We start from the raw sequence: 97,043 nt of genomic DNA, 5'->3' as shown, positions 1-97,043 counted from the left end.
CGACATAAACTCACTGAAAATCACTTCTTCTTCAGGCTCATGATGCGGCACACTGAACAGGTTAAATAACAAAATCATGAAGAGGCCGACGACGACCCAGAAAAGTATATTCTTCGTCCTGGAATTCATCCAGATCTCCTTGTGGATGGCACTGGCAGAATCAGCACCCCTTAACCGTGCCTGATATTACCACAGGCGCATTCGAACTAACAACCGTGTGCCTGAACCTCGACGACCAAGCCCTACTCTTGCTCTTCCTCCACATCCAATACCGCCAGGTAGGGCAGGTTCCGGTACTTTTGTTGGTAGTCTAGTCCATACCCGACCACATACTTGTTCGGAATCTTGAATCCCACATAGTCGATGACAAGATCGACGGTCCGCCCATCCGGTTTACTCAGCAACGTACAGACTTTAATCGACCGCGGCTTTTTTTGGGCCAAGGTCTTGACCAAGTGCTGCGCCGTCAGCCCGGAATCGACGATGTCCTCCACCAGCAACACATCTTTCCCCTTGATGTCTTCGGTCAGCTCCGTCACCTTTTTTGCCTTGCCCGACTTCTTTGATCGAGATCCATCACTGGTCACCATAAGAAAATCCACCCGCATGGGAATTCTGATTGCGCGGGCCAAATCGGCATAGAAGGCATAGGCCCCCTTCAGCACCCCCACCAAGACGAAATCCTTCCCTGTATAATCGGCCGTAATCTGCTTGCCCAATTCACGTATCCTGGCACGCATTTCCTCTTGCGTCACGATCGGCCGACCGAAGATACGTTCCATACTTCCCTACTCCTTCGCTAAGACCCTCTTGCTCACCGCTACAGCTAAACAGCTGGTCGTGTTACGACTGACGAGGAACCGCTCATCCTGCCTCATGCCCACTACCCAAAGAATTCCTTCAGGAGCCACTAATAATGGAATATTCTGGCGCCTATGGCTAGCAATTTTCCTGTCCGTGAAAAAATCTTGCAGTTTTTTACTTTTCCCCTTCATTCCCTGAGGAAAAAATCGATCACCGGCTCGCCAAGAACGGACCTGAAGCGGCTCCGAATACCGCTCTGCATCGAACAAGACCCGTTCCGCGGACAGCGTGGCCCCTCCCTGCTCCGCGTCACGGCGAGTCATGTGTTGTACATCTATTTGCTGATTCGTTCCAGCCCAATACACAGTTGACGGCACTGAAAGAACCAGGCATTCACTCGTCTTATGCTCTGAACCAGGTTCGTTCTTGTACATCTCTGTGGCCGGACTAAACTGCACCGATCCCTGATCCACGCTCACCAGCACCTGCTTCAGCGAAAGCTGTGCTCCGCTTCTTCCCTTGAGGAGGGCGAGCCGCACTGACTCCACCACCCGAACCGTGCTGGCGTTTCCCTCTTCTTCGTAGGTCCGCAAGACCGCTCGAACGAGACGACGCTGAAGGGCAACCGGCAACTCCATCACAGCCTGACGGTTCAGTCGTTGTACGCCTTCTGGACCATAGCTCACAAGTTCATGCATCAATTTGGTTGTGACTGTCTTTAGGTAGTGTTCGTCCTCACGCAACAAGTCCGCCTGCCGCTGCAACACATGAACAGCAGCCGGCGCCAGCTGCGTAATGACAGGAAGGAGTTCCCTCCTGATCCGATTGCGGTGATAGAGCGACTTCTCATTACTCGAGTCCAGACGATGGGCCAGCCCTTCATGCTCTAAGTATTCCAATACCTCCTCGCGGGTGGAGGCCAGAAGCGGACGAATGATTTTCTCTTCGCGGACATAGGGCATCCCAGCCAACCCGGCCAGGCCAGCCCCTCGCAACATCCACATGAGTATCGTTTCCGCCTGGTCATTGGCGGTATGGCCAACCGCAATGCGGTCCGCCCCTACCTCCTGAGCCAATTGCCTCATGAAGTCATACCGGGCTTTGCGCGCAGCGGCTTGAAACGATGAGTTCTGCCGTCGCTCGGCCAGCTTAGGGCGATGGATGACAAGGGGCAGATGTCGTTCCAGGCAAAAGGTACTCACAAACGATTCATCGCCGTTGGACTCTGCTCCGCGGAGTCCATAGTTACAATGAACCACCGTGAGCTTGAGGCGCCATGGGTCAGCCAGACGATGAAGGAGAGATATCAACGCAATCGAGTCAGCCCCGCCAGACACCGCTACGAGCATGTGGTGACCGGAATGGAACAACTGTTGCTGCCGCACTGTCCGAACAAGCTGGGACAACAACGCCGGTTGTGAGGCAGTCCTGGACGAAGGCTTCAGCACCATTTCCTCAACATCCAAGGTTATTGAGCCCTCTGCCGATTCGCCGTAGGTTGACACGCGCCTGCTCCACATCCTGGGCAATTTGCCTCGACAGCTCATCGGCAGATGCAAAGATATAGTCACCCCGTATCAGCCCCACAAACTGCACGAAAATCTCCTGCCCATACAGATCCCTGGTCTGATCCAACAGATTGACCTCGATCAGCCGTTCGCTCGCTCCAAAGGTCGGCCTGGTTCCAATATAGGCGATCGCGTCATAGATTTGAGCACCGTGGACAGTCCTTGCCGCATAGACTCCATCAGGCGGCACGACCCGGTCCGCTGGTAACCGCAGATTGGCCGTAGGCCAACCCATCGTCCGCCCCTGCTGCATCCCACGTACTACGATGCCTCGAATCCCATAAGTGCGTCCAAGCAACATGGAAGCCTGTTCCATATTCCCGGCCTGGATAAGACGGCGAATCCTACTCGAACTCACCACGTCTCCCTCAATCACCACAGGGGTCACGGGATGTACGCGAAAGGCGAACTGCTCTCCAAGACGCACCAGGTCATCGATACGCCCTGTGCGCCCCTTCCCGAACGCGAAATGGTTGCCCACGAACAACTCCGACAGGGTAAGAGAGCGATGCAGAATCTCTTCCGCAAACTGCGTCGGGCTCATGGCCGCAAAGGCTGGAGTGAAATCGAGGAACACCACTTCGTCGATTCCCGCGGCTTCGAGGTGTGCAAGTTTTTCCTCGGGGCTGGTGAGAAAGCGAAGATCGATATGGGGTGCGAGGATTTTTACCGGATGAGGATCGAACGTCAGCACGAGCGACGTTCCCCGCGCCTTCCGAGCCGTCTCAACCACCGTCTGCAGCAACGCCCGATGGCCCAAGTGGTGGCCATCGAAATTGCCGATCGTGGCGACCGGATACGCACGTGGACGGTTGTCGGAAAGCCCACGCGTCACTTTCAACATGGCCGTCAGCGGAGGAGACGCGCTGCGTCTTTGGCAAAGTAGGTCAGAATAAGATCTGCGCCGGCCCGCTTGATCGAAAGCAACGATTCCATCATCGCCCGCGATTCGTCGAGCCAGCCGGCGTTAGCGGCAGCCTTGATCATGCTGTACTCTCCGCTCACTTGATAAGCCGCCACGGGCAACAACATCTGGGCCCTGGCCGCAGCGATGATATCCAGGTAAGGCAATGCCGGTTTCACCATTATAACGTCAGCCCCTTCTTCGACATCAAGGGCGATCTCTCGAAGCGCTTCCCGACGATTGGCCGGATCCATTTGATACGACTGCCGATCCCCAAATTGTGGGCTTGAAAATGCCGCGTCCCGAAACGGCGCATAAAAGCATGAGGCGAATTTTGCGGCATAGGCCATGATCGGCAACTCTGGAAATCCAGCCTGATCCAGTTCGGCCCTGATCGCCGCCACCCGCCCGTCCATCATATCGGACGGCGCCACCATATCGGCCCCAGCCTGCGCATGGGTCCTGGCCATCGCTCGGAGGCACTCCAACGTTTCATCGTTGAGAATGCGCCCATCCTTGACGATGCCGCAATGGCCGTGATCGGTATATTCGTCGATACAGACGTCGGTCACGACCATCAGCCCCGGGACCTGTCCCTTCACTGCTTTGACGGCCCGCTGCACGATGCCATTCGGATCGAACCCCGAGGTCCCCCGAGCATCTTTCCGGTCAGGAATCCCAAACAGAATAATCGCGGCAATCCCCAAGACGGAAACCTCACTGGCTTCCTTCACCAAGAGATCGACTGAGAGCCGGAACTGGCCTGGCATCGAAGTGATCTCCTCCCGCCGATTTTGCCCTTCGACGACGAACAGGGGATAGATAAGGTCAGACGGGGCCAGACGCGTCTCCCGCACCATGCGACGGAATGCCTCGTGCTGACGCAGCCGCCTAAGCCGCTGGATTGGGAAGCTCATCGGATCACTTCCTTGGAAGATTGGTCAAGAACAGCACGAGGTCACGAACAGAGATCATACCCGCCAACTTGCCGTCCTGAGTGACGCCGAGATGGCGGATATGCGTCTTGGCCATCAGATCGTTGGCATCGAGCAGGGTCTTATTTTCATCAATCGTCAAGATCGGGGCCGACATAACCTGTTCGACCGTTGTCTTCTGGGTATCAGCTCCAGCCGCAACCACCCGCCTGACCATATCGGTATCCGTCAGAATACCGATGATCTCCTTCCCATGCGTCACGAACAGGCTGCCGATGCCACGATCCCGCATAATACGAGCAGCCATCTGAGCACTGGTGTCCCGCTCGACCGAAACAAACTTCTCTCTCGGAACCATGAACGACTTGACGGAAACCATAGTCCTGCCCTCCTTTTGGTAATTCGCCCCACTATCCCGATACCTTCGTCAACCTAATCCAGACATGGAAACGTCGACTCACGCCACATGCTTGAAATGCCTCACGATCGCTTCTGTCAGCGCCGGCACAGTGTTTGTCGCCGGCATGACTGTCACCGTCAACCCATACTCCTCCGCCGTACGTGCCGTAATAGGTCCGATGCAAGCAATGACCACCCGCGCGACGAGTGGCCTCACCGCATCCCGCCCCCCGAACACCTCGACAAAATTACGGACGGTAGAGGAACTCGTGAATGTGACGACCGCCACCTGCCCTTCGTGAAACTGTTGCGTCAAGGATGCAACATCCACGGCCGGAGCGATCGTGCGATAGACGGGGATCACATCGACAGTTGCCCCATGCGCGCGCAACTGTTCCGGCAAAATTTCTCGAGCCACTTCGGCGCGCGGGATCAAAATATGGCTCCCTTGTATTCCCACATGGGTTAATGAAGCAATCACTCCCTCTGCCTGATACTCGGAAGGAACGACATCGGGAGTGAGCCCATAAGCTCCCAGTTCCTGCGCAGTCCGTGGCCCAATCGCACAGAGGCGAAGATTTGCTAACGCCCGTGCATCCTTCTTCGCCACATGAAGACGCTCCATGAAGGGCTTCACCCCGTTGACGCTGGTAAAAATGAGCCATTGGTAGGTGTTCAGACGAGTGACTGCATCATCGATTGGCTGCCAACTGGCCGGGGGCACGATCTGAATCGTCGGAACTTCAACCGGCTCCGCACCATAGGCCGCCAGTAACTGAGAAAACTCGCGCGCCTGTTCCTGTGCGCGAGTGAGGACGATCCGTTTCCCAAAGAGCGGCTTGGCTTCAAACCAATTCAGCTGCCCTCGCAATTGCACCACCTTACCCACAACGATCACCGTAGGTGGTTCTAGATGCGCCGCTTCAGTTCGCTCAACGATATCACACAATGTCCCCACGATGGTCCGTTGACCGGCTCTGGTTCCCCAACGAATCGCCGCGACCGGTGTGTCCGGCGACCGGCCCTCCGACAGTAATCGGTCAACGATCGACGGAAGATTTTTCATGCCCATCATGAACACGAGCGTCCCGGATGCACTGGCTAATTTGGGCCATTCCAACAAGGCCGCAGGCTTGGTAGGATCCTCATGCCCGGCTACAAACGTGACCGTGGAGGCTAACGTCCGGTGGGTCACCGGAATACCCGCATAGGCAGGAACCGCAACCGCTGCCGTTACACCTGGCACAATTTCGAATTCGACCCCCGCAGCAGCCACCGCTTCTGCCTCTTCCCCGCCGCGTCCAAAGACAAAGGGGTCACCTCCTTTGAGCCTGACTACGATGTTCCCATCCTTGGCCCGTGCAATGAGCAGCCGATTGATATTGGCCTGGTCTTGATACCGTCCACGTCCCCGCCGACCGACATAGACGCGCTGTGCCGTGGCCGGAGCATGCTCCAGTAACGCAGAATTGGCGAGATAATCATAGAGGACGACATCGGCCTGTTCCAAACATTCCTTCCCTCTCAGCGTGAGCAGTCCAGGATCCCCTGGCCCCGCTCCAACTAAGAAGACCTTCCCCTTCTTCTGTTTGGTCATGGAGCCCCGTAGATCGCTTGCAGAATCCTATCGCCACCACGTGCGAGCAATCGTTCAGCAAGTTGGATGCCGATGGACTCCGGATCCTCAATGGTTCCTTCAGCGGTATCGCGAATGAGCTCTTTTCCATCCACGCTGGCTACCAATCCTTCCAGTGTTACCCCGGTTCCAACCACAGTCGCATGGGCGGCGATCGGAACCTGACAGCCTCCTTCGAGCCGATGGAGCAATGCACGTTCGGCAAGAACGGCAATCTTACTCGGCGCATGGTCCAGGCCACTCAATATCGAATGGATAAAGAGATCGTCCCGCCGCCCCTCAATCCCCAAGGCCCCCTGGCCAATGGCTGGTAGACTGATCTCCGGAGCAAGATACTCCGTAATTTCATGCGCCCAAGCCAAGCGGCGCAAACCAGCCGCCGCAAGCACGATGGCATCGAACTGTCCAGCCCGTAATTTTTTGAGACGGGTATCCAAGTTTCCGCGCAACATCGCAATCGTGAAGTCGGTCCTGGCATGCAAAAGCTGTGATTGGCGACGCAGGCTGCTGGTCCCGATCCGAGCAGCGTGGGGGAGATCCTTGAACGACTGCCCGTCACGACTGATCAGAGCATCGCGGGGATCCTCTCGTGGCGGCACACAGAGAATGGCTAATCCCTCCGGCAATTCCGTCGGCACATCTTTCATGCTATGCACCGCCAGATCGATCTCGCCGCTTAAGAGAGCTTCCTCGATCTCCTTGACGAACAGCCCCTTCCCGCCAATCTGAGCCAGCGGGACATCGAGAATCTTGTCTCCCGATGTTTGGATCTTCCGCAATGTCACCGTCACATGCGGAGCCAGTGTCTGTAACTGCCCCTGCACCCACTCGCTTTGCTGCACCGCCAGTTTGCTTCCGCGAGTTCCGAGCACGACGGTTGATCGTTCACCACCGACTGTTAGCATAGCTTCCTTTTGCGGATTGACGCGATGACACGGGAGATGACACGTCGGGAACCATTCGCTGGGTTATGAGCTTCTCCAAACTGTCATGGCGCCATCATTGATCGGGCATCTTCGAAGCAGTTCTGGGAGTTGCCTCTTCAATACCCTGTATGTCTGCCTGAGATGTATGGCAAGCCTCAGACTCAGATGACACACGCTGATTCACATCAGGGAGCGCAGGGTCGCTGAGACTGAAAAAACGTCTCGCGGCCTCGACGAAGGCAGCCCCCTCGGAGGAATTCACCTCAGCTTTGAGAGTCACCATCGTGTTATGAATGAGCTTATTCACGATGGACGACGCCAACGCTTCGACCATTTCACGTTCTTGGGCAGACAGATTCGCCAAACGAGCCAAGGCTTTGTCGAGTTCAACCCGCTTGATATCGTCAGCCCGTGAACGGAGCGCGACGATAGTGGGAGTGACCTCCAGAGACTGGAGCCATTGCCGCACAATCCCGACTTCATCCAGCACCATCCGCTCGGCTTTCTCAGCTTCGTTGAGACGCTCCCCACGGTTGTGCTCAACCCTGGTTTTCAAATCGTCGATGTCGAAGAGGAAAGCATTATCGACATGCCGTACCGCTGGATCGATATTGCGCGGGACCGAAATATCGATTAAGAACATCGGACGATTCATCCGTTGCCTGATCGAACGCTGGACGTCATCTTCGCCTACGAGGTAATGAGCGGCGCCGGTCGATACCAAGACGATATCGGCAGAGGCCATGTCCTCCCGAAACTCTTCAAAAGCGACCGGAGTGCCGCCAAAGCGGTTTGCCAATTCCACTGCATGCTGCGGATTCCTGGTCGTCACCCGTACATGCCGGACACCGCTGGCAATGAAATGCCTGGCCGCCAGCTTGGCCATCTCTCCCGCCCCGACCAACAACACCGTCTTCTCACTTAAGTCCGAGAAGATCTTTTTGGCTAATTCAACCGCAGCATAGCTGACCGAGACAGCCATCTCGGCAATCCTGGTTTCCGTCCGCACTCGTTTGGCGACAGAGATCGCTTTCTTCATGACCTTGTTCAGAATGATGCCGGTCGTCTTGTGTGTGAGCGCAACCTCGAAGGCATCCTTGATCTGGCCCAGGATCTGCGACTCGCCGACAATCATGGAATCGAGACTGGAGGCAACACGGAACAAGTGGCTGATCGCTCGATCCCCTTGATGCCAGTAAATGTGGGGGGTCAATTGCTCGGAGGACAACGAAAGGTGGGCGTCTGCCAAGAAGTCCTGGATTCCTCCATACCCTGATTCGATCTCATCGACGACGGCATAGACCTCGACGCGATTGCACGTCGACAATAACATCCCTTCCCGCACCCCCTGGTATGAGCAGAGCCTGGTCAGGGCTTCGCCCATCCGGCTCTCGGGGACCGCAAGTTTCTCGCGGATTTCGACCGGGGCGGTCTTGTGGCTTAATCCAACGACGACAATATGCATATTACGACACCGGTCCGTGGCTCTTGAGAACCACGCCGATCAGGGTCAAAATCACACCGGCAAATCCGATAATCGTAAGATATGCCGCACGTTTGGCTCTCCAGCCCACCGTGAGCCGCCCCATCAGTACCCCAAAGTAGAATACCCATGTCACCAAGGCTCCTGTTTGCTCGGGATTCCAGTTCAGATATGACCCACGGGAGAACTCGGCTGAAAGGGCACCGGTAATGATGCCGAGCGTGAGCAGTGGAAACCCTGTCACGATCGACTGCTGATTCAGATGGTCGAGAAAGTCCAAGGCCGGCAACTTTGAGTAGAGGACATTGAACCGTTTGGACTTGAGAAGTCCATCCTGAATCAGATACATGAGACCGGCCACAAAGGCGATGGCAAACCCCACCGTGCCGAGCATACTCAGGGTCACATGGACCCACAAGGTTCGGAATACCGGCGTAAGCGCCGGAGCGGTTTCCGGCAACGCTGCGGCAGAGACCAGTGAGACCAGTGCCAGAGGAAGGATGAATGAACCAAGTACGTGCAGCCGGTGGCGAAACTCCACGACGAGAAAGACCAGAATCAGCACCCAAGAAAAAAACGACAGGGCTTCCTGGAACCCCGGTAACGAAACTTCGGTCGCCCCGCTCATCCGGGCACCCAAGGCAATGGTGTGTGAGGCAAACCCGGTCGCGGTCATGCCCAGTGAGATATTTGACAGGGTTTCAGAAGGCCGGAGGACGTAGGCGAGAAAGGAGACAGCGGCCGCAAAATAGAGGACCATCGTCACCATAAAAAGCACTGCGGCCATAGAGATCCATCCCCTCGACTTTTCAGGACAAACGAGCTGGTATTAAACAAGGAATTATATCGATGGCACGAGATGGGAGTCAACCAAATGAACGGGAAGGAGTCGACCGATCAGCTACACCGGGCCTTCGTGGCACCCTCTATGTCGTCAGCACACCGGTTGGGCACCCTGATGACATCACCCTTCGAGCCCTGGCCATACTACGCCTTGTCATGATTGTCGCGTCAGAAGATCCTCGCGCAACTCAGGCGCTGCTGGCTCATCATGGAATCACTGCAACGGTCACACGCTACGGGCCGCACGATCGCCATGAGAAAATGCTGCTGCTTCTGCATCGACTCATGGAGGGACAAGATGTCGCTCTTGTCTCAGATAACGGCACCCCTATCATCTACGACCCGGGCTATCTGTTTGTGGCTGCCGCCTCTCAAGCCAGGATCCCCGTGATCACCATCCCCGGCCCCTCCGCATTGACGGCAGCAACAGCAATTTCAGGATTTTCCGGTGATGCGATCATCTTCGAAGGCCGTCTTCCCTCAACCAACCATCGCCTCCTGCAGTATCTCTCTCAATTTCGTAAAGAACGAAAAACTCTCGTGTTCTATGTCAGGCCAAGAGCGCTCACAGGGTTACTGAAATGTCTCACGCAGGTACTCCCAAGGAGGCGAACCGTCGTTGCGATGAATCTCACAACTGGTCAGGAGACGCTCTTTCGCGGGAAGCCGGATGAACTGCTCAGTCAGATCGGGTCAGTGGCGATGGACTCTTCAATCACTGTCGTCATTGAAGGGTATCGGATGAGAAAGCCCGGGAACAACTTGAGCCCATAAGTCGCTGCCGACTCCCCCTCACAGCGACGGATAAGAACTCGTTAAAACCCTTCGACGCGATCTTGCGAAACCACTGTGTGTCCCCCATTACTCATGCTGCGCAGGACGTTTCGTCTTGGATCTCCATCATCCAGAAGCACTGATCTCAAAGTGCAGTATCGAGTAACGGGATAGGGAGCGCAAAAAAGAAGGGGCAGCGCCTCGCTGCCCCTTCCTCACACTCTCACTGCATGTGTCCCGACTTAGTTCTGGCCCTTGACCAAGTTTGGCTTGTTGTAGTCCGTACCATAGTCTGACTTTGTGCTGCTCGCTCCATTGCTCCAGCCCGGTTGGGGCTCACATTGCCAGCAGGGGGCAGAACCGGTAAACTCACCAATCGTGCTCGTGATACCGGAATCGATTTTCCCTGGAAGAACGGAGCCAGCGATACCGCCGGTGATTCCACCACGACTCGTCGCAATCGCCCGTTCACTCTCAGGATCCGGACGCTGTCCCAGTCCTCCGAACCCTTGCTTGGTGGCATCTACATGGGTCACAGATGTCTCAATCACAAACTTCTTTCCCGTACCATAAGGTTGATGGGCCGTCGTTTCTTCCACCACTTGGATCGTGACATCGTCGCCGACATTGAGCTGCTTGATCGCTTGAATGTTCGAACGATCCGTGAGGTACAGGGTCACGACGGTACGCGCGCCATACCCTGACTTGCCTTCCTGCCCTTCGTCGAATACCTTGCCCGCTCCACCCGTTTCAACCATGAGCCTATTTTGGGCCAGGTCAATCGCAAACACCCGGCCATAGACTGTCTCCGGCTGCGACAAACGCTCCAAGAAATTGGAACGATCGAAGGTGGTCACACGCGTACTCGACCCCGACACATCACCAACTCCTTCTCCTACCCCCAATCCGGATTGGTTCGTCTGCAACCGTTCCTGGCCTGTTGCCACACTCACGGAACCGACAAAAAGAATTGCCGCTCCCAGCGCCAACACGTTACGCATGTGCTGCCTCCTCGGTGAGATTTATCAACATGAACCTGAAATGCCCGACAATGAAGTTGGAACCAACATCGTGAATTCGACGCTTCTTCTTCGTATAACAACGGAACTATAGGCGACGCTCTCGAACATGTCAACCGGGGAAAATGCCAACGTTTTTTGAATTTGTTCGCGCAGGATCCGAACGCTCGACTTGTGAAAATCCCACATCGCTCGTCGGCACTGTCTGAACCGATGGTGCCCAGAGGGAGGGTCGAACTCCCACTCTCTTGCGAGAACCGGATTTTGAGTCCGGCGCGTCTGCCAGTTCCGCCATCCGGGCATATCCGTTCAATCCATCATATGGGCGAATCTTCTTAACACGAAGCCATGCCCCGGTCAATCCACACCCCTCTTTCCTTACCTAGATCACAGTGTTACAATTCGTCGCTCATACTCACCTCATACCTATTGGGAAGGACTCTCACCATGGCAGAAGTCCAGTGCGTCACGTGCGGACAAGCCGGGGAAACCATCACAGACCCTCTCTTCATGGGAAAGCTTGAGACTGAAATCAAAGCCAAGGTTTGCAAGCCCTGTTGGAAAAAATGGGAAGGCATGCGGGTCATGGTCATCAACGAGTATCAAGTCAATTTGGGCGAAGAGAGCGGCAGAGAACTCGTCAAGAAGCAGATGAAGGCCTTCCTGAAAATCGGGGAACAGGCAGATACCGGAAAACTCGATCAGAACTATCGCCCACCTGCCTAAGCGCCGATTGCTGTGACCCTGAGTGGAGCCTCCTGACTCGACCGGTGATCGCCAGAACCTTCCATGAATTTCTCCAGCGATCTCACAGGCTTCGTTGACAGGCAGATTTCTGAAGTGCTACATTGACCCACTCGTGATCCATCTGCCAAGGTGATCAAGATCTCCTCGCTAGTGAGCTGAGGAAGGGGAGCAGGTTTGTTGTGATTACACAGATGCAGGTCAAGGGACTCATGTTCGACCCTTCCAATAATGCGTATATCGTCGTGTTACGCGACGAGGAGCATTCAGAGATGCTTCCCATTTGGGTTGGAAAGTCAGAAGCAGGCGCGATCAGCATGGCATTGGAAAACGTCACGCCGCCTCGGCCGATGACGCACGACTTCATGAAGTCGCTTCTCGATGTCTACGACGCCAAAGTGATCAGCGTCGTCATTACAGACCTGTCTGAGCACACATATTTTGCCAAAATCCATTTGATGTACGAAGATTCAGAATACACGGTCGATGCCAGACCCAGTGACGCGCTTGCGATTGCGCTTCGAAGCAACGCCCCAATTTTTGCGAACGATTCGGTCATCACCAAACAGAGCTCCGATGAACTCCAGCAGTGGCTAGAGAATCTCAAACCGGAAGATTTTGGCAAGCTGGACTCCTGATCCGGCCAGACGCAGGGCCTATGAGCATTATCGATATACCCAAAGAGCAGGACCTGGTCGAATACAGGGTGGATCGCATTCTTGAGGAGGCGAACACCGATACCAGAATTGTCGTCCTGGCACGACAGGACGCCGCCCTCGATACGTTTCCGATTTGGGTCGGCGCAGCAGAGGGTCACGCCATCAAATTGGCCCTCGATACCATGATTACGCCACGGCCGATGAGCCATGACTTGATCAAGAGCTTCGCCGAGCATTTGAACATTACGCTTCAACGCGTCGTGATCACAGACGTCAAGAGCAGCACCTATTACGCCACGGTCTATGTCTCGAACAAAGGCATCGAACGGACGATCGATGCCAGGCCCAGCGACGCCATCTCGTTGGCCCTTCGGGCACCTTGCCCGATCTACATCACCCAGGATGTGTTGAAGCGGCGGAGCACAACAAATCTCGACGCCTGGCTGGCTAAACTCGACTCGAAACCTATCGGCACACCGGAAGTGCAGGAAACCTAATTCGCACGAGCGTGAAGGAGCGGAAAGAGCGATGTTGACCTATATGCAAAAGCCTCTGGACGTGCAGGAGAAGTGGTACCTCGTGGATGCAGAGGGAAAGACGCTGGGACGATTGGCCGCTCGCGTCGCTGGAGTATTGCGCGGCAAACACCGGCCGACCTTCACCCCCCACGTGGATATGGGCGATCATGTCGTCATCGTGAATGCGGAGAAGATCCGTTTGACCGGCAACAAAATGGCCACAAAGCTCTATCGCCATCACAGCGGATATCCCGGTGGGCTGAAGACCGCAACCGCGCAGCATGTCTTCCGAAAAGATCCGACAGCACTCTTGACCAAAGCGATCGAAGGCATGCTTCCCAAAAACCCACTCGGAAACCATATGGCAAAGAAACTCCGCGTCTATGTCGGGCCTGTTCATCCCCACCAGGCTCAAGGACCGGAACCGATTACCCTGTAATCATCACCGCAAGCAAGAGAAGGAGACATTGGAGCATGGCAGTAGCGACTCAATATGCAACCGGACGACGAAAGTGCGCGATTGCCAGAGCCTGGGTCACTGGGAGGGCGGGCGAAATTACCATCAACGATCAGCCGATCGAGAAAGCATTCCCACGGTTGACCTTGCGGCAGATCATCCAGTTCCCGCTCGAAATCGGCGGCGTCGTCGGGCAATACTCGATCAAGGCCACAGTACAAGGAGGCGGACCGACCGGACAAGCCGGCGCCCTGCGTCATGCCATTGCGCGCGCGTTGGTGGAGCTCAACCAGCCGCTTCGCACACCCCTGAAAAAAGAAGGCCTGCTGACACGCGACTCGCGAGTCAAGGAGCGGAAAAAATACGGACAGAAGGGCGCTAGAAAGCGCTTCCAGTACTCAAAGCGTTAGACATCGGAGCCACAATCGGACAAAGGGAAGGCTCCAGGCCTTCCCTTTTTTTTGCGCGCGACAAGGTGACATCGATGAAGAACATACGAGTCGCAATCGCAGGGGCCAGCGGATATGCAGGAGCGGAACTCGTTCGCCTGGCAGCGCTCCACCCTCATTTTGAACTCTGCGCCGTCACTTCGGAAAAGTCGGCAGGGGTTCCTGTGGCATCGGTATTCCCTAGTCTGGCCGGCCTCGTGCCTCTTTCGTTTCAAGCTCTCTCACCGGAATCCTTGGCGGAGATGGCAGACGCGGTCTTCCTGGCCCTCCCCCACACCAAATCCTTGACGCCGGTCGCAGCTTGCATCCAAACCGGCAAACTGGTCGTGGACCTCAGCGCCGATTACCGGCTCAAGGATCCAGCCTTGTATGAGCAGTGGTACAAGACGCCGCATACCCATGCAGACTTGTTGAAAGATGCGGTCTACGGGCTCCCAGAATTGCATCGCACCGCCATCGCAAAGGCCAGATTGGTCGCGTCACCCGGCTGCTATCCCACCGCAGCTGTCCTGCAATTAGCGCCTCTATTCGCCCATAACTTGGTAGACTCGCAGGGCAACATCGTCATCGATGCAAAATCAGGCATCTCCGGCGCCGGACGCAGCCCGGCTCTTCCCTATCATTTCCCGGAAGCCCATGAATCCTTAGAGGCCTACAAGGTGGGGCAACATCGCCATACCCCTGAGATCGAACAAGAACTTGCCGGGTTGCTCCGACGCGTGTCTCAACCCTCCGAGACAGATGCCGCACCACCGATCGTGACATTCACTCCGCACCTTGTCCCGATGAACCGCGGCATCTTGAGCACCGCCTACTGCCGATTGAAGCGTCCGACGGCCCTGTCAGAATTGCGAGATCTCTATCGAACTTATTACAAAGGTGAGCGCTTCGTGAGAGTTCAGGACGACATTATGCCGAATCCCCGCTATATCAAAGCGTCCAACTATTGCGACATCGGAGTCTACCTGGACCCACGATCACAGTCGGTCATTACTGTGGCCGCTCTGGATAATCTTGTGAAAGGCGCCGCAGGCCAGGCGATTCAAGCCATGAACCTCATGGCCGGTTTCCCTGAGGACACAGGCTTGACCGCTCCCGCTGCCTATCCCTAGCAGGATGCTGAAAAAGTCTGCCAGCGTGATTGGAAGGTTAAGGCTGAGGCTAAGGTTGAGCAAACAAGAAACTGTTCGACACTTAACCTTAACCTCGACCTAAGCCTTCTCCATTCGCTGCGGCCTTGCTGAACAGCCTTTTTGAGCATCCTGCACAATGTGAATAGGATATATCCTCTCGATCATGAGCAAAAAAATAACAGCCGCATCTCCACGCCGCGGGATCACCGCGCCACAAGGCTTCCGGGCATCCGGCATCCATTGCGGCATTAAGAAACCCGGCCTGCTCGATCTCGCTCTCGTTGCCTCAGACCAGAGCGGCCCCATCGCCGGCGTCTTCACCCGCAACCAAGTGGTTGCGGCACCGGTCATTGTCGATCGCCTGCACCTGCGTCGGGGAATGGGACGAGCCATTCTCGTCAACAGCGGCAACGCAAACGCCTGTACGGGCTCTCACGGATTGGCAGCCGCCAGAATGACTGCCGCGGCGGTCGCTCGACATATGGGTATTCCTCTCGACCACGTGTTCGTCGGATCCACCGGTGTGATCGGCCGTGCGCTGCCGGTCCATCGAATTATCAAAGGAGTACCCCAGCTCCTCGCTCAGCTCAGCGACCGTGGAGGCCTGGATGCTGCCCGGGCAATCATGACGACCGATCTGCGGCCGAAATCCATCGCCCTTCAAGACACGATCGGCGGTCGTCTCATTACCATCGGCGGGATGGCCAAGGGATCTGGAATGATTCACCCCAATATGGCTACGATGCTGGCCTATTTCACCACAGACGCCTCAATCACGAAGAGCGCGCTTCAACAGGCCCTCAGACTCGCGGTCAACGAATCATTTAACTGCATCTCTGTCGATGGAGACACCAGCACCAACGACACGGTTCTTTGCCTGGCAAACGGAATCGCAGGGAACCGGACGGTCACAGCCGGCACAACCGCTTTCCGTCGATTCCTGTTACTCCTGACAGAAGCCTGTCAGGCATTGGCGATGGCTATTTGTCGCGATGGAGAGGGTGTCACCAAGGTCGTGAATGTCGAGGTGACCGGAGCAGGCAGCGTGAAAGAGGCACGGCAAGTGGCCCAAACCATTGCCACCTCGAATTTGGTCAAGACCGCCCTATTCGGGGAGGATGCCAATTGGGGCCGTGTCATGGCGGCGATCGGCCGAGCCGGTGTCCCGATTAACCCCTCGAAACTCACCCTGTCGTTTGGCGGGGTTCCGATGGTGAGGAGTGGAATGGGCTTAGGACTAGCTGCTGAACGCCTGATTGCAAAGGTCTTTCGTCAAAAAGAGTTTACCATCACTGTGGGGCTTGGGCAGGGACGTCATCGATCCCATATATGGACAACCGATCTCTCCTTCGACTATGTCCGCATCAACGCAAGCTATCGATCTTAGGGCCTGCTTTCGTTCAAGCACAGTTTGACTTCTGGCAATAAAATGGTGCAACATAGTGCCCCGAACCTATGAATGACACAGATGGCCGTGACCCCATACCATCCATACCGGGAGGGAGATTGAGATGAAACGACTGGCAGCCTTATCGGCTATATCGATCCTGGGATCACCCGCGCTCGCCCTGGCAGAAGAACACAGTGCAGGGTACCGGGGAATCGGGATGCTGTACTATATTTTCATGGCTGCGATTTTGATCTACGGTGTCAACGATGCCTTCGGCAAGAAGGCCATGTATGTGTTTGCGCCGATTATTATCATCGCGTTCTATCTTCTGTTGCCAGATAACTAAACCATTGACGCCAGGCTGTGATGTAAAAAGGGGGAGCCGGCCTTGGCCGGCTCCCCCTTTTGTTTTTTTTTCAATTTCCTTAAGAGACGAAATTAGGGTGGGAGGAGCGCGCACCTACCGAGGACAGCATAGGTACGGCGGTGATCTTGGCGGGACTTCAGGCTTCCCAGTCAAGCTGGGCCTGCACACCATCCCGACGCTCGATCCCCTGATGAACCATATTCCCTCGGGGCGTTAAGCTCCTCCCACAGGGATACGATATTCTTCCGATGCCGATCAGTCAAGTAATGAAACACAACAGAATGGTCAACAGTCCGCTGCTTTGCATACCTACTAGGCATGGCCCGTACCTTCGGCCTCTTCGTATTCATCGATGAGCTGTTCCAGTTCATCGAGTTCGGTTGGTCGGACATTCTGAAAGGAGACTCCGAATGTGTCCTCTCCGACCCACTGCACACGCGCTGTTTCAATTGAGAGCGGTTCCACTGCCCCAGGGAGGACGAGTCGTACACGGACTACCTTGCCGGGATAGACTTCAAGGTCACAATCGAACCTGGCACCACCGACTGAGAGATCCAGCGTGATCCCTTCGATCTCATGCGAGTTTCCCGACAGAAACCCCTGCACCTGGACCGGCACCCGGCGGTGTGTTCGTCGATCTACGCTACTCATTAGGTTCGCAGGCTCATCGTAACTATGGGTACGCGCCCAACTGGCCGACGCGCCAGACTTCTATTCTTCACGTATGTAGCATGCAATTAGCCGCGCTACTGACACCTTGATCGAACACGGTCTTTTCGACATTGATGGTTTTCACGATCCCATGCGGTATGCTCACCGCCGGAGCTTGAGAAGCTTACCGTCGAGGGTGGTATCAGCCATAAACTTCTCAAAATTCTTGTTGTACAGTTCGTTGAGAAGATCCTGGGCATCCTCCGGGTCGAACCAAAAGACCTGGCTGGTTCCAGTACTGGTGAGGGTTTCGCGGACCTGGCTCCCGTCAGCGTGATTCTTCACAAAAATGATCAACCGATTCTTGCCATTCAGGTCTGTCTGTCCCACACCGCTCTTGGCATTCACCGCGATATCGACAAGCTGGCCTGTGATGGTCACGTCTACCCCCGTTGCCCCGTTCCCTTTGGCAACAGCGGCATTCCAGCCTCGCTCTTTGAGATAGTCAGCGAAGGCCTGTGCCGTGGATTCGCCGAGGGTGCCACTGGAAAGATCGAAATGACTCTCTCCTCCCCATAGATGATATCTCGTGCCGAGATGCGATCGGTTCGTACGATTGTCTTCAAACGGCAGAACCGCGACGGTCCCTGAACTCATTGCGGCGACCTTCTTATCGACTCCATAGGCGATAGGCACCTTCAGGTCGATACGCTCGCCCTTAGCGCCACAGCCGGTCGCGAGCAAGATGATCCCGATGAATCCGATTGCTGCATTAGGATAGCGCCTCATGTGTACCTCCTTCGTGATGCGATCGTCTTACCCATACAATGGCGTTCCGGTGAGGCACTTGCTAAATCTTATTGCGTCACAAAATGTGCCCGCCGATTTTGTTGATAGCAGTTTTCGTTCTGCCGCTGGCAGGAAGGTCGCGTCTCTCCGTAGCTGATGATCTGGAGCTGGGAGACCGGAACCCCCGAGTCTTGTAGATACTTCTTGGCAGCGCGGGCCCGTTTTTCTCCCAGGACGAGATTGTATGCCAAGGTGCCTCGTTCATCACAATGGCCTTCGATCAGCACGGCCTTACTACCATTGGAGCGAAGCCAACCGGCATTGGCATCCAATACCGGCATCGCATCCGGGCGGATTTGAAACTGGTCGAAATCGAAAAATATGTCGCCCAATGTATTGCCGGCAGAAACAGTGCTGGACTGCAGCGGGAGACTGGATGGCAGACTGCTGGATGGCCGGTCGAACGAGCGTTCCGGTGGTATCGGTTTGATCGCATCCGGCAAGATTTCCTCACTCTTGCTCTGACCCGTCTTTGAAACGTGATCTCCCTCCGAGGAGGAGGCTCGCTTACTGGAACAGCCTGCAAATAGAAGCATGCCGCTCAGGCATAGGCACAGGCTGACGACTCTTCGGTCCATGGCATAACCTCCTCATTGTTGCGATCATTGGCCAGGCTGTTCGTCAGGGGCTGAATCGCGTGATAGAGATACCGATCTGCTGCTCTTACTTATAGGTGATCAGCGGGTGACCGTCAACCCGGGATCTCCCCCCCTCCCATGACAACGTAACTGACACTAGCAGGCTGTTGAGAAAACCCGCCAGCAGGGGGAGGGATGGCCCGGTGAGTCCCCTGTACTCGCGCAACGCGCGGCCTCAGCAGGCCCTCGTTGGACGCGCGCAGTGGGGGACTCATCCGGGTCATCCCTAGGATGACCGTAACCGAGCGAGCAGGGAAGAACGATCGTTGCTCGCTTGCTGCGGCCTTGTACGCGGTCACGGCGCATCTATGGTAAAGAGGCTGTCTTGGCAGACTCAGGGCGGGCGGGTGAGAAATCGGCCTTTCTGAACAGTCTGCAATGGCTTCTGAACATATCTGCGTGTATCTAGACTTTGCGTGGCTGTTCCGCTCAAGTAGTTTGTCAACACACTGCTCGACGAGCGGACCCATTTTAAGGCCGGAAGTTGCATCCATCTCCGGCTTTCGATAAGGTGCGGCTCATGACCCATTCCCTCGCGCGTTCGCTCGCCCTTGCTGGTGCGAGCGGGCTTTTCCTCCCGCTGAGTTTCCCGAAATCTGATCTCGGACTCTTGGCCTGGGTTGCCCTCGTACCGTTGCATTGGGCATTGGACGGCAAGAGCAAACTTCAGGCGTTTTGGATCGGCTGGCTCTCCGGTACGATTGCCTTTACGGGCATAATGGCCTGGGTAGTGACCGCCATGAATACCTACGGTAAGGTTCCGCTCGTGATCAGCTATGGCCTTATGTTGCTGCTCGCGGCCTACCTCGGCCTCTATGTCGGCCTCTATTCTGCCGGAGCCGTGTGGTTTCAGATCCTCATCCCACGCTACGGTCTCTTTGCCCTTCCTTGCCTGTGGGTCACCCTTGAGCTCATCCGAACCTATGCCTTGAGTGGATTACCCTGGGGCCTCCTTGGCTATTCTCAATACCGTCAGCTTGAAGTGATTCAGATCGCAGACCATATGGGGGTCTACGGAGTCTCGTTTCTTATTGTATTGATGAATGTCACGCTCGCTGAATTGCTGGCCTGGCTGATGCCTCTGCGCAGGAAATTCCGCCCTGCAAGGCTTCCTTGGGAACTGATGGCCATGACGGCGTTGTTGATGACCCTCTCATGGCAATATAGCCTGGGGACATTATCCGAGGCCCCCTTCGCCGGCATTCCTCGATCGTCAATCAGCATAGGAGTTGTGCAGCCGAACGTCGATCAGGCAGTGAAGTGGGATACAGCCTATCGAGAGGAGACCCTCGCACGCTTTGACCGGCTGACGGAGCAGCTCGGCCCTGCCACTGACTTGGTGGTATGGCCGGAGGCCGCAACACCTTTTGTGTTTGAGCGTGAGCCGGTCTACCAGCTGCAGCTCATCGGGTTGGCTAATCGTACTAAGACACCGATCTTATTTGGAAGCCCCGCCTTACGCTACTATCCGGATCGGCGACCCTACCTGATGAACAGTGCCTACCTCCTCTCCCCCGATGGCCAAGTGCTGGGGCGCTACGACAAGCAGCATCTGGTGCCATTCGGCGAATATATTCCGTTCAAATCGTCGTTCCTATCTTTCCTGGATAAATTGGTCGAAGGGATCGGTGATTTTGAAGCAGGGCCTAGTTCGACAGTCTTGACCTTGCCCCCTAAAGCTCAGCCCACAACTTCCGGGGCGACGGGAGCACCGCCACGAGCTGTGAAATTCGGGGTGGCAATCTGCTACGAAGTAATCTTTCCAAATCTCGTACGGCAATTCGCGGCGAACGGGGCGGAGTTCTTGGTGACTGTCACGAACGATGCCTGGTTTGGTCAGTCAGCGGCAGCCTCCCAACATTTTTCAATGGTCGTGTTTCGCTCCGTCGAGAATCACCTGGCTTTCGCTCGCTCCGCCAACACCGGTATCTCAGGATTCATCGACCCGTTCGGACGGATCGTCGAAGCGACACCGGTCTTTACGGAGCAGGCCCTCAAGGCTACGATGCAGGTCTGGCGTCCGGATACGTTTTACAGCCGCCATGGCGATGTGTTTGCTTACGGCTGTGCTATAATCTGCGCGCTTTTGTTCCTCTTCGGCATATTCCGAACCAAGGAATCTGAGCCAGACGCAGTGCCGATATAACCGAAAGGATCCGTAGGATGTTAGACGAGGTCAAGTATCGCGTCAGGTCCATCGAACAACTGGTATCAGAACTACGGGGGCATCTTTGACTTCGCTCGCATGACGGCCGAGCTGTCTCATCTGGAAGAGCAGGCTTCGCGACCTGATTTTTGGAGCCAGGCTCAGAAGGCCGCCACGATCAGCCGGAAAAAATCTGCACTTGAGCGTGACCTCCAGCAGTGGCGCGATATCGATGGGAAACAGGAGGATATCGGCGCCTTGCTTGAATTGGCGGAAGAAAGCGGCGATGCAGGTCTATTAAAGGAGTTGACGTTCGAGCTCGATCGATTCGAGCAGAAGCTTTCCGCCCTTCGGCTTGAGTTGCTGCTCTCTGGCGAACTGGACATCAACAATGCAATCCTGGCGATCCACCCGGGAGCCGGCGGGACGGAATCGCAAGATTGGGCACAGATGCTGCTTCGGATGTACGTCCGTTGGGCCGAGAGTAAAAAGTTCAAGGTTGAAACGCTGGACCTACTTGCGGGGGAAGAAGCAGGCGTGAAGAGCGTCACTCTCTCAGTGACAGGCGCCTATGCCTATGGCTATCTCAAGGCCGAAGCAGGCGTACACCGGCTCGTGCGCATTTCACCCTTTGACGCGAACAAGAGGCGGCACACCTCCTTTGCATCGGTCTTTGTCTATCCCGAGGTGGACGAGGATATCGACCTCGTGATCGAAGATAAAGATGTCAAGATCGATACCTTTCGGGCCGGTGGCGCCGGCGGTCAAAACGTGAATAAGGTTGAAACGGCCATTCGTATGACGCACCTGCCAACCGGAATCGTGGTGCAATGTCAGAACGAACGGTCACAGCTTCAGAATCGCAACGGCGCCATGAAAGTGTTGAGAGCGCGTCTCTACGAACTCGAATTGAAAAAGAAGGAAGCGGAGTTCACCGCGATTGTCGGAGAGAAGAAGGATATCGCCTGGGGCAGCCAAATCCGATCCTATGTGTTCCAGCCCTACCAAATGGTCAAAGACCACCGGACCGGCTATGAAGTGGGCCAAGTCGCAGCGGTCATGGATGGTGATCTGGACGGATTCATCGAGGCCTATCTGAAGATGAAGCAGCGTGGCGTCACGGCTCTCAGCTATCAAGAGTCGGGGACGGACGAATTCGACACTTAACCGAGGAAAGAAGATCGCACGGAATGGAAGAACTGAACGAACAGCAGCAACAACGGATCAAGAAACTCGACTCGCTGCGTGAAATGGGAGTCGCGCCCTATGGAGCGCGGTTCGAGGCAAAAGACCGTGCGGGCCGACTGATCGAACTCCATGGCGAGAAATCCAAAGAGGTCTTGGAAGCAGAAACGATCTCCTGCTCCCTAGCGGGACGCATCGTCGCCCTTCGGCGATTCGGGAAGGCAGGCTTTGTGGTGCTGCAAGACGGATCAGACCGGCTTCAAGTCTATCTCAAAAAAGATCATCTATCGGAGCAGGGCTATCGCGTCGCCGAACTGCTCGATTTGGGCGATTGGATCGGTATAACCGGCACTCTATTCCGTACAAAGACAAATGAATTCACGGTCGATGTCACCCAGCTGACTTTCTTAAGTAAAGCCCTCAGACCGCTCCCAGAGAAGTGGCACGGGTTGACAGATGTGGAAACCCGTTATCGGCAGCGCTATGTTGACTTGATCGCCAACCCCGAGGTCCATGGCATTTTTTCCACCCGCAGCAAAATCATCGCCGAGATCCGTTCCTTCTTGATTGAACGAGGCTTCCTGGAAGTCGAGACGCCGATGATGCACCCGATTCCAGGAGGAGCGGCGGCCAAACCCTTCGTCACCCACCACAATGCACTCGGTGTCGATCTCTACCTCCGTATTGCACCGGAACTCTATTTGAAACGGTTGATCGTCGGCGGCTTTCCCCGCGTATTTGAAATTAACCGCAATTTCCGGAATGAAGGCATCTCGACGATCCATAATCCGGAATTCACGATGCTCGAGTTCTACGTGTCCTATGCCGACTATCAAGACCTGATCATCCTGACAGAGCAACTCATCTCCTCGTTGGCACAGCAGGTCCTCGGAAAAACGGTCATCGACTACCAGGGGAAGGAGATCATACTGACACCTCCCTGGCGTCGTTGGTCCTATCACCAGGCGATTCTGGAGGTGAACAGCCTCGATCCTTCCGTATTCAACAATCAGGACGCCGCTGTTGCGGCGGCTAAGAAGCTTGGGATCGCGGTCGATCCGAAATGGCCGCTCTTCAATATCGTGAACGAAATATTCGAGGAGACTGTGGAGCCCAATCTGCTGCAGCCGACGTTCATTACCGACTACCCGATTGAAATATCCCCCCTCGCACGACGCAAAGACTCGAACACGGCCTTGACTGATCGCTTCGAACTCTACATTGCCGGACGGGAGATCGCCAACGCCTTTTCTGAATTGAATGATCCTCTTGACCAACGGGAGCGGTTCGAGGGACAAGCGGCGCAGCGGGCGGCTGGCGACGAAGAGGCCCATCTGGTGGATGAAGACTTCCTGCGCGCCCTGGAGTACGGCATGCCGCCAACCGCGGGCGAAGGCATCGGCATCGACCGGCTGATCATGCTTTTTACCAACCAAGCTTCGATCCGCGATGTCGTCCTCTTCCCTCAACTGAGACCCGAGAAATAACGGTGGCCCTCCCCTACGAAATCTTCGTCGGATTGCGCTATCTGCGCGCGAAGCGTCGGAATCGGACGATTTCCTTGAACACAGTGGTCTCCATTGCCGGAATCACCCTCGGTGTGGCAGCCCTGATCGGAACCGTCGGCATCATGACCGGATTTAAAGAAGACATTCAGGCAAAAATTCTTGGAACGACGGCCCATATCATCGTGCAGGATCGAATGAAGGAGAGCATGAGCGAGTACGATCCCGTCACCACACAGGTCGCAACCGTGCCGGGAGTCGTCGCGGCAACTCCCTTTGTGCTCAAGCAGGTCTTGCTCACGACCCCGACCGCTGTGCAGGGCATCGTGATCCGAGGCATCGATCCGCAACGCGAAGGCACAGTGACGGAGCTGGCTAAGAATCTCTCGACTGGACAGTTGGAGGACCTCAGCAGACCAGTCAAGATCAAGCAGCCGCCGGCAGACGACCCGAACGGCCCCGCGGTCGAGACAGAAAAACCCGGCATCATTCTAGGCAAGGAACTGGCCTTACGGCTCGGTGTGTTCGTCGGCGACACGGTAAATGTGGTGTCTCCTCCGGCCGGCCCGATCAGCGCAATCGGCATGGTGCCGAAGATCAGGACCTTTGCGTTGGTCGCGCTGTTTTCATCCGGTATGTATGAGTACGATTCCTCACTGGCCTATATCGATCTCGCGGAGGCGCAAAAGTTTTTCAACATGGGGCAGACCGTTACGGGCATCGAGATCAAAGTTGTGGACGTCTTCCACGCAGCGGAAACAGCCCGGGCCGTGGAACAATCGCTTGGTTTCGCCTATGGCGCGCGCGACTGGATGCAGATGAATCGCAATCTCTTCTCGGCGCTCAAGCTGGAAAAGACGATGATGTTTCTCTTGTTGGTTCTGATCACGATCGTGGCCTCCTTCAACATCGTGAGCACCCTCACCATGATCGTGACGGAGAAGCAAAAGGAAATCGCGATCCTCAAGGCGATGGGCGCAACGCGCAAAAGTATCAGGCGCATCTTCATGCTGAACGGGTTGATCATCGGCCTATCCGGGACAGCCATCGGCATTCCGGTCGGCTATGCGTTTCTCTGGCTGATCCAGACCTTCTGGACCTTCGACCCCTCGGTTTATTACATTTCGCGAATCCCCGTCCATGTACAGGCCATGGATGTCCTCCTGGTGGCCGGTTCCGCAATTCTGATTAGCTTTGCCGCCACGGTCTATCCCTCGCTCCAGGCAGCCAAGCTCGAGCCGGTGGCCGCACTGCGTTACGAATGATCATGCCGGCCTTTTCATCATCATTATTCCTTTGCTCCGGAGCTCCGGCGTGATCACCGTTACCGATCTATACAAATCGTTTCCGATGGCCGGACAGGCCCTCACGGTGCTGAAGGGCGTCAATCTAAAGATTCAGCGTGGGGAGCTGATTGCCATCGTCGGGGCGTCGGGAGCAGGAAAGAGCACGCTGCTCCACATTATTGGAACGCTCGATCGCCCGACCACAGGGATGGTGCACTTCGACGGCCAGGATATATTTCAGATGACAGAAGGAGCGCAGGCGGACTTTCGGAACCGGCGGATCGGATTTGTCTTCCAGTTTCATCATCTCCTGCCGGAGTTCACTGCGCTCGAAAATGCCTGTATGCCCGCCTTGATCCAACGACGTGATCCGACAGACGTTGAACCGGAGGCGATCACCCTCTTACAGGAGGTCGGGCTAGGTGCCCGGTTACACCACAAGCCTGGGGAATTGTCCGGCGGTGAGCAACAGCGCGTGGCGGTCGCACGGGCCCTCTTGCAGAAGCCGGATCTCGTGTTGGCAGATGAACCGACCGGAAATCTAGATACCCATACGGGCGAGGCGCTCTTTGCAATGATGCGTGAGCTGAACAAGGCCCGCGGAACTACCTTCGTGATCGTTACCCATAACGATAAGCTGTCTGCCCAAGCGGACCGTATCGTACATATGCAGGACGGTCAAATTGTGTGAGAGTATGCACACCTAGATATGTATACTTATTAGGTATTGCACCAACCAGCCGACACATCATTTACATTTATGGGGCTCTCTCGTCTAACCTTGACGAGGACCGATTAGTCCCCTAGACTCACTAAAAGCCCTGATTTTAGTGGGAGCTGTTATCCGATGGGTTTCCTTACAGTACTACGCACCATTGCAACCATAATCATCGTGGTACTGCCGGGACAAGTTCTGGCAGTTGAATTTGTTACTGTCGGTCCCCGTGCGGCAGGGATGGGAGGAGCAGGCGTGGCAATCACGACCGATGCCTACGCCACCTATTGGAACCCGGCAGGATTAGCCATGCTCAAATCCGCTGATATTCGCATTCAAGGAACAGTCCAAGTCACTGGTCGTGAAGATATCGTCAATGCACTGGATGATTTGAAAGACTTCAATCCTGGCGATCCGTCGGCGGCGACGAAAGCCCAAAGCATCGCGAATCAGATCAATCGCTCCGGCGCCACAATCTCCGGACTTGGTGCCGGAGGCCTCTATTTCAAAGGCCATTTCGGCGAACATGCCTTTGGATTCAACGTATCTGATGTTGCAACGTCAGGAGGGTTTGTCAGTTCTCCGGTGGTGGCCTCGGGGACCAATATTACCGGTCAGATGGCGCTGCGGGGATTGGAAGCCAGGCAAGCGGCCTTTTCCTATGCGTATTCCTTTGCGGATAAAACCTTTGCCATCGGCATCACGAGCAAGATCATTCAAGGTGCAGCATACAATACTACGATCAACCTAACGGGCGGGCAGGATCCGAATCTCATAGACAATTTTGGAAAGGCCAAGATTTCCACCTCATACGGCATAGATATCGGAGCGATGTACCGTCCGTCTTCATGGTTGCGATTCGGCGTGATCGGCAAAGATCTGAATCAACCAACCTTCGACGCTCCGGGCGGCCTCCAGTATAAGTTGACTCCTCAGGTACGCGGCGGCCTAGCGGTAAATCCCTGGCCGACGATGACCATCACTGCGGATATGGACATTACCTCCAATCAGACGCTCGTCCCGGGGCTCAAGAGCCAGGTGCTGAGTCTCGGCATGGAACAAACGATCCTCTCGGAGTTTCTCTCGTTCCGGGTCGGAACGTATAAAAACGTCCAGGATGCGGGATCAATCTTTACACCAACCGCCGGATTGGGAATTCGTATCTACTCGTTCCGCATGGACCTTGCGAGCGGTTATGATTTTGATAAAGGGGGAGCCATCGCCTCCGGCGCTCTTGCCTGGATCTTCTAGATGGTATACTGACAACATGTTCGTGCTTCACGACATCCGACGTGCGATCGCTCTCTGCCTTCTTCCGCTCCTAGTCGTCGGCTGTGGAGGCTTACAGGAAGTATGGGAAGGACCAGGGGCGGGAGGATTCAGACCTCAAGCCATCGCCGTGCTTCCTCCCATGGCGAGCCAATACGACAGCGCGCGTGAGGATATCCAAGAGGTCCTGTCAAAAACCCTGAATAACAAGGCCAATATCGAGCGCGTGGTATCTCCTGAAAATGTGACGGATATCTTCCAGAGTTCGAAAGAAGCATTCGATGCACTCGTGTTTTATTTCTCCCGTTTGGAAATGACAGGTCAATCCGACAAGGAGTCCGCTGTGAAGTTGGGCAAGGCGCTGAATGTGGACTCGTTTTTAGTCGTGCGGGTGAACTCATGGGAATACGTGCGTAAAGAAGGGGATAATGTCGGTCGAGTGGGCCTGAACCTCCGCCTGGTCGATGCCACGACAGGCACCACCGTATGGAAGGCGCGACATGAACGGTCAAGCAGTTATATGTTCTACCGGCCCTATCTAAAGGATGTCGCCAAAGAGCTGGCAGCTGAGATGATTAAGGCCATGCCTCCCCACCCCAAAGAATAATCCCCACCCCCATTTTTGTTTATTTGGTTTGTCTGGTTTGTCTGGTTTTTTGGTTGGACGAAACTAACCAGATGAACCAAATCAACAAAACAAACCAGATGAACCAGAGAGACCAGACAGACCGCACGCGCAGGCTTTTTCAGCATCTTGCTAGCGGGCTTTAGCCTGAGCCGTTTGCATGGCAGTTTTCAATGAGCGGACAAATTCCGCCACCTTCTTCACCATCTCCGGCTTCTGCTGGTGTATAGCGATCTGCTTCACAATTGCGCTGCCGACGATCACCCCATCGGCAATGGCCGCAACATCGGCAGCGTCCTCCGGCGTGGCAACCCCAAAACCAACTGCCACCGGGACCTGGGTGATTTTTCTGATTTTTTTGACGTTCTTACCCACATCCGCCACGTTGCGTAGTTTTGCACCGGTAATCCCTGTGAGTGACACGCAATAGACGAACCCCTCCGACTGACGAGCGACAAATGTCCGTCGTTCCGCGGTGCTTGTAGGGGCGAGAAGGAAAATCAATTGAAGCCCAGCTGCTGCGGCAGGTCCTTTGAGGGGGCCTGCTTCATCCGGAGGCATGTCCGGTACAATGAGTCCGTCGACACCGGCCTGAGCCGCCTCATGGCAAAACCGCTCAGGACCAAACGCGTGAATATTATTATAGTAGACCATCAAGACCAGGGGAATCTGAGTCGTGCCCCGGACCCGTGCGACCATGGGAAGGATCGTTCGAAGCGATGTCCCACTCCGTAAGGCCCGGGCTGCAGCCTGTTGGATCACAGGGCCATCGGCGATGGGATCGGAAAATGGGACACCCAGTTCAATGATATCGGCTCCCGCCTGCTCCAGTTCCACGACAAGTTGTTCGGTCTCTTGCAGTGAGGGGTCGCCTGCCATCACGTAGGCAATAATGGCCTGCTCACCTTCCTGCCGAAGCCTGGCAAAGGTCCGGTCGAGCCTCGATGTCACAACGTGATCCCCCGCAGCTTCGCGACGATGTGGACGTCTTTATCTCCACGACCTGATAGATTCACGACCAGAATCTGGTTCTTTTTCATCGTGGGCGCCACCTTCACTGTATGGGCAATGGCATGGGCACTTTCGAGGGCCGGCATGATCCCCTCTTCTCTGGTCAGCAGATCGAATGCGGCCATAGCTTCGTCATCTGTCACCGAGGTATATTCGGCTCGGCCTCGATCTCGCAAGTAACTGTGCTCGGGACCGACCGCTGCGTAATCCAACCCTGCTGAAACCGAGTGAGTCTGATTAATTTGCCCGTCGGCATCCTGGAGCAGATACGTCATGGTACCTTGCAGGACTCCTGGCTTTCCTCCGGCAAATCGCGCCGCATGTTTTCCGCTTGCGACTCCCAGGCCGCCGGCTTCGACACCGATCATCTTCACCTGTTTGTCCCGGATGAAGGCATGGAAGAGTCCTATGGCATTGCTGCCACCGCCGACACAAGCGATGAGGCAATCAGGCAACCGGCCTTCCGCCGCCAGAATCTGTCGCCGGGCTTCACGTCCGATGATGGATTGAAAATCACGGATCATCATCGGATAGGGATGGGCCCCGAGCACTGAACCGAGAATGTAATGGGTCGTGCGGATATTCGTCGTCCAATCCCGCATGGCTTCACTGATGGCATCTTTGAGCGTCCGGCTTCCCGCGTCAACCCCCGTGACGGTTGAGCCGAGCAATCTCATCCGGAAGACGTTCAGTGCCTGGCGCTGCATGTCTTCAGTCCCCATATAAATTTCACATTGGAGACCGAACATCGCAGCGACGGTCGCCGTCGCCACCCCATGCTGTCCGGCGCCGGTTTCAGCGATGATGCGCGGCTTTTTCATCCGCTTTGCGAGAAGCCCTTGTCCAATCGCATTATTAATTTTGTGGGCCCCGGTATGACAGAGGTCTTCACGCTTCAAATAGATCTTCGCTCCACCCAATCGTTTTGTGAGTCGTTGGGCAAAGTAGAGCGACGTGGGTCGGCCAACGTAGTGCTTCAAATAATAGGCAAGTTCAGACTGGAAGCGCCGGTCCTTTTTTACACGGGTATATTCCTGCTCCAATTCAAGCAACGCAGGCATCAGCGTCTCAGGGACATAGCGTCCGCCATAGACCCCGAATCGACCTTGCTTGTTGGGAACAGAACTCATCGCAGCCCTCGCGTTCGCGTTGCAGGATGCAGTATAAATGGGCTCATGCTGGGGAGACAACCCTGGCCGCTCGGATGAATGCGCGCACTTTCTCGTGATCCTTCTTGCCCGGTTCCCGCTCAACGCCGCTGCTCACATCCACGCCGTACGGCTGTACCGTCAGAATTGCCTTCTCAACATTGTCAGGGGTGAGCCCTCCGGCCAGGAGAATGTTCGCAGCTTTGGCCACTTCTGCAGCAAGCTGCCAATCAATCGCCTGTCCAGTCCCTCCATAGGCCTGATCCGAATAGGCGTCCAGTACGAACCCGCGTACGCCTGCCCTCCCCCGAAACTCTGCCAAGGCGAGAAAGGTGCTCCGATCTTTTACCCGAAGTGCTTTAAGAACCGTACGACCTAACTCTTTGCAATAGATCGCCGATTCGTTTCCATGCAATTGCGCAAGCGCAAGTCCACAGTCATCCATGATGTTCCGTACTACTTGCTGTTCTTCGTCGACAAATACACCCACCGGTATCACCAAGGGTGGCAAGCTCATCATGATCTGCCGGGCCAGCGTCGGTTCGATATACCGAGGGCTTTTCCGATAGAAGACAAATCCTAAAGCATCGGCCCCGGCATCGACTGCTACGGCGGCGTCTTCGGCGTTGGTAATACCGCAGATTTTGATTTTGATTGTAGCGGCCATCTTGGTAGGCTGTGGATAAGCTTTCTTTATATACCATACTCTGTTGGTATCAAACCTGCTGACACCGATGTCAACAGAGCCGCAGGGTGCTCAAAAAGGCTAGGTGTCTCACCCGCCCACCCACTGGCACGCCGAGACGTGCCATTTGCCCACGCGAGGGCTTTCTGATTCCCCAACTTCCCCAGAGGGAGCAGGCAGATTGTTCTTTACTGCGCGCGTTTTCCCAATTCCCCATTCTAATTTTCAAGGGTAGCCTGGTCGATCCTCGATTGCGCGCGTCGAACGAGCACATTCTTATCGTGCGCGTTCCGCGAGCAAGAGGACGGCCAGGCTACCCTTCACATCCTTCTGAGGCCGCGCGTTGCGCGAGCACGGGGATCGTTTTAGCTACCCCATCCCCCATTTTCTGTATCCTGCTATGCGTGTGACGGAGCCGGAACTCCTCGTAATTCACGGATTTTACCTCCAATGTCATCGGCTCGGATGAGGGATTCTCCGACAAGCATGGCATGGACGCCGGCATCGACCAATTGCACCACATCTGCGCGCTGATGGATGCCGCTTTCACTCACGATCAGCTTGTCGGCGGGAATCCGTTTCGCCAATCGCACGGTAACACCCAGGTCGGTCGTAAAGGTCTTAAGATCTCGGTTATTGATACCAATCAGCCGCGCCTCCGGCAGTCGCTCCAATACGATATCGAGTTCGCGCTCGTGATGGGTTTCGATGAGCACATCCAAGCGTAATCCTCTGGCAAGGGCGTAGAAGTCTATCAATTGCTGTCGTTCGAGTGCTGCGACGATCAAGAGAGCGGCGTCGGCGCCATACGCGCGCGCTTCATAAAACTGGATCTCCTCGACCATGAACTCTTTGTTCAAGGTCGGCATGGGTACCAATTGTTTGATCTCGCTGAGGTACTCGAGGCTCCCTTGGAAGAAATCCTTATCGGTTAAAACAGACAGGGCCGAGGCCCCATGGTCATGGTAGGCTTTGGCAATTCCCAGGTAGTCAAAGCGGTCAGAAAACTCTGGCCGGAGGAGCCCTAGGCTGGGTGAGGCCTTTTTGACTTCGGCAATCAACGCTGGACTGCCGGCCGTTCTTGTCGCTTCGAGCGCCACAGAAAAGCCGAGGGGTCCCGGCGCGTCCTGAATCTTCGCCTTTAGCTCAGAGAGGTAGCCCCGGCTTTGTTTGTGTCGGAGTTCCGCTTTCTTATGCTCCAGGATGCGGGAGAGAATCACGATCGTGTCATCCCCTATTCGTAAATGCGACCAGGAGAGCGAGCTTTTCAGCTGCGGCACCAGAGTCTAGCGTCTGGCCTGCCAAGAGAAATCCATCATGAAGGCTCCTCGCCTTGCGCCCAGCGACAAGGGCCGGAGCGGCATTCAAACAGACAATGTCCCGTTTCGGCCCCTTTCGCCCTCGCAGAATGTCACGAGTGATCGCGGAATTTTCTAGCGGCGTCCCGCCGGCTAGCTGTTTGGCTGGAACCAATGCCAGTCCGAAATCCGCCGGGTCCATGAGATAGTTCGAAAGAACACCTCCTTTGGCTTCTGAAATCTGCGTTTTTGTGGTCAGGGTGATCTCATCCAGTCCATCCATCCCATGTACGACAAAACAATGTTGCGATCCCAGGTGCATAAGCACGGTCCCCAGCAGAGAAGTCAATCGACTTTCATAGACTCCGAGTACCTGGATGGCGGCTCCTGCGGGATTGGTCAGCGGGCCTAAGAGATTCAGCATGGTTCTGATGCCCATCTCTTGTCTGGGGCCGACACAATGTTTCATCGCGCCATGATACAGCGGGGCAAAGAGAAAGCCGATTCCGACCTCATTGATACAATCGGCTACCCGTTCAGGCGGCAGATCGATTTTGACTCCGAGCGCCGAGAGGACGTCGGCGCTCCCTGACTTGGATGACACAGAACGATTGCCGTGTTTGGCAACGGTCAGACCAGCGCCTGCAAGAACGAGTGCGGTTGTGGTGGAAATATTGAACGTGTGCGCGCCGTCACCGCCTGTTCCGCAGGTATCCACGACCAACGGATCTCCGACTGCGATACGAAGGGCCTTGGCCCTCATAGCCCGCACGGAGCCGGTGACTTCTTCAACCGTCTCACCCTTCAAGCGAAGCCCCATCAAGTACGCGGCAATTTGAGCCGAAGTTGCTGCACCATCCATGATCTCCAGCATCACGGATTCTGCTTCCTGTTCGGTGAGGGAACAACGGTCAGCAAGTTTGGCAATCGCGTCTTTGATCATAGATCGGAGACCCGGAGAGCAGCCTAGAGTTTAAGGAAGTTTCGGAGGAGGTCCTTCCCCGCCAGGGTGAGGATGGATTCCGGATGAAACTGCACTCCTTCGATGCCTAATGATCGATGGCGCAATCCCATGATTTCCCCTTCATCCGTTTCGGCCGAGATCTCAAAACAGGAAGGCAGCGTGTCGCGCTTTACGATCAGAGAATGGTAGCGTGTCGCGTCGAAGGGATTCGGCAGCTGGTGGAAGATCGTTTTCTCGTCATGGCGGATCTTCGAGGTTTTGCCATGCATCAATCGTTCGGCCCGGACGACTTCCCCGCCGAACGCCACAGCCAGAGATTGATGGCCTAGACAGACACCCAAGAGAGGGAGGCGCCCGCCAAAATGCCGGATGGTCTCGACCGATACACCAGCTTCCACCGGCGTGCAGGGCCCGGGAGAAATGACGATGCGGCTGGGTTGCAGCGACTCGATCTGATCGATCGTAATCTTATCGTTACGGAACACCCGAATGTCTTCACCGAGTTCCCCGAAGTATTGCACGAGGTTATAGGTGAAAGAATCGTAGTTGTCGATCATCAGCAACATAATAAACCGTGAGGTGTGAGGCGTCAGGCGTAAGGGGGAAAGTGGGCGAGATCCTGATCACTTCACCACTTACCACTCACGCCTTACGTGCTCATTCCAGCCCCTGTTCGGCCAATTCGACCGCCTTCATCATGGCCTTGGCCTTATTGCAGGTCTCTTCATACTCGTGTTCCGGATTCGAATCTGCGACGATACCAGCCCCTGCTTGAATGAAGGCCTGGTGTTTTTTCACGACAACCGTCCTGATATTAATGCACATATCCATGTTACCAGAAAAGCTAAAGTAGCCCACCGCTCCGGCATAGGGACCGCGTCTTGTCGGCTCGAGTTCATCGATGATCTGCATCGCTCGCACCTTCGGCGCGCCGGAAACGGTGCCGGCGGGAAAGCAGGCGCGCAACACGTCGTACGAGGTCTTCGCTTCATCAAGCTGCCCCGTCACATTCGACACAATGTGCATCACGTGTGAATACCGCTCGACGTGCATGAGCGAGTCCACAACGACCGAGCCTGGTTTCGCCACACGACCGACATCATTCCGCCCAAGATCGACGAGCATCACATGCTCAGCCCGTTCCTTTTTATCCGCCAATAACCGCCGCTCCATCTGTTGATCTTCTTCAGGCGTCGCACCACGCCGGCGCGTGCCCGCAATAGGACGGACGGAAATGACGCCGTTTTCACAACGGACGAGCGTCTCTGGAGAGGAGCCGACCAATTCGACCCCGGCGATGCGCAGGTAATACATATAGGGAGAGGGATTCACCACGCGCAACGCCCGATACAGTTGCAACGGCGACGCCTGCACGCTCGTTTCCCACCGCTGGGATAACACTGCTTGCACGATATCACCGGCCCGAATGTATTCCTTTGTCCGTACCACCATCTTCTCAAAATCCGCTTTGCTCATGTTCGCCGTAAAGGACACTGGTCGGCGGCGGCGATGTGGACGCGTTCGGCGGAGGGGACGCTTGAGTCTTGCTATCGTGCGTTCGATCCGTTCTGTCGCCGATCGGTAGGCGGTCTTGATACCGCGTTCCCCCTTTGCCGTCACATGGGCGGTAGCCACCACTTTGATCTTTTGAGCGACATTGTCAAAGATCAGCATCGTATCGGTCAGCAGGAAGGCAAAGTCCGGCAGATTGAGCGGGTCCTTCTTCCGGGTAGCCAAATCCTCGAAGGTGCGCACCATATCGTAACTCAGATAGCCGACTGCGCCGCCAACGAACGGGGGAAGGCCCGGCACGGTCACCGGACGATAGGCCTCCATCAGCTCCCGCAGACGTTCGAGAGGGTTTCCACGGCTGGGAATGCGCTTCTTGCTGGTGCCTTGCACGACCAGCAGGTCGCCTCCATCCTCGTACACGACAACAGGCGACCCACTTCCAAGAAAGGAATAGCGAGCCCACTTCTCGCCGCCCTCGATGGACTCTAGGAGGTAGGCTGAAGGGCCATGATCGATTTTGGCAAAGGCAGAGACAGGGGTCTCATAATCCGCGAGAATCTCTCGATAGAGCGGAACGAGATTGCCTTCTCCGGCATACTGCCGAAGTTGGTCGAGACTGAGTGAATATTGCGGCGGGGCCACGCGGTCAGCCTATCATTCTTGGCCCACGATGAGCTTCTGTCCTACCTCGATAATGTCGTCAGACAACTTGTTCCACTTTCTGACCTTCTCGACCGTGACTCCATATTGCCGACTGATCCGATAGAGAGTTTCGCCGGGTTTCACGACATGAACGGCGCCAGACCCAGCCGAAACCGTCGGGGCAAACCCGAGGTCTGACGCACCCAGATCCATGCTATCGGCCGTCGGTGCAACCGACGCCGACTTGCGCGTCGGTGTGACTGCGCGCTTCATATCGGCTTTGGCCTTTCGTTCCAGCAGCGCAGACTCCTTCATGGCCTCGGCTTCTTCCTGAACACGGGTCATCTGTTCCCGAGTGGCTTGCAGTTGTGCCGTGAGTTCCCGATTCCGCGCTTCATACTCCAGCAGTTCATTCTTGGCCCTCTTCGCTTCACTGTCGAGCTCCCCGGTTCGCTTTTCCTCCTGGGCAAGGAGACGTTGGAAGTTTAGGCTGCGCGCCTTTTCCGCGTCGTACTTCTCCGCCATGACACATCCACCCATCAACAGCCCTCCACAGATGATCATGGCGATTCGATAGCCGGCCCTGGGCATCAATTTATTCACGTAATACTCCCCTTTCATGAATACCTCCTCTGACGATCATGGGGGAATTACCTCCCCCACAGCATGGCTGGACACGGGCTGCCAATCAGTGATAAATCGACTCAACTCTGACTGTTACAATAATGTCTATCGCAGCGAAAGTCAAAGCGAATATGGCGTCTTCATGGTTTGACCGACTCCCTGAGCCTATGGTACGGTCAGATCCGTCACTTCCGCTGATCACCGCCATCCAGTCCTATGGCTCACGCCGACATCCTCGCCAGACTGATTGCCCTCAGGGACGAAATCAGGCGCCACGACTATCTGTACTACGTCAAGGCGCGGCCGGAGATTTCTGACTCCCAGTACGATGGCCTCTTTCGAGAGTTGATTGAACTGGAACAGGCCCATCCCGATCTAGTGACGGCAGATTCCCCGTCACAGCGGGTCGGAGCGCCTCCGCTTGGGCAGCTGGTCAAAGTGTCCCACAAACAGCCGATGCTCAGCCTCGACTCGATTGTCGATCAGAGCGAGGTTCAGGCATTCGATCAACGGATGAAACGTGAACTGGAGACCCAGTTCGTCGAATACAGCGCAGAACCGAAATTCGACGGGTTATCAGTCGAATTGATTTACGATCATGGAACCTTTACCCGTGGGGCAACCAGAGGCGACGGAACGACAGGGGAGGATGTGACCGTCAACCTTCGTACCATTCGCTCCCTGCCGCTGCAATTGCAGGCACAATCGAATCGCCCTGATCATCTTGTCGTGAGAGGCGAAGTCTACATGCGCCTAGACGATTTTCAAGCCTTGAACCGGCGCATGACGGAACGGGGCAACGATGCCTTTGCCAATCCCCGCAATGCGGCTTCCGGTTCGCTCCGGCAACTGGACTCCACGATCACCGCGACCCGCCCGCTAGTCGTGACCTGTTACGAAATCATGACTGCATCTGCCCCGCTCCCATCGACTCACTGGGACGAACTGGAGCGGTTGGCTCAGTGGGGTCTCCCGGTGCCGACGCATCGACGAATCTGCGCGTCAATCGATGAGGTAGTGACGTTTCATCGCGAAACGGAATCGATGAGGGATCAGTTGCCTTACGAGATCGATGGCGTGGTGGTCAAGGTGAATCGCCGAGACTGGCAGAGTCGCCTCGGCATGAAGTCCCGCAGTCCACGCTGGGCCATTGCCTTTAAATTCCCCCCTCGTAAAGAAACCACCGTTGTGCAGGATATCGTTGTCTCTGTCGGAAGAACCGGAACCCTCACGCCTGTCGCGCTCTTAAAACCGGTGGAGGTCAGTGGTGTCACCATCAGCAGAGCCACGTTGCATAATGCAGATGAAGTGACGCGGAAGGACATTCGGATCGGCGATACCGTCAAGGTGGAACGGGCCGGTGATGTCATCCCCGCTATTGCCGAGCGTGTCCCGATCCATGATGAGCAGCGCAGCAGCCCCTTTTGCATGCCTGACCACTGCCCGGTTTGCGGATCGCGTGTCGGTCGTGACGGTGCCTATTTTTACTGTACGGGCCAATTGGTCTGCGGCGCTCAGTTGAAGGGAGCTATCGAGCATTTTGCTTCCAAACATGCCCTCAACATCGAAGGCTTGGGGAAGAAAACCGTGGCACAGCTGGTCGATGAGGGGCTGGTGCGATCCCTCGCCGACCTCTATCGCCTGACCAAGGCCGATCTCGTCCGGCTAGAAGGATTTGCCGATCGGTCCGCCACACTCCTCCTCGAATCGATTGCCGTCAGCAAAAACGTCTCCCTGGATCGTTTTCTGATGGGACTCGGTATCCGACAAGTCGGACAACATATCGCCAAAGTTCTGGCCCGTGAATTTGGATCTCTTGAGGAGATCATCGAGGCTGATCGGGAGCGGTTTCAACAGATTCGAGAAATCGGCCCTGAGATTTCCGAGAGCTTGGCAGTCTATTGGTCTGAGCCACATAACCGGGAAGTCATCGCACAGCTCCGGGAATCCGGCGTCCAGATTGCCCCAGGTTTGGCAAAGAGCGACCGGGAAAAGTCTCCGCTTGCGGGGATGACCTTCGTGTTTACCGGTGGATTGGACCACTTCACAAGAAACGGCGCGCAAGAGGCTGTGGAAGCGGTCGGAGCTCGCGTGTCTTCAAGCGTGAGTAAAAAGACTTCCTATCTGGTCGTAGGGCGAGACCCTGGCTCCAAGTTAGTCCAGGCCCGCACCCTGGGGGTGAAAATTTTGACGGAACAGGAGTTCTCGACGCTGATCAGAGAGGGGGAGAGCGGTCCTAACTGACCAGATCGAGGTTCGGAGTCTCGACCGGAGCCGGCGATTTTTCTTCGCGAAAGATTTGAACACTACGGATGGACCGAGGCTCCGCTTCATGGATGAGGATCCGGCAGTTGGCAATCCGCACTTCTTCCCCCACCTTGGGAATTCGACCAAGTTCCTGCTGAATGAGACCGCCGATCGTGACAGCTTCATCGCCGAGGTCGACTTTGAGGAAGTCGTTGACCTTGCGCACTTCAGTTCGACTGTGAACGAGGATGTGGTTTTTTCCTAACCGTTTGATCAGTTCTTCCGTGATGTCGGTTTCGTCCATGATCTCCCCGACCACTTCCTCGAGAAGATCTTCAAGCGTGACAATCCCCATCACACCGCCGAACTCGTTGACCACGACGGCCATATGCCGTTTTTCCTGCTGAAACTGCTTCATGAGGTCGTCGGCCGTCTTCCCTGCTGGAACGAAGAGCGGAGGATAGGCAATGTCCTTGAGTTTCACCTCATTCTGCCCTTTGGCGAGTTCGGTCAATGCCCTCGTCTTGTAGAGAATACCCGTGATGTTATCGAGCGTCGTGTCATACACAGGGATACGCGAGTATTTTGAATTGTAGAGGAGTTCCTGAGCCTCTTTCAGGCAGAGGTTACCGTCCAATGAAAAGACATAGAGCCGAGGGGTCATCGCATCTTCAGCCGTGATGTCCTTGAGCTGGAAGACGTTCTTGATCATTTTGACCTTCTCGAATTCAATCGTCCCGGTCTTTCCACCCTCATCCAGCATGATTTTCAGCTCTTCCTCAGTCACAAGGGGAAGCGTCAGCCCCTTCCCTCCTGTCAATTTGTAGATCATCGGCACGATCACAAACAATAATGGCTTGAGGAGTAATTGAACGATGTAGACGGGGTAGGCCATGTTCAGAGTGACCGGAACAGAGAACTTGGCGGCTAACGTTTTGGGAATTACATCGACTGCCACTAAGAGGACAAAGGTCAGCAGGCCGACCATGACGGCGATCGCCTCGTCAAAAACTGTTTGCCCTCCATATATGCTCAAGGTGAGAAAGGTGGCATACATCGGTGTCGCCACGCCCACCAGACGGTCGCCGACCAAAATAGTCGAGAGAAGTTTTTGGGGGTCACTACGCAGATGGAGCGCCAGCTTCGCGCGTTTACTCCCAGATTGGACAAGCGCCTTCAGCTTTGTTTCGTTGACCGCAAAGAAACCGATCTCGGCCGTGGATATCACAGCTGAAAGAACGATAAGACCTAAGAGGATTAGAACATCCATGGATTGCGATAGGCTAGATGTGTGTGACTATGCCGATCTGTCGGGAGAACCGGAGAATATAGGGGTTGCCCCCTATCGCCTCGAACCGGCAATTTGCGATTTGGTGGAACAGAGTGACTTGATAGTACCCTATCGGACCTGTATCCATCGGACTGTACATCTATCATATGGATTGGCTTACGAGCAAGCATAAGCGGAAATCATGCCACAAAATCAAACAGTTACATTTCATGCCCGCAGAAAGACTGCAAAATTTCAAAGCTGGGTGGACTGAGGAAGAGGGAATTATTACGAGTCATCGCGAAATACATAGGCCTGGAGCCCGAGGGAGGATTCGAAATAGGACGCAGCCACTTCTGCCTGGGCCTCCCTAGCAAACTGACCGATCTGAACTCGATAACGCCTGCCCTCTGGAAGATCGACGGTCTGAACCCTGCCGCCTGAGTAGAGGTGTCTCGTTCGTTCCAAGAGATTGATGGCATTTTGCTGATCAGAAAATGACCCGATTTGCACTCGCAAGACCCCCATATCAGAAGCCCGCCCTTGATACCCGACCACTCGTAACTCAACCTTATCGGTTCCAGCCCCTGTCATCCCCAGCTCGCGTGCGCCAGCGAGCGAGAGGTCGAGGACTCGATTTCTGGCGAAGGGGCCACGATCGTTGATACGGACGGTCACCTGACGGCCGGTATTCACGGATCGAACTACAGCAATCGAGCCGAATGGCAGAGTCCGGTGAGCTGCCGTGAGCTGATGCATGTCATACCGCTCTCCATTTGCCGTCTTATTCCCATGAAATCCCGGGCCATACCATGAGGCAACACCATGCTCGACGAATCCAACAGGATAGCCGGGGAAATAGCTAGGTTTGGGAGTACCGCTGCAAGCAGCCAGGGCACCGACCATGAGGGGTATGAGAAGAAGGGCTGAGCAGCGAGACCAGGTGGCCGCAGCGCTGCGTGATATGTCCAGCAGACGGCAGAAGAACTTTGTTGGCATACGAAAACTTCGATGGTATGCACGTGCGGGACAATAGGGCGACACTACTGGAGGATGCTCAAAAAGGCTGTCCAGCAAGGCCGCAGCGAATGGAGAAGGCTTAGGTCGAGGTTAAGGTTAAGTGTCGAACAGTTTCTTGTTTGCTCAACCTTAGCCTCAGCCTTAACCTTCCAATCACGCTGGCAGACTTTTTCAGCATCCGACTAAAACTCGTCGAGCGATTGATCCTGCAGGATCGTGAGCGCTTTGGCTGTGTTTGAGACGGTCAGAACCACGATCGCACGTTTCCCCTCGCGGGAGGGAGTGCAATAACCGCATTTAATATTGATACGAGCCTTGGTCAGAAGATCCGCCACTTCTTTCAGAGCCCCTGGCTTGTTTTCGAGGCTCAACAGCAAGGCAGTTTCTTCCATAAATTTGATCTTCGCTGCTTTCAGTGCTGCGCGGGCTCCTTCCAGATCCGCAACCAGTAACCTCAGCTTTCCAGCCCCTGTCACTTCCGGGGCTGAAAAGGCTTTGATATTGACCTTCGCCTCACCGAGAACCTGGGTCACTTGAGCCATAACGCCAGGTCTACTCAACCCCTTAATGACCAATTGTGTCGTTGTGGGCATAGGAATAACTCCGCAGAGGGAAGAAACGCTCAGAATCGTTAAACAGACTGCCGGTTAGAGCACCGTACATAGACCGTTCGCAAACGTATATTCATAGATGCCGCTAACTGGGACAAAGGCACTCTTTGCCAGCCTCTGTGCCGACTCCTTAAGACCACGCGGCACGAGCAGGTAGAACGGGACCCCGCACACAACCACTTCCCTCCATTTTGAAGCTGTTGTGGCATCCTCGATCGAATCATCGGTTTCTACCTCAGCCATCCATTCCATTGTATTGTCTGAAGAACCCACGTGCCACCCGATAATGTCACACAGCTGCTGAGGACCGGCCCAGGGGTCTTGCTCAAGAGCTGTATGGATGGTGACCTTACAATGAAACGCTTTTGCCCATCGCTGCGCGACAAGACTGACGACCTGATCGTGAACCGTAACAATGCCATGCTCACGAAGCGCCGTATTCATTGCATCCTCGCTCTTACGAACAGCCGCTCGTAGCGCCACAAGTTTCACACTTGAGACAGGTTCCGTTTCTTACCATCGTGAACTGCTTACACTCGGAGCAGGGGTCTCCCTCGTAGCCCTTTTGGCGCGCCATTTGGATGGCGGTCAAGGTCAGCGTTTCACGTTTCAGTTTGACCGTTTGCATCATCTCGCCCTGTCCATTGCCATTGCTCTTATGGCGCGGTATCGCTCCACGTCGTGAGGGAAATACTTCGGTGCTGATTGAGGTAGAAGCCAGCGTTTCTGGAGTGGCCTCCTCATCGACACATTCAGGATCTTGCTCGTCCATCTTGACGGAATCCATTCTCAGGTCATCTTCCTGAACCTGCGCCAAGTCATAGCGGTCAAGATAGGTCACGGCAAGCTCTCGGAAGATATAATCGATGATCGACGTCGACATTTTGATACGGTCGTTCAATTTAACCGGTCCGTTTGGCTCGAAACGGGTAAATACGAATGCTTCGACGAACTCCTCCAGCGGGACGCCATGTTGGAGGCCCAGTGAAATTGCTATGGCAAAACAGTTCATGAGGCTCCGGAAGGCAGCCCCTTCTTTGTGCATATCGAGAAAGATTTCCCCGCAAGTACCATCCTCATACTCACCAGTGCGTAAGTAGAGCTTGTGACCCCCGACGACAGCTTTCTGCGTGTACCCGTTGCGTCTGGCCGGGAGAGGTCGGCGCTTTGCCAGGTACCGCACCAACACTCGTTCTGTGGTCTTCTCCGCAATCGATAAAATCTCCGACGAGGCTTCGATGGCCTTGCCGCTATCCGTTGAGGCCGATAACGGCTGGCTCAACTTCGAGCCGTCGCGATACAGGGCCACTGCCTTGACCATGCTCTTCCAGGCAAACAAATAGGCCGACTTCACATCTTCCAGCGTCGCATCGGCCGGCATGTTGATCGTTTTGCTGATGGCGCCGCTGATGAATGGTTGTGCCGCCGCCATCATACGGATGTGCGCATCGACAGCGATATACCGCTGGCCGATCCGGCCACAACGATTCGCACAATCGAAAACCGGAAGGTGCTCGGTCTTGAGATGCGGGGCCCCTTCCACCGTCATGGTCCCGCAACAATAGTCATTGGCAGCGGCAATTTCCTCTTGTGTGAATCCCAAGGTCTTCAACATATTGAAGTTGGACTCAATCAATTGCGCATCAGTCAGCCCCAGTTTCTCCCTGCAGAAATCCTCACCCAACGCATACTTGTTAAATACAAATTGAATCTCAAACGCCTGGGACAAACCACCTTCCATCCGCGCGAGCGCAGCGTCATCGAAACCCTTCTGCCTTAGGGTCTCATGGTTAATGAATGGCGCGGTCTGCAACGTTTGCCGGCCGACACAATAGTCCACGATGTCCTGAATCTGAGTCTCGGTATACCCCAAGGCTCTGAGCGCGGCGGGGATGCTTTGATTGATGATCTTAAAATAACCTCCGCCAGCCAGTTTTTTGAATTTGACCAGGGCAAAATCCGGTTCGATACCGGTCGTGTCACAATCCATCACTAGTCCGATCGTGCCGGTAGGGGCGATCACTGTGACCTGCGCATTGCGATACCCGTAGGCCGTTCCCAATTCGAGGGCACGGTCCCACGCACGACGTGCCGCCACGAGCAGTTCGGGAGGGCAATGCTGCGGCTGTATCCCGATGGGTGTAATGGTCAAGTCTTCATATTCTTCCGGAGCGGCATTGTACGAGGCTCGCCGGTGATTGCGAATGACGCGCAACATGGCCTCGCGATTCTTGGCATAGCCCGGAAACGGCCATAGCTCTGCGGCCATTTCAGCCGACGTGCCGTAGGCCTCTCCTGTCATAAGAGCAGTCAATGCGCCGCAGATCGCCAGCGCTTTAGGAGAATCGTACGGAATGCCTTGCCGCATCAACACCGTACCTAGATTGGCATAGCCCAGTCCCAGCGTTCGGAACTGAAAACTCTTCTCGGCGATGGGGCGGCTGGGAAATGACGCCATCAAGACGCTGATCTCCAGCACGATCGTCCAGAGACGCACGGCATGGCGGAAATTTTCCAGCTCAAATTGAGCGTCAGTGGAAAAGAACTGCGCGAGGTTGAGCGAAGCCAAATTACATGCCGTATCGTCGAGGAACATATATTCGGAGCATGGATTGGACGCATTGATGCGGCCATCCTCCGGGCACGTATGCCATTCGTTGATGGTCGTGTCGTATTGCGTACCGGGATCCGCGCAAATCCAGGCAGCCCAAGCAATCTGATCCCAGAGGTCCCGCGCCTTGATGGTCTTGGAAACCTTGCCGTCGACCCGTCGCTTGAGCTGCCAATCTCCGTCCGCCTCCAACGCAGCGAAAAACTCGTTGGGAACGCGCACACTGTTGTTTGAGTTTTGGCCGGACACAGTTTGATAGGCCTTGCCGTCCCAATTCGTGTCGTATTCATGAAACACAAAATGTGTGAACCCTTGCTGCGCATAGGAATACATCCGCTGGATGTAGGACTCCGGAACCCCATCCCACCGAGCAGCAGCCAAGGCCTCTTTGAGGATTGGATTCTGCTTGGCGTCGGTCTCGACTTTGCTCTGACCGGCGTCGTCGACGACGTGGCAAGCCTTGAGGACCGCGTTGAGCCGTTGGGCACAGATCTTTGAACCGGTTACCATGGCGGCGACTTTTTGCTCTTCCACCACCTTCCAATTGATAAACTCCTCGATGTCGGGATGGTCCAAATCGAGACAGACCATTTTGGCAGCCCGTCTGGTCGTCCCCCCCGATTTAATGGCGCCGGCCGCTCGATCGCCGATGCGAAGGAAAGACATCAATCCGGACGACCGGCCCCCGCCTGACAACGGTTCACCTTCGCCGCGAAGCTTGGAGAAGTTGGTCCCGGTCCCCGATCCATATTTGAACAGGCGCGCTTCTCGCACCCAGAGATCCATGATGCCGCCTTCGCCGACCAGGTCGTCATCGATAGATTGAATGAAACAGGCATGCGGCTGCGGATGCTCAAACGCATTGGTGGCTTTGACCACTTCTCGAGTCTTGGGATCAACGAAATAATGCCCTTGTGCAGGTCCAGAGAGTCCATAGGCATAATGGAGCCCCGTATTAAACCACTGGGGAGAATTCGGCGCGGCCATTTGATGCGCAAGCATGTAACAAAGCTCATCATGAAAGGCCTCGGCATCTTCCGGAGTCTTGAAGTAGCCGAAGTTCTTCCCCCAACCGGTCCAGCAACCGGAGAGCCGTTCAAACACTTGCCGCGAATCATGCTCTCCGCCCAGCTGCGGCTTGCCGTCCGGGCCCACGATCGGAGCCCCATGCTCATCTTGCTTCGGCACTCCAGCTTTTCGGAAATACTTCTGGGCGAGAATATCGATGGCGAGTTGGGACCAGGGCTCTGGAATGTCGATGTTTTCCAGCTTGAACACGGTCGATCCGTCAGGATTTCGGATTTCCGACGAACGTTTCACAAACGGCAGGCCCTCATAGGGACTTTGCCCACGACGTGTAAATCGGCGTTCTATTCTCACGATTTCCCCTCCTCCAGCCTGCGTAACCTGGCGTTGGACAGTTTACTCAATACCCATACCAGAACCATCAGGCTTCACAATCAGTCATGGCGTATTTTGAGCTCTCAACACTTGTCGTCTGGACGATGATTCAGCGAGAAGTAACTACATATAGCTATCGGAATGGATTGTCAATACCAAGTGTAGTGGTTACCTGTGAAAACTGCGTAAAGGCTGTGGATCGCTATAACTGATTGGAGAAACACAAAGTCTTGGGGAATTATGCCAACTTATCCACAGATTTTTGATCCAAAACAGACTGCATTTCAGGATAGAAAGGTACTGAGAGGCAAAAAACTCACATTAAAATACTCGGCGACCGAGGGTCAGAATGGCCTCATCTACTCCTTCGACCGGGATGAACTGGTTACCGATGCCGATGACGACAAGCCGAGTCCCCAGTGCCGTTGTCTCAAACCGGCTGAGAATTCCCCAATTTTGACGCAAGGTATGAGGACGCACCACGCCCTCGAGTAGCTCCTTACTATGCCTGCGAAAGATATCTCTGATCACCGCTCCTTCCCGCTCGGACGTGGACCGGTCCATTCGATCTATGGCTTCGGCAAGTTTGGTTTGTACGAAACCCAGGTATTGATCAGTGGTGGGGTTCGTCAGTGCCAGCATGACACATACAGCCAATGTCGCCGCAACCAGGCTCAAACGCAGGAGGCTCATAGATTCCCCCAGACTGATAGCTGCTGAATCGAACCTGGAGTAGGCATGATTGAAACGGGGGCGCCTCTCCTCCTTTGACAAACGAAAGATGCATGATTAGCCTACGCTCGATGGGCCTGTTGTGGCAATGATACTGCTCACATCCCCTATAGCAGGAGGATAGCCATGTTAGTCTGGAGCAAACGTCTTGTCGCAGCTTTGTTGGGACTCTTTGTGCTCATGCTGGGAACCATTCTCCTCAACACAACTCCAGAAGGCACAAACAGTCTCAAGGAACACACAACCGGCTGGATAGCTCTCAACTAGTCATAGATCGGCTGAGCCGGCCCTGGCCCGCTCAGCAGGACCGGATTCCTCCTGCAACCGCGATCGGAACGCCCACACCAGCCAGACGCCCGGCAGTGCAAGCAGAAAGGACCAAAAGAAGAATTGCGCCCAGCCGACCATCTCAACCAACTCCGCCGACGGGCGGCCTGAGAACACTCGCCCAAGCGCTTCCAGGGAAGAGAGTAACGCAAACTGGGTCGCCGTATACCGATGGTCGCACAGTGACATAATCAATGCGATAAATGCCGCTGTACCCATGCCACCGGTCACATTCTCGACGAGAATTGAGGTCATGAGCGCCCAGTAGCTCTTGCCCATCCAGGCAAGCCACATGAATCCCAAGTTCGAGACCGCTTGTAAAAGGCCGAAGAGCAAAAGCGACCGGACCATCCCCATCTTGGCCATTGCGACACCCCCGGCCAATGCCCCGATGAGTGTGGCTCCAAGCCCAAGGCCCTTCACATACCCGACCTCGCTGACGGAGAAACCCATCCCTCCAATGAGAAATGCTGTTTGAAGCGAGGCTGCAACAGCATCTCCAACCTTATAGAGGATAATGAGAGCGAGGAGCCCGACCACACCTGGGCGAGTAAAGAATTCTTTCAACGGCCCACCAACCGCTTCGGCCAAGCTTGCAGGCGCAGCACTTTGCTCCGACGGCTCCGGACTCAACAAGATTGTGACAACCCCTGCCGCCATGAGTGCGGCAAGCAATAAGTAGGTGTTTGGCCACCCGATATGATCGGCCAACAGGAGCGAGCCGGCACTTGCGACCAACAGCGCGCAACGATAACCATTCACCCAGACAGCGGCGCCGAATCCACGCTCAGGAGGTACGAGCACATCGGTCCGATAGGCATCAAAGACGATATCGAGGGAGGCAGAGAGGAATGCCACAGTGAGAGCCAGGGCTCCCAGTATCTCCGGACGCTGCCCTGGCCCAGTCAGAGCCATGGCAACCAGACCGAGTGCCACTCCGACCTGCGTCACCAGCATCCATCCGCGCCGGCGCCCCAGCCAGGGAGGGACCAGGCGATCCATCAACGGAGCCCACAAAAATTTCACTGTGTAGGGAAGACCGACGAGCGTAAAGATCCCGATGGTCTTCAGGTCGAGCCCGACAACCGTGAGCCAGGCCTGGAGCGTTCCAGACGTAAGGGCCAAGGGCAGCCCAGAGGCAAAACCCAAAGGCAACATGATCGCGATGCGCCGGTTTGCGAGGGTCTGAATGAACGATGCGGATTTCATCGAGCACGATCAGTTTGCATGATGGAGTAGCATATCATCTGAAGGGAGGGACAGCTCAGGACATTCTTGAAATTGATCGAGAGAAAGGGACAGGAGAGAGAAGCACTACAAGATAGTCCCGTGCGGCTCGCATGGGAACTCAGCAGGGCTGTCCATTGAACGCGCAGGGTTTATAGCGCGAAAGATCAAACTCCACGTTTTCCTGATAGACCCGTTCGTTTCCGTTCACGCCATCCTGTTCAGGATCGTTATACATCGTGTGGTTCCACCAGTAGAACAGGGGATAGACCTCGGTCTGGTATACCGGATTCCCGTAGCTGCTGCGGGTATATTCCCGAACCAGCCGGCCCGTCACGTAGTCGATCTTGCCATCGCCGTGGAGTGAATACAACATCAAGAAGAGCCGCGCTTCGTGATCATAGAGCTCGTCAATTCTTGTCGCGAGATCAGGTTCACGAGGAAGGATTTCCTTCGTCCACACCCAGGACGAAGGAAAAAGGAGAGAGACGGTCAAGACGCAAACCGCCAATTGCAAAGGTGTCACAATACACTCACGATAGGAGGGCTGGCGGTCGGTCGATTTTAACATGGCTCTCTTCAGGCCATCAAGCGAGGACGAGCACGCCATGAAGCACTTGCTTCAGACTCGCTTCAGATCCTTGCTCCTATGGCAAGGATTTCCCTATAATGGCGCGCCCATGATGATACGAGCCTCTCTCCATACCCTCGGCTGCCGACTGAACCAGGCAGAAACCGCCGTTCTCACAGCTCGCTTGCGGCGGGATGGGTACCGCATCGTCGAGTTTGGCGAGTTGACAGACCTGCTCATCGTAAACACTTGTTCTGTGACAGAGGACGCAGAACGCACCTGCCGGTATGTCATCCGCAAAACGTTGAAACATTCCCCCGAGGCCTTTGTAGCCGTGACCGGCTGTTACGCCCAGACCGGTGCTCACGAGCTGCGCACGATTCCCGGAATCGACCTCATCGTCGGAAATCAATTCAAATGGGACTTGCCCTCATTTCTTCCAGCCCCCCATGCGCTGAAAAAGCAGCCCCACCCGCAAGTGCTCCATACGCGTACCATCGACCGAGAGGATTTCACCCTACCGGAGTACGGTGATCCTGACTCTACCAGAGCGTTGCTCAAGATCCAGGATGGGTGCAACGTAATGTGCAGCTTCTGTCTGATTCCCTTTGCCCGTGGGCATGAACGGAGCCGTCTCCAAGATGACGTGATCCAGGAGGCTGAGATCCTTGTGGCAGGAGGCTACCGGGAACTTGTCCTGACCGGCGTCAATATCGGGCAATATCGTCAGGACTCACTCGATCTGGTTGGGTTGATCGCGCGACTGGAGGAGGTCGAAGCACTCGAGCGAATCAGAATTTCCTCCATTGAGCCGACCACGATCACAGATGCGCTCATCGATCGAATGGCTCGCTCATCGAAGCTCTGTCCCTATCTTCATATTCCTCTGCAAAGCGGAGACGATGCCATTTTGTCGTCCATGAATCGTCCGTACAATGTGAAAGAATTCACCCTTCTGGTCCGGCGGGCTATGGAGATGATTCCCCATCTCGGGCTGGGCACTGACATTATGGTCGGATTTCCGGGAGAAACCGAGGAGGCCTTCGAACATACTTTGGACATTGCGCATGAGCTCCCCTTCTCCTATTTCCATGTCTTCATCTATTCTCAACGGCCCGGCACCGCTGCCGCGAAGTTGCCCAACCAGGTGCCGACCGCAGTTGCTCGGGGCCGGGCAAAAATACTCGCGGAACTGTCCCGTTCGAAACGGCTGGCCTTTGCAGAACGGTATATTGGGTCCACCCTTTCCGTCCTCTTCGAATCGGGAAACCAGGACGGCTTCAGCTCGGGGACTACCGCAAACTTCTTGAAAGTGGGCGTCCTATCAAATGTCGACCTCGCCAACCAGCTAATAGAGGTGCGGATTACCGGAACGTCGGATCGTTGGGCATTGGGTACTCTGACCGCGGAGCGTCAACCCCTGCGAGCTGTGCCGATGCTATGAACGCCAAACCTACTACGGCTCACGTGCATCTCGAGACCTTCGGCTGCCAGATGAACGAGTACGACTCGGAACTCGTTCGCTCGTTGATGAAGCAGGATGGGTTTGTATTCACCGACGAGCGGGAGCGCGCAGATGTGATTCTAATGAATACCTGCGCAATTCGCGAAAATGCCCACAACAAAGTCTATAAACACCTATCGGAACTCAAAAAACTCAAGCGCCAACGCCCCTTAGTCGTAGGCGTCCTTGGTTGTATGGCGCAAAACCTGAAAGAAGAGCTTACAGACGTTCAGCCACTGGTCGATGTGCTCGTCGGCCCGGATGCCTACCGCCAGCTGCCGAATTTGATCCGCGACGCGATGCTCGCCCAAGAGGAAGGGCTGGATAAGAAAGGCCTCGCGGTCGACCTGTCGGAATATGAAACGTACCACGACATCGTTCCCGACCGAAACGACGGGGTAAATGCCTGGATCGCCGTCATGCGAGGCTGCGATAACTTCTGCAGTTTCTGTGTGGTCCCCTACACCAGGGGGCGAGAACGCTCCCGCGATCCAGAAGGAATCGTCGAGGAAGCTCGCCGGATTGCGGACCAAGGATTCAAGCAGATCACACTCCTGGGACAAAACGTCAACTCCTACCGATCAGGCGACTGGGACTTTGCGCGATTGATCACTGCCGTCGCTGATGTGCCAGGTATCAAACGTGTGCGATTCACCTCCCCGCACCCCAAGGACTTTCCGGTTTCATTGCTGGAAGCCGTCGTGTCCCACCCGAACATTTGCAAACAGATTCATTTGCCGCTCCAATCGGGCAGCGACCGCATGCTCGACCTCATGAATCGCACCTATACCACTAAAGAGTATCGAGCCTTGGTCGACCGCATCCGCAACTTGCGATCGGACATCGTCCTCAGCACCGACATCATTTGCGGCTTCTGTGGTGAAAGCGATGAGGATTTCGCTGAAACCTACCGGCTCGTAGAGGAGTCTCGGTTTCACTCAGCATTTATCTTCAAATACTCCGAGCGAAAGAACACAATCGCGGAGCGCAAGTTTTCCGACGATGTGGCTGAGCCTGTAAAGACCGAGCGGGTCACCAGGCTCTTCGATCTCCAACGAAACATCTCCCACGAACGCAATCGGGAATATATCAACACCACGGTCCCCGTCCTGGTCGAAGGTGATGCCAAGCGGTCTTCCACCCAGGGCATGGGAAAAACCGATGGCAACATCACTGTCGTGTGGGACAAACGTGCAATAGCCTCTCAACCGGGAGACATGATTTCCCTCACAATCTACGACGCCTCTTCCACAACGTTGTATGCGGAATGTCCCCCGGCCCATTGAATCGTTGGTGCCTCCCTTCCCCAAGAATCATTTCTGTAGAATTGTCTGCTAAAACGGACAGTTCTGAACGAAACCAGTCTTCGGATCACCTCTGTCTCTCCACGCTTCAGCATCGATGTGGCATTCCTATCCACATGGTAACCGACAGAAGAGGATGGTGAGTGCATTCTCCTGAATCGACAAAATGATTCGACAGACAACTCGTTTATTTACTTGATTATCAGTAACTTAGAAACAGTACATGATCTATGATTTCTTGATTAGTCCATAACAGAGCTGCGGGAATCCCCTCCATAACGATTCTCCTTTCTCCTGAAATTTCCTAGGATCTCGCTAAATCCACTTCACCTATCCTGGAGGCATAATCTTTGCTTAGGCCCTATACGTAACCGTCTAGACATTCTCCCTGGAGATAAGGCATGGCAGAGAATCAAGATCACGGAATGAAAGAGAAAACCGAGACCGATAACTCTTTGAGCCTGGAAACTCGTATTGCAATGGGACTTTTTGGATGGCTCGCACTGAGCATGGCACTGATGGGCCTCGGAATCTGGTAGTCCCCGATGGCACACCAACCCTGACTCTCGCATGAACAATCACACACCCTCTGTCTCAAGGAGGAGAGTCGCCATGAAACGCTATCTCATTCTATCGAAGATGCAAAACCCTATCATGCAGAGTCTTATGGGGATCGCCGCATGCGCCCTGATCATCAGCGGCTGTGCTGGCGGAACAAAACTCACCAATACTGCGAAGGGCGGTGTCTACCTGGAAGACGTGAGTGACTTCTCCTTTGAAGCCAGCCATCCGGCTGTAATCGATCAGGTGACCATGGCAAAAATCGTAAAGGGAATTTATGGCAATGACGGCATGAACGGATCTTCGAGAATGTCCGTTGGTGGCAGCAAGCCGATGAGAATTTTCAGCGATGAGGATGCCGAGTTTCTTTCTCCCCTGCTCGCGCAAGGCTTAGCAAAGGCGAAACCTGAACAGCTTGTTTGGTTCCGCGTATCCTCATCGGCAGGGTCAGGCTCTGAGCCCACCACGGGCAGTCTATATGTGCAGAAGGGATCGCTCTTCTTGACCATCGGGAAAGGTGCCATGCCAACGGATTTCATGCCCGGGACGGCTGCACACACCGAACCGGCTCCAGCCTTTGCCGCCGATGGCGCAGCAGACGCCGTCACGATGGTCATAGACTATCAGGCATTGGCCACGGCACCGATGCCCGCCGCCATGCCGCTCGTAAAATCTACACCCCTCGCTCCAACTACTTCTACGGTTGCTGCCGTTTCTGAGAAGCCAGAGACCATCTCTGCCAGTATCGAGCAAGGATCGGGGCAGGATGACTTTATGGGTCAAAAGCTCAATGAATTAAAGAAGGCAAACGAAGCGCTCTACAAGAAAGATACTGAGATCATGATGCTTCGGAAGGAATCGGAATGGATGAAGCGAGAATTGCGCAACCGCGACGAAGAGATTCAGGCAATGAGGTCGATGAAGGTGTATTCCAAACCAACGCCTAAGAAGCCTGCGGCTCAAGCCATACAAAGTCGCTAGTCTGCCTCAGCCGACATTCAATAATTCCGGCTGCAACAACACCACTTCACTCGATAGGGGCTGACGAAAATTCATCCGGCAATAACAGGCATAGGTCACATACGTATCCTGTAAGCAGTACCGAGCCAACTCAAGCCCCCGTCCTGCCCCCCACATTTCAGCCACCTGAGACCCGCTGCCCGATTTCGTTTCCACGTTCAACGCCCGCGCCAGCACGTCGAGTTTCACCCACCCGCGCGTATCCCAATTGCTCCAAATGGCCATCGTGTCGTAGACCGGTTCAGAACGAAACTTGGCAAGATTGATGTCCTGACTCGGCTTGACCTGATGGACCATCGACCGCTTCTTGATGAACGGCAAATCGAAGCCCAGACCATTATGGGTGATGAAGAGCGATGGACGGTTCTGAGCTAAACGTACCCAGAACTGCCGCAATAACTCTCGCTCGTCCCCTCCATACCAGGCCACTGCCCCACGCGGCTCGAGCTGGTCAGAAAATTCCAACAGGCCGATACAGACGATCCGACTGAACGTGCCATCGAAGGCCGACTTGGCATATTGTTCATCCTCAGCCTGCCGTTGAGCTTCGGCTGCTCCCACCGTAAACAAATCGTGACGTTCGCCTGACTGTTCTGGCTCGTCGCCTGACGGAACTTTCCCCACCAATCGCGCCCACTCATCACGAGGCGCTTGAATAGTCTCGATATCAAGCACGACCTTCATAGAGGTTGTCCCAAATTTTCTCGCCTCAAAGCCTCAATAATAGGGCGGTCGGCTGGTGGAAATTCAAAATCCCCCAACTCGTGCGGCCAGACCCATCGAATTTCCGCGCAGTCGATTGCGGTTGCCTGTCCGGCTTCAATCCGACAAAGGAAGAAATGCAACTCCACAATTTTCTCCTGATACTCATGTCGAATAACTTGAAATGGTATCGGCATGTCGATTTGAATTCCCAGCTCCTCGAATAACTCCCGCCGGAGACATGCTTCCAGGGTTTCGTCCGGCTCGCGCTTCCCGCCGGGAAACTCCCAGAAACCTGCCAAATGCACGCCGGGGCCTCGTCGAGCGATCAAGTAACGGCCCTCACGATGGACAAGACCGGCAGCGACTTCAATGACCTTCATGCCGCACCTTCGCTCTGCGCGACTTCTGATCGAAGGGGTAGGTCTTACAAAAAGATTTCATGGGACACTGCTGACAGGACGGGGTTCGTGCCGTACAGCAGGTTGCCCCGAAGTCCATAATCGCCTGATTAAAGTCATAGCCCTTTCCCCGCGGGATTAACGATTCCGACAATTGCCAGAGCTTCGGCTTTTGAGTCTTGGGATCGCCTTTAGCCAGAAACACTCGATGCAGGACGCGAATGACGTTCGTATCCAGAATCGGCGCATCTTCGTTGAACGCAAATGACCGAATCGCGCCGGCCGTATACCGTCCGATTCCCTTGAAAGACAGCAATTCCTCCGCTGCGCTCGGAAGACGGCCTCCATACCGCTCCATGGTCTCGCATGCGATACTATGTAACCGTTCGGGCCGAATGTTGTAGCCAAGTGGGTACCAGGTTTTTCTTACATCCGAGACCGGCGCACCGGCCAACTCTTCAAAACTTGGGTAGCGGTCTATAAACTCATGGTACTTCGGAATCACCCGATCGACCTGAGTCTGTTGCAACATTACTTCAGAGACCAGAATGTGATAGGGGTCGGATGTATTTCGCCAAGGCAGATCGCGTCCATATTTCTTGTACCACTTGAGCAGCCTGGTCTGAAAACGGCGCTTCTGTGAGGGGTCGAGTCCATGGGACTTCGTCCGGTTGTTCTTCTTCCTCTGAGAGGCTGTTCGGGAGCCTGAAAGGGTGGGCATTCGACGTGAATCCAATGGTGGTATTCTAAAAGTGCATCGAGCGAAAATCAAATGCCATGATTGACGTCTGGGCACAAGACACTTCCAAAGGTCTCTATTTCTTTGACAACCTCCCCCTCACCGATTAGTCTTTCCTGAGACAGAGGTTGTATCAGCAGGAGCCAGCAGCAAAGCCTATGTAGATCCAGAGCCTTTTGAGGCGCCTCCATGACTAAACCGAGGAAGCATGCTCGCTATCAGGTGGAATTTCCTGCGATATTCGGAGGCGATCATACTGGGATAGGTATCGTCTACAACCTCGGGATTGGTGGTTGTAAAATCGTCAGCGCCCTTGCCGTAGACAAGGGCGCCCTGCTCTCAGTGCAGCTCAAGGTTCCGGACCGGACTGATCCCATTGTCATTCGAGCCGCCACAGTCCGGTGGATCATGGAGCTAGAGTTTGGGATAGAATTTCTTGAGATGCAGGAGCTGGAGCGGGCGCGCCTGGAGCAATTCCTGGGAACTCAAGTCAACATCGCCTCATAGGGACCCGACACAGTACGGCCATGGTCACCAGAAAGTATCCACGATTCTCAGTGTCGCTCTCCAGCACCTTGGTGCACAAGGACCAGTTCCGCCATTCGGGATCCATTCGAAACCTTTCTGTCAAGGGGTGCAACGTAGACAGTATGATCCACCCATTTACCGGCATGCAGCTGACCGTGCAGTTACATGTCCCAGGAGAAGCCACCCCTATCTTGATTTCTAACGCCGCAGTCCGCTGGTCCGGAGCTTCCGGCATTGGCCTTGAGTTTCTGACAGTAGCTCCCCCGCATCAAGACCGGCTAGACCGGATTATCCAACAGCTCCAACCGAAGACCGGCCCGCAATAGGCGAGGCAGGCTAAGGTTGAGGTTAAGGTTGAGCAATCTTCCAGAAAGCTGGCGGATTTTCTCAATAGTCTTCGGGTTGCATTTGGGCACCAGTCTCCGTATCCTCCACTGTATGGATCTCTCCCGACTTTCCCAGGAACAACTGAAAGCGCTCGTACATGGGATTGTCGACGATCGCCTGCGCGAACTCCTGGGCGATCCCGACCTTGGACTGCAACTTGGCGATGGCCTGCGCGCTCGATTGAAAGAGGCGCTCTCCAGTAGGGAAAGATTATCCGGCGAAGACATAGCGAATCAACTCGGCCTCCGCTGGTAAGGACGACATGGCCTGGTACCGGCTTGCCTACCGCCCGACCGTCCTCAAGGATCTTGGACACCTTGAGCTTTCTCTGGCACAGCGGCTTCTGGACAAGACCAAATGGATCGCCTCCAACATAGATAACTTACGCCACGAACCGATTGCACCGGATCTTCCGGGCCTTTCTAAATATGCGGTCGAAGACTGGCGGATTTTTTATTCCATTGACCGAAACGATCATCTGGTCGATATTCACGGCTTCATTCGCCAGAGAGAGCTCCGTTCATGATTTCAGTCACCGTTGCAGCCATTGCAAAGCTGAAAGCGATTCAAGTCAACCACCCTGAGGATCCGGTCGTCCGGATTTCCGTGCGGGACGTAGATCATTCACGCCTCAGCTTCAGTATTACGTTAGAAGCAGCCGCCCAACCTGACGACCTGGTTCAGGAAGTCGATGGCCTCACGATTACGGTGGATCGGCTGAGTACGCCGCGGATGGAAGGGGTCACAGTCGACTACTCTGAATCTGATGGGTTCCGCTTTCTCCATGGTGGCGAAGGCAACAGCCTGCCTCTTCTCACAATTCCAACCCTCAACTGACAGAATACGCGCGAAAGGCGGGACGAGCGAGACAGGCGCGACAAGAATAACATGGAATCTCTTGACCTGGTCAGTCGCGCCTTTCCCGCTCGTCTCACAGGTTGCCATAGCCTTTCAGCATCCTGCGCTCAACTAGCAGAGTCGGTCCTGCAGGCTCGCCACATGCACCTGGAACTTGCCCCGCGTCACATCCTCGACATAGCGACGCAAGACATCCTTGACCACAGGGAACGCGATCTGGTCCCAGGGAATGGTATTGAGAGAGAAGAGCTGCACTTCGAGGCTTTCCTCACCAGCTCCGAAATCCGGAGAACTCATCGGCCCTCGAAATACCAGATAGGCCTGGCCAATGTGTGGAAGGCTCAGGACTGCAAAGAGGGAGATACGCTCAACCTGAGCCCGCGCTTCCTCCAAGGTTTCACGCGCTGCCGCTTGATCAATGCTCTCGCCGATTTCCATGAAGCCGGCAGGGAAGGTCCAGAGACCCAATTTGGGATCGATCGCGCGGCGGCAAAGGAGAATGTCACCATTCCACTCCGGAATACAGCCTGCGACAATCTTGGGATTGTGGTAATGAATAGCCTGGCAGGTGTCGCAGACGAACCGGGGCAAGTTGTCCCCTTCGGGAACCTTCTTCGTAACCGGAGCACCGCAAGCGCTGCAGTAGTTCATAAAAACGACGTATTTCGTGGAACGAGTAAAGCCTGTCGCGCCTGCCTCGCGAGTCGCGCTCGTCTCGCCCTTTTATAACCATGGATAGCACAAAACTACGGTTCTTTGCACCCTGTCCGCGCGGTCTGGAAACTATGCTTGAAGCAGAGCTCCATGGTCTTGGTGTGCCGACGACGACCAAGACAGAAGGTGGCGTCGGCTTCACCGCCCCCTGGTCGACCATGTACTGGGTGAATTTGAAGTCTCACATCGCGAGCCGAGTGCTGTGGGAAGTCGGACAGAGCCCCTACCGTTCGGAAGACGATGTCTACCGAGCGGCCTATGCGCTCGCCTGGCCCGAGTGGTTTGCTCCTTCACAGACGATTAAGGTCAAGGTGAGCGCACGCCGCTGCCCCCTCCCCAGCCTGGACTTTCTCACCCTCCGGATCAAAGACGCAGTCTGCGATAAGTTCGTCGCATCGCGCCACAAAAGACCCAGCGTTAATACAGAGCGACCGAACATCAAGGTCGATGCCTATCTTGACCAGAGTACCGTCACGTTCTATCTCGATACCTCCGGCGAACCCCTTTTCAAACGTGGCCATAGGATGGTCTCCATCGAAGCACCGCTGAGGGAAAATCTGGCAGCAGGAATTCTTCGGCTCACCCGCTGGACCGCCAAAGAAGTCCTGCTCGATCCCATGTGCGGAGGCGGCACCATCCCACTCGAAGCAGCCTTGATAGCCCGCCAGATCCCGCCGGGCATCTCCCGGAGCTTTGCCTTCGAACGGCTGCTGGTTCATGAGGAGAAACGCTGGGGGCAGCTACGTGAAGCGGCTCGCGCCAAACAATTGGGCGCAGTGCCAGCAGCCATCTATGCCTCAGACCATGATCCCGCCATGGTGAAGATCGCGCAACGGACGTTTCAGGGAGCCGGTGTGGGAATCGATATCCGTCTGAAGCAAAGCGACATACTCGATCTCGAAGCCCCAGCCGACGGGGGTGTGATGGTCATCAACCCTCCCTATGGGGTGCGTCTCAGCCAACCGGATGAGTTGGAGTCCTTCTACCCCAAACTCGGCGACTGGTTGAAGCAACGGTTCACCGGATGGCGCGCCTATGTTCTGACAGGTGATGCCCGCATGCCGAAGCTGATCGGCCTTGCCCCTTCCAAACGCATTCCCCTCTTCAACGGCGCCTTGGAATGCCGGCTCTATGAATTCCTCATTGTCCAAGGGGGTGCCAGACGACGCTTCAGTCCGCCAACCCAGACCATAGGTTAGGGGCCGAGCGGAGCAGCGGCTAGTTGCCGTTCCCCATGCGGGTAGTTTCGACGAACTGCTCCGTCGAATCGTCGAGAGCACGTCCCCGTCGCCCTTTGGGAGGGATGATATAGATAGGCTTCGAGTGAGGCGGTCCGGATCTGGTCACTTGTCCTTGTCCTTGCGGGAAAGCCGCTTCACGAAAAAAAAGGCGGCGACCAGCACGATACCGAAAACCTGCAATGAGGTGGTGCAGTCGGGATTAAGAATTGAGGCAGGCAGCTGAAAGACGCATTGCACGAGTATCTATCACCATAAAAGGGTGTGCTCATTCATAGCGCATTTGTGACATGGGTGTAAAGGTCACCGCAATCACCTTATCAAGGCCTACCGCCAATCGGTAGACTGGCGCCATCAATCGGTAGGATTCTCCATCCACAGACGGAATCGCCTTCCTCTGATTGCCTAAGACAGAAACAACATCTCCCGATACTTCGGAAGCGGCCAGTAATCGTCCGCCACGATGGATTCGAGTTCGTCACAGACTTGGCGGACATCGGACATGGCCAACGTGACTTCGTGAGCAAGGAGCAGCGCCTTCTCTTCTTCGCTGCTCAATGCTTCGACTTTATGCAACGAGGCCTCGAGCGCCATTCGTTTCGTCTGAAGAGAGATGATGAGCCCTCCAAGGCGGGTCAATACATCAGCCTGCGGCGCCGTGGTCACAAGGGACTTGCAGCTCAACACGGCAGCAGCCAGCATGCCGTGATAGGCGTATGCAGCAGGAAGAATCTGCGTTTCCACCATCGAGCACAGGGTATCGATTTCGATGAGCAAATTTTTGACGTACCGCTCAGTCCTGACATGAAAACGAGATACCAATTCAGCCTCGGTGAAAATCCCCATCTTGGCAAGCATGGCTTTGGACTTGGGCTTGGTCAATTCTGCCAATGCTTCCGGGGTTTTCCGCAGATTTGGGATTCCGCGCCGTTCAGCCTCGTTTACCCAGTCTTTGCTATAATTATTCCCCTCGAATCGAATGGGATGAGTCTCTTGAATGGCTTCCTTCACCACCTCAAGCACTGCGGACTCGATCGTGCTCGAAGTTCGCAACCTCGCCTTGAGAGATTCGATGATCTCTGTAAAACCGTCAGCCACCGCCGCATTCAGGATTGTCACGGGAAACGCGGTCGAAGCTGATGAACCAACCGCACGAAACTCAAATTTATTCCCTGTAAATGCAAAGGGTGACGTTCGATTGCGGTCGGCATTATCCTTCATGACTTCGGGGAGCTTGCTCACCCCAAGCTTCAGCACGGTTGCTTCCGGGTTTTGTTCTTGCGTTGTCCCCTGTTCGATTTCATCGAGGATACGATTAAGCATGTCTCCGAGGAAGATCGAGATGATTGCCGGAGGGGCCTCATTGGCACCCAACCGATGATCGTTTCCCGCCGAGGCGATCGACGCACGCAATAACCCGGCATGGGCATAGACGCCCTTCATGACTCCAGCCAGGACGAGGAGAAACCGAAGGTTCTGATGAGGGGTTTTCCCCGGATCAAGAAGGTTATCCCCATCCTGTTCCGGGCCGCTACCTGTGATCGACATCGACCAATTGTTATGTTTTCCACTTCCGTTGATTCCCTCAAAGGGCTTCTCGTGCAGGAGAACCGAGAAATTATGACGGAGGGCGACCTTGCGTAAGACTTCCATGACTAATTGATTGTGGTCCGTGGCAATATTGGCTTCTTCAAAAATCGGCGCTGATTCAAACTGCGAGGGTGCCACTTCGTTATGACGGGTCTTCACTGGCACACCTGTTTTATACAGCTCGTATTCCATTTCCGCCATAAAAGCCTGCGCCCGGACTGGGATGCTCCCAAAATAGTGGTCTTCGAGCTGCTGCCCTTTCGGGGGCTGGCCTCCGATCAGTGTCCGTCCGGTCATCACCAGGTCCGGTCGCAGGTTAAAAAAGGCGCGGTCGATGAGAAAATACTCCTGCTCAACGCCAAGGGTAGGAACCACGCGCTTGACTCCCCTGTCACCGATTAGCCAAAGCAGCTCGCATGCCTTGTGTGAAAGGACGTCACTACTTCGTAGGAGCGCGGTCTTTTCATCAAGCGCATCGCCGTGGTAGCTGATAAAGACGGAAGGGATGCAGAGCGTCCTTCCGTTCGTGTGCTCCATGATGAACACAGGACTCGAAGGATCCCACGCGGTATATCCGCGCGCTTCAAATGTCGTGCGCATACCACCCGATGGAAAACTCGACGCGTCCGGCTCACTTTGGATCAGCTGGGAGCCGGAAAAGGCTTCGATCGGTCGGTTATGATCGTCGAAGCTCAGAAAGGCATCATGTTTCTCGGCAGTGGCTCCCGTTTGCGGCTGAAACCAGTGGCAAAAATGCGTCACGTTGCGAGTGAGCGCCCATTCCTTGATCGCGTGGGCCACGGTGTCAGCGATGTCCCGATCTAGCTTCTTTCCCAGATCGATCGTCTGCACCAGTTTCGTAAAGACTTCTTTGGGAAGCTGCTCCTTCATCTTGTGAAGATCAAAGGTGTTGACCCCGTAGAATTCCGAAACCCGCAGAAGCTTTCCCTGCTCATCGCGTGGGGGATCAAACTTGCGCGGCGCGCGCTTGCTTATTTCCCGAATCGCTTCGAACCGAGCGTTGGCACTGCTACCCATGTCTTCATATCCTCCTGGTTTCTAAATCGAGGGCACTCGCAATGTCGACCCTTACCAGCATTTATCTGGAATTTCTCTGCTGCGCAACAATATACACCAAAAACATCAAACTATTTCCACGCAGCTACCTCTTCATGCCTGCCCTTGACTTGTACTCGTCGGAAACTATCTGTTTAACTATCTGTAGGTGTCCGGTGTATTCACCAACCGAGCGAAGGGATGCTTCCATATGAATAACGAGGCCATCGCCGTCAAACTCCCAGTCGTCCCGATTAAACGCACCGTCCTGTTTCCAGGAATCATGATGCCCTTAACGGTCGGGCGAGAACGGTCGATAGCAGCAGTTGAGGCAGCCACTAAATCAGAAGAGAAGACGATTCTGGTAGTCACACAACGCGACCCCCTGACAGAAGAACCTGGGCTCGAAGGCCTATACACGATCGGTACCAAAGCCGTTGTGAAGCAGATCGGACGGTCAGATGAGGGGACGATCCAAGCGCTCGTCCAGGGACTCGAACGGGTCGCCTTGCTCAAGGTCGAACAGACTGAGCCATTTCTTCTCGTCCAAGTCCGGCGACTGGATCACCCAACTGACGAGGGCACCGAAGTTCAGGCCCTCCACCGGGCTATTCAGGATTTAGTCACAGACCTTCCACGATTGATACAGGCTCCCGGTATCCAGGAAGCGGCGGCAGCCTTTAGTAACGAGGATAACCCAGTCACCTTGGCTTACCGCGTGGCGTCGCTCCTCAATCTCACCGTACAGGACGAACAAAAACTGCTCGAAACTTCCTCGACGATTGAGCTGCTGCGATCGCTGTACGGAGCCCTCTCGAAAGAAATCCAGATTCTACAGCTGCGGGACAAGATCACCAGTGAAGCTCAAGCCAAGATGAGCAAGACCCAGCGAGAGTATATCCTCCGTGAACAATTAAAAGCGATCCAACAGGAGCTCGGCGAGGGTGAAGGGGAGGAAAACGAGATCCCGGATCTCAAAAAGAAGATCCAGGACGCGGATCTTCCTGATCATGTCCGTAAAGAAGTCGAGCGCGAGTTGGCTCGGCTGGTAAAGGTGCCACCCACCTCCCCGGACCATCAGGTCCTCAGGACCTACCTCGAACTGGTGCTTGAACTTCCCTGGAAGAAGGCTTCGGGAGATCGTTTAGAGTTGAGTACGGTTCGTCAGGTGCTTGAGGAGGATCACTATGGCATAAAGGAAGTGAAGGAACGGATCGTCGAACATCTGGCGGTGTTGAAATTGAATCCGACAGCTAAGGCGCCGATACTCTGCCTTGTCGGGCCACCGGGTGTCGGGAAAACCAGTCTGGGGCAATCGATTGCGAGAGCCATGGGGCGGACGTTCGAACGGTTCAGTCTAGGCGGTGTGCACGATGAAGCCGAGTTACGCGGCCATCGCCGAACCTACGTCGGCGCGCTCCCTGGCCACATAATTCAGGCCATACGGCGAGCCGGCGCGAATAACCCGGTCCTCATGCTCGACGAGGTCGATAAGATGGGGCGTGACTTCCGTGGCGATCCTGCGTCCGCGCTGTTGGAGATTCTCGACCCGGCGCAGAACCACACATTCCGCGACCACTATCTCGATCTCCCGTTTGACCTATCAAAAGTGTTCTTCATAACAACCGCCAATACGCTGGATACGATCAGCCAGCCGCTGTTGGACCGTATGGAGATCATTCGCCTTCAAGGCTACAGCGAGAGGGAAAAAGCCGAGATCGCCCGCCGCTATTTGTGGCCGAGGCGGCTCAAAGAAGCAGGTCTGGAGGCCAGCCAAGCAATACTGCCGGATGTGGTGTTAAACCTCGTCATCAGCCGGTATACCAGAGAGGCCGGCGTGCGCCAACTCGAGCAGATGCTGGGACGACTGACAAGAAAAGTCGCTTTGGCCTTCGCCGATCTGCCGGAAAGCCAGGAACGACAACCAGTCACCATTCAGACCGATGTTCTTGGAGAGTGGCTCGGCTCCGAACGCTTCATGCCGGAAGAAGCACGCAAGGTATTGCCGGCGGGCGTCGTCACTGGACTCGCCTGGACTCCGAGTGGCGGAGATGTCCTCTATATCGAAACTACGCTGCTCCCCGGCAGCCACGAATTGATGATCACCGGCCAGTTGGGGGATGTCATGCAAGAATCTGCGCGAGCTGCACGAAGCTACCTCTGGTCCCATGCTGAGAGCATGGGACTCGATATTTCCAAGTTCAAATGCAACGGCGTGCACATCCATGTGCCTTCCGGAGCGATCCCGAAAGACGGACCTTCGGCCGGGATCGCAATGGCAACAGCCCTTGCGTCCTCGTACATCGGAGAAGCGGTACGAAGTGATACGGCAATGACCGGAGAAATCAGTCTGAGCGGGTTAGTCCTGCCGGTCGGCGGGATCAAGGAAAAAGTGTTGGCCGCTCATCGCGTCGGCATTAAACGGGTGATTCTGCCCAAATCCAATGAGAAGGATTTGAAAGAGGTACCACAGGAAGTGCGTGAGGATCTGACCTTCATTCTGGTGGAAAGAATCGAGGAGGTCCTCCCCGCTGTCTTTAACTGCGATGTAGCAGCTCACGAAAGCTTCCGCTTTGGAACAAGCACTGCCCAAGCCTCGGTATGAATGGACCGTGTCGAGTGAAGCGCAGGCATCGGCTTGTGTTTCCGGATCAACCCGTCCCACGTTTCTTTCCAATCATTTCTGTAGCTTGCTCCCCAAGTAATCCATATGTAAGGATGAATTCGATTGCTCGACCCATCTAGGTGGAGACCAAACAGAAAGGAGCGACGCCATGGCTACGCCGCCCAAGATTGAGATCGGTCCGATTGTCAAAGTCGTGAAAACTGACGAAGAGTGGAAAAGGCTGCTCTCGCCTGGAGCGTACCAGGTCCTACGACATGAAAGCACAGAACGTCCCTTTACCGACAACATGCACGACAACCATAGGGCGGGCATCTACTACTGTGCCGGCTGTGACCTGCCGGCCTATTCCTCCGAGCATAAATTCGACAGCGGCACCGGCTGGCCCAGCTTTTGGCAACCGATCGATCCCAAGGTGGTCGAATCCAGCACCGATTACAAGCTGATTTTCCCAAGGACCGAAGTCCACTGCGCACGCTGCGAGGGGCATCAAGGCCATATCTTTAAGGACGGTCCAAAACCGACGGGATTACGCTACTGCATCAACGGCGTCGCGCTGAAGTTTGTCCCTGCTTAGGTCCTGGCAGGCTGAGCCTCAACCTTCCAAGACATGGGGGGCCTTTCTCCTCTCACTTGTGACTCTTCCAAGTTGCACCTATCTAGATGTGCTTGCTACGATGAGGCTTTTCCGCCTCAAGATAAAGGCTGCTCGTGCCCAATACTACGGTCTCTTCCCAGGCTTCAGGCGATCTGATCGTTGAAGGCGCGCGGCAGAATAATCTCAAGAACATCTCGCTCCGCATTCCACACAACCAGGTCACAGCCATCACAGGCGTGTCAGGATCGGGGAAATCCTCTCTCGCGTTCGACACCCTCTTCGCCGAAGGCCAATGGCGCTATGTCGAATCGCTCTCCACCTATGCCCGCATGTTTCTCGACAAGGTCAATCGGCCCGATGTCGACCGGCTGATCAACGTCCGGCCGGCCATTGCCATCGAACAGAAGAACCCTATTCGTACCGCCCGCTCGACGGTCGGAACTACGACTGAGATCGCCGATCTCTTGCGACTGCTATTCGCCAAAATTGGCCACCCGTTCTGCCCAGATTGCGCGATTGCTGCTCGTAGCTTTCACCCCGGCGCTGTCGTCGAGGATCTCCTCGCCCATTGTAACGAAGCCCGAGCGATGATCCTGTTCCCTGTCACAGCACCGGCGCCGAAGCAGGAGCAGGTCTTTATCCAATCACTCCTGCTCCGCGGTTTTGCCAGGGTGCGATGCGGCACGGAGATCCTCGATCTCCACGAAACCCATAGGCTTCCAAAAATCAGGCCGGATCATCTCCAGATCGTCCTCGATCGGCTGGTCATTCGGGAAGACAACCGGTCTCGTATCGTCGAAGCGATCGAAACCGCATTCCGCGAGGGCGAAGGCCTATGCCTAGTAGAGGTTATCGACCAGGGTCTCAGGCCCTACAGCACGGACTTTCGCTGCCAACAATGTGGCAGAACCTTCGAGCCGATTCGGCCAGTTCTCTTTTCTTTTAACCATCCACTTGGCGCCTGTCCCGAGTGCAAGGGATTCGGCAATATTCTCCGGTACGATCCCGACCTGGTCATCCCAGACCACAGCAAGTCGCTGGCCCAAGGCGCGATTGAACCCTGGAGCAAACCCAGTGGCGATTGGTGGCAGAAACAGCTGTTCCTCTCCATGAAGCGGCGTGGCGTCGACCTCACGATCCCCTACAGGGACCTGCCGCAGCCTATCCAGCACATAATCTGGCAGGGAGAAGGCAAACTGGAGGGAGTACAACAGTTTTTCGAATACTTGGAAGGAAAGCGCTACAAGCTGCATGTGCGCGTGATGCTCAGCCGCTACCGAACACCGGTTCCCTGTCCGACCTGTAAAGAATCTCGCCTCCGCCGTGACGCGCGCTATGTGAAGATCGCGGGGAAAGACATTCACGAGCTGTCTTGTCTCACGATCGAAGACGCTGCAGCATGGATCACAGCCCTTGCGCTCTCTCCCTATGAAGAACAGATCGCTCGAGATATCCTCCGACAGCTGACGACCAAGCTCGGCTTTCTCCTCCGCGTAGGCCTCGGTTATCTCACTCTTTCCCGCCAGACTCGTACCCTCTCAGGAGGAGAAGCCCAGCGCGCAGCCCTGGCCAACCAACTCGGTGCCCGCCTGGTCGGCACCCTCTACGTCCTCGACGAACCGACGATCGGTCTCCACCCGCGTGATACAGCCACACTCGCCGGTATCCTGCGAGAGCTGGCAGCCCAGGGCAACACGGTCGTCGTGGTCGAACATGACCGCCAGATGATGCAGGCAGCCGACTATCTCGTCGAGCTGGGTCCCATGTCAGGAGAGAAGGGCGGCGAAGTGATCTGCGCGGCACCCCGGCAGGCATTCATGGCAGACCGACGTTCCATCACAGCGCGCTATCTCCGTGGCGAAGATGAAATTTCAATCCCTCGATCACGGCGAAAAGGAAACGGTAAATTTCTTGTTATTGCAGAAGCTTGCGAGCATAACCTCAAGCAGCTGTTTGTGAGAATTCCCCTCGGCATGTTGGTCTGCGTGACCGGCGTCTCAGGGTCCGGCAAGAGCACACTAGTTGAAGAGACACTCTACCGGGCAGTCGCCCGTGCCTTTCGTATCGAATCACTGCCCATGGGTCGGTTTCGGGCAATTAAGGGGATTGAGCACCTCACTGGCATCAAACTCATTGACCAAGAACCGATTGGCCGAACACCTCGTTCGAATCCAATTACGTACTTGAAAGCGTTCGATGAGGTTCGCTCTCTCTTTGCTTCTGAGCGTGAAGCGCTCCGGCAAGGCCTCACTGCAGGGCAATTCTCCTTTAATACCACTGGTGGCCGATGCGATCGGTGCGAAGGAAGCGGCGTGGAGAAGCTTGAGATGTACTTTTTTGAGGACATCTATGCCACCTGTGAAGCCTGCGATGGAAAGCGGTTCAAGCCGAATGTGCTCGCCATTCACTATCGTGGCAAGACCATTCACGATGTCCTCCAGATGACCGTCGACGAGGCCGTGGGATTTTTTAGCGGCTCGCCCAAGCTTACCGAAAAGCTCCATCTCCTTTCGTCCATCGGACTCGGCTATCTACGGCTCGGCCAGTCAGCGACGACCCTCTCAGGCGGCGAGGCCCAGCGGTTGAAAATCGCCGCGGAACTCACGAATGGGGGGCTGCCTCGACAAGGGGCTGTCCCCCTTCCTCGCGCGAACGGGGACAGGCACCGGCAGAGCCGGAGCCAGTCCCCTAGCCAGTCCCCTCATGTCCTCTACATCATGGACGAACCGACCACTGGCCTGCACGTCGATGACATCAAAAAACTCCTGGCGATGCTGCAGAAACTGGTGAACAGTGGCAATACTGTGGTGGTGGTGGAACACAACCTCGATGTCATCAAATGCGCCGATTGGATCATCGACCTAGGACCGGAAGGCGGCGCAGCAGGCGGGCAGATCGTAGCGGAAGGCAGACCAGAACAGGTAGCCAAGGTGGCGGCATCTTACACCGGACGATTCCTAGCAGATGCGCTCATGTCGGCTACTGACAACGTGGATTCATGACATTTTTGTTTCACCCGAACGGAGCCTTTGCTAACGTCTTCTAGAGCCCTGGGCGCTTTTCAGCGGTAACCAGTACCTCAATCGGCTGATTCGCGCGACGCACATCCAACTGAAGTGTCTGCCCTGCCTCGACCTGACAGAGTCGTTTCGCTTCCCGCTCTGATGACACGCGGGATAATACTGTGCCGTTACAGGCAACAACCCTGTCACCCACCTTGAGGCCCGCTTTCTCGGCCGGTAACCCACCGCGCAGTTCCCTTACAAGATAGTATCGAGCACCGCCTAATTCTTGTAGCTCCCAGTTGACTCCGATCCGCCCGGACCCTAACAATCCCGTTTGCGAGCCGAACCGAGAGAGAATATGATTCGCGATCACGCGGGCTAAGCCTTCGGGATCATCGGTCGTGGGGTCTGAACCGTATCCTCCCCCATTGAATAACACCACGCCGCTCTCGACGTCGATCATTCGGAAAGCCAGTGACACACGGTTGAGCTGATCGCTTTCTGATCGCTCCCACTGTTGCACTTCACCCACCACAATAGCCTGCGCCCCAACGAGTTGCCCCACTTTCAGCACTTCGGCATCGCCGGCATGCTGCAGTTGGATAACCTGCTCTTTGAATACTTCGTCTAGCTCGGCTCGCTCAACGATATTGATATCAAGATCCAGTAGTAAGGTCGTCATGATCCCGGCGACGCGCGACCCGGATCCCTGTGCATCCGGCGCATCCTCGAACACCATAACGGCCATTGTCCGATAACGATCGATCGTGTCACGATTGATCGGGCCAACGCCGGTCACAACCGGCTCAGGACGTCCACGCATCCCGCCAGATCCAAGGCTGGTTGTGCCGGATGCCGCACAGGCGCGACGCCTCTGTAAAATGGCAGCAGGAGTGCCCCAGGCACAGAGTTCGTCGTTTACCAGTACGATGTGGTGTGGATATTCGCGTTGATGTTCTGCGGCAATGTTGGTGAAGGGATAGACAATACACCCGCCGATCCAGATTGAAATGGGACAGAGTGCCAGCTCATACAGCCACTGGTTACGGGCCGTGAGGGAGTATTCCCAGACCAGCAGATGGCCATCGTCACGCAGTACGCGGTCCGGCCGACCAACCTGCTCGATAACCTCGGCTTTCGTCATGGGCACAGAAAGCCGGTCGAGCTTGGATTCCGACTTCACTATGGTGTACAGCACACCGCACCCGGAGCAGACGTATGCAAGTAGGATCGTCCCCACCAAACAGCCAAGCCGTCTCACCATCCTAGTACAACTCCAGAGAAGCCACCTGTATGCGAGGCAGGGTAACATCTGCACAAGTCGGCTGCAACGGAACGGGAGAGGAGGAGAAACACGCGAATAATTTCTGAAGGGCGGAGTCTCCAGCAGGATGTTCAAAATGGCCGTCAGCAAGGCCGCGCGAGAATCTCTGACTCTTTACACTTCCCTTAAGGGGAGTGGCCAAGGCTGCCCTTTACTGCGCGCATCGAACGAGCACATTCTTATCGTGCGCGTTCTGCGAGCAAGAAGGGCATCTGGCCACTCCCCGCCATTTTTTCAGCATCCTGCTAATTCAAGGAGGGATCGAGAGGCATGTCTGCATAATGACGATATTCATCGCCCATGGCGCTGACCATATCCGGCCAAATACGTGCAGGATCTGTGGCAAAGACAGCATTGGGATCTGCCGGAACAGTAAACCAGGAGCCGGTCTGCATTTCAGATTCCAGTTGCCCTGGTCCCCAGCCGGAATACCCGATATAGGCGCGAAAGGCCTCGCGCCCTTCGCTGGTGGTCAAAATACGATCGATGATGTCGGTATCCCCGCCCAGACAGACCCCATCGAAGACATGATGGGAGTTCTCAGGCAATTGATCCAAGCGATAGAGCATCATCACCTGGTTCGTTTGCACCGGCCCTCCCGAGAAGAGGACGTGCTGTTGACCTTCAAGGATCGGCACTTGAGGTAACGCTTCCGAGACCGACATCGCCGTCGGGCGATTCACGACGACACCCAGCGCGCCTTCTGCTCCATGCTCGCAGAGCAAGACCACCGTCTGCCGAAAATTCGGATCGCGCAAGGACGGTGCTGCGATCAAAAAGACGCCTTTGGCAAGTGGAGCTTTCATGGCTAATATCCTACCGCGCTGGTGTATGCCGCGCAAGCGAAGCGAGCAGACTGTTCATGTGGTTGGTTTCGTTTATTTGGTTTATTTAGTTCGTCTGATTCAACCAAACAAACCCAACAGACCACACAAACCCGTGCAACCAGTTATCGGTAGAGGGATTCGCGTCGGTCGCGGAGCAGGTTATTGTAGGGTGTAAGGGATTTGTTTCGGGCATCCGCGGGATCGATTTCGGTAATATAGAGCTCTTCCTGGTCTCGGGATGCACGATGCAGAATGGCCCCACGTGGAGCGACGACTTCGCTATTTCCGATAAATGTCAACTGATCCTTTCCGCTTCGTGCTTCGCTGCCTGTGCGGTTGCTCGTGACTGCGAACACTCGATTTTCCAGACACCGAACCGGCATGGAGTCCGGACAATTGGGCAGGATGAGGTTCGAAGGATGGCAGATGATCTCTGCCCCCTTGAGCGCCAACGTGCGAGCCGACTCCGGATAGTACCAATCGAAACAAATCATCACCCCGATCTTGGCCAGTCCGATATCCCAGACCTGAAATCCCGTATCGCCAGGGGTAAAGAAGAGCGTTTCTTCAAAGAAGAGATGTGTCTTGCGATAACAGCCGATAAACCCGGACGGACCGACGACCACGGCGGAGTTATAACACACGCCCCCGGCGCGCTCGGGAAGGCCTGCGACAATCACCATCTGGCGCCGCTTGGCAAGGTCTATGAGCCGTCTTGTGGTTGCCCCATCCGGCACCGGCTCTGATAATGCCAACGCTTCTTGTTGTGACACAAACTGATACCCGGATGCGAATAGCTCCGGCAACACGATCAGATCGGCGTCAGCCTGGTCGAGCGTTTCCACAACCCTATCGAGATTGTGAGACACCTCGCCGAACCGTGGAGAGAACTGGAAAAACCCGACCAGCATGATCGTCACATCCCCAGAATAAAACGGGCAGGGTTGCCCCTGCCCGTTCAACACCAATCTCGGACGGAATGATTTACTTCACTTCGGACAAATGGGTGACCGCGCCTTCGGCATGTTGCGTAGCGACATCTGCATGACCAGCCTTGCCATGCTCGACGCATTCCTTGAGATGCTTGATTCCCTCATCGACATGCGGATTCTTCCCTACCGCCCCGGCATGCTTGAGTGACTCCTGACAATGCTGCACGGCAGCATCGGCATGTCCCTGTTTGCCATGAGCCACAGCTTCCTTGGCATGTTCCAAGGCTTCACCCGCGTGCTTATCCGCTGCAAGGGCGAGCCCGCTGAACAGCGGGAAGCCGACAAGGGCAGCTACCGCCGCCACGACCAGCGCTCCTCGATAAATTTTCCTCTTCATAGATTCCTCCTCAGGGGGGTTAAGGTTCATCCAGCAGGGGAAGGTCCCACAATTATGTAATACCCTTCACCTTACACAGCCGCTTTTTCACTGTCAAGAAGGCTTCACTTGGGGATCGACGTTCAGGATGTGCTGCAATCCCTTGGCATCTTTTTCCACGGGGCAGGCAAAATCCCGACTCCACTCCCACCAGGACCCCGGATAGTTACGCACCTTCTGATATCCTACAATCTTAAGTACAAAGTACAGCCAGGCTGATCGGACGCCGCCGGTGCAATAGCAAATGACCTCTTTGTCTTGTGTGAGGCCTTTGTCCAGGAGACTCTCTGTGATTGCCTGAAGATCTTTCAACGTGGCGTCCGCTTGAAGAAACCCATTCCAAGCCACATGAATCGCAGAAGGGATGTGGCCGGGTCGTGGTATCCCTGACACCTCTTTCCCAAGATACTCCTCCAGGCTACGCGCATCGATGATCAGGGTGTTCGGATGCGGCTGCTTCACGAGGTGTTTCAGTTCTTCTTTACCGGCAATCACGGAAGCCACCGGCCTGATATTGAAGGTCCCTGGCTCGGGTGTCACGGACCCATGCTCGAATGGCCGCTTTTCCTGCACCCACTTGACCCAGCCCCCGTCGAGAATACGCAGTCGCGTATGCCCGAGATACTCCAACATCCAGAACATGCGGCCTTCGTCTCCCCAGTTGTCGAACGGATTGGAGTAGATGATCACATCGCTGTCGTGACTGATGCCCAAGGCGCGAATCTTCTGTTCCATGCGTCCAGGATCCGGGTCAAGCAATCCTTTCGGCACGGCATTCGGATCGCTGTACTCATGCCAGGTCGAATGGACCGCACCTGGAATATGGCCGCCGAATTCGTAGGCTGCCCGCCCACGTACATCGAGAACTACCAAACCAGGCTGTCCCAGCCTCCGCTGAAGAGTATCCGTATCGATCAGCAAGTCGTGGATCATGTCGTTCCTTCCAGAAAAAGCCATCAGCTGTCAGCTTTCAGCGGACAGCTTGTTTCTACTGGCTGACGGCTGACGGCTGTCTGCTGAAGGCTCTCGCGGCGCAATGCCGCTCCGAGATCTCCGGACAGCGGGAACTCACGCTCGTATACGACGAATCGATAGGGGTCGTTCCCCGTGAGCCCGTACTTGGTCCGCAACATCTCATGTTGCTTGTCGGTCAGGATGTGGTACTGCACCAAGGTCTTCACTTTCAAGTCCTCTGCCTTAGCCGGGAGTTGGTACACAAACCGGTATTCACGGCTGGCCAAGGGTATCAGCCGATTATCATACAACTCAACAATGGCCGGCTGCCACATGATCCAGCGGCCCATCGTCGACGTTTGGTGATCCAGCACCTTTCCCTGCTGATCTTCCACGCTAAATTCCACAGTGAAATATCGATCGGGATCGCCGGTCGGAATCTTATGGCCGGCGCCTGCATTGACCAACGTGAGCGTAAATCCAACCCGATCGCCCGGCTTAGGCGAAGCAATATCGGCTTTGACTTGCAACGCCACCGCCCGCCTCACCATATCGGGGTCATGCCCGCCACGCCAGAGATGCCGGCGTCCACGTCGGATCGGACTATTCGCTGCAACCGGCCGATCGATCTCCGGCATGTGGCAGCTCTGGCAAATGAAGCCCCGTTCCTGCATGAAGAACTTGCCTTCGGATTCTGCATAGGTCCCGCAAGGTCCCACGTTATAAAACTGGGCCGGTCCTGACACGACATTGTGACAACGCTGACAGACTTGCGCGGTCCTGAAATTCGGATCGAATTGCGTCGGGTGTGGCGCGGCGGAATCTTCGAAGGGCCCGTAAATGACTCCGTCCCGCACATGACAAGCTGCGCAGCTCACCGATTCTTTCTGATACTCGGGATCGTACCGGGGATTAGGAATTTGGGCCGCCTTTTCCACCCGCCCTCGGGGGATCTCTTTCACCAACGTCGGCTGCTGATTTTCCAATGGGGTGTGGCAGTTCAAACAGACCCAAATATTCTTGTCCTTCTTCCAGTAGGCCTGAAAGAATGGATCCTCATAGGCATGGGCATGGATACTGGTCTTCCATTCGTCGTAGATCTCGCGATGGCATTGGCCACAAGATTCAGCCTTCAAGCTCGTCAGACCCTCCGGAATCCTCTGAAATGGGATCGCATGGGCATAATCCGAGCGCAACCCGAAAATCACCACCGGCTTGATCTCGGTGTAATAGACGTAAGTCAGAATCGCAGCCAGACCACAACCGAGCAGAGCTTTGACAACTATCCTCATGCCGCCAAGAGCGCCTGGATGTGGCGATCGACCGAGGCTGCCAGCGAGGTGAGATGGTACCCGCCTTCGAGGGACGAGAGTATCCGCCCTCCGGCATGGCGTTTGGCAATGCCTGCCACGATGCCGGTGAGGTCTGCATAGCCTGCTTCCGTCAACTCCATGTTTGCGAGCGGATCGTCTTTGTGGGCGTCGAAGCCGGCAGAGATAATCACGAAGTCGGGCCTGAAGGCGTCGGCGGCCGGGACTAGCGACTTCTGAAAGACGGCACGGTACTCCTCATCGCCTTCGCCAGGCTCCATCGGAACATTGATCGTCAATCCGTCTCCCGCCCCCCGGCCCCGCTCCGTCGCACAGCCTGTGCCAGGATAGTGCGGATACTGGTGGGTGCTGAAAAACAGCACGGAGGGATCGTCTTCAAAACTGTGCTGCGTGCCATTGCCATGGTGCACATCCCAATCGATAATCAACACACGCGTCAGCCCATACTTTTTCTGAACGTAGCGCGCGGCAATCGCGACATTGTTGAGGAGACAGAAACCCATCGCCCGCCCTGCTTCAGCATGATGCCCCGGCGGCCTCACCGCGCAGAAGACATGGTCTACTTGCTGTTTCATGATCGCATCGACCGCAGCCAATGCCCCTCCGGCTGCCAGATAGGCGGCAGTCAACGAACTGGGAGACATTGAGGTATCGGGATCGAGCGAGACCCGTCCGCTCGTCGGTGCGTGACTCTTCAGCATTGCCAGATAGGAGGGCGTATGGATTTCCGTAATCCATTCATCTTCAGCCTCCCGTGGTTCAATCTTAACCAGACGAGCTGCTGTCCCGCTCTGCCCTAACTGCTGCATGATCGCACGCAGCCGGCCAGGCGATTCAGGATGCCCGGCCCCCATGTCATGGTCGAGACAGCGCGGATCGTAGACGAGTCCTGTTTTCCCCATGACAAATTCCGTAAGGCGTCAGGCGTGAAGGGTGAGACGTATCCTCGTGATCGAGGAGAATAGATTATCACGCAGCAACGCGCGTAGACAACGAGCGGAAAGGCATGTTACGGTCGGCGGATCAAGTTTCGACCAGGAGAGAGGATGCCAAACCGACGAATCGAACCCCTCAAGAAAGTTCTGATGATTGATCCAAACGACGAGGTCGCCTGGTTCGGTCTCGGGAAAGCTTACATGGAAGACGCCAACTTCGAAGAGGCGGCCAAGGCCCTTCATCAATGCGTCACAGTCAAGCCCACCTATTCAGCCGCCTACTACGCCCTGGCCCAGTCGCTCCACAAACTCGGTCGAATCGACGAATGCCGAACCGTCTGTGCCACCGGCATCGACGTGTCCACGAAGAACGGCGACGCGATGGTGACAAAGAACTTGGAGCTCTTAAAAGGCTCGCTGCCTGCCTCTGGTTCATCTAGTTGATTCGGTTTGTTTTGTTGATTTGGTTGGTTTCGTTCAACCAAACAAACCAGACAGACCCTCAAAAAACCAGCGCAACCATCCGATTTATACCGCCTCCGCTCCTTCATCGTCATCATCATCAGACGAAAGACCGAGAGCTCCCGGCTGACGCTTGGCAATTTCTTCATACAGTTCATCCAGCCATCGGCTCGCGCATCCGAGAATTTCCCTCACTAACGGTTCTGGTTGACCCGTACGCTTGATCGTCCACTGCGATACGTATTCCAACAACACGTCCCGTTCGAACTGTTCTGACGATTGCATGGCGAGCGATGTCATTTCGCTCAGCCCTGTTTTAAGAATCTCGGCCACCATGTCACGCCCATAAGAGGTACTGGCCGTGACATATTGGACTGCTCGATTCAGTTCTTGATCGGTCATAGGATCTCCCGTCATGCTTGACGCATCATACCGAGAATGCGCCCGCAGTGGAAGATTCTGCCGGAGCTAGTGAAAAACGCTGCAGCCTCGTCGGTGGGAATGGTATGATCATGAGCGAACAAGGCCGAATATGTGGCCCAGCAGGATGCTCAAAAAGTCCGTCCAGCAAGGCCGCAGCTAACGAAAGCACCGGAGGCGTAATCTTCTCACCCACCCGCCCCGAACTGCTAACGTAGTTCTGTCCCGATGGGCTACGTTGAGGATGCTTTCGAGGCGAGAACGATGCATGGGAAGAGGCGCGTCCTTGCGCGCCGGGGTCGGGCGGGTGAGAAGAGTGACTTTTTCAGCATTCTGCTAAAGGCGAAACGAAGGAGATGCGACCCATGCCAGTGAAGATCGGCCGGAAACATTCGACCTCTCCCAATACCTCTTCCTCAAAACGGCAGCGGCTCACCTATGCTGAGCGCTGGGACCTTTCACAACTGGCAGAAAACCCGGTTCAACGATTCGAGACCCTGGCAGAAGAAATCGAAACCAAAGTAGCGCAGTTTGAGGCTGCGCGTGCCTACCTCAGCCCGACCATGGAGGTATCCGCCTTTCATCCCCTGCTGACACTAAGCGAGGACATCGCAGCTGCCTCGTCACGAATCAGCGCCTATGCCTATCTCTGGTTCTCGGAAAATACAAAAAACCTCGCCGCTCGTTCGTTTAAGACGAAGGTCGAGGAGCGGATCATCGCGCTTCAGAACCGAATGGTATTTTTCGATCTCTGGTGGCAGAGCGTCGATGAGGGTAACGCACGCCGGCTCATGACAGAAACCGGCACGTTTCGTTACCACCTGGAAACCATTCGCCGGTTTCAACCCCACACGCTCTCTGAACCAGAAGAGAAGATCGTCAATATCAAGAACATCACAGGCCGAAGCGCAATTCATTCGCTGTACGACGTCGTCACGAACAGTTTCGTGTTCACGCTCACCGTCAAGGGTAAACGGATGACGATGACACGCGAGGAACTGACAGCCTACCTCCGCCACACGCAAGGGCAACTGCGTGAAGCCGCCTATCGAGAGCTCTATCGTGTCTATGCCGATCAACACGATCTATTGGGCGAAATCTACAAGACTTTGGTCAACGACTGGAAAGCAGAAAATGTGCAACTGCGCAAGTTTGCCTCCCCGATTACCACCCGTAACCTCGGCAACGACATTCCGGATGAAGCCGTATCCTCACTCCTGAGGGTCTGCCAGAAAAACGCCGGCATCTTCCAGCGGTACTTCCATATCAAAGCTCGCCTGTGCAAGATCGATCCGATGAGCCGCTATCACATCTATGCGCCATATCGCACAGAACAGAAATCCTATCGCTATCAGGATGCAGCCCGACTGGTGCTGGACGCCTACCGAGGATTTTCTCCTCAATTGGCCAGTCTGGCAGAACAGGTCATGGCTGAACGACATATCGATGCGCGTACCAGGCCCGGGAAAATCGGGGGCGCCTACTGCTACAGCGTCGTGCCAGGCACGGCCCCTTACGTGCTCCTGAACTTCACCGGAGAGGCGCGTGACATCACGACGATGGCCCATGAACTCGGCCATGCGGTCCACGGCATGATGGCGGCGCAGCATTCTATCTTTACCTTCCACTCCACTCTTCCGCTGGCAGAAACTGCCTCGGTGTTCGGAGAACGTATCCTGTCCGATACGCTCATAAACCAGGAACGGGACAAGAAGGTGAAACAGGGACTCCTGCTTAACCAACTGGACGACATCTATGCCACGGTCCTCCGACAAGCTTACTTTGTCCAATTCGAGCAACAGGCCCATGAGATGATAGCTCAGGGGTCAACTGTGAGAGATCTAGCCAAGACCTATCTGGCTGAAGTGCGACAGCAGTTTGGAAAAAGGATTAAGGTCCCGGATGAGTTCCAATGGGAATGGCTGACCATTCCGCACATTTTTGCCAGCCCGTTCTACTGCTATGCCTACAGCTTCGGCAACCTCCTGGTGCTCGCCCTCTACCAGATGTACCAGAAAGAAGGGGCCTCGTTCGTGCCGAAATATCTCGACTTGCTGAGTACGGGCGGATCCGAGTCACCGCAGACGATCCTCGCCAAGCTGGGAATCGATATGGCATCGGAAGACTTTTGGCAATCGGGGTTTGATACGATCCACGGAATGGTCGATCAGCTGGAACGAACACTATAAACACCCCCGCCTTTTCCCCTCTTGACACGCAGGAACAAGAGGTGTATTATTTCATTGATTGATAACGGTTATCAGAATCGTTACCGACCCACAGGCACTGTCCGCCGGTTAGGAATGTCGCCCATGTACCTTTGCCTCTGTCAGGGAATTACCGAGTCGGATGTCCGAGAAGCAGGACGGGGTGGTATCACCACGCCTTGTCAACTCAAGACGAAGTTTAGACTGAAACAGCGAGGATGCTGTGGTCGCTGTTCAAAAAATATTGACGAGTTTGTTCAGATTGCAGCGAGCGCACAGCAAGACCTTGTCTTCAGCAGCATACAACGCTAGCCCAGATAAAGCCTTATAGCCAGTTAGTGGGAAGAACCTCTCCTCATCATCACAGCCACTTCTGCCACACGTCGACCTAACTCTTTGGCATCGGCCAACTCCTGGTTGTCGATACCGGGGCTGTCGCCTTCCGTGGTGGCAGATGCGCCGAAAGCCCCACCCCCACTGACGACGATCATCTGATTTCCCAGCATCGCGGCAAGGATCGTCAGCATCGTGACCTCTTTCCCACTCGACACCTGGCCACCGGTGGCAAAGGCCGCGCCGATCTTGTTCTTCATCTTAAACTCGGGGAATACACCGAATTTAAACTGCCAATTATCGAAGAAGGTTTTCACCTCTCCAGACATGTTCGACCAATAGACCGGCGAGCCGACGACGACCGCATCAGCAGAGAACAGATCGTCCGCCGTCACCTTGCCAACCCGCTTCAATAGCGCCTGGGTGCCGTGCACGCTCTTCACACCATCGATCACCGCTTCAGCCAGCCGTTCCGTATTGCCGGAAAGAGAATGGTAAGTTACGAGCACCTTCACCGGTGGAGGCGGCTCGTCGGCGAATGTCTCGCTCAAGCCGGCACCCGACACCAGAGGCAGGGCACACAGAGCCATACGACCCATGAGATAGAATTGTGAACTATGGATGAGAGAACGGGCCATCGACTTACGGAGAAACGTGGGCAGGCGACAAAACTGGCGCCGGTTCAGCGACGGATAACTTCCTCTTCCATCCGTTCTTCAACGGAAACCTCTGTCAATGTTCCACGATAGTCGCACTTGTGACAACGTACCCGCCATTCTTCGATCCACTTTTCCTGCACGTACGACTGCCGGCACTTCGGGCACACAAATACGCCTTTGACATAATGCACTTTCCGGATCTCTTTCATCGGTCCCTCCTGGCCTCGTAGGACCGAGGATGGCATAGGCAACCGCGTGATTGCAAGGCGCCCACAATCAGAATTACCGGAGACCACGTCCTAGCCATCCTGCTTGACTCATCTCCCATAGGCCGATTAGGATGCCGCCGTGCAACGGCCAAGATTATTCGCGCTTTTCTTCATCCTGCTCTTTTCCACCCCATGCAGCACACATGCGGGGGCCGATCCTGCCACACTCGGGTTGGTCCAGATTACCCTCCCTGGAGGGGCCATCATTCAGGCAGAGTTGGCCGACACCCCTCAAAAGCGCGCAACGGGATTGATGTACCGTGAGCATTTGGATGCGGACCGGGGCATGCTTTTTACATTCACCCAAGCACAGGCCTGGGTGTTCTGGATGAAGAACACAAAAATCCCGCTCGACCTCATCTGGATAAATGAAAAAAAACAGATTATCCATATGGAACAAAACGTCCCGATTTGCACCAGAACGGACGATAGCTGCCCGCAATATCGGCCCAACGAAGACGCGCTCTATGTCTTAGAACTTGCAGCAGGGCGAGCTGAGAGTTTGAAACTGCAGCGAGGATCAAAACTTCAGTTCCGAATCCCCTAGCAGGCTCCCCTCACGCAGGATGCTCAAAAAGTTCGTCCGGCAAGGCCGCAACAAGCCATCACTTCACTATAAGGGGTGGCTGGGATGATCCCAACTGCGCGCGTCGAACGAGCACATTCATATCGTGCGCGTTCCGCGAGCACGGGGATCGCCTGAGCTACCCCGCCTCCTTTTTCAGCATCCTGTGGGCTAGGGTCGTTCTTGCCAGGCCCTCATCCGTCTCGCCGTAATCACCCCATCAACACGCTCAACAGCTTTCAGCACCTGGTCGAGATGGCGGGTATCTGAAACCTCCACGACAAAATCAAGAATGGCCTTCTGATCCTCACGCGTCGTGATTTCAGCACGACTGATGTTGGCATGACATTCTGCAATCGCGGACGACACATTCGCCAGAACGCCGGTCTTATCGACAGCCACAATGGACATTTTCACTGCGTGTGTGCTGGGGGTAGCGGAGTCCCACTCCACTTCCACTAACCGCTCCTTGTCATAATCCAGAGCTTCGAGATTCGGGCAATCGACAGCATGAATCGTCAGTCCACGGCCACGAGTGATATACCCGAGAATGCGGTCGCCTGGCACAGGGTGACAGCAACGTGACAGTTGCATCAGCAGATCCCGAGACCCCTTGACCTGCACACCGGTGCTGTCGCTCTTTCCGCCTACCGTTTTCCGCGAGGTGGGACGTTCCTGAGTCAGCGCCGGTTCCGGTGCTCCGGATGACAGAACCGTGAGTTTACCGATGACCTGCGATGTCGCCACGCGGCCGAAACCCACCGCCGCAGCCAATTCATCGGTGCTGTCGAACCCCGACTGGCGAGCGGCTTGTAACAGCTCCGGTGATTTAAACATCCGGGCCGGCGCCATCCCCTGACGGCGGAACTCCGACTCCAGTAAACGACGGCCGATCTCAATGCTCCGCTTCTGCTCTTCCAGTTTGATCCAATGTTTGATCTTAGTCTTCGCACGGGAGGTGCGGACGAATTTCAACCAGTCCTTGTGCGGCGATTGCGTGGGAGAGGTCAGTATTTCTACCGTATCTCCGCTGGCCAGTTGATGCTTGAGGGGGACGATCTTTCCATCCACCTTGGCTCCGACACAATGGTCCCCGACCTCGGTATGAATCGCGAATGCAAAATCGACGGGTGTCGACCCTCTCGGCAACTCCTTCACAACCCCCTTGGGCGTAAACACATACACCACATCGTGAAAGAGGTCGAGCTTCACCGAGTCCATGAACTGCCGGTTATCCGTCAAATCTTCATGCCATTCAACGAACTGGTGCAGCCAGCCGAAAGCTTTGCTGTCACGATCGGCCACATGGCCCTGTTCTTTATATTTCCAGTGCGCGGCGATGCCGTGCTCGGCGATACGATGCATCTCCTCCGTGCGGATCTGGAATTCGACATGCTCTCCCTTGGGGCCCACCACCGTCGTATGCAGCGATTGATAGAGATTGGATTTGGGAATTGCAATGTAGTCCTTGAAGCGCCCTGGCACAGGCCGCCAGGCTGAGTGAATCACTCCGAGCACGGCGTAACAGTTCATCTTCGTATCGGTGACGATCCGCAGCGCAGTAAGGTCGTAGACCTCTTCGAATGTAATCGACTGCTTATGCATCTTCTGGTAAATGCCGTAGAGATGTTTGGGCCGTCCGTATACGTTTCCGACCAACCCGTTCTCTTGCATGGCCTTCTGCACGAGTCGGCGGACTTCGTCAATATACTGCTGCCGGTCTTCGTCACGTTTCGCGACGCGGACACGCAATGTCTCGTACACATCAGGCTTCAGGTGTTTGAGACAGAGGTCTTCCAACTCGTTCTTGATCCACCCGATTCCAAGACGATTGGCCAATGGTGCATAGATCTCCAGCGTCTCCTGCGCGATCTCCTGCCGCTTGGCTGGACGGAGATGCTGCAGGGTGCGCATGTTGTGCAACCGGTCGGCGAGCTTGATGAGAACGACACGGATGTCGTCCGCCATCGACAACACCATCTTGCGGAAATTCTCCGCTTGCTTTTCCTCATAACTCCGAAATGTGATTTTGCCGATCTTTGTCACCCCATCGACCAGATGCACCACATCCTTTCCGAACTCTCTTTCGAGTTCTTCAGGCGTTGCGACCGTATCTTCCAGGGTATCGTGCAGCAATGCTGCGACGATGGCGGTGACATCTGTTTTGAGCGAGGTCAGGACTCCGGCGACGGCGATGGGATGCTGAACATACGGTTCTCCGGAAAGACGACGTTGCCCCACGTGCGCCTTGGCAGAAAATTCGTAGGCCTTCCGAACGAGGCCGAGATCGGCATCGGCATAATAGCCTTTAATCCGATCCAGCAGCTGGTCGAGTTCTGTGACGGTTTGGTACACCATGGTTCTCTCACTTACTCACTCGCGCTCAGCCGAACGTCGCGTATACGAAGCTGAATCCGATCACGGCCGTTCCAGTGATTGAGTTCCGGCGTGAAGGCGAGGTCGACGGGAGCACGAGACGGGATACCCCGTTCCAGCAACGACTTCATGCCGAATCCGATACTGTCGAACGGCAGCGACCTCCCTTGCCGTACGGTCATTTTCAAGTGTTTTTCACCGACGGTGCGTGACTCCATGACTTCGAGACCGGTCACCGCAAACGTCGGCTCTGGATTGCCCGCACCGAACGGGTGCAGCGAGCCGATTTCCTGTATCAACTGGAGATTCACCTCATTCAGACGCACCTCAGCATCGACATTCAACGTCGGAACCTTATAGCCGTCATGCACCCACCCGGCCACCACGTCGGAAAACATGGCACGAAACTCGTCGATTCGAGACTCGCGAATAGTTAGACCTGCGGCACTCGGATGTCCCCCGAACGATTCCAACACCTCTCGACAAGCAGCCAATCCTTGATAGAGATCGAACCCGCCCGTCGTCCTGGCCGAGCCTTTCGCTATACCCTGCTCATTGATAGCCATGACAATGGCCGGGCATTGAAACCGATCGACCAGGCGTGCCGCGACGATACCAACCACCCCAAGATGCCAGTGCCGGGAAGCCAATACGAGCACGCGCGGTAAAGCGGAATCTTTAAGCGAAGCCAGTGCCTCCGTCATGATATCCATCTCGATACGCTGCCGCTCATGATTCAGTTGTTCAAGCCTGTCTGCCAATTGCTGCGCTTCGGACGGAATTTCGGTCGTTAATAACCTCACACCCAGCATAGCATCGTCCAATCGCCCCGCAGCATTGATGCGCGGCGCCAGTTTGAAGGCAATTGTCTCCGCCGTACAGTCGCGCGTCACGCCAGCCGCCTGCTTGAGTGCGCGAATGCCACAGCGGGCGCCACGCGACAACTGATGCAAGCCTTCGCGCACAAAGCTTCGATTCTCATCCTGCAAGGGTACAACATCCGCGACCGTGGCCAATGCCACGAGATCGAGCAGCGACTCCAACGGCACACCAGCGACCCCGTACCGTACCTGGTACGCCTGCGCCACTTTGTAGGCCAGCGCCGCAGAACAAAGACCACGGAAAGGATAAAGGGTATCGGTTCGATGGGGGTTGAGCACCGCCACAGCCTGTGGCATCACCTCGTCGCTCTGGTGATGGTCCGTCACTACCACATCCATACCCAGCTGGGCCGCCAACTCAATTTCTTTGTGCGAAGTTGTCCCGCAATCAGATGTCACCAGGAGGGAGATGCCTTCGTCATGTAATCGCTGAACTGCGCCGAGATTAAGTCCATAGCCTTCGCGGAGACGATGTGGAACATAGGCGCGAACCTTTGCTCCCAAACCTCCAAAGAAGGACAGATATAGACTGGTCGCAGTAATCCCGTCGACGTCATAGTCGCCGTAGAAACAAATCGGCTCGTGAGTATTCACAGCCCGATGCAGTCGCTCAATGGCCTGTTCCATATCGGGAACCAAAAACGGGTCATGCGGCGACTGTAGCGACATCAACCGCGTCGCTTCATGTGGCGTAGTCACACCACGAGCGAGAAACAGTGATGCGGCGGCAGGTGAAATCAATAGGGCCTGGGCCAATGAAGCCCGCTGGGACATATTGATGTCTCGGAAGACCCAGAGCTTGGACTTCATAAGGCCTCTTCAAGGGTCCTGAGTCTCAAGAGAAGCTAACTATCTGACAATTAAGGGGATACTAGCCGCTCAGTGCTGCGTTGTCAAACCGGAGAAATCGAATGGCATGCTGAACAGGGACAGAGGCGCTCCCTGAGCACCGGAGTAGTATGAGGAGGAAGGAACAGGAGAGGATAGGCCACAGGGCAGCCGTGGCTATTCCCCCCCTTTTTGGACATAGTTTTTGACGAATTCTTCTGCGTTGGTTTCAAGCACATCGTCGATTTCATCGACCAGCTTATCGATGTCTTCCTTCAATTTCTTACCGGCTTCGACGACCTTCGGATTGGCCTTGACCTCTTCCTTCCCCTGCGGCTCTCTCCTGGGTTCCTGCTTACGCTCCTGTTTCTCCATCCGAGCACCTCCCGTGAATCTGGGGAACTCTCGTGGATCAGCCACCAGCATGATCCCGTACGAACACCTTACCTCACGATTCTTTCAGCCGTCAAGCCGAGCCTGGAAACGGGAAGCGAGGCAGGAGCGTGACAAGCGAGATGTGCGGGACAGGCGCGACACGAAATTCGAGATTCAGGATCCGCAGTTCCGACAACCTCGAAGTCTCTTCCGTCTAGCTCGTCCCGCTTTTCTCGCACGTCCAGCGCGTCTCGCTATTTCACAATCAGCGACACAATGAGTAAGGCCACAATGTTGATGACCTTGATCATCGGATTAATCGCCGGACCAGCCGTATCTTTGTAGGGATCGCCGACCGTGTCGCCAGTCACTGCTGCCTTGTGGGTATCCGTCCCCTTCTTGCCCTGCTCTTCAATAAACTTCTTGGCGTTGTCCCATGCACCGCCGCCGCTCGTCATGGAGATGGCGACGAACAGCCCTGTAACAATGCTGCCGACAAGCATGCCGCCTAACGCCTGCGGTCCCAGGATCACACCGACAATAATCGGCGAAATGACAGGAATTAACCCCGGCACCATCATCTTCTTGATCGCCGCCTGCGTCACGATATCCACACAAGTCCCGTATTCCGGCTTGCCGGTTCCCTCCATGATCCCTTTGATCGTCCGAAATTGCCTGCGCACCTCTTCCACCACCATACCGGCTGCTTCTCCTACCGCTTTCATACAGAGAGCACCGAAGATAAAGGGCAGCATCCCGCCCAAAAAGAGGCCGACCAGGACGGAAGGGTTGGAGAGGTCGAACGTGCTTGCCCCGCTGCCCTTCGCCACCTCACGAGCATATTCAGCGAACAGTACGACGGCCGCAAGACCGGCGGAGCCGATCGCATAGCCTTTGGTCACAGCTTTTGTCGTGTTCCCGACCGCATCCAATGGATCAGTGATGTCCCGAACCTCCTTGCCGAGATGAGCCATCTCCGCAATACCACCGGCATTGTCTGTTATCGGGCCAAACGCATCAATCGCCACCACAATACCGGCCATCGACAACATCGACACTGCCGCAATGGCCACTCCATATAAGCCGCCCGATGCCGCACCACCGCAGATCCAGTAACTCGAAAGAATCGCCGCCCCGATCACCACCACTGGCCAGGCTGTTGCCTCCATCCCGACGGCTAATCCGGCAATGATGTTCGTCGCATGACCTGTTTCACTGGCCTTTGCAATGGACTTCACGGGATTATAGCTTTTGGAGGTGTAGTAATCGGTGATAAAGACGAGCGCCAGGGTCACGGCCAAGCCGATCAAGGCTGCGATAAAGTAGCTCACCCCGCTCACGCCGCCCACACCATCCATAATGGTGCTCGTCACAGGATAGAACGCCACTGCGGCAATACCGCCCGCCACAAACAAACCTTTATAGAGCGCCGTCATGATCTCGCCGCCCTCACTCACCTTCACGAAGAAAATACCGATAATCGTCGCGAAAATCGTGACGCCCCCGAGCGCGAGCGGATACAGAATCGGAGCACTGACTCCCTTGAAGAGCGTGAACGCCAAGACCATCGCTGCCACTGTCGTCACTGCGTAGGTCTCAAAGAGGTCCGCCGCCATACCGGCACAGTCGCCGACATTGTCGCCCACGTTGTCTGCAATGACGGCCGGATTCCGAGGGTCGTCTTCCGGAATTCCTGCTTCGACTTTCCCGACGAGATCTGCGCCGACATCCGCCGCTTTCGTATAGATGCCACCGCCTACACGGGCAAATACCGAAATCAAACTGCCGCCGAACCCAAGGCTCAGCAATGCATGGATCGCATGTTCCTGCCCCGCAAACTGCGCAGCCAACGCATAGAAAGTGGTGATGGCCAGCAAGCCCAATCCGATCAACAAGAGTCCCGTCACCGCACCGCCGCGGAATGCCACGGTCAGCGCCGAATTCATTCCCTGATGGGCGGCCTGAGCTGTTCGGACATTCGCCCGCACTGCGATGACCATGCCGACATACCCAGCTACCGACGATGCGCCTGCGCCGATCAAAAATCCGATCGCAGTCAATAAGCCGAACTTGTCGGAGACAGCCCCTGCCCCCCACAAGATGGCAAATAGCACTGCGGCAACGATACCGACGGTCTTGTATTGCCGGTTTAAATAGGCACTCGCGCCTTCTTGGATGGCTTTTGCAATATCCTGCATCTTCTGGTTTCCGGCGTCGAGCTTGAATACCCACATGGCCAAATACAGGCCGTATGCGATGCCGGTCACCGCTGCTATTAAGGCAAACGTAATTATCACGGAATCACTCACAATACAGTCCTCCCGTTATCAAGATAGCGATAAGGCCCCTTACCCCCGGTCTTTCGTGTCTGCCTGCAGCCTCGCAGGTCATCCCGCACCCAGACAGGCGGTGTGCTGGGGAACCTGACTATCATGCAAAAGCGCTGATCTCAGCTCCTCGCAAAATAGCCAACCCGTAATGTATGTCACACAACTCCCTGAGGCTTCAACCCATCCAAAGTATATGAGCCAGAAGGACGAAACGCGAGGTACTGCGGATTCGATCCGTGCAGCTAACTACCTGAAAAGGTGGGCCATTCTATACAGGTGGGAGAAGAGGATCAAGCTAAAAGAAGAGAATGCAGTGCAGCTGCTTGCTCAATCAACGCTGCCCACTGAATCGAGAGGCGTCTAGCATCACAACCTTTGCCTCATCTTTGCCGGCACAGTCGCAATTGCTTCTGCCCATCAGTCTTTGATCACACCGGGGTAGACCTCTTTCATGCATACCTGGCAGATGCCATGACTAAATTCAGCTTCTGAATGGGTTTGGATATATTCCTCTAGATATTGCCAATCCCCGTTGTCTGTTCGCACCCGCTTGCAATTGGCACAGATTGGGATCAACCCATGCAGCACCTTGACTTCCCGCAGGACCTGTTCGAGTTCTTGTGTCCGCATCAGCAATTCCTGTTCTCTCGCCTTCCGGGTGTCTCGTTCTTTTTTCAAGGTCAGGGCTGAAGCCACACGGGCAACGAGTTCCGCTGGATTGACCGGTTTGCGGATATAATCCATCGCACCTGCAGCAAAAGCTGCAAGGAGCGCCTGTTCATCGGTCTTCACCGTGATGACGATGATGGGGATGTCCCGGAGCCATTCGATTGCTTTAATACGTCGGCAGGCTTCAAGTCCATCCACCCCAGGAAGCATGATATCCATAAGGATGAGGTCGATCTCTCCCTTCCTCTGTCCAGCACCATCTTGACTCAACATCCCCAACACAGCCTCCGCGGAATCGGCCATCATCAGTGCCTCATAACCGGCCGCGCGAAGCCTGGTTGACAGGAGAGTCTGCTCATCTCGCGAATCATCAACAATTACAATGGCCACGATTCTTGTCTCCGGTTGCAGAAGGATACGGCTATGGAGCGCCCTTGAGCCCGTCGCAAAAACTTATACCCCGACTCATTTTGATCTATAGCGAGTACCGATATTACGCTGAGTGGTGTCCCAAGTTCCATACGAAGTTATTGCACCTGGCTCATCTAAGTTTTAGAGCCGAAAGGTTTACGGCGGTGGCCGACTTTGTTATAGTGCGCGGCGGAGGAAACAGTCGTGGGCGTCGCGCCGGATTATATTTTGGTGGAGGGACAGACGTTCAGCAAAGCCAGGCTGTCGCTCGACAACCACGTCTACAAAAACTGCGCGATCGATGACTGTGATATCTATTTCAGCGGTGGCCAATACGAGCTACTCGACACCCACATTACCAATTCCCGCCTCATCCTCAACCACCCGGCCAAGGGTATGTACAACGCCGTTCAGATATTTAAGATGAAGTCGCCTGGCTCCAGCGTGATCTTCGAGTGAAGCGTATCTCGTGAAGCGTCGTTCGCTCTGAACAGAAATTAGCCTTGCTCCAATCCGATCGCGCTTCACGCTTCACGAGCGACGAACGACGTTACTTCGTAACCGGGATATTCTCGACGTACTTGATGATCTCGATCGGCTGAAAGACCGGGTCCATCGATCCTCTCGCAGATTCGACTTCTACTCGCTGGATAAATGAGGCAGGACCTGTGAGAGGCGCATAGTTGAGGGTCACCTCGACATCGAACGTCCTGGTATCTTTCGGCGTGGGAAATATAAATGTCTCGACACGCATTTCTTCCGCCTTCAAGACCGTGTCTTCAAGGACCTTGACCGCCTCAAAATCGAAACTTGTCTTCTGGCCCTTGGCGTCCTGATAGACCCGGCCATAGACCCGCTTCTCCGTAAAGACGGTCTTCAGATTTTTCCCCTTGATATCCAGATCCAACAACAGAGACGCCCAGGCCGGATGGGTGGCCGGCAGATTGTGCGGAACGAGGCTTTGCACCTTCACCGTGACGGTGGTCTTCTCACCGTCGATTTTCGTCTGAACATCAAGCCTGGCCGCTTCCTGGCGAAGTTTGCCGATACGACCGGGGAACGTATGGTTTGCGACTTTCCGCTTTTTCTCCCCGTTTGCTGACTCGCCAATCTGCTCCGGCATGTGGCAAGTCTGGCATTCTTTGCCTGACTTGCCCGCCTTATTCTGATCCCAATAGCCCAGAAGATCATTGGTCTTGCCTAAGTTGGCAGCCGAGGGGACGGACTGGTGGCAATTGAGGCAGAGGTCTGACCCTTGAAACAGCGCCAGCTCCATCGATTGATGCGCAAGGTTCTGCGCGAAATCCTTATATGGACCATAGACCCTCTTGTTCTCAATATCATACTTGGGCTCCGGCGGATGTTTGGTTCGATCGACCTGTTTAATCAAGTGACATTGCGCGCAGCCCACCCCATCCAGCAATGGGTCGCCAGACTTGGCCTCATCGATAAAATGCTGAACCTGCTCCGGGAACTCACGCACGTGCGGAGCATGGCAGCGAAAGCATTGAGCTTTGTCTTTTCCTGCCGGAGAGGTCAAGAACGCGTCGAGGGAAGCGCGAAACGCCGGGGAATGGATCGAACGAGCGAGCGGAGAGGTTTCCCACTCTTCAAACACACGCTCATGACAACGTTTACACTTGTTGGAACTCGGAAAGGTCTTTTCGAGGCTGTTTTGAGGTTTGGCCGCTTCTTGCGCGAAGAGGCTGCTCCCGAACCAAGGCGAGAGGAATAACGCCACCACAACGGCCACCGCACTGATTGATATCTGCATACGGATCGAGTGTCGCACCATCATGCTGTCCTTCTGCTTCAACTTCTTAGATAGTACCGATATCAAACTCGACCCAGGATGCTCAAAAAATCCAGACTTCTCACCCGCCCAACCCCGGCGCGCCAAGACGCGCCGTTCCGCGGGCAAGGCCGCAGGCGAATCGAAACCGGAAGCGTACCCTCAGGGGCGCACGGTGCGACGAATAAGGAGCACCACGTTTGTGCGCGCCGCCGAGTGGTGAGGCGGCCGGGTCCCCGTTGAGGATTTTGATGAGCCGAGAACGCCACTGGTGGCCTTTTTCAGCATCCTGCTAAAGAGTTTTGGCCCGGTACGTTAGAAGACGCGGCTGCGTATACTCATCCAAAATCTTCTTCGCGCTCTCCCGCTCTTTCTCCGTCGCCAACGTTGCAAGATATTTCTCCTTGAGCGCCGGTTCTGGCGTGGGAATCAACGCATAGCTCAACACCGCTTCAATCGATGTCGCAGTCGCGTCAGATGGAATCGCAAGGAAGAAGGGAACCTTTCGCGTATAGCCCCCCTTGATAAAGGGATCGGGAATTGGGCCACGGAGAATCTTGTCATAGGGCAAGCCAAACTGCCTCGTCTCTTCCTTCAGCACTTTGCCCTGCGCATCCTTGACAGTCATGACTAGAAAAAACTGCTTGAGCACAGGGTCGCCATCAGGGAAGCTGTGAGGGAGGCTGCCTATTTTCACCAGCGCTGTGCCCTCCACAGACGAGGCAGACTTGGTGGTTTCAAGATCCACGCGGGGCATCCATTCAGCCTGTAGGTTTCGATTCTTGAGGATGGTACCGGACACGACGACGCCCCGGAACCAGTGGCGACCAATTGCTCGCGTCATGGCACCGCGCTTTGAGGTAGAACTGCCGGTTGAGGGCTCCATATGGCAGTCTTGGCACACGGTCCCCTGCAAGATCTCGCCTGGCAGATCCTTCTGCGTGACATCCTTAACCTTGTCGAAGTGGCACGATGCGCAATAGTTCGCGCCACGGAACAGCACGGATTGCATCGCAGGGTGGACAAGATTATCCTCAGGGTCTGCATAGGGGCCATAGAGCATTTTGCCTGGCTCGATCTTGAACGAGGGCGGAGAGTTTGATGTTTGCTCAACCTGCTTGATCAGATGGCAGGAGGCGCAACCGATACCTTCCACTTTCGGTGTGCCAGCCAGGACCTGAGCCACGATCTTGTCGGTATGCTGAGGAAAGATGGTTGTTGATGGCGCATGGCACGAGAGACAGCGACCACGCTCGTCGCTTGTCGGGTTGGTCTGGAGCCAAACACCCAGTACCGTCCGGAAGACCGGAGACTCCAGCGATGTCCCATGCAACAGCGAAGCATCAACCCGGCCAAAAGTTTTGAGATCCGGCGTCTGCTCGCGCGCACCTTTCCACTCTTCATAGTGTCGATCATGGCACTGCTTACAATTTTCCGACCGAATAAAGACTTCTTCGATTTCCTCCATCCAATCACCCGGAGGCTGAACCGCTGTCTTCTCTGCAGCGGCCTGGCCGAAGGTCAGGCTGATGGAGGCCACAACGAACGTGAGGGCCAAGCCGGCGATTCGTGGTACACACCATCTGTGTCGTAACATCATTAGTCCCGCTTGCATCCAACGAAATGAAAATTTACCCCCCACCCAACCGGATCGCCTGCATCAGCGGGCTCATAGGTGCCGACGGTGAAGTTACAAGCTTTCATCCCTCGCTGAATCGCTTTCCCAAAATCGATCATGTTCCTGATCTCGATCTTGTCGATTTCCTTGATGATAGATCGGACCTTGATTCCGGCATAGTCTGCGCGCGAACTCCCGATCACTTCGAAGACCGCAACACCTTGCGCCCGTTCGAGTTTCAATTCTTTTTTGATGTCCTCATCCACATCTCCGACGATCACTCCGAATTCTTCACCCAATCGCGCGGCTTCATCCACAGTCATCTGGTCTGAATTTGCCGCGCATGGCGTCACTGCCGCAAGACCGCCGAGGGCTCCTACGCACAGGCTGCCACACAAGACAAAGGCCCTTCCACTCCGAAGGGCCTTTGTATGAACACTGACTGAGCTGATCCGAGCCTCCTCCAACGTTCACGCCTCTCATCCGTCAGCAGAGCAATCTCGCAAGATGCTCAAAATGGCGACTTCTCACCCGCCCAACCCTGGCGCGCCAAGACGCGCCTTGTCCCAAGCAAGGCCGCAGACGAACCATCACATTATAAAGGGTGGCTGGGATGATCCCAACTGCGCGCGTCCAACGAGGGCTTTCTGAAGCCGCGCGTTGCGCGAGCACGGGGATCGTCCCAGCTACCTCGCCCCCATTTTCAGCATCTTGCTAGAGTTTTCAGACTGGGTCGATGATAAGCTGGAACCAAGGCGCAACAGCCTTCTGTCCGTTCCGTTCCTTATTCTCACCATTCCATACGGCAAACGATATGGTCTGCACGCGGCCTGGGATCAGTTTTGCTTCGTTCTCCTGCTCTTCACTCACCAAGGGGCGGCGCATGACGACACGCCACACCCCGTCTTTCCACACAGCATTCCCCTGGACACGACCCTGTTTCTCTTTGGTCGTCAGAGTACTAAAGCCTCCGCCGATAAGGTCCTCGACCGAAGAGGCCCGTCGTGGAATGACTTCAAACGTCCGTACACCTTCTCGAGCTTTCTCGGATGTCTTGGCGGCCCGGCGATCAATATCGCTCTGCCAATCGGCCTTCCAGTGCCAAATATTGATGTAGTGATCGAGTTGGCCCATGCAGAAGAATGCGGGCGCATCGCCAAGCGGCAGCCCTATCGCCACGCCGTCGCGAAAGGTTCCGGGTGTCAGACGGTCATTTTTCGTGTTGTCTTGCCATTCGAGCAAAAACGCGATTTCCGTACCATTGTGGAACGACCGAACCGTTAATGCTCTGACCGTCGGCTCAGGCCAAACAGGCCTGGTGATTACTTGACCACTCAATGGAATGGTCATCGGTGATACCTTGGACCAGGCGCCATCCTCTGGCCCAAGCGGCAACTCCCCCTCGATAAGGCGCGCGCGGATAATCATCCCCTCTGAACTCACGAGAGGAACTCCAAAGCCCACTAAGACGCCAGCCATGACCAGAATGGAAAGAAACATGAGAAGCAGCGGGCGGGAAGAAGTCTTCGTCTTCGTACGCACTATGTCAGGCCCTCGAGTGACAGGGAGGAGTACACCTTCATCCCTTCAGAATACCCCAAGGTTGAGGAAAACCGTTCGACCGCCCTAGTCGGCCTACCAGAGCTTAACCCGGCGAATTTTGTTTTCTCCCCGCTCGCATATGTAGAGATACCCCTGAGAGTCCAGTGCGAGGCCGACTGGAGAATTGACGACAGCCTCCACTCCAAGAAGTCCATCTCCATGTTTCACGGTCCCTGCCGATTCCTTCGCTACGAAGCGTGCGGCGCCACAGCCACCCATATTCTTGTCTTCGTAGCCGCTGTCTCCATTGCCTGCCACCGTCGTGATGAGTCCGGTCGACGCATCAACTTTACGCACCCTGTGGTTCATCGTGTCGGAGATATAGAGATTATCATGCTGATCGACCACCACAGCTTCCGGAGCATGGAGCATGGCTCTGGTCGCCGGCTTGTCATCCCCGTCATAGCCGTACCGGCACACGCCTGCTACTGTGGAGATAACACCGGTACGATGATCGATGCTGCGTACTCGGTTACTGCCCTTGTCGACAAAAATAATATCGCCCTTCCCATTCAGCGTGAGCCCGACGACATCATAGAGACGAGCTTCGAGTGCATGTTTTCCATCGTCAAGATACATGGACATGTCCAGTCCATCTGAACAGACCGGCATGAGCCAGCCCTGGTCATCGCTGAAATCAATGCCGATGGCATCCCCTGAGAGCACGACCAAATTACGCGCGACGAGGGGTTGCTCACGGGCCTCGTCTTCTGACGTCCAGGTTCCGGCCACAGTCGTCACCATGCCGGTTCTGGGATCATATCGTCGGATTCTGTGCGCCTGGGTGTCGGCGATGTACATGACATCGTCGGGAGCAAACGCGATAGCGGCAGGCCAGGTGAGATTGATTTCAAGGCCCGGGCCATCTCCGTTGAACCCATGCTGCCCGGTTCCGATGATCGTGGTGACGATACCGGTCTTGTGGTCTACTTTTCGGATACGGTTGCTACCTGAATCGCAGATAAAGAGGTCGTTATTGGAATCAAACGCGACGTCGAGCGGTAAATAGAGCCCGGCTTCCCCACAGGGGCCTTCGTCTCCGCTATAGCAGGTTTCACCGATACCGGCGAAATTGTGGAGCGTTCCTTCCAGGAGGTTGACGCGCCGGATACGATCGGAACCGGACTCGGCAAAGTAGAGCCACCTCTCGTCCTTATCAAGTGCGGCATGATGGGGAAGAGGAATCCCGGACTTGACCGCCCGTTTCCCATCACCGGTGCTCCTAGCCTTACCATTTCCAGCAAAGGTTTCGATATAGCCAGTCGCGAGCTGCAGGTCGGTTTCCATCAGTCTGTGGCCCAATCCCGGCTCGTTAGCCGCGTGAAGCTGATTGAACCGGCGCCGCCTGCTGTTCCACAGGACCCGGTCCTTGCGCTGAGGCTGTCGAAGCTGATTGCTGTGGAACGGCTGCCATCTGCTGCTGAGCCCCTTGGGCTTCGGCTTCAATGGCATCCGCTTCATGGACGGACTTCTTAAAGCCCTTGATCGCCTTACCGACTCCTTCCCCCAGCTGCGGCAACTTCCCCGCACCGAAAATAAGAAGCACGATGGCAAGGATCAGGATCAACTCTGTAAAACCAAGACTTCCAAACATGGTATGTCCCTCCCTACGAGTGGGGTGATCAGGATGCGCTGCTTTCCTTAGCCCGTTTGGAGAACCGTTCCTTCAACCGCTTCCTGGCCTGTTCGGCCTGTTCGAACATCTTCGCCTTATCGTACACACTAATTAAGTTGTAATAGGCGAGCGGTTCCTCGGGATTCTGTTCGACGGCTTCTTCCATGACCTTGATGGCGAGATCCGTCTTCTTGTGATTGAGTGCCAACTCCATCAGCTTGAAACTACCCTCGAGATGTTTGGGGTCCAGTTCGAGGCTGCGAAGATAGCACTGGATGGCCAGGTCGATCGTGTTGTAATCGGTCACCTCTGGATTATCGAGTTCCACGTACACCCCTGCAAGATTATACCAAGTCATGGGATCGTCCGGCGTAATCTCCACCAGGCGCTCGTAATACTCCTTGGCTTCCATGAACTTTTTCTTGTCGGCATAAACCCGTCCAAGATTGAAGAGGGCCAGGACATCGTGGGGAAACACTTCGAGCGCACGCTTAAACTCGGCCTCTGCTTCGTCCGTCATGGCCTTCGTCGCGTAGATCGTCCCCAAATTCGAATAGTACATTGCAAGGGATCGATTCATTTCTGTTCGGAGGCCCTCCGCCATTTCGATCGATTTCTTGACTTCTACGAGTGCGTCATCCATCCGGCCTTTGCTGAAATACAGTTCGCCCAGCCGGCAGCGGGCCTGGAAATCATCGGGCTCGGCGGCCAAAAGCTTCTCAATCTCGGTGATTTCTTCGTCGGGGCTCAACGGCTGATCGCCGGGATCGACGACGGTATGGCTTTGCTCGGTGGGAGAAACAGTCGGTTCAGTCATGTGATTCCCAATCCTCAAAAGGTCTGTTAAATATGCTCTCCTACCAATGAATCCGGTCGGCCTGCCATGGATGCATCAGCCGCCGGTGCGGAATCCGTCGCATCACGACGATACCGGTCCATCGTCAACAGCATGGCACCGAGCACGACCATGAGCGTCAAATTCGAGTATAGGAGCGCATAGCCTGCAATAAACATCAATCCGAGCCCGTACCCGGCGAGTCGCCCCATGGTGAGCAACTTAATGACCGTGTAGGACCAGCACAACAAGCCTGTCATGTAGATCGCAAATGGAAGGAAAAACGTGTAGCCCATACCGAATTGAAAAATCCACCCGATGCCGTCTGCCGCCTTACGAATGTTTTCAGCCATCCCGGCATCATACCGATGGAGCAGATAGTCCAAAAACAACATCAGCGTAAACGTGGATACGGAGATCGCCCAAAACCAGATAGCGCGCCGGCGTTGCCGCTGATTCCGCGTCCGAAACGAGACACCGCGTCCATAGGCCCACATCACAAAGATGCTGGACAAGACCAACAGCGCTTCACCCCCGCGATGGGCCTCATAGACGAGTGGCGGGGCCGCGACGGTTCCGATAAAGCTATAGATGGTGGAGACAATCTGGTAATACAACCAGCCTCCGATTCCGAGGAGATAGGTGATACCCATGGCGCGATGCGACCATTCGGTGTGGGCCGAGAGGTATTCCACCATCAGGCAGACGAGCACCACTAAAGCCACAAAATTGTAGATTGCGGACCCAAGAAACGCAGGCGGAATCAACAAGAAACCCACCGTGAGAAGTAAGAGAAGCGCCACGCAGGGAATGACAATCAGGTTCAACCCCGTAAAACCACGACTGGCTAGGCGATTGATCCCTGCTACACCCAGAGCAAGAAAGAGCAGAATCGCGACGACATTCAGCAACCACTGCCCGATCTGCGTCAGTGCCGTGAAGGTCGGGACAATCCACCCATGCTCCTGCGCCAACTTGCTGAGATGCATGCCCAAGCGAGACACAAGCCGATACAGGATCAATTCCGAGAAGGAAACAATCAGGACAAGCTTGACCGTGTACTGAAACAGAAGGGATTGATCGCTGAGCTTCCCCGTCATCCGGTCAATGGTCTGGCTCGTGGCAATCATGTTGCTCATCCGTGAGGAGGAAACCGGAACCGGTGCTGATCGCAGAATAGGATCAAGGTTCTGCAACACACGCTCATCACGACCCCGCCGGCTGCGGCACGCCCACTTCCTGGGCCTTCGCTCGTGCAATGTACAAGAGGCCATCCGCCATCGAGTAATTGAACGGGAGCTCGCAGACAACTTCGCTGATCTTTTCGTAGACTTGTTGGTACAGGCGCTCCGCTTCGTCCGGTGTCATGCCCTCCGACACTTCGTAGAAAAAACCCAGGCTCAAATCCTCTGCTGATGGACGCATAATGCGCCTGATTCCGTAGCTGCCCGGATCGCTCATAATCGGGGCCTCTTTTTCCAAATCGAAGAGGCAGGGCTGGCAAGAAAACCCATACGATCTGTGAAGCCGCTGGTTCTCCACGATAAAATTCATTGTCTCAAGGGCTTCTTCTTCCTTCTCAGTCGGAAACCCCACAATGATATAACAATGCACGGCGATCCCCAGATCGACACAATCATCGGCAATACGACGAACCCACTCCTGCTTGATCCCCTTCTGCATCACGTCCATCACACGCTGATTGAAGGACTCCAGTCCGAACACGATCTTCAGGCAGCCGGCATCGCGCATCAACGCCAGGAGTTCACGGGTGAGATGCTTCTCGAAGCGCATCTCACAGGTCCATTTGATGTCCAATTTCTTGTCAAGAATCTGCTGGCATAATCGTTTGGTCGGTGATAAGGCGAAGCATTCGTCCGTGAAGAAGAATCGCTGTGCCCCGTATCGCTGCTTAAGCCATTCCAATTCCTCGATGGTCCGTCCCGGCTCTTTCTGCCTGAAGTTTTGGTGGTCCAGAGTAAGAGCACAAAACGCACAATCCTTGTAATAGCACCCCCGTGAAAACTGCACAGGCAACACCGGCTCCGGAGCCAGATAAAGACCGAGCGGAAAACCGTCGTAGTTGGGAGCCGGCAACTGGTTGATATTTTCAGAATAAAACGGCTGGTTGACCGTAATCTTCCCGTTCTGGCGATAAATCAGGTTCGGGACTTTGCCGAAATCTTGCTTCCCGGCCAATTGATTGACGAGCTCGAGCAACGCAGTTTCGCCCTCGAACACGATAATATCGTCGGTCAGATCGAACAGACTCGGGCAACGACGCAGATTATCGACCAATCGGGTGAAGATACTGCCGCCGATGGTGAGATGGATATTGGGGGCGGCCTCCTTGATCAGACGACACAGTGTCAAGCCAGGAATAATCTGAGAGGTTGCTGTAATCGACACTCCGATCATGTCCGGCTGGTCGCCGACGATCGACTGAATGAAGTATTGACGGAAGAGTTGGATATAGGGATTCTGAGATTCATCCCTGATGATCTTCATCAGGTCTTTAGATGCATAGATGGAACAATTGCCGAACTGATTATCAACGACCGTTAGCCGGGTCGGAAAATAGAGAGTGGAGAGCACTTCCAGCCACTTATCAATAAGGAAGAGACTTTCCTTGTAGGATTCAAGGTCGTAAAAGCCTTCTCCCCGGAGGGTCTCCTTGGCCGGTTCAATTCGATCGATGAGGTAGGAAAATCGATCCAGCGACTCCACCACTCTGGCCAAATGTTCGGCACTTCCCGGTCCGGTTTCTCCTGTTCGTTCCCGCTCAAGCGCGCGCTGTTTATCGACCAACTCCTGATACAGCCCTGCCCCATAGGACTGGGTCAGCAACCTATCTAAGAGCTCAATCCCAAGATCTCGCTGAGAAACGTTACTGATACCACCCTGGGCTAAAAACCCCTTCAATGATGGGAGGCTGAGATAGGGCTGTGACGGATGCCACGTTGGAGGAAAGAGCAGTGAAACATTCATGCTAAATCTCCGACCAACCTGGAGAACGAATAGGGGTAGTTCCTCAATATAACAGAAGCTTTTTATACACTCCGCCAACTGTCAAATGCAACTATCGAAGGCCCTCTTAATCAGTAGACCGTAGGTATGCTGCCTGAGAAGATGGATGCAGCACCCATTCGCTGGATATCGCTTCCAGCTACCCTCGGCATGAGACATGGATATGAATTTCAGTGGAGCACTAAACACAGAGGGCAGGGAGCTCGATCGAACTCCCTGCCCTCTATTGCTACGAAGTCTCGCTGAGGATTAGAGCCAGTTGACGCGCTCGGCGGGCCGAATGTAAATCGGCTCCTCCACCTGAATCCGCGCCACTTCCTTGCCCGACTTATTGAACCCCAGCACCGTATCGTTGTACATCTCAAACCGTTTCCCGTGAATCTGGGTCTCAAAGACCTTCGGCCCCGGAATCACATCGTACCGG

Annotated in this window: 95 protein-coding genes, 1 tRNA gene and 1 pseudogene; 36 read left to right on the top strand and 61 right to left on the bottom strand. The window is 55.2% G+C overall.

Annotated elements, in window-relative coordinates:
* The 10 genes from HZB34_12140 to ccsA all read right to left on the bottom strand — a co-directional run.
* Window positions 1-129, bottom strand: a 129-nt coding sequence (locus HZB34_12140; GenBank protein ID MBI5316714.1) for a cell division protein FtsH, incomplete at its 3' end; no start/stop codon positions are given.
* 113 nt (window positions 130-242) lie between these two features.
* Window positions 243-782, bottom strand: a complete 540-nt coding sequence (hpt, locus tag HZB34_12135) for a hypoxanthine phosphoribosyltransferase (GenBank protein MBI5316713.1) — start codon at window positions 780-782, stop codon at window positions 243-245.
* A 6-nt stretch (window positions 783-788) separates the two neighbouring features.
* On the bottom strand, window positions 789-2,309 hold the full coding sequence (tilS, locus tag HZB34_12130; protein MBI5316712.1) for a tRNA lysidine(34) synthetase TilS: 1,521 nt from the start codon (window positions 2,307-2,309) through the stop codon (window positions 789-791).
* Complete coding sequence (locus HZB34_12125) at window positions 2,260-3,216, bottom strand: bifunctional riboflavin kinase/FAD synthetase (protein MBI5316711.1); 957 nt, start codon at window positions 3,214-3,216, stop codon at window positions 2,260-2,262. Before HZB34_12125 ends, tilS begins: the two co-directional genes overlap by 50 nt.
* Before the next feature lie 5 nt (window positions 3,217-3,221).
* Window positions 3,222-4,193: a porphobilinogen synthase gene (gene hemB / locus HZB34_12120; GenBank protein MBI5316710.1), complete on the bottom strand. Its 972-nt coding sequence runs from the start codon at window positions 4,191-4,193 to the stop codon at window positions 3,222-3,224.
* Between the two features lie 4 nt (window positions 4,194-4,197).
* A complete protein-coding gene (locus HZB34_12115) occupies window positions 4,198-4,590 on the bottom strand; it encodes a CBS domain-containing protein (protein MBI5316709.1) in 393 nt (130 codons plus the stop codon).
* A 78-nt stretch (window positions 4,591-4,668) separates the two neighbouring features.
* Window positions 4,669-6,207, bottom strand: coding sequence for a uroporphyrinogen-III C-methyltransferase (gene cobA / locus HZB34_12110; GenBank protein MBI5316708.1), 1,539 nt, complete (start codon window positions 6,205-6,207; stop codon window positions 4,669-4,671).
* Window positions 6,204-7,151, bottom strand: coding sequence for a hydroxymethylbilane synthase (gene hemC / locus HZB34_12105; protein ID MBI5316707.1), 948 nt, complete (start codon window positions 7,149-7,151; stop codon window positions 6,204-6,206). The genes cobA and hemC overlap by 4 nt, the downstream gene beginning before the upstream one ends.
* A 94-nt stretch (window positions 7,152-7,245) precedes the next feature.
* On the bottom strand, window positions 7,246-8,637 hold the full coding sequence (locus HZB34_12100; protein ID MBI5316706.1) for a glutamyl-tRNA reductase: 1,392 nt from the start codon (window positions 8,635-8,637) through the stop codon (window positions 7,246-7,248).
* 1 nt (window position 8,638) lies between these two features.
* On the bottom strand, window positions 8,639-9,442 hold the full coding sequence (gene ccsA / locus HZB34_12095; protein ID MBI5316705.1) for a cytochrome c biogenesis protein CcsA: 804 nt from the start codon (window positions 9,440-9,442) through the stop codon (window positions 8,639-8,641).
* Window positions 9,443-9,504: 62 nt separating this feature from the next.
* On the opposite strand from ccsA, the gene HZB34_12090 reads away from it, so the two are divergent.
* Entirely contained in the window at window positions 9,505-10,272 is a 768-nt protein-coding gene (locus HZB34_12090) for a 16S rRNA (cytidine(1402)-2'-O)-methyltransferase (protein MBI5316704.1), read from the top strand.
* Window positions 10,273-10,514: 242 nt separating this feature from the next.
* Here the strand turns inward: HZB34_12090 and HZB34_12085 are convergent, their stop codons facing one another.
* Window positions 10,515-11,273: a hypothetical protein gene (locus HZB34_12085; protein ID MBI5316703.1), complete on the bottom strand. Its 759-nt coding sequence runs from the start codon at window positions 11,271-11,273 to the stop codon at window positions 10,515-10,517.
* 232 nt (window positions 11,274-11,505) lie between these two features.
* A tRNA-Leu gene (locus tag HZB34_12080) sits at window positions 11,506-11,592 on the bottom strand.
* A gap of 146 nt (window positions 11,593-11,738) precedes the next feature.
* Here HZB34_12080 and HZB34_12075 point away from each other — a divergent pair.
* The 8 genes from HZB34_12075 to HZB34_12040 all read left to right on the top strand — a co-directional run bounded on the left by HZB34_12075 (window position 11,739) and on the right by HZB34_12040 (window position 16,987).
* Window positions 11,739-12,017 carry a Fe(2+)-trafficking protein gene (locus HZB34_12075; GenBank protein MBI5316702.1) on the top strand — a complete coding sequence of 93 codons (279 nt, stop codon included), beginning with the start codon at window positions 11,739-11,741 and terminating at the stop codon, window positions 12,015-12,017.
* Window positions 12,018-12,217: 200 nt separating this feature from the next.
* On the top strand, window positions 12,218-12,673 hold the full coding sequence (locus HZB34_12070; GenBank protein ID MBI5316701.1) for a bifunctional nuclease family protein: 456 nt from the start codon (window positions 12,218-12,220) through the stop codon (window positions 12,671-12,673).
* A gap of 20 nt (window positions 12,674-12,693) precedes the next feature.
* Window positions 12,694-13,191, top strand: coding sequence for a bifunctional nuclease family protein (locus HZB34_12065; protein ID MBI5316700.1), 498 nt, complete (start codon window positions 12,694-12,696; stop codon window positions 13,189-13,191).
* Between the two features lie 31 nt (window positions 13,192-13,222).
* Window positions 13,223-13,651, top strand: coding sequence for a 50S ribosomal protein L13 (gene rplM / locus HZB34_12060; GenBank protein MBI5316699.1), 429 nt, complete (start codon window positions 13,223-13,225; stop codon window positions 13,649-13,651).
* 35 nt (window positions 13,652-13,686) lie between these two features.
* A complete protein-coding gene (gene rpsI / locus HZB34_12055) occupies window positions 13,687-14,079 on the top strand; it encodes a 30S ribosomal protein S9 (GenBank protein ID MBI5316698.1) in 393 nt (130 codons plus the stop codon).
* Window positions 14,080-14,153: 74 nt separating this feature from the next.
* A complete protein-coding gene (locus HZB34_12050; GenBank protein ID MBI5316697.1) occupies window positions 14,154-15,230 on the top strand; it encodes an N-acetyl-gamma-glutamyl-phosphate reductase in 1,077 nt (358 codons plus the stop codon).
* A 184-nt stretch (window positions 15,231-15,414) separates the two neighbouring features.
* Entirely contained in the window at window positions 15,415-16,638 is a 1,224-nt protein-coding gene (gene argJ / locus HZB34_12045; protein ID MBI5316696.1) for a bifunctional glutamate N-acetyltransferase/amino-acid acetyltransferase ArgJ, read from the top strand.
* A gap of 124 nt (window positions 16,639-16,762) precedes the next feature.
* A complete protein-coding gene (locus HZB34_12040; protein ID MBI5316695.1) occupies window positions 16,763-16,987 on the top strand; it encodes a hypothetical protein in 225 nt (74 codons plus the stop codon).
* Between the two features lie 333 nt (window positions 16,988-17,320).
* Here HZB34_12040 and HZB34_12035 read toward each other — a convergent pair whose 3' ends face one another.
* The 3 genes from HZB34_12035 to pal all read right to left on the bottom strand — a co-directional run bounded on the left by HZB34_12035 (window position 17,321) and on the right by pal (window position 19,086).
* Window positions 17,321-17,659, bottom strand: coding sequence for a PilZ domain-containing protein (locus HZB34_12035; GenBank protein MBI5316694.1), 339 nt, complete (start codon window positions 17,657-17,659; stop codon window positions 17,321-17,323).
* A 162-nt stretch (window positions 17,660-17,821) separates the two neighbouring features.
* A complete protein-coding gene (locus HZB34_12030; protein MBI5316693.1) occupies window positions 17,822-18,448 on the bottom strand; it encodes a hypothetical protein in 627 nt (208 codons plus the stop codon).
* Between the two features lie 68 nt (window positions 18,449-18,516).
* Entirely contained in the window at window positions 18,517-19,086 is a 570-nt protein-coding gene (gene pal / locus HZB34_12025) for a peptidoglycan-associated lipoprotein Pal (GenBank protein ID MBI5316692.1), read from the bottom strand.
* A 580-nt stretch (window positions 19,087-19,666) separates the two neighbouring features.
* Between pal and lnt the strand changes: the two genes are divergently transcribed.
* From lnt to HZB34_11990, 7 genes are all read left to right on the top strand, one after another.
* Entirely contained in the window at window positions 19,667-21,292 is a 1,626-nt protein-coding gene (lnt, locus tag HZB34_12020) for an apolipoprotein N-acyltransferase (GenBank protein MBI5316691.1), read from the top strand.
* A gap of 17 nt (window positions 21,293-21,309) precedes the next feature.
* Window positions 21,310-22,459, top strand: a protein-coding gene (prfB, locus tag HZB34_12015) for a peptide chain release factor 2 (GenBank protein MBI5316690.1) whose coding sequence is annotated in 2 segments (ribosomal slippage) — window positions 21,310-21,366 and window positions 21,368-22,459 — 1,149 coding nt in all. Because the reading frame shifts where the segments join, the coding sequence is not laid out codon by codon here.
* 23 nt (window positions 22,460-22,482) lie between these two features.
* Window positions 22,483-23,964, top strand: a complete 1,482-nt coding sequence (gene lysS / locus HZB34_12010; protein ID MBI5316689.1) for a lysine--tRNA ligase — start codon at window positions 22,483-22,485, stop codon at window positions 23,962-23,964.
* Window positions 23,965-23,966: 2 nt separating this feature from the next.
* Window positions 23,967-25,247: a lipoprotein-releasing ABC transporter permease subunit gene (locus HZB34_12005; protein ID MBI5316688.1), complete on the top strand. Its 1,281-nt coding sequence runs from the start codon at window positions 23,967-23,969 to the stop codon at window positions 25,245-25,247.
* 85 nt (window positions 25,248-25,332) lie between these two features.
* Entirely contained in the window at window positions 25,333-25,959 is a 627-nt protein-coding gene (locus HZB34_12000) for an ABC transporter ATP-binding protein (GenBank protein ID MBI5316687.1), read from the top strand.
* Window positions 25,960-26,115: 156 nt separating this feature from the next.
* Window positions 26,116-27,234 carry a conjugal transfer protein TraF gene (gene traF / locus HZB34_11995; protein ID MBI5316686.1) on the top strand — a complete coding sequence of 373 codons (1,119 nt, stop codon included), beginning with the start codon at window positions 26,116-26,118 and terminating at the stop codon, window positions 27,232-27,234.
* Between the two features lie 16 nt (window positions 27,235-27,250).
* The gene (locus HZB34_11990) at window positions 27,251-27,859 is read left to right on the top strand and encodes a hypothetical protein (GenBank protein MBI5316685.1); all 609 of its coding nucleotides are present in this window, start codon (window positions 27,251-27,253) and stop codon (window positions 27,857-27,859) included.
* Window positions 27,860-28,009: 150 nt separating this feature from the next.
* On the opposite strand, the gene HZB34_11985 is transcribed toward HZB34_11990, so the two are convergent.
* From HZB34_11985 to HZB34_11950, 8 genes are all read right to left on the bottom strand, one after another.
* Window positions 28,010-28,828: a tryptophan synthase subunit alpha gene (locus HZB34_11985; GenBank protein ID MBI5316684.1), complete on the bottom strand. Its 819-nt coding sequence runs from the start codon at window positions 28,826-28,828 to the stop codon at window positions 28,010-28,012.
* Window positions 28,825-30,018, bottom strand: a complete 1,194-nt coding sequence (gene trpB / locus HZB34_11980; protein ID MBI5316683.1) for a tryptophan synthase subunit beta — start codon at window positions 30,016-30,018, stop codon at window positions 28,825-28,827. The genes HZB34_11985 and trpB overlap by 4 nt, the downstream gene beginning before the upstream one ends.
* 43 nt (window positions 30,019-30,061) lie before the next feature.
* Window positions 30,062-30,703, bottom strand: a complete 642-nt coding sequence (locus HZB34_11975; GenBank protein MBI5316682.1) for a phosphoribosylanthranilate isomerase — start codon at window positions 30,701-30,703, stop codon at window positions 30,062-30,064.
* Between the two features lie 416 nt (window positions 30,704-31,119).
* Window positions 31,120-31,941 carry an indole-3-glycerol phosphate synthase TrpC gene (trpC, locus tag HZB34_11970; protein MBI5316681.1) on the bottom strand — a complete coding sequence of 274 codons (822 nt, stop codon included), beginning with the start codon at window positions 31,939-31,941 and terminating at the stop codon, window positions 31,120-31,122.
* A gap of 7 nt (window positions 31,942-31,948) precedes the next feature.
* Window positions 31,949-32,962, bottom strand: coding sequence for an anthranilate phosphoribosyltransferase (gene trpD, locus HZB34_11965; GenBank protein ID MBI5316680.1), 1,014 nt, complete (start codon window positions 32,960-32,962; stop codon window positions 31,949-31,951).
* 23 nt (window positions 32,963-32,985) lie between these two features.
* Window positions 32,986-33,549: an aminodeoxychorismate/anthranilate synthase component II gene (locus tag HZB34_11960; GenBank protein MBI5316679.1), complete on the bottom strand. Its 564-nt coding sequence runs from the start codon at window positions 33,547-33,549 to the stop codon at window positions 32,986-32,988.
* A 91-nt stretch (window positions 33,550-33,640) separates the two neighbouring features.
* Window positions 33,641-35,137, bottom strand: coding sequence for an anthranilate synthase component I (gene trpE, locus HZB34_11955; protein MBI5316678.1), 1,497 nt, complete (start codon window positions 35,135-35,137; stop codon window positions 33,641-33,643).
* Window positions 35,138-35,149: 12 nt separating this feature from the next.
* Window positions 35,150-35,758, bottom strand: a complete 609-nt coding sequence (locus tag HZB34_11950; protein MBI5316677.1) for a LysM peptidoglycan-binding domain-containing protein — start codon at window positions 35,756-35,758, stop codon at window positions 35,150-35,152.
* Window positions 35,759-35,977: 219 nt separating this feature from the next.
* On the opposite strand from HZB34_11950, the gene ligA reads away from it, so the two are divergent.
* Complete coding sequence (ligA, locus tag HZB34_11945) at window positions 35,978-38,005, top strand: NAD-dependent DNA ligase LigA (GenBank protein ID MBI5316676.1); 2,028 nt, start codon at window positions 35,978-35,980, stop codon at window positions 38,003-38,005.
* Here ligA and HZB34_11940 read toward each other — a convergent pair.
* The 6 genes from HZB34_11940 to HZB34_11915 all read right to left on the bottom strand — a co-directional run bounded on the left by HZB34_11940 (window position 37,998) and on the right by HZB34_11915 (window position 45,614).
* Window positions 37,998-39,236 carry an HlyC/CorC family transporter gene (locus tag HZB34_11940; protein ID MBI5316675.1) on the bottom strand — a complete coding sequence of 413 codons (1,239 nt, stop codon included), beginning with the start codon at window positions 39,234-39,236 and terminating at the stop codon, window positions 37,998-38,000. The genes ligA and HZB34_11940 overlap by 8 nt on opposite strands.
* Window positions 39,237-39,566: 330 nt before the next feature.
* The gene (locus HZB34_11935) at window positions 39,567-40,277 is read right to left on the bottom strand and encodes a septal ring lytic transglycosylase RlpA family protein (GenBank protein MBI5316674.1); all 711 of its coding nucleotides are present in this window, start codon (window positions 40,275-40,277) and stop codon (window positions 39,567-39,569) included.
* Window positions 40,278-40,480: 203 nt separating this feature from the next.
* Window positions 40,481-40,891 (bottom strand): hypothetical protein, encoded by a 411-nt coding sequence (locus HZB34_11930; GenBank protein ID MBI5316673.1) that lies wholly within the window; start codon window positions 40,889-40,891, stop codon window positions 40,481-40,483.
* Window positions 40,892-40,945: 54 nt separating this feature from the next.
* Window positions 40,946-41,353 carry a hypothetical protein gene (locus HZB34_11925; protein MBI5316672.1) on the bottom strand — a complete coding sequence of 136 codons (408 nt, stop codon included), beginning with the start codon at window positions 41,351-41,353 and terminating at the stop codon, window positions 40,946-40,948.
* Between the two features lie 13 nt (window positions 41,354-41,366).
* Entirely contained in the window at window positions 41,367-44,900 is a 3,534-nt protein-coding gene (locus tag HZB34_11920; GenBank protein MBI5316671.1) for a vitamin B12-dependent ribonucleotide reductase, read from the bottom strand.
* A 342-nt stretch (window positions 44,901-45,242) separates the two neighbouring features.
* Window positions 45,243-45,614, bottom strand: coding sequence for a DUF4359 domain-containing protein (locus HZB34_11915; protein MBI5316670.1), 372 nt, complete (start codon window positions 45,612-45,614; stop codon window positions 45,243-45,245).
* A 165-nt stretch (window positions 45,615-45,779) separates the two neighbouring features.
* On the opposite strand from HZB34_11915, the gene HZB34_11910 reads away from it, so the two are divergent.
* Window positions 45,780-45,920, top strand: a complete 141-nt coding sequence (locus HZB34_11910) for a hypothetical protein (GenBank protein ID MBI5316669.1) — start codon at window positions 45,780-45,782, stop codon at window positions 45,918-45,920.
* Here HZB34_11910 and HZB34_11905 read toward each other — a convergent pair whose 3' ends face one another.
* Both HZB34_11905 and HZB34_11900 read right to left on the bottom strand, forming a co-directional pair.
* On the bottom strand, window positions 45,921-47,189 hold the full coding sequence (locus HZB34_11905; GenBank protein ID MBI5316668.1) for an MFS transporter: 1,269 nt from the start codon (window positions 47,187-47,189) through the stop codon (window positions 45,921-45,923). It lies immediately after the preceding gene.
* Between the two features lie 139 nt (window positions 47,190-47,328).
* Window positions 47,329-47,733, bottom strand: a complete 405-nt coding sequence (locus tag HZB34_11900) for a hypothetical protein (GenBank protein MBI5316667.1) — start codon at window positions 47,731-47,733, stop codon at window positions 47,329-47,331.
* Window positions 47,734-47,887: 154 nt separating this feature from the next.
* On the opposite strand from HZB34_11900, the gene mtaB reads away from it, so the two are divergent.
* From mtaB to HZB34_11880, 4 genes are all read left to right on the top strand, one after another.
* Window positions 47,888-49,222, top strand: coding sequence for a tRNA (N(6)-L-threonylcarbamoyladenosine(37)-C(2))-methylthiotransferase MtaB (gene mtaB / locus HZB34_11895; protein ID MBI5316666.1), 1,335 nt, complete (start codon window positions 47,888-47,890; stop codon window positions 49,220-49,222).
* A complete protein-coding gene (gene miaB / locus HZB34_11890) occupies window positions 49,219-50,568 on the top strand; it encodes a tRNA (N6-isopentenyl adenosine(37)-C2)-methylthiotransferase MiaB (protein MBI5316665.1) in 1,350 nt (449 codons plus the stop codon). Before mtaB ends, miaB begins: the two co-directional genes overlap by 4 nt.
* Before the next feature lie 419 nt (window positions 50,569-50,987).
* The gene (locus HZB34_11885) at window positions 50,988-51,125 is read left to right on the top strand and encodes a hypothetical protein (protein MBI5316664.1); all 138 of its coding nucleotides are present in this window, start codon (window positions 50,988-50,990) and stop codon (window positions 51,123-51,125) included.
* Window positions 51,126-51,198: 73 nt separating this feature from the next.
* A complete protein-coding gene (locus HZB34_11880) occupies window positions 51,199-52,128 on the top strand; it encodes a hypothetical protein (protein MBI5316663.1) in 930 nt (309 codons plus the stop codon).
* 6 nt (window positions 52,129-52,134) lie between these two features.
* On the opposite strand, the gene HZB34_11875 is transcribed toward HZB34_11880, so the two are convergent.
* Genes HZB34_11875 through HZB34_11865 form a run of 3 tightly spaced genes read right to left on the bottom strand, consistent with a single transcriptional unit; the run spans window position 52,135 to window position 53,991 of the window.
* Window positions 52,135-52,851 (bottom strand): ribonuclease H-like domain-containing protein, encoded by a 717-nt coding sequence (locus HZB34_11875; protein ID MBI5316662.1) that lies wholly within the window; start codon window positions 52,849-52,851, stop codon window positions 52,135-52,137.
* Window positions 52,848-53,252: an 8-oxo-dGTP diphosphatase MutT gene (mutT, locus tag HZB34_11870; protein ID MBI5316661.1), complete on the bottom strand. Its 405-nt coding sequence runs from the start codon at window positions 53,250-53,252 to the stop codon at window positions 52,848-52,850. Before mutT ends, HZB34_11875 begins: the two co-directional genes overlap by 4 nt.
* Complete coding sequence (locus tag HZB34_11865) at window positions 53,239-53,991, bottom strand: A/G-specific adenine glycosylase (protein ID MBI5316660.1); 753 nt, start codon at window positions 53,989-53,991, stop codon at window positions 53,239-53,241. The genes mutT and HZB34_11865 overlap by 14 nt, the downstream gene beginning before the upstream one ends.
* Window positions 53,992-54,198: 207 nt before the next feature.
* On the opposite strand from HZB34_11865, the gene HZB34_11860 reads away from it, so the two are divergent.
* Genes HZB34_11860 through HZB34_11840 form a run of 5 tightly spaced genes read left to right on the top strand, consistent with a single transcriptional unit; the run spans window position 54,199 to window position 55,761 of the window.
* On the top strand, window positions 54,199-54,516 hold the full coding sequence (locus HZB34_11860; GenBank protein ID MBI5316659.1) for a PilZ domain-containing protein: 318 nt from the start codon (window positions 54,199-54,201) through the stop codon (window positions 54,514-54,516).
* Between the two features lie 20 nt (window positions 54,517-54,536).
* Window positions 54,537-54,863: a PilZ domain-containing protein gene (locus HZB34_11855; protein MBI5316658.1), complete on the top strand. Its 327-nt coding sequence runs from the start codon at window positions 54,537-54,539 to the stop codon at window positions 54,861-54,863.
* A 28-nt stretch (window positions 54,864-54,891) separates the two neighbouring features.
* Window positions 54,892-55,179 (top strand): hypothetical protein, encoded by a 288-nt coding sequence (locus tag HZB34_11850; protein MBI5316657.1) that lies wholly within the window; start codon window positions 54,892-54,894, stop codon window positions 55,177-55,179.
* Between the two features lie 7 nt (window positions 55,180-55,186).
* Window positions 55,187-55,450, top strand: a complete 264-nt coding sequence (locus HZB34_11845) for a type II toxin-antitoxin system RelE/ParE family toxin (GenBank protein ID MBI5316656.1) — start codon at window positions 55,187-55,189, stop codon at window positions 55,448-55,450.
* Window positions 55,447-55,761 carry a hypothetical protein gene (locus HZB34_11840; protein MBI5316655.1) on the top strand — a complete coding sequence of 105 codons (315 nt, stop codon included), beginning with the start codon at window positions 55,447-55,449 and terminating at the stop codon, window positions 55,759-55,761. Before HZB34_11845 ends, HZB34_11840 begins: the two co-directional genes overlap by 4 nt.
* 132 nt (window positions 55,762-55,893) lie before the next feature.
* Here the strand turns inward: HZB34_11840 and HZB34_11835 are convergent, their stop codons facing one another.
* Complete coding sequence (locus HZB34_11835) at window positions 55,894-56,433, bottom strand: NUDIX hydrolase (protein MBI5316654.1); 540 nt, start codon at window positions 56,431-56,433, stop codon at window positions 55,894-55,896.
* 80 nt (window positions 56,434-56,513) lie between these two features.
* On the opposite strand from HZB34_11835, the gene HZB34_11830 reads away from it, so the two are divergent.
* The gene (locus HZB34_11830; GenBank protein ID MBI5316653.1) at window positions 56,514-57,695 is read left to right on the top strand and encodes a class I SAM-dependent RNA methyltransferase; all 1,182 of its coding nucleotides are present in this window, start codon (window positions 56,514-56,516) and stop codon (window positions 57,693-57,695) included.
* Between the two features lie 444 nt (window positions 57,696-58,139).
* On the opposite strand, the gene HZB34_11825 is transcribed toward HZB34_11830, so the two are convergent.
* Window positions 58,140-60,362, bottom strand: coding sequence for a glutamine synthetase III (locus HZB34_11825; protein MBI5316652.1), 2,223 nt, complete (start codon window positions 60,360-60,362; stop codon window positions 58,140-58,142).
* Between the two features lie 229 nt (window positions 60,363-60,591).
* On the opposite strand from HZB34_11825, the gene lon reads away from it, so the two are divergent.
* From lon to uvrA, 3 genes are all read left to right on the top strand, one after another.
* Window positions 60,592-62,985 carry an endopeptidase La gene (gene lon, locus HZB34_11820; protein ID MBI5316651.1) on the top strand — a complete coding sequence of 798 codons (2,394 nt, stop codon included), beginning with the start codon at window positions 60,592-60,594 and terminating at the stop codon, window positions 62,983-62,985.
* Between the two features lie 169 nt (window positions 62,986-63,154).
* Complete coding sequence (gene msrB / locus HZB34_11815) at window positions 63,155-63,580, top strand: peptide-methionine (R)-S-oxide reductase MsrB (GenBank protein MBI5316650.1); 426 nt, start codon at window positions 63,155-63,157, stop codon at window positions 63,578-63,580.
* Window positions 63,581-63,714: 134 nt separating this feature from the next.
* Complete coding sequence (uvrA, locus tag HZB34_11810; protein MBI5316649.1) at window positions 63,715-66,603, top strand: excinuclease ABC subunit UvrA; 2,889 nt, start codon at window positions 63,715-63,717, stop codon at window positions 66,601-66,603.
* Window positions 66,604-66,643: 40 nt separating this feature from the next.
* Here uvrA and HZB34_11805 read toward each other — a convergent pair whose 3' ends face one another.
* From HZB34_11805 to HZB34_11775, 7 genes are all read right to left on the bottom strand, one after another.
* Window positions 66,644-67,870, bottom strand: coding sequence for a PDZ domain-containing protein (locus HZB34_11805; protein MBI5316648.1), 1,227 nt, complete (start codon window positions 67,868-67,870; stop codon window positions 66,644-66,646).
* A gap of 305 nt (window positions 67,871-68,175) precedes the next feature.
* Window positions 68,176-68,736, bottom strand: a complete 561-nt coding sequence (locus tag HZB34_11800) for a YqgE/AlgH family protein (protein MBI5316647.1) — start codon at window positions 68,734-68,736, stop codon at window positions 68,176-68,178.
* Between the two features lie 143 nt (window positions 68,737-68,879).
* Window positions 68,880-69,668 carry an acyltransferase gene (locus HZB34_11795; protein MBI5316646.1) on the bottom strand — a complete coding sequence of 263 codons (789 nt, stop codon included), beginning with the start codon at window positions 69,666-69,668 and terminating at the stop codon, window positions 68,880-68,882.
* Window positions 69,669-69,741: 73 nt separating this feature from the next.
* Window positions 69,742-70,086: a metal-binding protein SmbP gene (locus HZB34_11790; GenBank protein MBI5316645.1), complete on the bottom strand. Its 345-nt coding sequence runs from the start codon at window positions 70,084-70,086 to the stop codon at window positions 69,742-69,744.
* Window positions 70,087-70,179: 93 nt separating this feature from the next.
* Entirely contained in the window at window positions 70,180-71,058 is an 879-nt protein-coding gene (locus HZB34_11785) for a sulfurtransferase (GenBank protein MBI5316644.1), read from the bottom strand.
* A gap of 23 nt (window positions 71,059-71,081) precedes the next feature.
* A complete protein-coding gene (locus tag HZB34_11780) occupies window positions 71,082-72,371 on the bottom strand; it encodes a hypothetical protein (protein MBI5316643.1) in 1,290 nt (429 codons plus the stop codon).
* Window positions 72,368-73,312: a histone deacetylase gene (locus HZB34_11775; GenBank protein ID MBI5316642.1), complete on the bottom strand. Its 945-nt coding sequence runs from the start codon at window positions 73,310-73,312 to the stop codon at window positions 72,368-72,370. Before HZB34_11775 ends, HZB34_11780 begins: the two co-directional genes overlap by 4 nt.
* 144 nt (window positions 73,313-73,456) lie before the next feature.
* Between HZB34_11775 and HZB34_11770 the strand changes: the two genes are divergently transcribed.
* Window positions 73,457-73,789 carry a tetratricopeptide repeat protein gene (locus HZB34_11770; protein ID MBI5316641.1) on the top strand — a complete coding sequence of 111 codons (333 nt, stop codon included), beginning with the start codon at window positions 73,457-73,459 and terminating at the stop codon, window positions 73,787-73,789.
* 84 nt (window positions 73,790-73,873) lie between these two features.
* On the opposite strand, the gene HZB34_11765 is transcribed toward HZB34_11770, so the two are convergent.
* Window positions 73,874-74,224 (bottom strand): hypothetical protein, encoded by a 351-nt coding sequence (locus tag HZB34_11765; GenBank protein ID MBI5316640.1) that lies wholly within the window; start codon window positions 74,222-74,224, stop codon window positions 73,874-73,876.
* Window positions 74,225-74,598: 374 nt separating this feature from the next.
* Between HZB34_11765 and HZB34_11760 the strand changes: the two genes are divergently transcribed.
* Both HZB34_11760 and HZB34_11755 read left to right on the top strand, forming a co-directional pair.
* Window positions 74,599-76,416 carry a M3 family oligoendopeptidase gene (locus tag HZB34_11760; protein MBI5316639.1) on the top strand — a complete coding sequence of 606 codons (1,818 nt, stop codon included), beginning with the start codon at window positions 74,599-74,601 and terminating at the stop codon, window positions 76,414-76,416.
* A 123-nt stretch (window positions 76,417-76,539) separates the two neighbouring features.
* A complete protein-coding gene (locus HZB34_11755; protein MBI5316638.1) occupies window positions 76,540-76,746 on the top strand; it encodes a (2Fe-2S)-binding protein in 207 nt (68 codons plus the stop codon).
* A 23-nt stretch (window positions 76,747-76,769) separates the two neighbouring features.
* Here the strand turns inward: HZB34_11755 and HZB34_11750 are convergent, their stop codons facing one another.
* Both HZB34_11750 and HZB34_11745 read right to left on the bottom strand, forming a co-directional pair.
* Window positions 76,770-77,366, bottom strand: a complete 597-nt coding sequence (locus tag HZB34_11750) for an NAD(P)H-dependent oxidoreductase (GenBank protein ID MBI5316637.1) — start codon at window positions 77,364-77,366, stop codon at window positions 76,770-76,772.
* A gap of 83 nt (window positions 77,367-77,449) precedes the next feature.
* A complete protein-coding gene (locus HZB34_11745) occupies window positions 77,450-77,635 on the bottom strand; it encodes a hypothetical protein (protein ID MBI5316636.1) in 186 nt (61 codons plus the stop codon).
* A 139-nt stretch (window positions 77,636-77,774) separates the two neighbouring features.
* Here HZB34_11745 and HZB34_11740 point away from each other — a divergent pair, with 139 nt between their 5' ends.
* Window positions 77,775-78,242 (top strand): DUF192 domain-containing protein, encoded by a 468-nt coding sequence (locus tag HZB34_11740; GenBank protein MBI5316635.1) that lies wholly within the window; start codon window positions 77,775-77,777, stop codon window positions 78,240-78,242.
* A gap of 189 nt (window positions 78,243-78,431) precedes the next feature.
* Here HZB34_11740 and HZB34_11735 read toward each other — a convergent pair whose 3' ends face one another.
* The 5 genes from HZB34_11735 to HZB34_11715 form a co-directional block, all read right to left on the bottom strand.
* Window positions 78,432-80,618: a bifunctional (p)ppGpp synthetase/guanosine-3',5'-bis(diphosphate) 3'-pyrophosphohydrolase gene (locus HZB34_11735; protein ID MBI5316634.1), complete on the bottom strand. Its 2,187-nt coding sequence runs from the start codon at window positions 80,616-80,618 to the stop codon at window positions 78,432-78,434.
* Between the two features lie 11 nt (window positions 80,619-80,629).
* On the bottom strand, window positions 80,630-82,327 hold the full coding sequence (gene recJ / locus HZB34_11730; GenBank protein MBI5316633.1) for a single-stranded-DNA-specific exonuclease RecJ: 1,698 nt from the start codon (window positions 82,325-82,327) through the stop codon (window positions 80,630-80,632).
* A gap of 195 nt (window positions 82,328-82,522) precedes the next feature.
* Entirely contained in the window at window positions 82,523-82,720 is a 198-nt protein-coding gene (locus tag HZB34_11725) for a ubiquitin-like protein Pup (protein ID MBI5316632.1), read from the bottom strand.
* A 254-nt stretch (window positions 82,721-82,974) separates the two neighbouring features.
* On the bottom strand, window positions 82,975-85,029 hold the full coding sequence (locus tag HZB34_11720) for a sodium-translocating pyrophosphatase (GenBank protein MBI5316631.1): 2,055 nt from the start codon (window positions 85,027-85,029) through the stop codon (window positions 82,975-82,977).
* A 438-nt stretch (window positions 85,030-85,467) separates the two neighbouring features.
* Window positions 85,468-86,109 carry a response regulator transcription factor gene (locus HZB34_11715; protein MBI5316630.1) on the bottom strand — a complete coding sequence of 214 codons (642 nt, stop codon included), beginning with the start codon at window positions 86,107-86,109 and terminating at the stop codon, window positions 85,468-85,470.
* Between the two features lie 225 nt (window positions 86,110-86,334).
* Between HZB34_11715 and HZB34_11710 the strand changes: the two genes are divergently transcribed.
* A complete protein-coding gene (locus tag HZB34_11710) occupies window positions 86,335-86,589 on the top strand; it encodes a hypothetical protein (GenBank protein ID MBI5316629.1) in 255 nt (84 codons plus the stop codon).
* Between the two features lie 91 nt (window positions 86,590-86,680).
* Here HZB34_11710 and HZB34_11705 read toward each other — a convergent pair whose 3' ends face one another.
* The 10 genes and pseudogenes from HZB34_11705 to HZB34_11660 all read right to left on the bottom strand — a co-directional run.
* Complete coding sequence (locus tag HZB34_11705) at window positions 86,681-87,928, bottom strand: hypothetical protein (GenBank protein MBI5316628.1); 1,248 nt, start codon at window positions 87,926-87,928, stop codon at window positions 86,681-86,683.
* Window positions 87,929-88,214: 286 nt separating this feature from the next.
* The gene (locus HZB34_11700) at window positions 88,215-89,522 is read right to left on the bottom strand and encodes a hypothetical protein (GenBank protein MBI5316627.1); all 1,308 of its coding nucleotides are present in this window, start codon (window positions 89,520-89,522) and stop codon (window positions 88,215-88,217) included.
* Window positions 89,522-89,863, bottom strand: a complete 342-nt coding sequence (locus HZB34_11695; GenBank protein ID MBI5316626.1) for a hypothetical protein — start codon at window positions 89,861-89,863, stop codon at window positions 89,522-89,524. Before HZB34_11695 ends, HZB34_11700 begins: the two co-directional genes overlap by 1 nt.
* A gap of 400 nt (window positions 89,864-90,263) precedes the next feature.
* Window positions 90,264-91,082, bottom strand: a complete 819-nt coding sequence (locus HZB34_11690) for a hypothetical protein (protein MBI5316625.1) — start codon at window positions 91,080-91,082, stop codon at window positions 90,264-90,266.
* A gap of 93 nt (window positions 91,083-91,175) precedes the next feature.
* Window positions 91,176-92,444: a hypothetical protein gene (locus tag HZB34_11685; GenBank protein ID MBI5316624.1), complete on the bottom strand. Its 1,269-nt coding sequence runs from the start codon at window positions 92,442-92,444 to the stop codon at window positions 91,176-91,178.
* A 139-nt stretch (window positions 92,445-92,583) separates the two neighbouring features.
* Window positions 92,584-92,736, bottom strand: a pseudogene (gene tatA, locus HZB34_11680) (twin-arginine translocase TatA/TatE family subunit).
* 28 nt (window positions 92,737-92,764) lie between these two features.
* Complete coding sequence (locus tag HZB34_11675; GenBank protein MBI5316623.1) at window positions 92,765-93,574, bottom strand: tetratricopeptide repeat protein; 810 nt, start codon at window positions 93,572-93,574, stop codon at window positions 92,765-92,767.
* A gap of 26 nt (window positions 93,575-93,600) precedes the next feature.
* Window positions 93,601-94,722: a hypothetical protein gene (locus HZB34_11670; GenBank protein ID MBI5316622.1), complete on the bottom strand. Its 1,122-nt coding sequence runs from the start codon at window positions 94,720-94,722 to the stop codon at window positions 93,601-93,603.
* Between the two features lie 76 nt (window positions 94,723-94,798).
* Complete coding sequence (locus HZB34_11665; protein ID MBI5316621.1) at window positions 94,799-96,580, bottom strand: radical SAM protein; 1,782 nt, start codon at window positions 96,578-96,580, stop codon at window positions 94,799-94,801.
* A gap of 288 nt (window positions 96,581-96,868) precedes the next feature.
* A partial coding sequence (locus HZB34_11660) for a nitrate oxidoreductase subunit beta (protein MBI5316620.1) occupies window positions 96,869-97,043 on the bottom strand: 175 nt, incomplete at its 5' end.

The sequence above is a fragment of the Nitrospirota bacterium genome, from assembly GCA_016219645.1.
Lineage (GTDB): Bacteria > Nitrospirota > Nitrospiria > Nitrospirales > Nitrospiraceae > Palsa-1315.
Note: the sequence above shows the minus strand (reverse complement) of the source record. Positions and strands in the feature narration are given on the sequence as shown.

What these genes read in the sequence shown, in the direction of transcription:
- hpt (MBI5316713.1), bottom strand. Translation starts at nt 782, where the DNA reads ATGGAACGTATCTTCGGTCGGCCGATCGTGACGCAAGAGGAAATGCGT.
- HZB34_12125 (MBI5316711.1), bottom strand. Translation starts at nt 3,216, where the DNA reads ATGTTGAAAGTGACGCGTGGGCTTTCCGACAACCGTCCACGTGCGTAT.
- hemB (MBI5316710.1), bottom strand. Translation starts at nt 4,193, where the DNA reads ATGAGCTTCCCAATCCAGCGGCTTAGGCGGCTGCGTCAGCACGAGGCA.
- HZB34_12115 (MBI5316709.1), bottom strand. Translation starts at nt 4,590, where the DNA reads ATGGTTTCCGTCAAGTCGTTCATGGTTCCGAGAGAGAAGTTTGTTTCG.
- cobA (MBI5316708.1), bottom strand. Translation starts at nt 6,207, where the DNA reads ATGACCAAACAGAAGAAGGGGAAGGTCTTCTTAGTTGGAGCGGGGCCA.
- hemC (MBI5316707.1), bottom strand. Translation starts at nt 7,151, where the DNA reads ATGCTAACAGTCGGTGGTGAACGATCAACCGTCGTGCTCGGAACTCGC.
- HZB34_12100 (MBI5316706.1), bottom strand. Translation starts at nt 8,637, where the DNA reads ATGCATATTGTCGTCGTTGGATTAAGCCACAAGACCGCCCCGGTCGAA.
- ccsA (MBI5316705.1), bottom strand. Translation starts at nt 9,442, where the DNA reads ATGGCCGCAGTGCTTTTTATGGTGACGATGGTCCTCTATTTTGCGGCC.
- HZB34_12090 (MBI5316704.1), top strand. Translation starts at nt 9,505, where the DNA reads ATGGCACGAGATGGGAGTCAACCAAATGAACGGGAAGGAGTCGACCGA.
- HZB34_12085 (MBI5316703.1), bottom strand. Translation starts at nt 11,273, where the DNA reads ATGCGTAACGTGTTGGCGCTGGGAGCGGCAATTCTTTTTGTCGGTTCC.
- HZB34_12075 (MBI5316702.1), top strand. Translation starts at nt 11,739, where the DNA reads ATGGCAGAAGTCCAGTGCGTCACGTGCGGACAAGCCGGGGAAACCATC.
- HZB34_12065 (MBI5316700.1), top strand. Translation starts at nt 12,694, where the DNA reads ATGAGCATTATCGATATACCCAAAGAGCAGGACCTGGTCGAATACAGG.
- rplM (MBI5316699.1), top strand. Translation starts at nt 13,223, where the DNA reads ATGTTGACCTATATGCAAAAGCCTCTGGACGTGCAGGAGAAGTGGTAC.
- rpsI (MBI5316698.1), top strand. Translation starts at nt 13,687, where the DNA reads ATGGCAGTAGCGACTCAATATGCAACCGGACGACGAAAGTGCGCGATT.
- HZB34_12050 (MBI5316697.1), top strand. Translation starts at nt 14,154, where the DNA reads ATGAAGAACATACGAGTCGCAATCGCAGGGGCCAGCGGATATGCAGGA.
- argJ (MBI5316696.1), top strand. Translation starts at nt 15,415, where the DNA reads ATGAGCAAAAAAATAACAGCCGCATCTCCACGCCGCGGGATCACCGCG.
- HZB34_12040 (MBI5316695.1), top strand. Translation starts at nt 16,763, where the DNA reads ATGAAACGACTGGCAGCCTTATCGGCTATATCGATCCTGGGATCACCC.
- HZB34_12035 (MBI5316694.1), bottom strand. Translation starts at nt 17,659, where the DNA reads ATGAGTAGCGTAGATCGACGAACACACCGCCGGGTGCCGGTCCAGGTG.
- HZB34_12030 (MBI5316693.1), bottom strand. Translation starts at nt 18,448, where the DNA reads ATGAGGCGCTATCCTAATGCAGCAATCGGATTCATCGGGATCATCTTG.
- pal (MBI5316692.1), bottom strand. Translation starts at nt 19,086, where the DNA reads ATGGACCGAAGAGTCGTCAGCCTGTGCCTATGCCTGAGCGGCATGCTT.
- lnt (MBI5316691.1), top strand. Translation starts at nt 19,667, where the DNA reads ATGACCCATTCCCTCGCGCGTTCGCTCGCCCTTGCTGGTGCGAGCGGG.
- lysS (MBI5316689.1), top strand. Translation starts at nt 22,483, where the DNA reads ATGGAAGAACTGAACGAACAGCAGCAACAACGGATCAAGAAACTCGAC.
- HZB34_12000 (MBI5316687.1), top strand. Translation starts at nt 25,333, where the DNA reads ATGGCCGGACAGGCCCTCACGGTGCTGAAGGGCGTCAATCTAAAGATT.
- traF (MBI5316686.1), top strand. Translation starts at nt 26,116, where the DNA reads ATGGGTTTCCTTACAGTACTACGCACCATTGCAACCATAATCATCGTG.
- HZB34_11990 (MBI5316685.1), top strand. Translation starts at nt 27,251, where the DNA reads ATGTTCGTGCTTCACGACATCCGACGTGCGATCGCTCTCTGCCTTCTT.
- trpB (MBI5316683.1), bottom strand. Translation starts at nt 30,018, where the DNA reads ATGAGTTCTGTTCCCAACAAGCAAGGTCGATTCGGGGTCTATGGCGGA.
- HZB34_11975 (MBI5316682.1), bottom strand. Translation starts at nt 30,703, where the DNA reads ATGGCCGCTACAATCAAAATCAAAATCTGCGGTATTACCAACGCCGAA.
- trpD (MBI5316680.1), bottom strand. Translation starts at nt 32,962, where the DNA reads ATGATCAAAGACGCGATTGCCAAACTTGCTGACCGTTGTTCCCTCACC.
- HZB34_11960 (MBI5316679.1), bottom strand. Translation starts at nt 33,549, where the DNA reads ATGTTGCTGATGATCGACAACTACGATTCTTTCACCTATAACCTCGTG.
- HZB34_11950 (MBI5316677.1), bottom strand. Translation starts at nt 35,758, where the DNA reads ATGAAAGGGGAGTATTACGTGAATAAATTGATGCCCAGGGCCGGCTAT.
- ligA (MBI5316676.1), top strand. Translation starts at nt 35,978, where the DNA reads ATGGCTCACGCCGACATCCTCGCCAGACTGATTGCCCTCAGGGACGAA.
- HZB34_11935 (MBI5316674.1), bottom strand. Translation starts at nt 40,277, where the DNA reads ATGCCAACAAAGTTCTTCTGCCGTCTGCTGGACATATCACGCAGCGCT.
- HZB34_11930 (MBI5316673.1), bottom strand. Translation starts at nt 40,891, where the DNA reads ATGCCCACAACGACACAATTGGTCATTAAGGGGTTGAGTAGACCTGGC.
- HZB34_11925 (MBI5316672.1), bottom strand. Translation starts at nt 41,353, where the DNA reads ATGAATACGGCGCTTCGTGAGCATGGCATTGTTACGGTTCACGATCAG.
- HZB34_11915 (MBI5316670.1), bottom strand. Translation starts at nt 45,614, where the DNA reads ATGAGCCTCCTGCGTTTGAGCCTGGTTGCGGCGACATTGGCTGTATGT.
- HZB34_11910 (MBI5316669.1), top strand. Translation starts at nt 45,780, where the DNA reads ATGTTAGTCTGGAGCAAACGTCTTGTCGCAGCTTTGTTGGGACTCTTT.
- HZB34_11905 (MBI5316668.1), bottom strand. Translation starts at nt 47,189, where the DNA reads ATGAAATCCGCATCGTTCATTCAGACCCTCGCAAACCGGCGCATCGCG.
- mtaB (MBI5316666.1), top strand. Translation starts at nt 47,888, where the DNA reads ATGATGATACGAGCCTCTCTCCATACCCTCGGCTGCCGACTGAACCAG.
- miaB (MBI5316665.1), top strand. Translation starts at nt 49,219, where the DNA reads ATGAACGCCAAACCTACTACGGCTCACGTGCATCTCGAGACCTTCGGC.
- HZB34_11885 (MBI5316664.1), top strand. Translation starts at nt 50,988, where the DNA reads ATGGCAGAGAATCAAGATCACGGAATGAAAGAGAAAACCGAGACCGAT.
- HZB34_11880 (MBI5316663.1), top strand. Translation starts at nt 51,199, where the DNA reads ATGAAACGCTATCTCATTCTATCGAAGATGCAAAACCCTATCATGCAG.
- HZB34_11875 (MBI5316662.1), bottom strand. Translation starts at nt 52,851, where the DNA reads ATGAAGGTCGTGCTTGATATCGAGACTATTCAAGCGCCTCGTGATGAG.
- mutT (MBI5316661.1), bottom strand. Translation starts at nt 53,252, where the DNA reads ATGAAGGTCATTGAAGTCGCTGCCGGTCTTGTCCATCGTGAGGGCCGT.
- HZB34_11865 (MBI5316660.1), bottom strand. Translation starts at nt 53,991, where the DNA reads ATGCCCACCCTTTCAGGCTCCCGAACAGCCTCTCAGAGGAAGAAGAAC.
- HZB34_11860 (MBI5316659.1), top strand. Translation starts at nt 54,199, where the DNA reads ATGACTAAACCGAGGAAGCATGCTCGCTATCAGGTGGAATTTCCTGCG.
- HZB34_11855 (MBI5316658.1), top strand. Translation starts at nt 54,537, where the DNA reads ATGGTCACCAGAAAGTATCCACGATTCTCAGTGTCGCTCTCCAGCACC.
- HZB34_11845 (MBI5316656.1), top strand. Translation starts at nt 55,187, where the DNA reads ATGGCCTGGTACCGGCTTGCCTACCGCCCGACCGTCCTCAAGGATCTT.
- HZB34_11840 (MBI5316655.1), top strand. Translation starts at nt 55,447, where the DNA reads ATGATTTCAGTCACCGTTGCAGCCATTGCAAAGCTGAAAGCGATTCAA.
- HZB34_11835 (MBI5316654.1), bottom strand. Translation starts at nt 56,433, where the DNA reads ATGAACTACTGCAGCGCTTGCGGTGCTCCGGTTACGAAGAAGGTTCCC.
- HZB34_11830 (MBI5316653.1), top strand. Translation starts at nt 56,514, where the DNA reads ATGGATAGCACAAAACTACGGTTCTTTGCACCCTGTCCGCGCGGTCTG.
- HZB34_11825 (MBI5316652.1), bottom strand. Translation starts at nt 60,362, where the DNA reads ATGGGTAGCAGTGCCAACGCTCGGTTCGAAGCGATTCGGGAAATAAGC.
- lon (MBI5316651.1), top strand. Translation starts at nt 60,592, where the DNA reads ATGAATAACGAGGCCATCGCCGTCAAACTCCCAGTCGTCCCGATTAAA.
- msrB (MBI5316650.1), top strand. Translation starts at nt 63,155, where the DNA reads ATGGCTACGCCGCCCAAGATTGAGATCGGTCCGATTGTCAAAGTCGTG.
- HZB34_11805 (MBI5316648.1), bottom strand. Translation starts at nt 67,870, where the DNA reads ATGGTGAGACGGCTTGGCTGTTTGGTGGGGACGATCCTACTTGCATAC.
- HZB34_11800 (MBI5316647.1), bottom strand. Translation starts at nt 68,736, where the DNA reads ATGAAAGCTCCACTTGCCAAAGGCGTCTTTTTGATCGCAGCACCGTCC.
- HZB34_11795 (MBI5316646.1), bottom strand. Translation starts at nt 69,668, where the DNA reads ATGCTGGTCGGGTTTTTCCAGTTCTCTCCACGGTTCGGCGAGGTGTCT.
- HZB34_11790 (MBI5316645.1), bottom strand. Translation starts at nt 70,086, where the DNA reads ATGAAGAGGAAAATTTATCGAGGAGCGCTGGTCGTGGCGGCGGTAGCT.
- HZB34_11785 (MBI5316644.1), bottom strand. Translation starts at nt 71,058, where the DNA reads ATGATCCACGACTTGCTGATCGATACGGATACTCTTCAGCGGAGGCTG.
- HZB34_11780 (MBI5316643.1), bottom strand. Translation starts at nt 72,371, where the DNA reads ATGAGGATAGTTGTCAAAGCTCTGCTCGGTTGTGGTCTGGCTGCGATT.
- HZB34_11775 (MBI5316642.1), bottom strand. Translation starts at nt 73,312, where the DNA reads ATGGGGAAAACAGGACTCGTCTACGATCCGCGCTGTCTCGACCATGAC.
- HZB34_11770 (MBI5316641.1), top strand. Translation starts at nt 73,457, where the DNA reads ATGCCAAACCGACGAATCGAACCCCTCAAGAAAGTTCTGATGATTGAT.
- HZB34_11765 (MBI5316640.1), bottom strand. Translation starts at nt 74,224, where the DNA reads ATGACGGGAGATCCTATGACCGATCAAGAACTGAATCGAGCAGTCCAA.
- HZB34_11755 (MBI5316638.1), top strand. Translation starts at nt 76,540, where the DNA reads ATGTACCTTTGCCTCTGTCAGGGAATTACCGAGTCGGATGTCCGAGAA.
- HZB34_11750 (MBI5316637.1), bottom strand. Translation starts at nt 77,366, where the DNA reads ATGGGTCGTATGGCTCTGTGTGCCCTGCCTCTGGTGTCGGGTGCCGGC.
- HZB34_11745 (MBI5316636.1), bottom strand. Translation starts at nt 77,635, where the DNA reads ATGAAAGAGATCCGGAAAGTGCATTATGTCAAAGGCGTATTTGTGTGC.
- HZB34_11735 (MBI5316634.1), bottom strand. Translation starts at nt 80,618, where the DNA reads ATGGTGTACCAAACCGTCACAGAACTCGACCAGCTGCTGGATCGGATT.
- recJ (MBI5316633.1), bottom strand. Translation starts at nt 82,327, where the DNA reads ATGAAGTCCAAGCTCTGGGTCTTCCGAGACATCAATATGTCCCAGCGG.
- HZB34_11725 (MBI5316632.1), bottom strand. Translation starts at nt 82,720, where the DNA reads ATGGAGAAACAGGAGCGTAAGCAGGAACCCAGGAGAGAGCCGCAGGGG.
- HZB34_11705 (MBI5316628.1), bottom strand. Translation starts at nt 87,928, where the DNA reads ATGATGGTGCGACACTCGATCCGTATGCAGATATCAATCAGTGCGGTG.
- HZB34_11700 (MBI5316627.1), bottom strand. Translation starts at nt 89,522, where the DNA reads ATGATGTTACGACACAGATGGTGTGTACCACGAATCGCCGGCTTGGCC.
- HZB34_11695 (MBI5316626.1), bottom strand. Translation starts at nt 89,863, where the DNA reads ATGACTGTGGATGAAGCCGCGCGATTGGGTGAAGAATTCGGAGTGATC.
- HZB34_11675 (MBI5316623.1), bottom strand. Translation starts at nt 93,574, where the DNA reads ATGACTGAACCGACTGTTTCTCCCACCGAGCAAAGCCATACCGTCGTC.
- HZB34_11670 (MBI5316622.1), bottom strand. Translation starts at nt 94,722, where the DNA reads ATGATTGCCACGAGCCAGACCATTGACCGGATGACGGGGAAGCTCAGC.
- HZB34_11665 (MBI5316621.1), bottom strand. Translation starts at nt 96,580, where the DNA reads ATGAATGTTTCACTGCTCTTTCCTCCAACGTGGCATCCGTCACAGCCC.